The 87,524-nt window shown below is 69.4% G+C and carries 83 protein-coding genes and 9 pseudogenes (1 of these 92 cut by a window edge); 42 read left to right on the top strand and 50 right to left on the bottom strand.

What is annotated here, in order from left to right:
* Positions 1-88 precede the first annotated feature (88 nt).
* Positions 89-685, bottom strand: a complete 597-nt coding sequence (locus ACZ69M_RS12965) for an SMI1/KNR4 family protein (protein ID WP_470049320.1) — start codon at positions 683-685, stop codon at positions 89-91.
* Positions 686-1,079: 394 nt separating this feature from the next.
* On the opposite strand from ACZ69M_RS12965, the gene ACZ69M_RS12960 reads away from it, so the two are divergent.
* From ACZ69M_RS12960 to ACZ69M_RS12935, 6 genes are all read left to right on the top strand, one after another.
* A complete protein-coding gene (locus ACZ69M_RS12960; RefSeq protein ID WP_470049318.1) occupies positions 1,080-1,370 on the top strand; it encodes a hypothetical protein in 291 nt (96 codons plus the stop codon).
* A 533-nt stretch (positions 1,371-1,903) separates the two neighbouring features.
* The gene (locus ACZ69M_RS12955) at positions 1,904-2,425 is read left to right on the top strand and encodes an SMI1/KNR4 family protein (RefSeq protein WP_470049316.1); all 522 of its coding nucleotides are present in this window, start codon (positions 1,904-1,906) and stop codon (positions 2,423-2,425) included.
* 622 nt (positions 2,426-3,047) lie between these two features.
* Positions 3,048-3,440, top strand: coding sequence for a hypothetical protein (locus ACZ69M_RS12950; RefSeq protein WP_470049314.1), 393 nt, complete (start codon positions 3,048-3,050; stop codon positions 3,438-3,440).
* Positions 3,437-5,140, top strand: coding sequence for a caspase family protein (locus ACZ69M_RS12945; protein WP_470049312.1), 1,704 nt, complete (start codon positions 3,437-3,439; stop codon positions 5,138-5,140). The genes ACZ69M_RS12950 and ACZ69M_RS12945 overlap by 4 nt, the downstream gene beginning before the upstream one ends.
* A gap of 449 nt (positions 5,141-5,589) precedes the next feature.
* Positions 5,590-6,561, top strand: coding sequence for a DUF6424 family protein (locus ACZ69M_RS12940; RefSeq protein WP_470049310.1), 972 nt, complete (start codon positions 5,590-5,592; stop codon positions 6,559-6,561).
* Between the two features lie 8 nt (positions 6,562-6,569).
* Positions 6,570-6,743, top strand: coding sequence for a phospholipase effector Tle1 domain-containing protein (locus ACZ69M_RS12935; protein ID WP_470049308.1), 174 nt, complete (start codon positions 6,570-6,572; stop codon positions 6,741-6,743).
* A gap of 368 nt (positions 6,744-7,111) precedes the next feature.
* Here ACZ69M_RS12935 and ACZ69M_RS12930 read toward each other — a convergent pair whose 3' ends face one another.
* Both ACZ69M_RS12930 and ACZ69M_RS12925 read right to left on the bottom strand, forming a co-directional pair.
* The gene (locus tag ACZ69M_RS12930; protein ID WP_470049306.1) at positions 7,112-8,683 is read right to left on the bottom strand and encodes a S53 family peptidase; all 1,572 of its coding nucleotides are present in this window, start codon (positions 8,681-8,683) and stop codon (positions 7,112-7,114) included.
* Between the two features lie 347 nt (positions 8,684-9,030).
* Positions 9,031-9,942 carry an AraC family transcriptional regulator gene (locus tag ACZ69M_RS12925; RefSeq protein ID WP_470049304.1) on the bottom strand — a complete coding sequence of 304 codons (912 nt, stop codon included), beginning with the start codon at positions 9,940-9,942 and terminating at the stop codon, positions 9,031-9,033.
* A gap of 142 nt (positions 9,943-10,084) precedes the next feature.
* Here ACZ69M_RS12925 and ACZ69M_RS12920 point away from each other — a divergent pair, with 142 nt between their 5' ends.
* A complete protein-coding gene (locus ACZ69M_RS12920; RefSeq protein ID WP_470049302.1) occupies positions 10,085-10,495 on the top strand; it encodes an organic hydroperoxide resistance protein in 411 nt (136 codons plus the stop codon).
* 217 nt (positions 10,496-10,712) lie between these two features.
* Here the strand turns inward: ACZ69M_RS12920 and ACZ69M_RS12915 are convergent, their stop codons facing one another.
* Together ACZ69M_RS12915 and ACZ69M_RS12910 are read right to left on the bottom strand one after the other, a co-directional pair.
* On the bottom strand, positions 10,713-11,363 hold the full coding sequence (locus ACZ69M_RS12915; protein ID WP_470049300.1) for an SMI1/KNR4 family protein: 651 nt from the start codon (positions 11,361-11,363) through the stop codon (positions 10,713-10,715).
* Positions 11,364-11,536: 173 nt separating this feature from the next.
* Positions 11,537-12,076, bottom strand: a pseudogene (locus tag ACZ69M_RS12910) (transposase); the annotation flags it as partial.
* Between the two features lie 670 nt (positions 12,077-12,746).
* On the opposite strand from ACZ69M_RS12910, the gene ACZ69M_RS12905 reads away from it, so the two are divergent.
* Positions 12,747-13,019 carry a hypothetical protein gene (locus ACZ69M_RS12905; protein ID WP_054229568.1) on the top strand — a complete coding sequence of 91 codons (273 nt, stop codon included), beginning with the start codon at positions 12,747-12,749 and terminating at the stop codon, positions 13,017-13,019.
* A 571-nt stretch (positions 13,020-13,590) separates the two neighbouring features.
* On the opposite strand, the gene ACZ69M_RS12900 is transcribed toward ACZ69M_RS12905, so the two are convergent.
* From ACZ69M_RS12900 to ACZ69M_RS12885, 4 genes and pseudogenes are all read right to left on the bottom strand, one after another.
* Positions 13,591-13,833: a hypothetical protein gene (locus ACZ69M_RS12900; protein WP_470049298.1), complete on the bottom strand. Its 243-nt coding sequence runs from the start codon at positions 13,831-13,833 to the stop codon at positions 13,591-13,593.
* Between the two features lie 388 nt (positions 13,834-14,221).
* Positions 14,222-16,129, bottom strand: a complete 1,908-nt coding sequence (locus ACZ69M_RS12895) for a hypothetical protein (RefSeq protein ID WP_470049296.1) — start codon at positions 16,127-16,129, stop codon at positions 14,222-14,224.
* 91 nt (positions 16,130-16,220) lie between these two features.
* A complete protein-coding gene (locus ACZ69M_RS12890) occupies positions 16,221-16,658 on the bottom strand; it encodes a cytidine/deoxycytidylate deaminase family protein (protein ID WP_470049294.1) in 438 nt (145 codons plus the stop codon).
* Positions 16,659-16,679: 21 nt separating this feature from the next.
* Positions 16,680-16,888, bottom strand: a pseudogene (locus ACZ69M_RS12885) (hypothetical protein); the annotation flags it as partial.
* Positions 16,889-17,194: 306 nt separating this feature from the next.
* Here ACZ69M_RS12885 and ACZ69M_RS12880 point away from each other — a divergent pair.
* The 4 genes from ACZ69M_RS12880 (at position 17,195) to ACZ69M_RS12865 (ending at position 19,333) form a co-directional block, all read left to right on the top strand.
* Positions 17,195-17,383 carry a hypothetical protein gene (locus ACZ69M_RS12880; RefSeq protein WP_470049292.1) on the top strand — a complete coding sequence of 63 codons (189 nt, stop codon included), beginning with the start codon at positions 17,195-17,197 and terminating at the stop codon, positions 17,381-17,383.
* A 326-nt stretch (positions 17,384-17,709) separates the two neighbouring features.
* Positions 17,710-18,375, top strand: a complete 666-nt coding sequence (gene nthB / locus ACZ69M_RS12875; protein WP_470049290.1) for a nitrile hydratase subunit beta — start codon at positions 17,710-17,712, stop codon at positions 18,373-18,375.
* A complete protein-coding gene (gene nthA, locus ACZ69M_RS12870; RefSeq protein ID WP_470049288.1) occupies positions 18,372-18,971 on the top strand; it encodes a nitrile hydratase subunit alpha in 600 nt (199 codons plus the stop codon). The genes nthB and nthA overlap by 4 nt, the downstream gene beginning before the upstream one ends.
* Positions 18,968-19,333, top strand: coding sequence for a nitrile hydratase accessory protein (locus ACZ69M_RS12865; RefSeq protein WP_470049286.1), 366 nt, complete (start codon positions 18,968-18,970; stop codon positions 19,331-19,333). The genes nthA and ACZ69M_RS12865 overlap by 4 nt, the downstream gene beginning before the upstream one ends.
* Positions 19,334-19,384: 51 nt before the next feature.
* Here the strand turns inward: ACZ69M_RS12865 and ACZ69M_RS12860 are convergent, their stop codons facing one another.
* On the bottom strand, positions 19,385-20,239 hold the full coding sequence (locus tag ACZ69M_RS12860; protein ID WP_470049284.1) for a DUF4097 family beta strand repeat-containing protein: 855 nt from the start codon (positions 20,237-20,239) through the stop codon (positions 19,385-19,387).
* A gap of 96 nt (positions 20,240-20,335) precedes the next feature.
* Here ACZ69M_RS12860 and ACZ69M_RS12855 point away from each other — a divergent pair, with 96 nt between their 5' ends.
* Both ACZ69M_RS12855 and ACZ69M_RS12850 read left to right on the top strand, forming a co-directional pair.
* Positions 20,336-20,485 (top strand): hypothetical protein, encoded by a 150-nt coding sequence (locus ACZ69M_RS12855; RefSeq protein ID WP_470049282.1) that lies wholly within the window; start codon positions 20,336-20,338, stop codon positions 20,483-20,485.
* Positions 20,482-20,754 (top strand): hypothetical protein, encoded by a 273-nt coding sequence (locus ACZ69M_RS12850; RefSeq protein WP_470049280.1) that lies wholly within the window; start codon positions 20,482-20,484, stop codon positions 20,752-20,754. Before ACZ69M_RS12855 ends, ACZ69M_RS12850 begins: the two co-directional genes overlap by 4 nt.
* A gap of 211 nt (positions 20,755-20,965) precedes the next feature.
* Here ACZ69M_RS12850 and ACZ69M_RS12845 read toward each other — a convergent pair whose 3' ends face one another.
* Positions 20,966-21,343, bottom strand: a complete 378-nt coding sequence (locus ACZ69M_RS12845; RefSeq protein ID WP_470049278.1) for a MerR family transcriptional regulator — start codon at positions 21,341-21,343, stop codon at positions 20,966-20,968.
* Between the two features lie 116 nt (positions 21,344-21,459).
* Between ACZ69M_RS12845 and ACZ69M_RS12840 the strand changes: the two genes are divergently transcribed.
* Positions 21,460-22,533 carry an alkene reductase gene (locus ACZ69M_RS12840; RefSeq protein ID WP_470049276.1) on the top strand — a complete coding sequence of 358 codons (1,074 nt, stop codon included), beginning with the start codon at positions 21,460-21,462 and terminating at the stop codon, positions 22,531-22,533.
* A gap of 273 nt (positions 22,534-22,806) precedes the next feature.
* Here the strand turns inward: ACZ69M_RS12840 and ACZ69M_RS12835 are convergent.
* Positions 22,807-23,000 (bottom strand): annotated as a pseudogene (locus ACZ69M_RS12835) (IS5/IS1182 family transposase); the annotation flags it as partial.
* 2 nt (positions 23,001-23,002) lie between these two features.
* Positions 23,003-23,341, bottom strand: a pseudogene (locus tag ACZ69M_RS12830) (carboxymuconolactone decarboxylase family protein); the annotation flags it as partial.
* A 68-nt stretch (positions 23,342-23,409) separates the two neighbouring features.
* On the opposite strand from ACZ69M_RS12830, the gene ACZ69M_RS12825 reads away from it, so the two are divergent.
* Positions 23,410-23,760 carry a winged helix-turn-helix transcriptional regulator gene (locus ACZ69M_RS12825; protein ID WP_470049275.1) on the top strand — a complete coding sequence of 117 codons (351 nt, stop codon included), beginning with the start codon at positions 23,410-23,412 and terminating at the stop codon, positions 23,758-23,760.
* A gap of 405 nt (positions 23,761-24,165) precedes the next feature.
* Here ACZ69M_RS12825 and ACZ69M_RS12820 read toward each other — a convergent pair whose 3' ends face one another.
* Entirely contained in the window at positions 24,166-25,395 is a 1,230-nt protein-coding gene (locus ACZ69M_RS12820; RefSeq protein WP_470049273.1) for an FAD-dependent oxidoreductase, read from the bottom strand.
* Positions 25,396-26,291: 896 nt separating this feature from the next.
* On the opposite strand from ACZ69M_RS12820, the gene ACZ69M_RS12815 reads away from it, so the two are divergent.
* Positions 26,292-26,765, top strand: coding sequence for a hypothetical protein (locus tag ACZ69M_RS12815; RefSeq protein WP_470049271.1), 474 nt, complete (start codon positions 26,292-26,294; stop codon positions 26,763-26,765).
* Between the two features lie 646 nt (positions 26,766-27,411).
* Here ACZ69M_RS12815 and ACZ69M_RS12810 read toward each other — a convergent pair.
* Positions 27,412-28,230 (bottom strand): dienelactone hydrolase family protein, encoded by an 819-nt coding sequence (locus ACZ69M_RS12810; protein ID WP_470049269.1) that lies wholly within the window; start codon positions 28,228-28,230, stop codon positions 27,412-27,414.
* A 90-nt stretch (positions 28,231-28,320) separates the two neighbouring features.
* Between ACZ69M_RS12810 and ACZ69M_RS12805 the strand changes: the two genes are divergently transcribed.
* From ACZ69M_RS12805 to ACZ69M_RS12795, 3 genes and pseudogenes are all read left to right on the top strand, one after another.
* The gene (locus ACZ69M_RS12805) at positions 28,321-29,292 is read left to right on the top strand and encodes a GlxA family transcriptional regulator (protein WP_470049267.1); all 972 of its coding nucleotides are present in this window, start codon (positions 28,321-28,323) and stop codon (positions 29,290-29,292) included.
* A 359-nt stretch (positions 29,293-29,651) separates the two neighbouring features.
* Positions 29,652-30,474: pseudogene (locus tag ACZ69M_RS12800) on the top strand (IS5 family transposase).
* Between the two features lie 234 nt (positions 30,475-30,708).
* The gene (locus ACZ69M_RS12795) at positions 30,709-31,554 is read left to right on the top strand and encodes an LLM class flavin-dependent oxidoreductase (RefSeq protein ID WP_470049265.1); all 846 of its coding nucleotides are present in this window, start codon (positions 30,709-30,711) and stop codon (positions 31,552-31,554) included.
* 24 nt (positions 31,555-31,578) lie between these two features.
* On the opposite strand, the pseudogene ACZ69M_RS12790 reads toward ACZ69M_RS12795, so the two are convergent.
* Positions 31,579-32,611 (bottom strand): annotated as a pseudogene (locus ACZ69M_RS12790) (winged helix-turn-helix domain-containing protein); the annotation flags it as partial.
* Positions 32,612-33,661: 1,050 nt separating this feature from the next.
* Between ACZ69M_RS12790 and ACZ69M_RS12785 the strand changes: the two are divergent.
* Positions 33,662-33,916, top strand: coding sequence for a hypothetical protein (locus ACZ69M_RS12785; protein ID WP_470049263.1), 255 nt, complete (start codon positions 33,662-33,664; stop codon positions 33,914-33,916).
* Here ACZ69M_RS12785 and ACZ69M_RS12780 read toward each other — a convergent pair.
* A complete protein-coding gene (locus ACZ69M_RS12780; protein ID WP_470049261.1) occupies positions 33,859-34,356 on the bottom strand; it encodes a DUF6083 domain-containing protein in 498 nt (165 codons plus the stop codon). The two genes, ACZ69M_RS12785 and ACZ69M_RS12780, sit on opposite strands and share 58 nt — an antisense overlap.
* A 428-nt stretch (positions 34,357-34,784) precedes the next feature.
* Here ACZ69M_RS12780 and ACZ69M_RS12775 point away from each other — a divergent pair, with 428 nt between their 5' ends.
* Positions 34,785-36,236: an amidase gene (locus ACZ69M_RS12775; RefSeq protein WP_470049366.1), complete on the top strand. Its 1,452-nt coding sequence runs from the start codon at positions 34,785-34,787 to the stop codon at positions 36,234-36,236.
* 235 nt (positions 36,237-36,471) lie between these two features.
* Here ACZ69M_RS12775 and ACZ69M_RS12770 read toward each other — a convergent pair whose 3' ends face one another.
* Positions 36,472-37,137, bottom strand: coding sequence for a helix-turn-helix transcriptional regulator (locus ACZ69M_RS12770; RefSeq protein WP_470049259.1), 666 nt, complete (start codon positions 37,135-37,137; stop codon positions 36,472-36,474).
* Between the two features lie 72 nt (positions 37,138-37,209).
* Here ACZ69M_RS12770 and ACZ69M_RS12765 point away from each other — a divergent pair, with 72 nt between their 5' ends.
* The 3 genes from ACZ69M_RS12765 to ACZ69M_RS12755 all read left to right on the top strand — a co-directional run bounded on the left by ACZ69M_RS12765 (position 37,210) and on the right by ACZ69M_RS12755 (position 39,483).
* Entirely contained in the window at positions 37,210-38,058 is an 849-nt protein-coding gene (locus ACZ69M_RS12765) for an aldo/keto reductase (protein ID WP_470049258.1), read from the top strand.
* Between the two features lie 262 nt (positions 38,059-38,320).
* Positions 38,321-38,947 carry an NAD(P)-dependent oxidoreductase gene (locus tag ACZ69M_RS12760; protein WP_470049257.1) on the top strand — a complete coding sequence of 209 codons (627 nt, stop codon included), beginning with the start codon at positions 38,321-38,323 and terminating at the stop codon, positions 38,945-38,947.
* Between the two features lie 164 nt (positions 38,948-39,111).
* Positions 39,112-39,483, top strand: coding sequence for a BP74-related protein (locus ACZ69M_RS12755; RefSeq protein WP_470049365.1), 372 nt, complete (start codon positions 39,112-39,114; stop codon positions 39,481-39,483).
* A gap of 105 nt (positions 39,484-39,588) precedes the next feature.
* Here ACZ69M_RS12755 and ACZ69M_RS12750 read toward each other — a convergent pair whose 3' ends face one another.
* Complete coding sequence (locus tag ACZ69M_RS12750) at positions 39,589-40,014, bottom strand: hypothetical protein (protein ID WP_470049367.1); 426 nt, start codon at positions 40,012-40,014, stop codon at positions 39,589-39,591.
* Here ACZ69M_RS12750 and ACZ69M_RS12745 point away from each other — a divergent pair.
* Positions 39,917-40,474, top strand: a complete 558-nt coding sequence (locus tag ACZ69M_RS12745) for a polysaccharide deacetylase family protein (RefSeq protein ID WP_470049363.1) — start codon at positions 39,917-39,919, stop codon at positions 40,472-40,474. The genes ACZ69M_RS12750 and ACZ69M_RS12745 overlap by 98 nt on opposite strands.
* A gap of 143 nt (positions 40,475-40,617) precedes the next feature.
* Here the strand turns inward: ACZ69M_RS12745 and ACZ69M_RS12740 are convergent, their stop codons facing one another.
* Positions 40,618-41,658, bottom strand: a complete 1,041-nt coding sequence (locus ACZ69M_RS12740; protein ID WP_470049255.1) for an epoxide hydrolase family protein — start codon at positions 41,656-41,658, stop codon at positions 40,618-40,620.
* Positions 41,659-41,695: 37 nt separating this feature from the next.
* Here ACZ69M_RS12740 and ACZ69M_RS12735 point away from each other — a divergent pair, with 37 nt between their 5' ends.
* Positions 41,696-42,256, top strand: coding sequence for a TetR/AcrR family transcriptional regulator (locus tag ACZ69M_RS12735; protein WP_470049253.1), 561 nt, complete (start codon positions 41,696-41,698; stop codon positions 42,254-42,256).
* Positions 42,257-42,289: 33 nt separating this feature from the next.
* Here ACZ69M_RS12735 and ACZ69M_RS12730 read toward each other — a convergent pair whose 3' ends face one another.
* The gene (locus ACZ69M_RS12730) at positions 42,290-42,742 is read right to left on the bottom strand and encodes a transposase (RefSeq protein WP_470049252.1); all 453 of its coding nucleotides are present in this window, start codon (positions 42,740-42,742) and stop codon (positions 42,290-42,292) included.
* A 31-nt stretch (positions 42,743-42,773) separates the two neighbouring features.
* A complete protein-coding gene (locus ACZ69M_RS12725; RefSeq protein WP_470049250.1) occupies positions 42,774-43,016 on the bottom strand; it encodes a hypothetical protein in 243 nt (80 codons plus the stop codon).
* A 250-nt stretch (positions 43,017-43,266) separates the two neighbouring features.
* Here ACZ69M_RS12725 and ACZ69M_RS12720 point away from each other — a divergent pair, with 250 nt between their 5' ends.
* Positions 43,267-43,665, top strand: coding sequence for a hypothetical protein (locus ACZ69M_RS12720; RefSeq protein WP_470049248.1), 399 nt, complete (start codon positions 43,267-43,269; stop codon positions 43,663-43,665).
* A 150-nt stretch (positions 43,666-43,815) separates the two neighbouring features.
* Here the strand turns inward: ACZ69M_RS12720 and ACZ69M_RS12715 are convergent, their stop codons facing one another.
* Positions 43,816-44,475, bottom strand: a complete 660-nt coding sequence (locus ACZ69M_RS12715; protein WP_470049246.1) for a TMEM175 family protein — start codon at positions 44,473-44,475, stop codon at positions 43,816-43,818.
* Complete coding sequence (locus tag ACZ69M_RS12710) at positions 44,472-45,053, bottom strand: DUF3159 domain-containing protein (protein WP_470049244.1); 582 nt, start codon at positions 45,051-45,053, stop codon at positions 44,472-44,474. The genes ACZ69M_RS12715 and ACZ69M_RS12710 overlap by 4 nt, the downstream gene beginning before the upstream one ends.
* A gap of 81 nt (positions 45,054-45,134) precedes the next feature.
* On the opposite strand from ACZ69M_RS12710, the gene ACZ69M_RS12705 reads away from it, so the two are divergent.
* The 3 genes and pseudogenes from ACZ69M_RS12705 to ACZ69M_RS12695 all read left to right on the top strand — a co-directional run.
* On the top strand, positions 45,135-45,662 hold the full coding sequence (locus ACZ69M_RS12705) for a PadR family transcriptional regulator (RefSeq protein WP_470049242.1): 528 nt from the start codon (positions 45,135-45,137) through the stop codon (positions 45,660-45,662).
* 467 nt (positions 45,663-46,129) lie between these two features.
* Positions 46,130-47,035, top strand: a complete 906-nt coding sequence (locus tag ACZ69M_RS12700; protein WP_470049240.1) for an HAD family hydrolase — start codon at positions 46,130-46,132, stop codon at positions 47,033-47,035.
* Positions 47,036-47,116: 81 nt separating this feature from the next.
* A pseudogene (locus ACZ69M_RS12695) lies at positions 47,117-47,227 on the top strand (transposase); the annotation flags it as partial.
* A 114-nt stretch (positions 47,228-47,341) separates the two neighbouring features.
* On the opposite strand, the gene ACZ69M_RS12690 reads toward ACZ69M_RS12695, so the two are convergent.
* The 4 genes from ACZ69M_RS12690 to ACZ69M_RS12675 form a co-directional block, all read right to left on the bottom strand.
* Positions 47,342-48,547: a cytochrome P450 gene (locus ACZ69M_RS12690; protein WP_470049238.1), complete on the bottom strand. Its 1,206-nt coding sequence runs from the start codon at positions 48,545-48,547 to the stop codon at positions 47,342-47,344.
* Between the two features lie 238 nt (positions 48,548-48,785).
* On the bottom strand, positions 48,786-49,355 hold the full coding sequence (locus ACZ69M_RS12685) for an FAD-dependent oxidoreductase (RefSeq protein ID WP_470049236.1): 570 nt from the start codon (positions 49,353-49,355) through the stop codon (positions 48,786-48,788).
* 419 nt (positions 49,356-49,774) lie between these two features.
* Positions 49,775-51,868 carry a SpoIIE family protein phosphatase gene (locus tag ACZ69M_RS12680; protein ID WP_470049234.1) on the bottom strand — a complete coding sequence of 698 codons (2,094 nt, stop codon included), beginning with the start codon at positions 51,866-51,868 and terminating at the stop codon, positions 49,775-49,777.
* 1,179 nt (positions 51,869-53,047) lie between these two features.
* Entirely contained in the window at positions 53,048-55,738 is a 2,691-nt protein-coding gene (locus ACZ69M_RS12675; protein WP_470049232.1) for a SpoIIE family protein phosphatase, read from the bottom strand.
* Positions 55,739-56,178: 440 nt separating this feature from the next.
* Here ACZ69M_RS12675 and ACZ69M_RS12670 point away from each other — a divergent pair.
* The 3 genes and pseudogenes from ACZ69M_RS12670 to ACZ69M_RS12660 all read left to right on the top strand — a co-directional run.
* Positions 56,179-56,620, top strand: a pseudogene (locus ACZ69M_RS12670) (alpha-N-acetylglucosaminidase TIM-barrel domain-containing protein); the annotation flags it as partial.
* Between the two features lie 29 nt (positions 56,621-56,649).
* On the top strand, positions 56,650-57,165 hold the full coding sequence (locus tag ACZ69M_RS12665; protein WP_470049230.1) for a hypothetical protein: 516 nt from the start codon (positions 56,650-56,652) through the stop codon (positions 57,163-57,165).
* Positions 57,166-57,443: 278 nt separating this feature from the next.
* The gene (locus ACZ69M_RS12660) at positions 57,444-57,797 is read left to right on the top strand and encodes a VOC family protein (protein ID WP_351438239.1); all 354 of its coding nucleotides are present in this window, start codon (positions 57,444-57,446) and stop codon (positions 57,795-57,797) included.
* A 170-nt stretch (positions 57,798-57,967) separates the two neighbouring features.
* Here the strand turns inward: ACZ69M_RS12660 and ACZ69M_RS12655 are convergent, their stop codons facing one another.
* Positions 57,968-58,681 carry a carboxymuconolactone decarboxylase family protein gene (locus ACZ69M_RS12655; protein WP_470049228.1) on the bottom strand — a complete coding sequence of 238 codons (714 nt, stop codon included), beginning with the start codon at positions 58,679-58,681 and terminating at the stop codon, positions 57,968-57,970.
* A 75-nt stretch (positions 58,682-58,756) separates the two neighbouring features.
* On the opposite strand from ACZ69M_RS12655, the gene ACZ69M_RS12650 reads away from it, so the two are divergent.
* Positions 58,757-59,395 carry a TetR/AcrR family transcriptional regulator gene (locus tag ACZ69M_RS12650; protein ID WP_470049226.1) on the top strand — a complete coding sequence of 213 codons (639 nt, stop codon included), beginning with the start codon at positions 58,757-58,759 and terminating at the stop codon, positions 59,393-59,395.
* Positions 59,396-59,427: 32 nt separating this feature from the next.
* On the opposite strand, the gene ACZ69M_RS12645 is transcribed toward ACZ69M_RS12650, so the two are convergent.
* The 3 genes from ACZ69M_RS12645 to ACZ69M_RS12635 form a co-directional block, all read right to left on the bottom strand.
* Complete coding sequence (locus ACZ69M_RS12645; protein ID WP_060900065.1) at positions 59,428-59,787, bottom strand: ArsR/SmtB family transcription factor; 360 nt, start codon at positions 59,785-59,787, stop codon at positions 59,428-59,430.
* Positions 59,788-59,987: 200 nt separating this feature from the next.
* Positions 59,988-60,362, bottom strand: coding sequence for a roadblock/LC7 domain-containing protein (locus ACZ69M_RS12640; RefSeq protein ID WP_470049224.1), 375 nt, complete (start codon positions 60,360-60,362; stop codon positions 59,988-59,990).
* A gap of 158 nt (positions 60,363-60,520) precedes the next feature.
* Positions 60,521-61,093 carry a rhodanese-like domain-containing protein gene (locus ACZ69M_RS12635; RefSeq protein WP_470049222.1) on the bottom strand — a complete coding sequence of 191 codons (573 nt, stop codon included), beginning with the start codon at positions 61,091-61,093 and terminating at the stop codon, positions 60,521-60,523.
* 73 nt (positions 61,094-61,166) lie between these two features.
* Here ACZ69M_RS12635 and ACZ69M_RS12630 point away from each other — a divergent pair, with 73 nt between their 5' ends.
* Entirely contained in the window at positions 61,167-61,448 is a 282-nt protein-coding gene (locus tag ACZ69M_RS12630; RefSeq protein ID WP_470049220.1) for a metal-sensitive transcriptional regulator, read from the top strand.
* A gap of 30 nt (positions 61,449-61,478) precedes the next feature.
* Here the strand turns inward: ACZ69M_RS12630 and ACZ69M_RS12625 are convergent, their stop codons facing one another.
* From ACZ69M_RS12625 to ACZ69M_RS12610, 4 genes are all read right to left on the bottom strand, one after another.
* A complete protein-coding gene (locus tag ACZ69M_RS12625) occupies positions 61,479-62,231 on the bottom strand; it encodes a sulfite exporter TauE/SafE family protein (RefSeq protein WP_470049218.1) in 753 nt (250 codons plus the stop codon).
* On the bottom strand, positions 62,228-62,587 hold the full coding sequence (locus ACZ69M_RS12620) for a rhodanese-like domain-containing protein (RefSeq protein ID WP_470049216.1): 360 nt from the start codon (positions 62,585-62,587) through the stop codon (positions 62,228-62,230). Before ACZ69M_RS12620 ends, ACZ69M_RS12625 begins: the two co-directional genes overlap by 4 nt.
* 271 nt (positions 62,588-62,858) lie before the next feature.
* The gene (locus ACZ69M_RS12615) at positions 62,859-64,232 is read right to left on the bottom strand and encodes an MBL fold metallo-hydrolase (protein WP_470049214.1); all 1,374 of its coding nucleotides are present in this window, start codon (positions 64,230-64,232) and stop codon (positions 62,859-62,861) included.
* Between the two features lie 164 nt (positions 64,233-64,396).
* On the bottom strand, positions 64,397-65,626 hold the full coding sequence (locus ACZ69M_RS12610) for an NAD(P)/FAD-dependent oxidoreductase (protein ID WP_470049212.1): 1,230 nt from the start codon (positions 65,624-65,626) through the stop codon (positions 64,397-64,399).
* Positions 65,627-65,746: 120 nt separating this feature from the next.
* Between ACZ69M_RS12610 and ACZ69M_RS12605 the strand changes: the two genes are divergently transcribed.
* Complete coding sequence (locus ACZ69M_RS12605) at positions 65,747-66,037, top strand: hypothetical protein (RefSeq protein ID WP_470049210.1); 291 nt, start codon at positions 65,747-65,749, stop codon at positions 66,035-66,037.
* A gap of 9 nt (positions 66,038-66,046) precedes the next feature.
* On the opposite strand, the gene ACZ69M_RS12600 is transcribed toward ACZ69M_RS12605, so the two are convergent.
* Complete coding sequence (locus ACZ69M_RS12600) at positions 66,047-67,072, bottom strand: alcohol dehydrogenase (RefSeq protein ID WP_470049209.1); 1,026 nt, start codon at positions 67,070-67,072, stop codon at positions 66,047-66,049.
* A gap of 438 nt (positions 67,073-67,510) precedes the next feature.
* On the bottom strand, positions 67,511-69,010 hold the full coding sequence (locus ACZ69M_RS12595) for a serine hydrolase domain-containing protein (protein WP_470049207.1): 1,500 nt from the start codon (positions 69,008-69,010) through the stop codon (positions 67,511-67,513).
* Between the two features lie 205 nt (positions 69,011-69,215).
* Here ACZ69M_RS12595 and ACZ69M_RS12590 point away from each other — a divergent pair, with 205 nt between their 5' ends.
* The 3 genes from ACZ69M_RS12590 to ACZ69M_RS12580 all read left to right on the top strand — a co-directional run bounded on the left by ACZ69M_RS12590 (position 69,216) and on the right by ACZ69M_RS12580 (position 75,647).
* On the top strand, positions 69,216-72,491 hold the full coding sequence (locus tag ACZ69M_RS12590) for a family 78 glycoside hydrolase catalytic domain (protein ID WP_470049205.1): 3,276 nt from the start codon (positions 69,216-69,218) through the stop codon (positions 72,489-72,491).
* Positions 72,492-72,612: 121 nt separating this feature from the next.
* Positions 72,613-73,848, top strand: coding sequence for a 4-hydroxybenzoate 3-monooxygenase (locus ACZ69M_RS12585; protein ID WP_470049203.1), 1,236 nt, complete (start codon positions 72,613-72,615; stop codon positions 73,846-73,848).
* 164 nt (positions 73,849-74,012) lie between these two features.
* Positions 74,013-75,647, top strand: coding sequence for a serine/threonine protein kinase (locus ACZ69M_RS12580; protein ID WP_470049201.1), 1,635 nt, complete (start codon positions 74,013-74,015; stop codon positions 75,645-75,647).
* On the opposite strand, the pseudogene ACZ69M_RS12575 reads toward ACZ69M_RS12580, so the two are convergent.
* A pseudogene (locus ACZ69M_RS12575) lies at positions 75,639-76,532 on the bottom strand (amidohydrolase family protein); the annotation flags it as partial. The gene ACZ69M_RS12580 and the pseudogene ACZ69M_RS12575 overlap by 9 nt on opposite strands.
* A 251-nt stretch (positions 76,533-76,783) precedes the next feature.
* Here ACZ69M_RS12575 and ACZ69M_RS12570 point away from each other — a divergent pair.
* Both ACZ69M_RS12570 and ACZ69M_RS12565 read left to right on the top strand, forming a co-directional pair.
* Positions 76,784-77,587, top strand: coding sequence for an SDR family NAD(P)-dependent oxidoreductase (locus ACZ69M_RS12570; protein WP_470049199.1), 804 nt, complete (start codon positions 76,784-76,786; stop codon positions 77,585-77,587).
* Between the two features lie 23 nt (positions 77,588-77,610).
* Entirely contained in the window at positions 77,611-78,360 is a 750-nt protein-coding gene (locus ACZ69M_RS12565) for an SDR family NAD(P)-dependent oxidoreductase (RefSeq protein WP_470049197.1), read from the top strand.
* Between the two features lie 11 nt (positions 78,361-78,371).
* Here the strand turns inward: ACZ69M_RS12565 and ACZ69M_RS12560 are convergent, their stop codons facing one another.
* The 11 genes from ACZ69M_RS12560 to ACZ69M_RS12510 form a co-directional block, all read right to left on the bottom strand.
* A complete protein-coding gene (locus ACZ69M_RS12560) occupies positions 78,372-79,427 on the bottom strand; it encodes an MBL fold metallo-hydrolase (RefSeq protein WP_470049195.1) in 1,056 nt (351 codons plus the stop codon).
* Positions 79,424-81,076 carry a class I adenylate-forming enzyme family protein gene (locus tag ACZ69M_RS12555; RefSeq protein WP_470049193.1) on the bottom strand — a complete coding sequence of 551 codons (1,653 nt, stop codon included), beginning with the start codon at positions 81,074-81,076 and terminating at the stop codon, positions 79,424-79,426. Before ACZ69M_RS12555 ends, ACZ69M_RS12560 begins: the two co-directional genes overlap by 4 nt.
* 93 nt (positions 81,077-81,169) lie before the next feature.
* Complete coding sequence (locus ACZ69M_RS12550; RefSeq protein ID WP_470049191.1) at positions 81,170-81,490, bottom strand: EthD family reductase; 321 nt, start codon at positions 81,488-81,490, stop codon at positions 81,170-81,172.
* A 10-nt stretch (positions 81,491-81,500) separates the two neighbouring features.
* Positions 81,501-81,875: a hypothetical protein gene (locus tag ACZ69M_RS12545; protein ID WP_470049189.1), complete on the bottom strand. Its 375-nt coding sequence runs from the start codon at positions 81,873-81,875 to the stop codon at positions 81,501-81,503.
* Positions 81,872-82,222: a nuclear transport factor 2 family protein gene (locus tag ACZ69M_RS12540; RefSeq protein ID WP_355309208.1), complete on the bottom strand. Its 351-nt coding sequence runs from the start codon at positions 82,220-82,222 to the stop codon at positions 81,872-81,874. Before ACZ69M_RS12540 ends, ACZ69M_RS12545 begins: the two co-directional genes overlap by 4 nt.
* Before the next feature lie 111 nt (positions 82,223-82,333).
* Positions 82,334-82,960 carry a TetR/AcrR family transcriptional regulator gene (locus ACZ69M_RS12535; RefSeq protein ID WP_403698747.1) on the bottom strand — a complete coding sequence of 209 codons (627 nt, stop codon included), beginning with the start codon at positions 82,958-82,960 and terminating at the stop codon, positions 82,334-82,336.
* A gap of 82 nt (positions 82,961-83,042) precedes the next feature.
* A complete protein-coding gene (locus ACZ69M_RS12530; protein ID WP_470049187.1) occupies positions 83,043-83,864 on the bottom strand; it encodes an enoyl-CoA hydratase-related protein in 822 nt (273 codons plus the stop codon).
* The gene (locus tag ACZ69M_RS12525) at positions 83,861-84,640 is read right to left on the bottom strand and encodes an SDR family NAD(P)-dependent oxidoreductase (RefSeq protein WP_470049185.1); all 780 of its coding nucleotides are present in this window, start codon (positions 84,638-84,640) and stop codon (positions 83,861-83,863) included. Before ACZ69M_RS12525 ends, ACZ69M_RS12530 begins: the two co-directional genes overlap by 4 nt.
* Positions 84,637-85,413, bottom strand: coding sequence for an SDR family oxidoreductase (locus tag ACZ69M_RS12520; protein WP_470049183.1), 777 nt, complete (start codon positions 85,411-85,413; stop codon positions 84,637-84,639). The genes ACZ69M_RS12525 and ACZ69M_RS12520 overlap by 4 nt, the downstream gene beginning before the upstream one ends.
* The gene (locus ACZ69M_RS12515; protein WP_470049181.1) at positions 85,410-86,624 is read right to left on the bottom strand and encodes an acyl-CoA dehydrogenase family protein; all 1,215 of its coding nucleotides are present in this window, start codon (positions 86,622-86,624) and stop codon (positions 85,410-85,412) included. The genes ACZ69M_RS12520 and ACZ69M_RS12515 overlap by 4 nt, the downstream gene beginning before the upstream one ends.
* Positions 86,625-86,636: 12 nt before the next feature.
* Positions 86,637-87,524, bottom strand: partial view of a phosphotransferase family protein gene (locus ACZ69M_RS12510; protein WP_470049179.1) — the 3' portion only. It continues 81 nt past the right edge of the window; only the last 888 of its 969 coding nucleotides appear in the window; the start codon falls outside the window, past its right edge; it ends in the stop codon at positions 86,637-86,639.

The raw sequence follows: 87,524 nt of genomic DNA, 5'->3' as shown, positions 1-87,524 counted from the left end.
CGGCAAGACCGCCCCTGACGCACCATCAGCCAACTACACTCCGGACAACATCTCTGACCAGGCCAGATAGCGAACCGCTGCTGGAGTACTAGAACGGCTCGAAGCTCGGCGGAACGGGGCCGATCTCTCCGGCGGCGACCAGTTCCTCCAGGTCCTCAGGCTCCAGAAACTCCAGGGCTTGCGGTTCGATGCCGTGGTACCGGTCCACGTCGAGCAGCCGCCGCACGAACGCGAGGGCGAAACGCGAGAACGGGCCGTCGAAGGTCTCGCAGCCCTCTTCATGGACCATCGTGACGATCTTCCACTGGTCCGGGTCAGGGTCGCAGGGCAGGAAGAAGTGCTCGTCACCGCTGTAGTCGTATCCCCAGGAGATCAGCCCACCGGGTTCGGGGTGGAAGGGGTACGGGACATGCTCGGAGTCGCCGCGGCTCAAGACCCTCTTTCGACGCTCAGCGAACCCCTGGTGCGTCTTGCGCATGCGCTCCAGCAACGGGCTTGATCCACGCGGATGGAAGACAACGAGCTCGCCGGAGATGACCCCGCTGCCGTAGGCATTGAGGAACGTCTTGAAGTCGCTGGGCAAAGCAGAACCTATGTGTTGCTCGATGTCGTTCCAGTCGTCCGGGTTCGCTTGCCGGTGGGCGGGCTCGCCCAGCAGGGCCTGCAACTCATCCAACGAGGACATGCACTGCTCCAAGGCCGGTCAACGGGGATCTGCGCCGCCAACTTAGTCGCGCCGAGCCGGTGGGTCGAGTGCCTCCTGCGCCTGATTCCTGCAGGACAGTCACGGACATCACCAGAGTGCCGCCCGTGTAATCAGCTGTTGCGCGAGTGCACTGGTCGTCGCCTTGCCGCGCCGTGGGTGCCGTTGAGGCCTACGATCACGAGGTCGGCTTCCCGGACCTGGAACTGGTCCCGCACGCCATGCGGAGTCTGAACTCCCTCTCGACCCCCTCGGGCATCGAGACGAAGACCATGCCCAAGCGGATGAGCGCACACGTCAACGAGCCGGGAGACGTGCAGAAGTTCGTGGGCCCCGTCTCCTCCACACCGACTGGAAGCCCGACAAGGTACTCATCGTGGATGGCCGACCCCGGCTCGTCGACTGGGCATGGGCCTCCCGCGGCGCCGCCTGGATCGACATCGCTCTGTGGGTGATCTGGCTGATCGCCTCCGGCCACAACGCTGAGGACGCCGAGGAACTGGCCCAGCACCACCCCGCCCGGCAAGCCGCACCCGAGCCATCCACCGACGCCTTCACGCACGCTCAACTACGGCTCTGGGACTCGATCGCCCGGGCCGATGACCCCGACGAGTGGACGTACGTGGTGCTCGCTGCCGCCACGGCGTGGGCCACCCACCGGCAGTGATGTCTCGCGGGCGCGCATCGGAGGAGCGCGCCCGCTTCCCCCCGGCTGGTCTCCCCCGCCAAGCCGGGCCTTGTTCTACCCACGCCACACCGACGCCCATCCGGTGCCATCAGACCTTCTGCCGGGTCAGGACGTCGGGACAACGCCTGAGACTCTCGAACAGTGCTGCGTCCTCTGCCGGTCGATGGCGAGCCGGTACCTCGTCGTGTCCGTAGTCTGTCCGCGATCCAGTCGGTGACGTATGTGCAGCGATAGGCCTCGTACGAAGGCAGCCGGGCGGCTGGGGCCTGGGCGGACTCCGAGCGCCTGGCAATGGGGAGTACTGGTCGTGCGGCGCGGTCAACAACAGCACCCCTGACGACTGACTGCGTGTGTACGCAACGTCGGCACCGACATGCCGCCGCTGCCCCTTCCCGTCACCGTTACGGCGGGGATGGCCATGTATGGAGCCCCGGGGGGTCGAAGCGACTTTCTCCTGTACTACGGTCAACTCCAAGACAGGCACCCGCTCGACGCGCCAGAAGGACCCAGTGGTGGCAACGCTTCCAGAGATCACAGCCTTGTTGGGCGAACCCCGGTTCAACTGGTCGGATCCGGCTCCATGGATCGAACTGGAGCAAGAACTCGGTATCGAATTTCCGGCAGACTTCCGTGAAATCGTGGACGCCTACGGTTCGATCGAGATCAACAGGCAGTTGTACCTGAAGCACCCCGCCGGCCATCTCCTGCACAGTCTGGGAAAAGACATCAGAGGGGATCTCGAGCTCTGGCGCGAGGAGGACATGGCGGAGTTCCTGCCGAGTCCGGTGGGGGCGAACCCCGGGGAACTGATACCGGTGGCGTCGGCCACGACGGGCGAGGCGGTTTTCCTTCGCATTCCCGACACACCTTCGTCGTCCTGGCGCGTCGTGGTCCAGGAGTTCGACAGCCCGGCCTGGACTCTCTACGAGATGACGTTCAGCGAGTGGTTGCTGGCTTATCTCAAGGGCAGGGACGTGACGTTGTGTTCTCGCAACTTCGCGCTTGACGGCCCGGTTTACGAATTCCTGCCCTGAAAATGAACGCGGTGGTATGCCCCACTGGATGTTGCCCTTGTCGGCTGACGTGACAGCCCCGTGTGCATGTTCCTGCCCGAACTCGCCTGTCTGTGCGGTGGTGGCGTCGGGGGCGTTCAGTGCCGGCCGGCGGCCCGTGGCCGGGCCAGACGTGGACGGGTGCGGGCACCCGGGTGAAGACCCCGTTGAGGCGGCCACTGGTACCAGGACCGGCGACACCTCATGTGCCGACAGGCCGGGCGCGACGGTGAGTTGCTGGTCGAACTCGAACTGCCACACGAACTTGAACTGCCGCACGAAATAGGCGGCCGCGTCGTCGTAGGTGAGGGTGCCACGCAGCGGAAGCCGAGATCCCGCAGCGCACCCCTGGAGCTGGTCGGCGAGGGTGAGGTCGTCTCCGCGGCCCACGGCCTGGAGCAGCATGGCGCACACGGTCGCTTCGGCGGCGAGGCCGGCCGGACTGCCCAGGCCCGGAAAGGCGGTGCGGCCCCTGGCCCCGGATCGGGATCCACATCGACTGATTTGCCACCTCGCAACCGGGAGCGGAGACTGGAAACGCCGACGTGGAGCCGCCCACGGTCCGCTCCGCGCCGCCCCTGACATGACGGAAGGGGCTGATCCGGTGGGGAACCAATTGCTGATCCTCCTTTCCGAGGAGGGAGCGGAAGCCGAACGCGTGGCGGAGTTGACCGCCTACCTTCGCGAGGAGTTGCTCGATCTCGACGTGGACGACGTCTCAACCGTCCCCGGCGACGAGGTTCCTTCCGGAGCACGAGCCGTGGACGTCACTCAGATCGGCTCCTTGCTGGTGGCCCTGGGCGGTTCGGCCACCGCTCTGGACCAGGTGGCGACCGTGATCCGGTCCTGGCTGGGCCGGTGCCAGGACACACGCCCGTCGTTGCGCCTGACGCTGGACGACGACACATTGGAGATCTCGGAGGCGACGGACGAACAGGTCACCGAGGCCTTCGACATCTTCGTGCGGAAGCATTCCACGGCGGGAGCCCAGCCATGACGTACTCTCGGCATGCGCTGATCATCGCCAACGACCGCTACGACGAGCAGGGGCTCAAGAAGCTGCGGGCACCGGCGCAGGACGCCGCCTCCCTCGCCGAGGTCCTGCACGATCCGCAGATCGGCGACTTCGACGTCGAGGTCCTGCGGAACGAACCGGCACACGTCATGCGCAGACGCATCCAGGGCTTCTTCAGCGATCGCCGACGCGACGACACCTTGCTGATGCACTTCTCCTGCCACGGGCTCAAGAGCGAGTCCGGCGAGCTGTACTTCGCCGCCAGCGACACCGACCCCCGACTGCTGGACGCCACGGGGGTCCCCGCCCAGTTCGTGCGCGGATGCATGTCCCGCACGCGGGCCGGCAGCACCGTCGTGTTCCTCGACTGTTGCTACGGCGGCGCCTTCTCCAAGGGATCGTCCTCCGTGCGCGCCTCCGGAGACGTGAACGTCCTCGAATCCTTCAATACCGAAAAACCGCCTGGCGGGCGGGGCTGGGCCGTCATCACGGCGTCCAACTCCATGGAATACGCCTTCGAGGGCCCCGACCTCGCCGAGAACTCCGACCCCCGGCCGTCGCTGTTCACCCATGCGGTGGTGCAGGGGCTGGAGACCGGCGAGGCCGATCTCGACTCGGACGGCGAGGTCTCCCTCGATGACCTGTACGACTACGTCTTCGACCAGGTACGGAAGCAGAACCCGAACCAGACGCCGAGCAAGACCGTGGAGATGCAGGGGGACCTGCATCTGGCGCACAGCAAGCGTCGCCGCATCAAGATCGTTCCAGTTGAGCTCCCGCCCTCCGTGAAGACCGCCATCAGCAGCAGGAACACCTTTGCCCGGCTGGGTGCCGTTGCCGAGCTGCGCTCGCGGCTGAGGAACGAGTCCCTCCCCATCGCCGAAGGGGCACGCCAGGCTCTGGAGGAGGTCGCGCGCAACGACGTCCGGCAGATCGCCGACGAGGCGTGCAGCGCCTTGCGCGAGGTCCGCCTCCAGCCCTCTCCGGCCTGCCTGGACTTCGGTCTGGTACCCCAAGGCTCGACACCGCAGCGCAAGTCCGTGATCCTGACCGGCCCACCCCTGGCTCGCTGTTGCGTGGCCCGGCCCACGCACGGCTGGCTGCGGGTCGAGGAATCGGTGAAGGGTCTGGACGTCATCCTGGACCCGTCCGCCAAGGGGCATCTAAGCGGAGACATCGTACTGAAGGGGGTCACTTCAGATGCCATGATCCGCGTGGAGGCAGTGGTGCGGCCGGATGACGAGGAGACGCTCCCCAAGCCCCCTCCGCCTCGTCCCCTGCCACCTCCTCCCCCACACATGTCCCTCCTCTCCCCCGCCCTCGCAACCGCCGCACTGGTCGTCGCCGTCGCCTCGGTCATTACGCTCATCAGGGCCGCCGTGCTGGCCGAGGAAGCCGGTCAGAAACGGCAAGCCGAAGGACCGGGAGGCAAGCTCCAGGCCCAGGTCGAGGCCGTCGGTATGCTCTCGCCGCTCACCATCTGCCTGGTCTCCGCGGTGGCGGCACTCACCCTCAGTACGTTCGCCCGGCACGACCTGCAAGCGCGAGGCGCCCGTTACACGGCCCGGTCGATCGGCGCCACCAACGCCCTGACCTCGACGACGAAGGTCCTGGCCATCCCGGCCCTGATCCTGGCCGCGCTCATCGGCATTGCCTACCTCGTGGCGAAAGGGCTGTGGTGACGTACTTCAGCAGTCTCAACAGCCGCCGGTCCGCCAGCCGCTTCCCTCCCGTGCCAGGGTTGAGAAACGGGGCACGCTGACCACATCTCCGTCCGGCGCTTCGCCGGCCGTACGACGAGCACCGGCGTCGTACGCGTTCTGCACCAACGTACGCGTGAACGAGATGCCGCAGGCCAAGAGGACCACCTCCTCCGTCGCAGCTCGCCGTAACCCGGGGCTGCGCCACTCCCATCGTCTGCCCTCCCGGTCCGGCCTGACCACCGCAGTCGTCAGAGACCGCCGGGGAGATGGCCGCGGCACGCCAAGTGGCGGACGCATGGCGTAACTTCCGCAGACGCAAGAGCCGTCCGTCGGCTGGCCTGCCCCCAGCTCCGGGCGCACGATGGAGACACAGGCACTGGCGTCGCGGGTCCGGCGCGAGTCCGCGTCACGGCGCGAGGAGGCCGACCATGACGCACACCGCTTCCCCTTCGGCAACCAAGTCCCGTACGGCAACGGGCACGAAGTCCCGGACGTCCGCCGCAGCCAAGCCCAGAACCCCGGCGGCGCTCACACCCGGCGGCACGGAGTCGGAGAACCACCCCTGGAAAATACAACTGGTCGACCACCCCCCGCGTTATGAGTCGACGTACTTCCAGGCCGCGAAGAAGGCGGCGCACAAGATCCTCGCCGAAATGAACGACGACAATGACCTTCCCTACGGGCCCCGGCCTCCCGGCGCTGAGCACTGGGAGATGCACCACGGCGGCAGTCTGTGGGTCAAGGGGGCCAGCGGCTGGCGGATGTACCGCGCGCGGGTGGGCATCGAGTGGAGCATGCAGTTCTGCTCCGACCCGGCGAAGGTGGACCGGCTGCGGCGGGAGGCCGCCGAGCTCATCGACGCCTTCCCGGACACCCTGCCCGCCCTTGGGAAACTGGGTTACAAAGGCGCCGAGGAACTGCTGCGTACGCCGATCACAGACGCCGACGGCGTCGAGCGGTGGACCGACTCGCTGTTCAACGCATGCGTGCCGATGAGCCACGGCAACCACCAGGGCATCCTGCCCAAAGTGCCCGGTGAACACCACTACCCGTGGCCCGTCAAGGGCGCTGACTTCGTCCGGTACGACGACTTCCAGCTGTGGGTGAACCTGCCCGACGGCACCCACGGCGCCGTGGCCCCGGTGGACCGACGCGGATCGGGCGACGGACACGTACGCCTGGTGCACGCACCCGAGGGGACCGCGGCGGGCGACACCCTCGCCAAGGCCCAGAACCTCGGGAAGATGGCGGTCTTCCCGGCTAACAGCACCGTCGCCCTACAGGCGTTCAGGCAACAGATCGAGCCCGGGCGGCGTACCGCAACCGGCCCCCTGGTCACCGCCACGACGCCGCGGCGGGACGGAGCGACCCGGCAGACCACCGCCAGGCGCACCGGCTAACGGCGGGCATGGCGCGCCGGATCATCATCTGCCTCGACGGAACGAGCAACCAGGTCGGCGCCCGCCACCCGACCAACGTGGTCAGGCCGTTCGAGACGCTGGAATCGGACGCCCCCGACCGGCAGCTCCTCTACTGCGACCCTCGTGTGGACACCATGTCGGCGGCGTTCGGTTGGCCTTAAGCCCAGTGCCGAAGAAGCCGAAGATGTACACCCGGTCTCAGGCCGGTCTCACTCCGCGCCCTCATCGGGATGCTGAACAAACCCAGCCTCATGCGCCCCGGCCGAACAACTGAACCTGAAACCCCGTCAACCCGCCCTGACCCGCCGATCAGCTCCTCCCGAACGACGGGAGAACCTCTCCCCGGGTCCCCGAGGACGAGCAGACAGCGGGTGGGAATGCGCCGACGAAATCCGTGTTCCATCTCCGTTGCCAGGAACCTGGCCGAGAGCCGGCCCGGGGGCCTCTTGGATCAAGCACACCCCCGCGCAGCAAACCGAAGGCCCGCCCGGCACCTCTCGGGCACCCGGCGGGCCCGGCTCCGGGAACCTCAGCCAGTGACCGCCTCCCGCAGAGAGGCGAGTAGTTCCGTACCGTCGGGGACACCCAGACCCGTACAGGCATCCCACCCTGGGCCAGCACGGAATTCACCGTTCGTGCCCACAGTGATGTCACGGAATCCGCGTGCGGTGTGTCCTGGCGTGGCGTTGGCGTACAGCAGGGGCTGAAGCATGCCGAGTGGCCGGCCAAGCGCCTCGACCAGACGGCAGGTCAGGGCCGCCCACAGGGGGGCGACGGCGCTGGTACCGCCGATGACCAGACGGTGGCCGTCCACCAGCACTTCGTAGCCGGTGGCCGGATCGGCGACGCCTGATACATCCGGTACACCGCGGCCCGGAGCACCTCCGTTGTGCGGGACACCGGCAGTGGTCTGCCAGGCAGGAAGGGGGAATGCCTCGCTGACCCCGCCGCCGGTGGCGCCGCCTCCGTCGCCGCCCCACACCCTTTCGCTGCGCACGGCCCCGGTGTCGGGGTCGGCATCCAGGCGGGTGCCTCCGCAGGCCAGCGCATGCGGGCTGGACGCCGGGAAGTCGGTGTGCGGCAGGCCGTCGCCCACCTTGTCCCCGCTGCCGTCGTCACCGGCCGCGACGCACACCGTCACACCGAGCACCGCGGCATCAGCGAGCGCCTCGTCGAACACGGCGCGGGCCTGGTCGGTCCAGAAGATCTCCGGCGCGCCCCAGCTGATGCTCAGCGCGGCCGGTGTCGGGGTGGCGTGGACAGCGGCGCTCACCGCGTCGACAAAGCCCTGGTCGTCGTTGTGCGCGAAGTACACCTGCTGGTGGGCGCCCGGTGCCGTCGCGCCCGCGACCTGAATGTCCAGCAGGACCTCCCCGTCGGCGCCGTCGGGGTCGGCGCCCGGCACATTGCGGCCAGTTCCGACGTTCACCATGGTCACCCGAGGGGTCGGCATGCCGAGGGACGTGAAGTACGTCTCCAGTTCGGCCGGGTCGGCGCCACCGCCCAGTTCGATGATCGCCAGCGTCTGGCCGCTGCCGTCGGTGCCGGGAGGGAACCGATACACCTTGGCAAGCTGATTCGGTTTGTAGGAGGTCTGGCGGCCCCTGGCCCGTGCGCGCCGCAGATGGGGACGGGCCTGCGGCCGGTTGTCCAATCCGAGCACCGCCACGACCACGCCGGCCAGCTCGTCGGGCACATGCAGCGGGCCCTCACGATGGCGGTGCTCGATGGGCGCACCACCGGTCGGGTCCGGGCTGGACACCTCGGACAACCGGGTCCCGAACGCCGCGGCCATCGCGTCCGCAGTGCCGGTCACCTTGAGACGCCGGGATGCCAGGTCGGCATCGGTCACGCGAAGGCCGTGGCCGCCCAGCACATCGCGCACCAGGTCGGCGTCGGCCGGTTTGGCGCCGTACTTCTGTGCAAGCTCGGCTTGCGAGATCGTTTCGGTCCCCACGATCAGCTCGCGCGGAACCTCCGCTCGGCGGCGCAGCACGACCGTGGCCTCGATGGGCGTCGAGCCGTCGACGGGACCTATGTGGCGTGTCTTGGGCGCGGCCGAGCGTTCGCTGCCAGGAATAGCGACAAATCGTTCACTCATGGCACAGAGTATCGATCTAATTACCTTGAGTCCGCACTTCGAACGACGTCACCTCCAGCCCCGTACCCGCACTCGGCAGCGACCGGCGGGGTGCCGGCCACCGCAGAGAACGACCCGCCACGTTCTGCGTGGGCATGACAGTCCGGAAGAGGGGCCCTGCCGGACTACCGCAAGGCCGGCCTGATCCGCGAGGCGACCTCCACCGTCCTTGCAGGTCGGCGTCACCCATGCGACATCAGTTCTGCTTCAAATTTACGGCATGTAACTGATCCAATACTCCTTGCGTTCAGGGCAGATCAGGATGGCGCCCAACAGGAGGCCGTCGTCGTCACGGTGTGCTGACCGGACTACCTCCGCGACTGCTGGCGGTACCGACCGGGGGCCAAGCCATATTCTCGTTTGAACGCTTTGGAGAAGGCGAATTCTGAGGTGTATCCCGTGCGCTGCGCGACGGTCTGTACCGGCTTGTCGCTGTCGCGCAGCAGTCGCGCCGCCAGGGTCATCCGCCACCAGGTCAGGTAGCCCAGCGGCGGTTTGCCAACCAGCGAGGTGAACCGGCGGGAGAAGGCCGCGCGCGACAGTCCGGCTTTCGCGCCCAGCGCTTCGACCGTCCACTGCCCGGCGGGTTCCTGGTGGATATGGTGCAGCGCTGCGGTGATCGCCGGATCGCGCAGCGTTGCGGCCCACCCGGTGGCCGGGCCGTCGTCGGTTTGCTCGTCGAGCCAGGCCCGCAGGATGTACAGCAGCATGATGTCCAGCAGGGCCGACACGACCGCTTCGGTTCCGTGGTGGGGGTTGGCGATCTCGTCGCCGAGCAGGTTGACGGCAGCATGTAGCGGCGTGCGGTGGCCGAGACGTGCCGGAAGGTGGATGACCTCGGGCAGTTCCTCGAACAGTGGATGTGGCCGGGCCTGGTCGAGCGTGTATGCGCCGCACAGCAGGACCGTCGTGGCTCCGGCGTCGTCGGCGCTCGGCGCTATCTCCCGCAGGGAGGCCGAGGGTGCGCCCGTCAGGGACGTCGACGGGCTGTCGGTCAGAGCGTGCCCGCAGCCGTGCGGAAGGCACACCACATCGCCCACGCTCAGGGCGATCGCGGCGCCCGCTGGCGGGATCAGCCAGCATGTCCCTTCCAGCACTACATGGAAGCCGGCCCCGGAGAACGGCTCGGCCCGCACTCCCCACGGAGCGTGCTTGCGGATTTCACTGGAATGCGGGCGTCCCGTACGCATGACGCCGATCGCATCGCTGAGCACGTCCATCGCCAGATCGTATCGCGAGGCCGCCACACACAAGACGATCAGATATGAAACGGAGACGGTGAGCCATGGGGAGCGGCTCCTGACCTCCATACGCTGAGTGCGCCAAACAGATTGACCGAGCGGTCTACCAGAAGGGCAGGACATGAGCCTGTACACCACCGCCGCGACCGCGACCGGCCGCGACGGCCGCGCCTTCAGTTCGGACGGCAAGTTGGACGTCGAGCTGGCCCTCCAGAAGGAGTTGGGCGGCACCGGCGACGGCACCAACCCCGAGCAGCTCTTCGCGGCGGGCTATGCGGCCTGCTTCGCCACCTCCATGCAACTGGTGGCGCAGAACAAGAAGATCGATGTCTCGGGCATGTCGGTCACCGCCGAAATCGGCCTCGTCCCCAACGGGCAGGGCGGCTTCCAGCTCGAAGTCAGCCTGCGTACGAAGCTACCGGACACCCTCCCCCGGGAGGTCGGTCGCGAGCTCATCGAGGCCACCCACCAGGTTTGCCCGTACTCCAACGCCACGCGCGGCAACATCCCGGTCGAGCTGCTCGCCGAGTAACCGCCGTCCGCTGAACGCCATCTGGACCGCAACCGCAAGAGTCCGCGATCCAGGTGGCGTCGTCTTACCCGGTTGCCCCACGGCACAGGGCAACGCCTGTTGGTCTTGAGACCAGCTCATTTCGCACCGAGACCCCTGTGCACGTGTGGGCGTACCTGACTGTGCGTGTGCCTGTACGCCGACAACGAACATGCCCATGCTGATGGCGGGCGTGACTTCAGCCGGCCCAGGGGCCCGGGAGCTGTTCACGGATGGTCTCAAGATCGGAAATTGTGCGCCCGCGCGCGTGGATCCAGGACCGGTCCTGAAGGCCATCCCGGCGAACCAACCGGCCGGGAGCCGCATACCAGCGCACTGGTGAGTCATCCTCGCTCGCCCACATCGGATGGTCGGGCAGGCCGACCCGGGCATACCGGGCGTGAAGATCCGGCATCAGCACGTTGGGCAGCTCGCAGGCGTCATAGAGGTTGTCTGCGGCGAAGAGCGACTCGCTCAGCACCAACTCGACCCACGCCAGGGACATCCGATCGAGAAAGGCAATCCAGCCCTGATGTGATTCCACCACCACCGGCGGATCGTCCTGCTCGATCTGGCTCAGCGGGATTCCCCAGAAGGCGCAGTCCTGGTTCTCGCGACGGAAGACCAGGACGCCGCCCAAGGCGTCATCGACATAAAGGCCAGATGACCTGACCAGAGGGTCCTGCTGCCGGGTCAAATCGTCACGGCGACCGAAGAGCGCATACCCCTCACTCAAAGAAGCCGGCAGCTCGAAGCCCAGATCAGCCTCCACTGCCGCCAACTCATCAGCGGTGCAGCCATCCTCCGGCTCCACCGGACGGCCCATCCACGCATCGGCGAACCAGCTCACGAACTCCCAGGCATGGGAGCGAGTACGCACTCCGCCTCGCAGAGCCACCGCGACATCAGGACCGTCCAGCACGCCGAGGACGCTACCGCCTCCTCAACCGTGCGGCGAGCCACAAGAGGCCCAGCCTCCCCAAAGCCAACGACTCAACTTGACCCACCAACGACATGAGATGTCTTGCCGGTTAACCCGCCCCGGGACCTGACGAGGAGGGCTTCCTCGAAACGGAGCTTGCGCCGTCGCCCGATACTTCGCCGCTCATCGCGCTCCGGGTCGTTACCGCTGTCCTGCCCGTTCTGCTCCTGCGGGCCGCCCTCTTTTGCCGGGCCTCCTCCTGCTGGGCGGCGGCTTCCGCCACGGCGTCCGTGACCTCGTTGCCGATGCGCATCCCCGCGGCGTCGTGGTGGGCGCGGGCAGTGGTGGAGTCCACGCTCACCAGGGACAAGTCCGTATTCCCTGATGAGCGTTCTTGGCGATCACGCCTTCCAGCAGCGCAGTGAAGACGCCTGCATCCCTCCAGACCCGGAAGCGGCCATAGGCCGTCGCCAGGGACCGAACTCGCAGGGCATCTCCCGCCACTGAGCGGCGGACCGGAACCACCACATCACCCCTTCGAACTGCTCCCGCAGCCGCTCGGGATACGGTCCGAACCCGCCGATCGGCAGGTAGGGCTCGATGAACTTCCACTGCTCGTCGGAGAGTCGGCTGCGCGTCACGTCCGACGTTCTACCGGGTTCCGCCCCGTGCGGGGACGCAACCCGAAGGTTGATCACAACCACATACAGGCCCTGGGCCTACCTGTCCGCATCAGTCGCGGGCTGATGCGGCACTCGGCCGGGCACCGTCGCAGCAGACAGGAGGGCGACACCGCATCGTCAACTCAGCTCCGCGTTGCCGGTCCGGGCCCGAAACCAGTCGGTGGCTCCTCAGCGGACATGGAGACCCGGAAGGGTTCGAAGTCGATCCCCATGCCGTCGTCGTTGCCGAGCGCAAGCGCCAACGCCGCGGCGGGTGCCGGAGGGAGCTGACGATCGTCAGTCGGGATCACGCGGACAGACTGACGACCGCCGAAGTCACCATCCCGCTGCCGCCTGGTTCAAGGCACCCTGGCTGTGCTTCCCAGCCCAGCTCGGAGCTGCGCTCCTGACTTTGGCGCACCTAAGGTGACGAGCAAGGTCTCTTGCCCTATGCTGCGGCTTGCACATCCGGGGGGCGGCTGGCCGTCATGATGACTGGCACCGTGCCAAGTGCACATCACCCAAACCATCTCAGCTCATGCTGCAGCATGCCGTCAGGCGTCCCCGCCTGTGCGCGACTGCTGCACGCAAGGGTCCGGATCTGCGCGTTTCCCCGAATTCCCACGGTCATCGGAAGGCAGAGAACGTCATGGCAGAACGGCAGTACCTCGGTCAGGGCACCAACACATCCTGGGAGAAGTTCTGGTACGTCCTGGGTTGCATCTACTTCGGTGCCGCCTACTTCCAGAAGGTCCCGGTGAAGAAGGCGCTGAGCGAGTACGGGCTGGTCGAGATGACCGGGGCCGAGAAGTTCTGGTACGTCGTCCAGTGCATATTCTTCGGCGCCGGCTACTTCGCGAAGGTCACCATCAAGAAGGCGCTGTCCGAGGTGCAGAACGCCGGCGGAGTCCCCACAGTCTGACGACGCCAGGGTGCCGCACGGGCATACGGGCCGCGGGCCTGGATCGCGAGGAGCGGTCCGGGCCCGCGGCCCGTCGTCCGTGACGTGCACGTCATCCGCGTCCCGCACAACGCCTGCCGGTCCAACACCCGTGGCCGACCCGCGACCAGCACCGTCGCGTCGTAGCGGACCGCGAGTTTCGCGTATCTCGTGGCCCCGGCCCGGTGGCGCTTGAGCGGGTTAATGCCACAATCCACAGCGTGGTGCTCCTTGTGGGCGACCTTCTCCGGGATCGTGCATCCGATCTCGCGTCTGCGCAGGTAGGTCCGGTTCCCGCGGGAGCCGTACGCCTTGTTCCGCGCGGACCCCGTCCGGCTCGGTCCGTGGCCGGCCCGGGCCCATGTGGGGCACCCGGATGGCCTCCAGCACGGGCAGACGGGCAGGAACGCGGGCTGTCGTGCCGCTGTCCGGCAGTGATCACAGGTCCGCCACCTCACGCCGTCGATCAACTGCCCACGCGTCCACGTCGGTGGCCGGCCCGGCTTCTTGCCATGCGGCAGCAACGGCTTCAGCTCGGCCAACTGACCGTACTTCAGATCACCACACCCCACGACCAGCGGGGATCCACGACCTTGATCCACCTGCACAACACGCCCTGGTTGGCCACTATGCATCGTGGTTGGCCAGCTGAGCGTTCGGCTTCCGGCAATCCCTTTCGTGCGTTGACAAAAAGCGTGAACGTCCGTGTCTGCTCTCCCGTCCCGATCGAGCCGATGCCGAGAAGTTCGTCTTCTGCGGCTTTGAAGATGCCGACCGTCTCAGCGAGGCCTGACATCGAAGGCGCCTCCGGAGAGCAGAGCCTCTCGTGCGGGGCCACATGCCGGCGTCTGCTCGGTGAGCATCGCGCAGAGATCATCGCGTGTCATGCGCCAACCCTCAGGGGCTTCGCTCAACTGGTCGATCAAAAGGCTCCCGACCACGGCACTGACACTTCGCACGACAGCTGGCGCCTGCGCGCACGAAGGCCTGGACCGGCCGTGCGGTTCACGGGGAGCAGACGCTGCGCGTACAGGACTTGGGCTCGCCCTTTCACCGTTTCGCGGCCGGGTGGGGGCCGGCGAAGACTCCCGACCGGACTTCCCTCACACCTACACCCCCGTCCACACTCCACTCGACGGCGAGCCCCCCATCGGTCGCGTCAACGGCGCTGCGGGTCACTGCACCTAGCCGATGCGGGCCACTGCCGTCCGGACGATCCGGCACAGTTCCTCGTCCACGAGGATGCTTCCGCCGTAACGGCGGGGCGAGGCTGTCACCGCGTGCAGGGTGGGGAGAGCTGCGGCCGCAGGGGCGCCGATCGAGCCAAGTACCCGCACTGTCCGCAGGACCGGGCCGGGTGCGCGGTAGGCGGCCAGTGGTGCCAGTTCCGGCAGCAGGGCCGCCACGGCGGGGGCCGGGTCACCGGTGATCCGCCACCAGGCCTCAGCCGCCCCGATCCGGCTCCACTCCCCGGGGCCGTCGAGCAGCGGGCGGACGGCGTTGGCGTGGGACGTGGCGAGGGGGCCCAGGTCGGCCAGGTAGCGCAGGACGGGACGACCGAGCCCTGCCCGTACGGCCGCGCCGGACACCCGCAGAGCCAGTTCCGGGTCACCGGTGCTCCGCCAGTGGGCCCAGGCCGCGGTCTGCTCGCCGTGCCATCGGTTCGGCGGGCGACCGGAGTCGGAGGCGAAGCGCCGCGGCCGTGCTTCGCCCGTGGCGAGGCGGGCGAGCAGACCGGCCGCCGCCGCGGCGGCCGGGCCGATCTGGCCCAGCGCCTCGGCGGCAGGGCGAGCGGACGGCGTGTCCAGCAGGGCCGCCAGTTCGCGCACGGCCGGGGCGGCGGCCGGACCCCACTGGGCGAGGACGTGCAGTACCTCGGGGACGCCGACGGCCTCGGGGCCCCGGGCGAGCCGCGCGCGGAAGGCCGGGAGCAGCTCCGTCGCCCAACGCCCCGGAAGCCGGTCGACGTTCAGCTGGTAGTTCCCGAGTCGCTCCCGGTACAGGAACGGCGCCCGGTCGTCCTCCATGGCGATCAGCGCCGTCACTGCGGTGTCGTTGTGCTGCGTCTGGGCGCCGACTCCAGAGCGCTCGACGAAGCGGAAGACCCGGTCCGCGTATGGGGCCATGGCCAGACCGCCCCGGGCGAGGACTTCCAGGGCGGCGGAGGCCACGCGCGTCTCGTCCTCCAGGCCCATGGCCACCGTCTCCCACAGGTCCGGCGCCGGACTCCGCCAGTGGCCAAGCCGGACGCCCGCCGCCAGCAGAGCCTTCGCCCGCAGGTCCGCGCCATGGTGGCCGGCCAGTCCATGCACCAGGGCCGCCGCCTCTTGCGGGTACGGGGCCATCAAGTCCGCGAACTGGGCCACCGAGACGTGGCGGACAGGTTTCCACGGTGCGTCCGCCGACGGGTCCTCTCCGGCCACGGACACCGTCGAGGCCACGGTGCGGCCGGTCCCCTTCACCGCTGCGGGGACGCCCGCCGTCAGCACCGCCTTCGCAGCCGCCAGCCGGACGTGGGCATTCCTGTGGTGCAGCCACGGCCGTAGCCACGCCGCGACCTCCGCCGGATCCCAGGTGCCGGTTCCGGATCCCGCATACCTTCCCACCGCGAGCAGTTCGGAGACGAGGGCCGTCGGGTCGCTTTCCACGGCGGCCTGGCGCATCAGGGCGTCGAGGGATGCAGGGTCGTCGTCCGGGAGCTCGCGCAGGACCCAGGCCGCGCGGGTCCGTACCGCAGCCGCCCGGTCGGCCACGAACGGCACCACGTGGTGCCCACTGGACGCGAACACCGTGTAGGACATGAAGTGCACGCCGACGGGACGCCGACAGGTCCAGGCGCGCCGGGCCAGGAGTTCGAGCACCTCGCAGCGCAGCCGGCGGTCGAATTCCGGGAGCAGGGCGAACAGGCGGGCCGCCACGTGGGCGAAGACCGGGTCAACGGTGCTCCAGCCCAACCTCTTTTCCAGCCGCCGCCATGCGCCGCGGCGCCGCCCGGGGATCGCCAGGCCGCGCAACAGGCCAGGTATCTCCTCCCGCCCGGTCGGGACGCCTTCGAGTACGTGCCAGGGCACGCCGACCTCTCGTTCGTCCATGGCCGCGATCTTAAGGGTGTCAGCCAGCCGGGCCCGGGTCCGGGTCTGGTGCCGCATCAGGCAACGCTGGCCCTGTTGCTGCCTCGCGGTGTCAGCTCGTGCTGAGTGGCGGGGTTTGCTCTGCGTCGAGTTGGTGGTCGGCCCAGACGTAGCTTTCGGGGAGCAGGTCGGTGATGGAGACGGTTCGGAGATGGTCGCCTGCGCCGACGATGACCTTCAGGGCTGGGAAGTAGTCGAGAAGGACTTGGCGGCACCGGCCGCATGGGGGTACGACCCCCCGGTCGCGGTCGCCCACGGCGACGATCGTGTCCAGCTCGTAGGCACCCTGGGCAGCCGCCGTGCCGATGAGGACCAACTCGGCGCACGGGCCTCCGGTGAAGTGGTAGGCGTTTACCGCGGTGATGATCCGGCCGTCCCGGGCGCGGGCCGCGGCCGCCATGGTGTGGTTGTCGCCCTGGCAACGAGTGCGCGCGACATGGGCCGCGGCCTCGATGAGTTCGTGGTCGACGGGGTGGGGATGTGTGGTCATCTTCTCTGCCTTCATGCGGTGTCAGGCGACGTTGGCGCGAGTGACGATGGTGCGCAAGCGAATATCGGTGGTGTGCTTGATCCGCCAGCTGATGTAGGGGCGCATCATGCTGCTCTGGGACTGTGGGTGGGGTGGTCGGTGCCGTCGATGGTGAAGTAACGCAGGGCAGTGCATTGGGCCTTGATGCGGTCGAGCCAGGAGGAGTTGGTCGGGGTGCGGGCGATCTCGACGGGAAGCCGCCCGTCAAGTTCGGACGGATCGCCAAGGAAGCGCGAGCACGGACCGATCAGGAAGGCCGCGCCGCATAACCAACGTCTCTACGCAGTCAGCGGGCTGACATCCTGCGTCGCAACGGTGTGATGTACCCCGTGCGCCCTCGGCGATGTGATGACCGTGGAGGCAGAAGCCCGGGTTAAAGCTGCAGGAGAAAGAGGTACAGCCCCCGCCGGCCTCCCTCCGCAAGGTCGTGTGTGGGTCCCCAAGCGCACCAGTAGAGTGCCGATTCGGCTCGTGCGAGGGCCGCAATGCCACATGTCGTGGTGTTCCAGATTCGCAGCGTTCCGGTGCAGCTGTCGCCGTACTTGCTGCCGCCGGTGGTGGCGAGCCAGGTGCCGTCCGGGCCGATCGCCAGCGCCTCTGCCTTCCCCCGCCTGGAGATCTTCAGCGCCAAGTTCGGCACGTCCGACAACCCCGGCCAGGACATCATCGGCCACCGTGGGGCCTGATCTTCGACTTCCACAAGATGGCCCTGGTCTCCGCCGACGTGAACAAGCACTACGAGGAGCCCACTCTCAAGCAGTGCAACGCCCCCACCACCGTATGGATCATCGAACCGTCAGACCTTGCCATCCCTCAATTAGGAGCATGTGCCCTCAATTGCCCACGGCGCCGTGCCGACAGCTGCATCCCGTACATCCTGGCGCCGGCAAGAGCCCGGCACATCTCCCATCACCGATGGATTCGGACGGTCTACGCCGCGACGCCCGGGACGCCGGTCGAATAGGATTCGAGTAGATATGTCTGTTACTGCAGATATTTAAGAGGTTATGCCATGGATGGTATTGCCGATATGGGAGGAACCCCAGGATGGGGCTCCATGTATCCGCCGAGACAGGATGAACCTGTTTTCAAGGAGCCCTGGGAGGGTCGGGCTTTCGCGCTCGCAATCCTCTCGAACCGGGTATCAGGGGGAAACCTGGACTCCTTCCGACACGCGCTGGAGCGCCTGGACCGAGCGCACTACATCGACGACGGCTACTACGGGCGCTGGCTCAACGCCGGAGAGCTGAGGCTCATCGACAGTGCCATCCTGGCACCGGGCGCGATCGACGCCCGCGCGCGCAACCTCCGCGGCGAGCACGTGGAGGAACCCCCGATCCCGGAACCGGCCAAACCCGACTACGCACCCACCGCCGAGGGCAGCCTGCGCTCCATCGACGCCGCACCCGTGTTCGCCGTCGGCGAGCGCGTACGTGCCAAGAACATGTCGCCCGCCGGGCACACCAGGCTGCCGCACTATGTGCGAGGGCATGTTGGCGTTGTTGACATCATTCAGCCCGCCGGCGTGCTGCCGGACACCAACGCGCACTTCCTGGGCGAGAACCCGCAGTACGTCTACTCGGTGCGGTTCGAATCACGTGACCTGTGGGGCGCCGACGCCGAACCCTTCGAGCTCACCATCGAGCTGTTCGAGAGCTACCTGGAGACCACCTCATGACCACCACCGGCGAATCGGCCGAGCATCTTTCCGTGGCTCTGCGTACCGAGGCGCTCGAGCGATTGCTCACCGAGCGGGGCCTGATCGACCCGAAGATGATGAACGGGCTCATCGCCACCTATGAGACCAACGTGGGTCCGCTCAACGGCGCGAAGGTCGTCGCCAGGGCCTGGACGGACCCCGATTACCGTCGCCGGCTGCTTGAGGACGGCACGGCCGCCATCAAGGAGCTGGGCTTCGGAGGGTTCCAGGGCGAGCACATCGTCGTGGTGGAGAACACCGCGACCACTCACAACGTGGTGGTCTGCACGCTGTGCTCGTGCTACCCCTGGCCGGTGCTCGGCCTGCCGCCGAGCTGGTACAAGGATCCCGCCTACCGCGCGCGGGTGGTGAAGGAACCGCGTGCGGTGCTGTCCGAGATGGGACTCGAGCTGGCCGACGATGTACAGGTCACCGTCCGCGACTCCACCAGCGAGGTGCGCTGGCTGGTGCTGCCCGAACGTCCCGCCGGCACCGAGCACCTGTCCGAGGAGGAACTCGTGCCGCTGGTGACCCGGGACGCGATGGTCGGCGTAGCCAAGGTGGAAGCATCATGACCATGCCGCTGGACATCGAGGGCCCCGCCGCACCGCCTCGCTCCAACGGCGAGCTCGTCTTCGCCGAGCCATGGGAGAGCCGCGCTTTCGGTATGGCCGTCAGCCTCTACCAGGCAGGTACGTTCACCTGGCCGGAATTCCAGGGCGCACTGATCGCCCGGATCAAAGCCTGGGAGAACACGGCGGCGCAGCACGAGCCCTACAACTACTACCGGCTGTGGCTGGATGCTCTGGAGGACGTGCTCACCGGCCTGTGCGCCGTGTCCACGGACGAGGTCACCGCACGCGCCCAAGCCCTTGCGCAACGCCCCCCGGGCCACGACCACCGTGACCACGACGACCACCACGACCACCCGCACTGACCCCAACGCTCGCCCGGTACTCTCCGCTGCCGCCTTGTCGGCGCCCCCTAGCTAGGATGCCGACTTCACGGTCAAGTCACCGCTCGTTGTCGACAGATCCAGGCGGTACGTGCCTGACGGGTCGTTCTTGAACGCCACCTTCTTGTCACCGTGGGAGTCATTCGCTGAGATCCGGTACTTGGCAGGCGGTGCGGTGACCGTGAGGTTGCCGCTCGTCGTGCGAGCCTTTATGTCCTGCGGGGTGGCCGTCTGGATCGTCACCTCGCCGTTCGATGTCTGCGTGTCGATGCCGCCGCCCTTGACGTCCTGGACGTCGACGTCACCGTTGGACGTGCGTAGCTTCACAGGGCCCGTGGCGTCGGTGACCGCGATCTCACCGTTGCTTGTGCGCACATCGACGGCGCCAACATCGGTCAGTGTGAGGCCACCGTTGGACGTGCCTCCCGCTATCGGAAGACCGGCAGGCACTTTGACGATGTAGTCGACGCCGCAGTTCTTGCCGCAGCCGGACAGCACCAAGACGCCGTCCCTGACGCGGAAGGAGGTGCCACTCGGCTTGTCACCGCGGTAGTTGACCTTGCGGTGCACGGAGGTCGTGGAAGCGTCGGCCGAAGCGTCTACCTTCACATCTCCGTTCCCGCTGTCGAGACGGATTGAGGTGATTCTCTGGGGCACCTTGGCGTCGTCCTCGAAGGTCTTCTGGCTGAGGGACGAGCACGAGGACAGCCCGCTGACTGTGAGAGCAGCCAGAGCCGCCGCTGTAAGAGTGCGCGCCTGTGGACGTCGCATGAAAGTCCCCCCGTGTAAAGCGAGTTGAATCGGTAAATCAGTCACCGCAATCCTACGCAGCCGCTTTCCAGCCGCCACTGGGGAAACCCTCAATGCCAGGACCGGGCCGTCCTTCACGGCCGCCGTGGAGGGATACTCCCGGGCCTCCAGGAGAAGAGACTGCTGCGATCGACTACGCGAACTCGCCCGGAGACGCACAGCACGATCCGCTGCATGTTGGAGTCCGAACTGCGGGAACGGATCACCACGCGGCGCGCGGAACTGGACGAACTCGAAGAGGAGCTGGCCAAGCAACTGGCGGAGCGGAGGTACGGGCAGAGCGGGACGAGCTCGCCGTCGCCGAACGGGTCTTTGAACGGATGAGCGAGCAGCTCACCGACGAACGCGCCTCGGCCGCGCCGACGCCCGGGCAGGTGGACGGACGAGCGGTGATGCTGATCCCGCGCCGTACGCCAGGCGTGAAGGAGACCATCTCCCGGCCGGGACACCATCCTCCTCCTGGGCGACCCGCAACGGATTTCGGGCCGAGGGCGGCCGCCGCCAAGGAGGACCCAGCGCAGCAAGTACTGGCACATCTGAACAGTGATGATCTTCGCGATATCCATCATGAAGACCACGCCACACGGTCCTGACCTGGTCAAACAAGCCGAGCGGTGTGCCCTCCCGCAAGGCGGGAGCAACAGACCAGCTTTCTCGCCGCGTGCCCATCAGACGGAAAGCGGCCCCGGCCGTCGCGCGAGTGTCATGGCTCTCCGGAGACTCAACCCCAGACGGTCCCGGCAACCTCCGGGGCTGAGTGCTTCCCGGAGGAGGCCAGTGCCGACCTACGAGCCACTCCCCCCGTCAGCCGACCGCAGCCTTCTCCAGCTGTTCCCGGTGCGCACGGGCCGTGGCCATCAGCCCGTCGAGCGTGTCCCTGGTTCGCACGAGGTCGGCGATGTGCGTGGAGAGCCGCTCGCGTTCCAGTGCCATCCGCTCTAGCGCAGCGTCGGAGTTTTCCTCGCTGGGTGCGTCGACGCAGGGCAGTAGCTCGGCGATGGTGCGGCTGGACAGGCCGGCGGCGTACAACCGCTGGATGAACGCGACCCGTTCGACCTCGCCGTCCGTGTAGTGCCGCTGCCCGCTCGGGCTGCGGGTACTGGTGAGCAGCCCCTGCTCCTCGTAGTAGCGCACGGACCGGACGCTGACTCCGGCGCGTGACGCGAGCTCCCCGATCCTCACAAAGCCTCCTGGCTGAGTTCTGCGTCACAGACCCTTGCCTCTGACGTCAGTGTGAGGTTTTAGCGTAGCCGCCATGCCCGAGGTGCGGGCACGGCGGAACACGAAGGAGTCCTGACATGACGACCCTCTTCACCAGCTATCGGCTCGGCGGCCTCACGCTGCCCAACCGGATGGTCATGGCCCCGATGACCCGGGTCCGGGCCGCGGCCGGTGGCCTGGCCACGTCGTCGATGGCGACCTACTACGCCCAGCGGGCCACAGCTGGGCTGATTGTGAGCGAGGGGGTGCAGCCGAGCGCGATCGGGCAGTCCAACCCGGGTACACCGGGACTGCACACCGACGAGCAGGTCGAGGCTTGGCGCCCCGTGACCGCCGCCGTCCACGCCAATGGCGGCCGGATCTTCGCCCAGCTCATGCACGGCGGCCGGGTCTCACATTCCGACACCATCGGCCTGCAGCCGGTCGGGCCCTCGGCCGTCCCCGCCGTCGGCGACGTGTTCACGCCCACCGGACCCCAGCCCGCTCCGACGCCGCGCGCTCTGGACACCGCCGAAGTGCCCGAGCACGCGCGGTCGTACGCCGAAGCCGCGCGCCGCGCCGTCGACGCGGGCTTCGACGGCGTGGAACTCCACGGCGCCAACGGCTACTTGATCTCGCAGTTCCTCTCGTCCAACGCCAACCTGCGCACGGACCGCTACGGGGGCCCGATCGTCAACCGGATCAGGTTCGCTGTCGAGGCCGTCGCCGCTACCGTCGAGGCCGTCGGCGGGGACAGGACCGGCGTCCGTTTCTCACCGGGCGGGACTTTCTGGGGAGTTCAGGAGACCGACGTCCGCGAGCTCTACACCGCGCTGCTGGCCGAACTGGCCCCCCTCGGGCTGGCATATGTGCACCTCGAGGCCACCGCCGACGAAGAGGTGCTCGTCGACCTGCGACGAGCGTGGCCGGGCACCCTCGTCATGAACCCCGTCCTTCCGATGGGACCGAAGCAGACCAGCCGGGACGACGCCGATCACTGGCTCGGTCTGGGCGCCGATCTCATCAGCTTCGGCCGCGCCTTCCTCGCCAACCCCGACCTGGTCGAGCGGCTGCGGGGCGGACTTCCGATCGCCCCCGTCGACGAGGCCACGTATTACCAGGGCGGTGACGCGGGCTACCTGACCTACTCGGCCCACCAGTACGCGGGTTGATTCCGAGCTGCGGCGAACGAGCGAAACCAGCGCGGGCGGTGGTGCTCAGCCTCACTCACGAGCACTCCCGCCGGCCGCCGGTGCAGTCCTCGTCGATTTGGGGCCACGGGGGCATCAACCCCGGTGAGACCGCCATCCGCAACGGCGCCCTGCACCACCGGCTCCCCGCCGCTTTCCCCTTGTCGGCCACGACCTGGTCGGGCCGGCGGCGTGGTCGGCCCGGTCCGGTCCGGGGAACTCAGATGCGCTCCAGGAGCGGGATGCGCAGAAGCTGTCGTGGCGTCGTCCTGGCGTCACCAGGATCGCGAGCGGTCGGCCTTTGCCGTCACAGGCGGGGTGGACTTTGGTGGTCAGTCCGCCGCGGGATCGGCCGAGGGCGTGATCGTCCGGTTCGTCCTGATGGCACAGCCCCCTTTTCGCCCCGTGGAGGCCGCGTGCTGGTGAGCGCGGACTATGGTGGAGTCGATCTGGACCATCCAGTCGATTCGGTGTCGGCCGTCGCCTGAAGCTGTTCGGGGCCGAGCCCGGTCTGCCGGGCGAGGGTCGCGGCGTGTACGCCCCACTCGCAGGAACAGCCGGTGCGCGCGGTGACGCGGGCGATGTCGTGCTCTCGGTCGATGGCGGGGAGGCTGCCGTGCCCCAGGAGCCCGGCGCCCAGGGCGAACATGCGTGAGGCCAGTTCCGGGTTGCGGTGCAGGACGCGGAACAGCGTGAGCGGCTCGTGCGGCACGTCGGGGGGCATCCACCGGCGCAGTGCCTGGTCGACTTGGGTCGCGTACGGCGAGATGAGCGGTTCGATGCGCGGCATACGACACCCATTGCTTCGATTTTCGAATCAGTAGCATGCTTCGAGAAGCGAAGCGCAAGGAGTGGGTCATGGGAGCCAGAGCGCCACGGCCGGGTGTGCCGGTGCGGGGGTCCGAGTCGGGCCGTCCCGTCATGGCCGCACTCGATCTGCTCGGGCGGCGTTGGACGATGCGCATCCTGTGGGAACTGAGTCAGGCACCGGCGGGCTTCCGCGAACTGCAGCGCCGATGCGAGCGCATGTCCTCCAGCGTGCTCAGCACCCGCCTCGACGAGTTGACCGGCGCCCGCCTGCTCACCCTGCACGGCGACGGCTACCACCTCACGCCACTCGGTCAGGACCTTGTCGAGGCGCTGAGTCCGTTGGACGCCTGGAGCCGACGATGGGCGAGGGAGACGGACGCCGCCACGGGCGAGGGGTGAAATGGTCGCGGCACGGCTGGCGCGACCGCGGCGTCGAAGCCGTGAGCAGCTTTCTCAGGAGGGCAGCTTGATGAGCGCGCCGAGGGCGCAGAGGACGACGGTCACCAGAACAACGGTCACCAGAACAGGCGTGTCGCGCCGGCGGTTGGGGTCTGCGGCTTCGCGACCCGGCATGACACGACCGCCGCATCCTGTGAAGCAGCGGTCTCCCTGGCCTCGTGCCTGCTTTGGGCAGGATCCGTTTGAAGACGGACCGTAGTTCGTCTGCCGCGTTCCCCATGTGCCGTATGCGACGCGCCCAACACTGCTGGCGATGAACGGCGTTTCCGATTCAGCCCCGACGAGTGTGAGAGCACTGCCGCCTGCCCCCACTTCCTCCACCGGGGGTCGGAAGTGCGCCGCAGCTCACCGTACCGACTCGGCGGGCGGACGTTCGCGCATCGCGCCGTAGCCGATGAAGTACGCCGGCACGCGCTTGAGCCACGGTGCGGTGGTGAGCAGTTCACTCATCCGCTCCGCCCACCTGGCTTTCCCTGGCGGGCGTCCCGTGAGCACGGGCGTGATGACCCGCGCATGGGCGAACCGCTGCAGTGCCTGCGTCGCCGCTGTGGTCAGCCACCGGCGCCGCTGGACGCCGCGTACGTCCCGCAGGCCGACCGCGCCCCTGCGCAGCGGTTCGACGAGGTACCGCGCGGCGGCAACTGCGTCTTCGACGGCGAGGTTGATACCGATGCCGAAGACCGGTGACATAGCGTGGGCCGCGTCGCCGATGCACAGCAGCCCAGGGCTGTACCAGCGACGGAGGCGGTCGAGCCGTACATCGAGCATTTTCACCTCCTCCCACGACCGCAGCGCATGCGCCCGGTCCCCGAGCCAGGGCACGGCGGCCGAGAATTCGGCCATGAATTTCTCGAGACCGGCGGCGCGGCGCTCGGCGCTGGTCCCCTTGGGGATCAGCCCGGCACACTGCCAGTACTCCCCGCGGTCGATCATCGCGGTGAGGAACCGGTCGCCGACACCTCCCACAAGCCCGTGCGGGTCGCCTTCCCGTCGTGGCAGCCTGAACCACCAGGCGTCCATGGGGCAGGTGAACTGCCGCAGCCGCAGTTCGGGCCGCGACCGGGCCAGCGAGCCCCGGCCGTCGCAGGCCACCGTGAGGGTGGCCCGCAGTTCGCCGGTACGGCCGTCGGAGGTGCGATAACGCACCCCGGCGACCCGTCCGTGTTCCACCAGGAAGGACGTCGCCTCGGTGCTCATCCGCAGCGAGAAGGACGGCTCTTTTCGGGCCTCGTCGGCAAGGAGGTCGAGCAGGTCCCATTGGGGCACCATCGCCACGTAGTTGTACGGGCCCGGTAGCGCGCTGATGTCCGAGACGGTGATCAGCGAACCATCCGCACCGAGCGGCAACTGGAGCGTGGTCACCCGACGTTGCGGCAGACGGGCGAAGCGCTCGGCCAGACCGAGGTCATCCAGCAGCGCCAGAGTCGACGGATGCACCGTGTCGCCGCGGAAGTCGCGCAGAAAGTCGCCGTGCTTCTCCAGGACCGTGACGGCCACGCCGGCCCTGGCCAGCAACAGGCCGAGAACCATTCCGGCGGGGCCACCGCCCACCACGCAACACATGGTCCGCTCCATCGCAGCCCCACCCTTCGACGACATCGACTACCCGCACTAATGGGACATATACCATTAAAGCCAAGAAACTCCTCGCACAAATTCGTGACGGCCCGAAGGCCCGATGAGCCAGCAGCCGACCCTTCCGCCCTACCGCCGATCCGACCTTCACGGCGGATCCCCTCCCGCTCCACCGGCAGTTGCGCGAGGACCGCCCGTCGCGGCGCGAGTTCAAGCAATGATTGGCCACCCGCTACACAGACGGTTCAGGTTGACCGTGATGACACCTCCGGCCGCCACTCGCTGACCGGTACACGGCCCGCTCCGCCCAGCCGACCCGGGACGTCCCGTGAACGGCGAGGCGGGGTCGCAGGAGACCGGCGGAGCGGTCGGCGTCCCGCGCGTGGTGCCCATCGATCAGTGGGAGCCGGCCGCGTAGATGGCCTACCGGGGCTTCCAACAGCGGCGCCGCATCGACGGACTACGCCTGGACGATCCTCAAACGCCGCGTCACCGACATGCACCGCAAACGCCGGCGCCGGCCCGAGCTGATGGAAGTCGCCGCGTTCGAGGCCGCGCTCGCCGACCCTGCCGACGGCCTCTCAGGGTTTCGACGCCGTAGTCACCGCATGACATCGGGAAGCTGAACTGGTTGGCGTCGACGCCCTCGATGAGGTCGCCCGTCAGATGGAGCCGCCACCGCTTCACTCCGTGGTCGCACCATGCCGAGGGCTTGACTGTCTGCATGTTCGAGCTGGACACCGCGACCACGAGCGGGGTGCCCTGAGCCTCGGACAGGCGCTCAGTCGGTGAGATCACCGGTTTCGGACGGTCCATCTGGCGCGCCGTGGTCAACGAGGCGCAGACGCAGGCGCTTTGGGCCGGCATGTCGGAAGCGGCCAGTAGCCTCAGGCGCCATGGGCATTCAGATCGATGTAGTGGTGGGTTACCCGATCAACGATGAGATGGAGAGAGTGCTCGGGTTGGCCGAGGCGGTCGGCGAGCCCATTGCTGTTACGTTCATGTGGGAGGGGCGTGAAGAGGCGGAACGCGCGGTGCTGGTGCCCGCGGCCACGCTGGCGCTCTGGGAGCATTGGGCCCCCGCCGCCTACCCGACGAGTGGCGCTGGGGATGAGAACCAGGCTGTGGTGGAGGAGCCGGAACTGGCCCACCCAGCGGAATTCGGCGCGTTCACGCTTTTTCGTCGTCGCGTAGGAGGGCGTACGGCGGTCGCTCGCGAAGGCGTGGTGGTCGCCGAGCTCCTGGCCCCCGACGAGGCGCACTGGCTCCAGGAGAAGGCCCGCAATGTCCGCCAGGGCTTCATGGATCCGAAGCAGAAGGCGGCATTCGGGGAGTTCCTTGACCGGCTGGCATCCCCCGGGGATGAGTGACTCGCCGACTTATGCTGCGTGGCAAGTCGGGCAACGACATGCTCGTGCTCCATGTGCCGTCCCAACAGCAGAGCCTCGATCAGCGCTCTGGTCCCGGCCGCCTCGCCGTGGGCGGCTCGAGCCGCGGTCCACCACGCGTCATGAACCGGCGTGAACTTCCTTGCGGCTTTGGCCTGTTCGAGGGCGTCGCGCCGGGAAAGGCACCCGGCTTGCGCATAAGGGCTTCCAGACAGCGGTCCAGAACCAGCGGGGACTCGCCTCTGCCACTGAGACGTTCGTGGTGGGCGACCACCATACGGCCGTCATAGACGACCAAGTCGTTGGCGTGCGGCAGCGGCCCGCAGCCGGCGTCCGATGAAGCGGACAGGAACGGAGCGGGAAGCAACCGTGAGTGAACCGCATAGGGCCGGTCACCGTCCGCTGCAGTCACTGCTGAGGCCGCTGCCGAAGGAGGCGTTCGAGACCGGACGGTGGTAGCTCGGTCTGATGCACACAGTGACAAGCATCGCTAGTGACCACTGGGTAACTTCCTCCGCGCCGGCCGCACCACCCGCTTCCGGCTCGTGCGCGGACGTCCCGGTCGCCATCGCCCGGGGCACCGAGGACCGCCTGCTCCAGACCGCCGCCTGATCAAGCGTGCGGCGAGCTAGGGGTGCAGGCGGGCGGCCAGGTGGGCGAGGATCTCATCCCTTGCCTTCAGCGTGGGGTGGCCGTCCTTGTCGACCAGGTGGGCGGTGGTGACGCTGTGGGGGGTTCCGACGACGTCACGGAAGAACGGGGGCGGGTCGGTGTTGGCGGCGGCGCCCGGTAGGACGCGGCCGTCGAAGGCGTCGCCGAGCAGCGCCCGGTAGGCGGCGAAGCGCCGGCCGGTGCACCAGCGGTCGTTGTCGAACCGGTAGGCAAGGACCGTGAGCCCGTCGCGCTCGACGCGATGCTGGACGGCACGCGCGTCCTCGTCGCTGAGCTCAAGCCCCGCGGGGTCGTCCAGGGGCAGCGACGGGTGGTTGACCACCGGCGCGATGACGGACGGCTCAAGCGTCATGGTCAGGGCGAAGTTGCCGGTGAAGCACAGACCGATCGCGCCGACTCCCGGACCGCCGCACTCGCCGTGCGCCTGCCGCGCGAGGCCGCGCAGCCACGCGGTGACGGGGCTGGTGCCGCCCCCGGCGAACGCACGGAACTCGGCGCTGACGCACGCGCGGCGGACGACCTTCTCCCCGTCCTCGGCCCTGGGGTAGGCCCCGTCGAGGCCGAACAGCGAGGGAACGTACACGGTGAACCCCGCGTCCCGCACCCACCGCGCCAGCCGGAGGACGTCCGGGCTGATGCCAGGCATCTCCGGCATCAGTACGACACCAGGTCCGCCCCCCGAGACGTACACCGTCTTCACCTCCCCGTCAACGTCCACCCGCCTGCGGGAGAAGTCCGTGATCGCGTCGTCAAGACGCCCGTTGGCTGCGTTCATGGGGACAAGCCTGGACCGCCGCTCCCTTGCACCGGGACAGGCCGGATCGCCATTTATAAAGGTAATCTCGCCACGGACGAGGAGGCGGATATGAGCGCGTTGCGGGTCGGGGTGCTGGCCTATCCGGGTTGCTTCGCGTCCGAGGTGTTCGGCGTCCCCGATCTCCTGACGATGGCCGCGCACATCGCCGGCCCGGACCGCGACGGCTACGAGGTGGTAGTCGTCTCGCCCCGCCGTCGCGTCGCCGCATCTGGTGGCGCTGTGCTGGCCGTTTCTCCGCTGCGCGACGTCGATGTCCTGGTCGTGCCCGGCTTCGAACTCGCGCCCGGCCTTGATGTGGACGTGAAACTGACGTCGTTGGCCCCCGAGATCGCGGCGATCCGCTCCCACGCCGCCGCGGGCGACGCCGTGGTCGCGATCTGCGTCGGGGCGTTCCTGCTCGCCGAGGCGGGCCTGCTCGAGCGGCGACGGGCGACGACGGCATGGCTCTTCGCGGACGAACTGGCACGGCGCTGCCCGGACGCCGACGTCCAGCCCGAACAGATGGTCGTCACCGACACGGGAGTGACGACGACCGCCGCCTTCAGCGCCATGTACGACTTCGCGCTGGAGCTGATCCGCCGCCACAGCGGCGCCGACGTGGCGCGGAGGACCGCGCGGGTGGCGCTCGTCGACGACGCACGATCGTCCCAGGCCCCCTACGTCGACGCCGAGCTGCTCCCGCAGCCGGGGAACGAGTTCTCCCGCAGGGTCATGCGGTCGCTCGACCAGAACCTCGCCGCCCGATACGACCTCACCGCACTGTCGGAGACCTTCAGCGTCAGCACCCGGACGCTGCTGCGCCGCTTCGCGCAGGAGACCGGACAGAGCCCGCTGGAGTACCTGCAGACCTCCCGCGTCCGCCGCGCCCGCCACCTCCTGGAGACCACGGACGGCACCGTCGCCGCCATCGCCGCCACGGTCGGCTACCGGGACTCCGGCACCTTCGCAGCCCTCTTCACCCGGCACACCGGACGACGCCCGCGCGACTACCGCACCGCCTTCCGGCGCCGGACGGGCTGACAGGCGAAGGGCCCGCGCGGCGGGGTGCGCGCGGGCCGACCGTCAAATCAGCCAGTGACCGTCAGGTCAGCCGGTGACCGGGAGGTCGCCGGTGACCGGGGCCGGGGCGGGGCCTCACCGGGCGGGGTGGCCGGCGAGGACGGGGTGCCCGGGGTGGACGGCCCTTGGTGTAGACGCGGATCAGCACGTTGCGGCCAGGGCGGGGAAGCTGATCGTCTGAGAGCGAGCGCAGATAGACGCGATGCTGGTACCCCGGCAGCGAGACAGGCACAGGTCCTGGGAATCATGGAGTTGCGACGCTCTGTGATCACCGGAGAGACCTGTGCCTGTGCTGCCGTCATGGCTGACCGAACCCCGTCATGGTGACCGAACCGCTCTGGAGCCAATTCGCGACCCTGCTGTCCGAGCGGCCGGAGTACCACCCGGACCATCCGCTGGGCTGCCGCCGCCCACGGGTCAGCGACCGGATCGTCTTCGACAGGATGCTGCAGTTCCTGCGCTTCGGCTGCTCCTACCAGGCGATCGCCGACACGACCTGCTCGGCCACCACGATCCGCAACCGCCGCAACGAGTGGATCCGGCTCGGCGTCTTCGCCCGGCTCAAGCAGATCGCGCTCGGCTCCTACGACCGGATCGTCGGCCTCGTCCTCGATCAGATCGCCGTCGACGGCTCGATCACCAAGCCCCCGGCGGCGGCGAGGTGGCCGGCCGTTCCCCGGTCGACCGCGGCAAACAGGGCCTGAAACGCGCGGGCATGACAGACGGTTACGACATCCTTCTGGGCCGCGCCCTGGCCGGGGCCAACCGCCACGACTCCCCGCTGCTCGCTCCCTCCTCGACCGCCTGGACGACCTCGGGCCGTTACCCGACGACATCACCGTCCACCTGGACGCCGGCTACGACTCCGACAAGACCCGCACCCTGCTCGACGAACGCGGCCTGCACGGACGCATCGCACACAAAGGCGAGAAGGCACCCATCCAGGCAAGCCGGCGATGGCACGTGGAGCGCAGCCATGCCTGGCAGAACGCCTTCCACCGGCTCGCCCGCTGCTACGAGCACCGGGCCACCGTCATCGACGCATTCTTCGACCTCGCCGACACGATCATCATCGTACGCAGCCTGATCCGGCAGGCATGGACGACCCACCGCCGGCACGAACGCCCGCACCGCCGTCCATGAGTACACGCCTATCCGCGCGGCCCCTTAAGCGATTCCAGACGTCCTGCCTGTAACTGCCGGGGGCACGGGCTCGCCAAATTGGCTTGTCCCACGAACACGGCTCGCCCTAAGGTCAGATCACTTCGACGTCACGCTCCCCAGAAACACGCCGCAGAGCGGGAGCGTCCCACCTTGCTGAGGTGCCGGAGGGGCGGCAGCAGTCTTTGTCGACCCTTCCTTTCGGAGGTCTCCTTCATGAACGTCGGTATCGGCCTACCCATCGGCGACCCGACCACCCTGCTCACCTGGGCCCAGCGCGCCGACGCCGGGCCCTTCAGCACACTCGGCCTGCTCGACCGGCTCGTCTACGACAACCCCGAACCCCTGGTCGCGCTCGCCATCCTCGCGGGCGCCACCTCCCGCATCCGCGTCCAGACCGAGGTGCTGCTCGCCCCGCTGCGCGATACCACCCTCCTCGCCAAGCAGGCTGCCACCTTGGACCGGATGACCGGTGGCCGTCTGGTCCTCGGCCTGGGCATCGGCGGCCGGGACGACGACCACCAGGTCACGGGGATCGACAAGCGCACCCGAGGCCGACGCCTCGACGAGCAGATGGCGGTGATGCGCCGCCTCTGGTCCGGCGAGCCCTACAGCGACGGCGTCGGCCCGATCGGCCCCGCGCCCGCCCGGCCCGGCGGCCCCGAGGTGCTCTTCGGTGGCTTCAAGCCCGTCGCGCTCGAACGCGTTGCTCGCTGGGGGGACGGCTTCCTCGCCGCCGCGGCGCCCTCGTGGGCGGGCGGCCTGTTCGACACGGTCCGCAGCTTCTGGAAAGAGTACGGCCGCGACGGCGAACCGCGCATCGTCGCGCAGGTCAACGTCGCCCTCGGCCCTCAAGACGTGATCGACGACGCCCAGGCCAACATGCACGCGTACTACACCTTCACCGGCATGGCCGACCGGATGGTCGACGGATTGCTCACCACGCCCACCGAGATCCGCGATGCGATAGCCCGCTTCGCCGACCTCGGCGCCGACGAGGTCATGCTCTACTGCTACGGCCTCGACCCGAACCAGGTAGACCGCCTCGCCGACGTCCTTTGACGGCTTACTGACTTCGGCGTTCCAGGGCCGGTTCGGTCTGTCGAGGGCAAGGCCGATCCCGGCGAGGAATCCGCTGAGGATGCTGTGCCGGTACTGCAGCGCCTTGAGTCGCCTGCGGAGGAGGCTCTCCCATTCGCCGAGGGAACGGGCTGCCAGGTTGGCCATGCTCCGCTTGACAGGCGCCCACATGCACTCGACCGGGTTGAGTTCCGGCGCATGCCGGGCAGCTGGACCACCGTAGGCATTCCCGCTCGGCCACGAGCACCTGCATCGCCTTGGAGGTGTGGGTGCTCAGCCTGGCCACACCACGAGCTGCGGGGCTTTGAGCAATTGGTGAGCGCCGTCAAGCAGGTTGATGTCATCCGCTCTCGCCGAGCGAGCGGCGTTCGCCCTTGCGGCCGGTATGCCGGCGCATCCGGTAGCACAGGCGGGCGGGCCGGGCCGGTAGCACAGCAGCCCGGCCACCGACAGGCGGCCACGGCTACGGCCGGACAGCCGCACCGTTGGGGGGGCCGCCGCGTCGGCCCCAGGTGCGGCTCTTGGGCGGCCGGTCACGCCCGCTTCATCCTCGAAGCAGAGGAACGCGCCGGTCGCCGCCCGGAGAGTATTACCTCCTGCCAGGTCGCCTCCTGTCAGGTCGCCTCCCACCATGCGGCGATCGCGTCTTCGTCACGCTCGGCGGCGGGTCTGTCCGGCATCTGCACGCAGTAGCCCATGCGGTGCAGCAGCTGGGTGACGCCGGAGACGCTGTAGGAGAGGTGGAACTTCCGCCCGATCAGCGTGCGCACCCTTGCGACGCTCCACACCTGGTCGTCCGTCCAGCCGTGCGCGGCCTGCCCTTCGTCCAGCCATGCGGCGAGCTTGGCCTGCAGGTCGGGGCGGAGTCGGCAGTCGTAACCCGTGGGCCCCTTCGAGCACAGCGCTTCCGGCCCACCCAACTCCCGGGCGACGCAAGGTACTTTGGCGTCCCACTTCAAAGGCCTGCGGCCCGTATGCATACCTCTTCGCGGCGTTTGCGCTGCTCGGCGGTCAGCCCGCCCCCGTCTGGATACCGGATGCCTCCGGGCTGACGCCGCAGGCAGTACAGCTCTGTTCGGGGTAGGCAGGACACTGCCGTGCCGCTGATCACCGGTGGATGCGTCCGTTGAAGCACGGCCGCATCAACCGCAACCGTCGCAGATCGCGGATCCACGTTCGCACTGGTGCAGCACGAGCCACGGCCGCGGAGGTTGCCGACGTCGTCAGCAATGGAATGATCGAGACGTTCCTGTCCGGCCGCTCGGTGCCGGCCGTCCCGGTCACCATACGGAAGGTCAGCGATGACTACCTTGCGGTCACCACCATCGCTCTGGACGACCGGCCACTGGCAAACCGAGACCGGCCCGTACGGAGATGCGACAGGCGTACGAAAACTACCCCGGCGGGGATGGATCCCGGCCAGGTCTGCGACGTGTGTGTGGTCATGAAGGGCTGTCGCCAACGCGGCGAAAGACTCCATGAGCCTTCAACCGAACGATCGTCGAGCTACTGGTGTCCGTCGTCAACGACTCTCAGCAGTATCGACGTTCGGCCCGAGCGAACCCGTCACTGAAACCATCGGCGTAGCCGCGGGAGTAGTCACCCATCTTGTGCCCGTGGTCTCCACGAAGTCTGTTGTTCCTGTGGCAGTCGTCCCTGGCGTCCGAGTACCCGTCCCGGAAGCCGTCCCTGTATCCCTGCCGGTAGTCACTCTGATGGGAAACGTTCGTGGTCACACTGACGGGAGCGGCACTTGGTGTGGCCGCTGAAGCCTGCTGAAAACCAACAGGGGCGAGGGCGATAGTGGCAGCGAAGAGGGCGGCGCTCAGGACGGCCGCCCGCTTGCCATTGCTAGCACGCATGACTGTGTCCCCTTCCGGGATCTATGTCATATGTGGTCACTTTCCACTCTAATCGCCCTTCTGGGTGACGCAACTCGCCGGCACCTCACGACGACACGGCGCCCTACAAGGCGTGAACGACCCTCCCACCGCCCGGAGTTCGGGCTCATGTCCGGTTCGCGACCTTGCCCGTCATGCCCCACCCCCACCCGCACCGTGATCAGGTCGACCGACGACAAGGGGGGCTTGTGGCGATCTTCGGCAAGGGGAACGGCGACGGCGACGTGCTGCACCAGATCCTGAGCGAACTCGCCTCTCTACGGCAGCAGATGGCAGGCCAGCAGCACACCATCTACCCAGCACGCCAGGACACCAACGCGGCAATCACGACCGTGTTCACCGAAATCCGGGCCGCAGTCCGCGACGGTCTCGAGCGGAGCCGGCCCTACGCGCTCGCCGCCGGCTCGCCCGCATCCGGCCGACCGAACCGCGGCGGATTGTAGAGACGCTGCGCCTGCCTCTCGTTCTCCCCGCGCATGACCGTCAACCACATCCACGGATTCACCTCCGGCAGCCCCGGGCACACCAGACGGTGCGGAATCCGGCACACCGAGCCCGGCGTCGGCTCCGCCAGCCACGGATTCCACGCCACCCCATCCGCATTGATCAGCCAACGGAACCGCGGCGGCACCATGTGCGCGGGCACCACATTCACCGGATCCAACCGCTCCAGCAGCACCCACGCCTTCGACAGCGTCGGGAACCGGTCCGCCTCCAACCCGCACTCCCGGCACACCGGCGGCAGCGGAGGAGCAGGCGCGATCGCCCCCTCCTCCCGAGCCTCAATCCGATCCGTCACCTGCTCGACCCGGCCCCAGTAGTCGTCATCCGACTCGTCCGGCCGCCGCTCAGGCAGCACAATCCCGTCCTCGAAAACCCCCATACGGTCAGAGTCCGCAACCAAGCGGCATATGCGTAGAGCGCGAATCGGACGGGGCAGCCGGGACTGAACAGACCCCCAGCGGCACGCGGGGCACGCCACGCCGCTCGCAGGGCCACACGGCGCGCACGTGACGGCCGGACAGGCGCGCTGGACAGAGCGACGCCCACCGGCGGGGTTCACAGAGAGGCCCTCCGGTCCGGCCATGACTCAACCCGGCCGCACAATGGTGGCTGTCATCCAAGAGGTTGAGCAGGCTGAACACTGAGTCTGGACAGCGTTTCACAGGCGAAGCCGCCGCGCGTCGCCTTGGCCGGCGGTCGGGCGAATCGTCTGTCGCCGAAGAGAGACATCATGAGTATGGGGACACCCATCCCATTGTGCGAAGCGGCATTTCATGGCCTCTTCCACTGGCCGATACGGTCGGATTCATGGAGTGGAAATTTTCGACTGCCGAAGAACTCGCGGCTGCCTTGCGTGCCGGTGAAGTGACCTCGACGGAACTGACCGACGAGGCGATCACCCGTATCGAGCGGGACGACAAGGCGATCAACGCGATCTGTGTGCCGGACTTCGAACGTGCACGGGCCGCCGCGCGCGATGCCGACCAGGCGCGCGCCCGCGGTGAGGACCGGCCGCTGCTCGGCATTCCGGTGACGGTCAAAGAGTCCTACAACATCGCCGGGCTGCCCACGACCTGGGGCATGCCGCAACACCGGGGCTATGTGCCGGCCGAGGACGCGGTACAGGTGTCGAGGCTCAAGGCCGCCGGCGCGGTGGTGCTCGGCAAGACCAATGTGCCCTTGGGGCTGCAAGATATCCAGAGCTTCAACGAAATCTACGGCACCACCAACAACCCGTGGAACCACGGCCGCACGCCGGGCGGATCCTCCGGCGGATCAGCGGCGGCCCTGGCGTGCGGATTCGGCGCGCTGTCCATCGGCTCCGACATCGCCGGTTCGTTGCGCACCCCCGCGCATTTCTGCGGTGTCTACGCACACAAGCCGACACTCGGGCTGGCGGCGAACCGCGGTATGGTCCCGCCGTCCGCACCGGCCTTGCCGGTCGACGCCGACCTCGCCGTCGTCGGTCCGATGGCGCGCACTGCCCGTGACCTCACGCTCCTGCTCGATGTCATGACCGGACCGGATCCGTTGACGCTCGGCGTGGCGCACCATTTGAGGTTGCCGCCCGCGCGCCACGAACGGCTCCGCGACTTCCGGGTCTTGATCCTCGACGAGCATCCGCTCATTCCGACCGGGTCGGCGGTGCGGGCGGGCGTGAACCGAGTCGCCGACGCGCTTGCCGACGGCGGTGCCCGCGTCGAGCGGCACAGTCCTCTGCTGCCCGATCTGACCGAGGCCGGGACGCTCTACAGCCAGTTGCTGGTTTCGGGCTCCGTCGCACGTTTTCCCGTCGAACCGTACGATCGGCTGCGGACCCGCGCCGGCGGACTGAGCGCGGACGACAAGAGTCTCGACGCGGCACGGCTGCGCGCCATGGTGTTCAGCCACCGCGACTGGCTCCAGGCGAACAACCGCCGCGAACTGCACCGTCACGGCTGGCGGCAACTGTTCGCCGAGTTCGATGCCGTGGTGTGCCCGATCACACCCACTCCCGCGTTCCCGCACGATCACAACCCCAATCCGCTGGAACGCCGGGTCGACATCGACGGCGTCGAGTACCCGTACTTCGACCAGCTCGTCTGGGCGGGTCTGGCCACCATGCCCGGACTCCCCGCCACCGCCATACCAGCGGGCCGGTCCCCCGAGGGTCTGCCGGTGGGAGTGCAGCTCATCGGTCCGATGTTCGAGGACCGCACCCCGTTGCGGCTGGCCGAGCTGCTCGAGCAGAAGATCGGCGGCTTCCAGGCGCCGAAGTAGGGCGCACTGCCTGGGTGTCCGTCGAGGACGAGGTGCGGATCACGGATCACGGATGACGACGAGATCCTCCGAATGCGCGCAGTCGCTGCCCGGCACGCGCATGTCACCCGCTTCCAGCAACACGACAGGAGGCCGTCGCCTCAGGTGAGGCAGACCTTCGATGGAGAGTGTCTTGGCGGTGCGGCGACCGGACGCACATCCTGGACAGCGCCGCGACTTCATTGACGGAGGTTGATCACCCGCGGGTCAGGCCCAGCTCGCCCGCGCGGATCCCGGCCTGGAATCGCGAATCCGCGTCCAGAGCGACGAGGAGTTCGGCGACCCGGCGGCGGTAGGTACGCAGCGACATGCCGAGTTCTCGTGCGGCTGCCTCGTCGGTGGCACCAGAGCCGAGTGCCCGCAGGACCGTGCGTGCCCGAGCATCCAGCTGGGGGCGATCGGGGCTGAGAAGGACCTCGAGGTCAGCGGCGGTCTCCCAGGCGGCTTCGAACAGCGCATAGGCCCCGCTGACCAGCGCGGGCGCGACACTCATGGCGTACTGGCGGTGCCCGCGGACGGCCGGGCCGGCGGTCACAGGCTCGGTGAGGATCATGGTCCTCCGGTCGATGAACACCATTCCCTGCGGCAACGGGGCGGCGGCGATGCGAACCTGGAATCCCTGGGCGGCCATCTCACGCAAGGTCCACCGGTCGTGCTGGTCGGTGAGCACGGCAGGACTGAAAAGCTTGCGGACCAGATTCGCTCCGCCGTGCCGTGCCCGCAGGTGGGCACTCTCACGAGCGCCGGGCCAGGTGTCGAGGTCGCAGGAAACGTTGACGAACTCCATTTCACCTGCGGTGACGACAGGTGCCAGCCGGGCTTGGAGTTCAAGATCGCCGCGGAGCGTCATGATCTCTGCCATAGGTCCAGTATGCCGTTGGCAGCAAACTGCCAATGGCTGGCCTGTACGAAACGGGCCGCGCACGCTGGCTCCATGAGCGACTCCTTCCGCTTCGGCGGCGACCTGCCCGTCAACCGCCTCGGCTTCGGCGCCATGCGCCTCCCGTCCCAGCAGGGCATGAACGGACCCGCCCGCGACCCCGAGACCGGGCGTGCCGTACTGCGCCGCGCTCTCGAACTCGGCGTCAACCACATCGACACCGCCGACTTCTACTTCAGCGACGACGGTAAGGTCCGCGCCAACACCCTGATCCGCGAGGCCCTCCACCCGTACCCGTCCGACCTCGTCATCGCCACCAAGGTGGGCCCCCACGTCAGCCTTGACGGCATCTCCGCGGCCCCTGCGGCCGACATGCGTGGCCTGGTCGAGGCCAACCTCGAAAGCCTGGCCGTCAGCCGCCTCGACCTGGTCTACCTGCGCATCGGCCTCATGGAACCCCCGCACGGCGAGTCGCTCGCCGCACGCTTCGAGGCGCTCGCCGCACTGCGCGAGGAGGGCCTGATCCGCCACCTCGGCCTCAGCAACGTCGACGCCGACCACCTCGCGGAGGCCCGCACCATCGCACCCGTCGTGGCCGTGCAGAACCAGTACCACGCCGACCGGCGCGACGACGCGGACCTCCTGGCCGCCTGCGAGGAGCTGGGCATCGCCTTCGTGCCCTTCTTCCCGGTCGGTGGCGGTCGGGACCTCAGCGACGAGCGGCTGGCCAAGGTCGCAGCCCGGCACGGCGCCACCGTTCCCCAGATCGGCCTGGCCTGGTTGCTCGCCTCCTCCCCGGTCACCTTGGCCATCCCCGGCACGGGGTCCCTCGCGCACCTGGAGGACAACGTCGCCGCCGGATCGATCACCCTCACAGAGGAAGACCTCGCGGACCTCGCCTGAACGCCAGCCGTGGTGCACGGGTACGGAGGAGTCGGTGATCGACTACTTGATGATCGCCTCGCCGCCGACGGGCGACGGAATACGTTCCCGACGACGACCCGGTGGTCATCATCGGCTGCAAGACCACCCGGAACCATCAGCTCATCGCAGCCGAGAAAGAAATCAACCGCCGGGCCGGGCGCGAACGAACACGGCTCCGCGAACCTCAAGACCCGGCAGATCCGGGCTTCCCCCTCGCCTCAACCCGGAAGATTCCCCTGACATGAAGCTGCTCATCCTGGGCGCCACCGGTCCCACCGGACGCCATCTCGTCGACCTGGCCCTGCGATCCGGTGACTCGGTCACGGCCTTCGTGCGCAACCCGGGGGCTATGGGCGACCTTGCCGCGCGAGTCACGCCGGTCATCGGGGACGCCACTTCGCAGCGTGATGTCTCCGCCGCCGCAGTCGGGCACGACGCGATCGTCTCCGCCCTTGGCAGAGGCAACTCCGTGCGCGCCGACGGCCTCTTCACGCGCTCCTCGGCGGCCGTGATCGGCGCGGCCGAGGAAGCGGGCGTCTCCCGGCTGGTGTGGCTGTCGTCGTTCGGCGTCGGCAGCACCTACGACTGGGCGAGCGGACCGCAGAAGATGATCTACCGCACGATTACGCGAGCGATCTACGCAGACAAGGAGATCGCGGACGAGCGCATCCGCAACAGCGGTCTGGATTGGACCATCGTCTACCCCACCCGGCTGACCCACGGCCCGGCCAAGGGGACCTACAACGCGAGGGACCGGTTGCCGATGGAGGGCAACCCGACGATCAGCCGCGCAGACGTGGCCGACTTCATGCACCAGTCGGTCCACAGCGACGAGTGGATCCACCGCAGCCCCGTGATCACCGACTGACACTCGCCGCCGGAAGACTTCCCTGACTCCATCCCCGGCCGATCGGCGGCGACCTCACCCCGCTTCGCCACGAAGGCTTCACCGGCAGCTCACGCCGCAACTGGCCGGCCGCGAGAGGAGATGGCCAGGCACCTGAGACGGAATCGCGGCTGTCGCTGTGAGACATCCCGAACAACAGCAGGCCACGACATGATCACCTTAAGAGATATTCAGCCACTCTCCGTGACGGAACGGGCGCCGCGTACTTCAACCTGCGGGACGTCGAGGGGTCGGACTTCCCGCTCATGCTCAACAACGCCGCGAAGATCAAGGAAGCCCGCGAGATCGTCGCTACCGAGCAGCACAAGAGCGTCATCGGGCGGATCGTAAAGAGGTCCACGAGCTACGGCACTCAGTGGGACCTTCACTACACACCCCCGGCACGGTCTCCTTCGCCGACCTCACCATCGAGGTCTGCGACCGGCGGCCCGTGCCTGCCCGGTCTGTACTGGTGCCCCTGGACCGGTCGCCTGACGGCCGAAGTCCCCACACCGTAACCCCGCCGCACAGCTCCGCCACGGAGGGGATCCTTGAGGGTCACAGCGGCAGCCGCGTGGTGGAGGGCGTGTCAGCCGGTTGCAGGGAAGCAGCCTGAAATAGGGTCAGGTGGGGCAGGTACGGGAGACCGGCGCAGTGAAGCGACACAACAGGCGGAGCAGGTTCGACACGTCGCTGACGGGCGCGGTTGCGGTGGCCCTGACAGCCGGCAGCTGCGGCGTGGGCGGTGGCGGCGGAATCGGTCCGACCGCCACCGGCGACGGTCCCAGCACGGCGCGGAGCGTCGCCGCCGACGCTGCCGCCTGGCAGAAGTGGGGGCTGACTCCGCTGCCGACGCCCCCGGAAGCCCCAGCCGACAAGCCCGTCAGACTTTCCGCCACCGGATCAGTCCCGGTCTTCGCAAGCATGCCAACGACGCGCAAGGTCGTCTTCATCACCATCGATGACGGGACGGAGAAGGATCCCAAGTTCATCGAGATGATGCGGGACTTGAAGATTCCCATCACGATGTTCCTGATGAACGACGCCATCAAGTCGGACTACGGGTACTTCAAACCGCTGCAGGCGATGGGCAACCACATCCAGAACCACACCCTGCACCACCCCGCGATGAACACCATCCCGCTGACCCGGCAGAGGGAAGAAGTGTGCGGCGACCAGAACGTCCTCGCCAAGCAATACGGCACCGCGCCGCTGCTGTTCCGCCCGCCCTACGGCAAGTACGACAAGAACACCGAGGTCGCAGTGGGTGAGTGTGGGCCCCGGGCGATCATCTGCTGGCGGGAGTCCATGCAGATCACCGACATGCGGTACCAGGGGGCCGACAAGAAGCTGCACCCCGGCGACATCATCCTCGCTCACTTCCGCGGGCCCAAAGAACTCAACGGCACCACGATGACGAAGATGTTCGGCAATCTGCTCCAGCGCATCCACGAGCAGGGGTTCGCAGTGGCGCGCCTGGAGGACTACATTCAACGACCGGCAGGATGAGTCCGTGGGGAGAAGCTCTCGGCACACCACCAGTACGGACAGGACTCACCACCGGAGCCGCAGCTAGGCTCTTCGCACGCGCCACGGCATGGGCCGTGCCGGGTGTACGGCGTTGCAGCGGTGGAGCATCCGCGAGCTGCGTCTCAGCCGCCCAGTGTGACCGCACGGTGCACGTCGCCGGCGTAAGCCTCGGGCTGTTCCCAGGCTGCGAAGTGGCCGCCGGCTGGGTGTTCCACATAATCGCAAACGTTGAGGAACGCCTCGGCGTAGCTTCGCGGCTCCGGTTTGATGTCGCGCGGGAACACGGAGAGCACGGTCGGCGTGTCGATCCGGTCAGGGAGGGTGACCGGTTCGACATAGGTGGTGAATGAGGTGCCGATCGTGCCGGTGACCCAGTAGGCGGTGACCCAGGTGAGAAGCTCGTCCGGAGTGAAGGCCGACTCGTCGGACCAGGACTCCAGCTTCTCGACGATCCACGCCGCGAGACCGGCGGGTGAGTCGCCGAGGGCGACGGCGAGCGTGTTCGGCCGCGTCGACTGCTCCGCGATGTACCCTCCCTCGGTCCGGAACCACTGCGCCGCCCGGCCGAGGTAGGCCGCCGCGTCGGGCGCGAGCTTCGCGGGGTCCGCCGTGAGCGCATGCTGCGGGGCAATGTTCGTGAGGTGCAGGGCGGCCACCCTGTCCGGGTGTTCGGCCGCGAGGAGTTCCGCGACGGTGCCACCCACGTCCCCGCCGGACACCGTGTACCGCGCGTAGCCGAGCTCATCGAGAGCGTCCGCGATGATCCCGGCGATCCGGTTGACCGACATACCGGGAACGGTGAGCGGGGCCGCGAACGGGAAGCCCGGCAGCGCGGGCACCACCACGTGCAGGTCCGCGAGCAAGGGCAGGACCCGCTCGAACCGCAACACCGAGTCCGGCCAGCCATGCAGCAGCACGACAACCGGGGCGCCAGGATCCGCGGACCGCTGGTGGATCACACGCAGGTCGGTGTCGCCTGCCCGCACCGTCACCCAGGGGAACTCGCCGATACGGCGCTCGTGCACGCCCCAGTCGTACCCGTTGGCCCAGCGTTCGAGCAGTTCGTCGAGGTGGGTGCCGCTGATGCCGCGCGTCCTGTCGTCACTCCACGGGGTCGTGACACGCCGCGTCCGCTGGAGTCGTTCCCGCATCTCGTCGCTCATGTGTATCAGCGTACACATGATGTGTATGCTCGTACACATGACCTTGCGCGATGCAGCCGCCACCAGGCAGCGGATCCTGGAACACGCCCAACGCCAGTTCGCCCAGCACGGGTACGCGGCGGTCACGGTCAAAGGCGTGGCCGACACGGCCGGCGTGTCACCCAACCTCATCACGCGCTATTTCGGCGGCAAGGACGGCCTGTTCCTGGCGGCGACCCGGGTGGAGATCCCGGTCTCGAACTCCTTCGACGGTGACCGCTCCGCGCTGGGTTCGCGCCTCGCGGCGAGCATCGTCCGGCGCTGGTTCGGTGCACCCGGGGAGGATCCGCTGCTCGTGCTGCAACGCGCGTCCGGCGAACGTCCGGAGGCGGCGGAGGCGCTGGCCGCCTTCCTCGACATGAACTCGTTGGAGCCGCTGCACCGCTACCTGCGCGACACCGGCCTGGACGACGCGGACGCCCGCAGCCGAGCCGCAGCGATCGACGCCTTCGTGCTCGGCGTCTCGACCCGCCGCCGGATCCTGCGTTCCGAACTCGGCGACCCCGCCGACCTCCAGGCCTGGCTGAGCGCCACCATCCAACGCCTCGCCGACGGGTGATGCACGACAGCAAGAAGTACTGAAGCTCCGCGATCACGGCACCGGCGCCGTGACCCAGCATGTTTGAGGTGAGGGGGTCAGGCTGCTCGGGTGGCGGGCGTTGGCGTCGCGCCGACGCAGGTAGGGGTGCAGTTTTCGGGCCAGGACGGTGTGGTTCGGGTGGTTCGAGCCGGCGATCACGAACGTGCGTAACGGCCTGAACCGGGCCTCGATCGGGTTGACCCAGAACGCGTGGGTCGGGGTGAAGCGCAGTTCGGCCTTGTGCCGCGCCACCCATGTTCGGATCTTGGCGCCCTTGTGGGCGGACAGGTTGTCCAGGATGACGTGGATCGGTGCTCCGTCCGGCCGCGCTCGGCGGATGGATTTGAGTGCGGCAAGAGTGTTCGCGGCGCTTTTGCGCCGGTGGACGACACCCCAAAGCTGGGCGTCGCCCACGCGGTAGCAGCCATGGAGCTGCCGGACGCCGTGCAGCTTGTGATAGTTCACCGGCGGCCGGTCGGGATGCCCCGCGGGCGCCCTATCCGGCGCCCGCCCACGGGCGGATCGCGAGGGGTCCGAAGTCGTCGAACGCGAACACGCACTGCGGGAAGCGCCCGGTTACGTACTCAATGCGGGCAAGTTTGGCATCCTGGTCGGGGTCGGTGGACTCCTTCCACGACTTGGTCCGCTGGAAGGTGATGCCGTGCCGGTGCAGGATCTGCCGCAGCCCCGGCCTGAACGCCACGACGCCGCTCAGCCGACAGGCCGGACGGCGTGTCATCCAACTGACAACGAAGTGAGTCGGTGGCAGCCCTCTGACCGGGACGACTGGGTTGACTGTCAAACAGCCATCTCGGTATGTGCGCGGTGAGGCAGCGCGGTGGTCATCCGACACCAGTTACGAGGTAGTGACAATCGGGGGCCAACTGCTTGGCGCACCGAATGCTCTTCTTCGGTGAAAGCGCGCCAATTATGCAGCTATGAAACTTAGTTGGTGCAAAGGGAACGAAGAGATCCAAGGAGAGCTGAGCATGAAGCTTGGTATGAAGCGGCTCGCGGTAGTCGGCGCGCTGGGTGTGGCCTCAGCAGCACTGGCGGTATCCCCGGCGTTCGCGAAGAGCGACATCTCGATTCAGGCCACCCCCCACACCGCGCATGCCGGCCACGTGGTGAAGGTACACGGCCAGGGTGACGACGACGCTGAGCAGTACACCGTGCTCGTCATACAGGAGCGGTCCGGCAAACCCGGTCACTGGAGCCGCTGGCACGCCGTCACGCGGAGCTTCAACGGCGATGCGCGCGCGAACGTCAAGGCCACGCACGCGGGCGAGCTGCAGTTCCGTTCAGTGCTGTACTCGACCGACAGGCACCACCAGCACGCGAAGACGGATCGCATCTCCACGCCAGTTACCGTCCACGTCGTCCGCTAGCCAACGCAAGAGCACCGCACGCTGATCGACCGCCTTCCCCGGAACGAGAGGGTCGTTCCGGGGAAGGCGGCACCGCTCCCCGCAAGACGAAACGGCTGGGTTCGGCGATGGTGCCCGTTCCAGTGCCAGGTGCCGCCGGCCGTCCCCTGATCACTTGGGTTGCTGCGCGGCCCCTCCTCGTCCTTTGACGAGACGCAGAGCCATCCGCGTCACCGGCAGCAGCGCCCAGCACAGCGATGCCCAGTGCGTGGCCAGCGCGACAGGGATCGAGACCACGAAGGTCACGATCATCGCGTCCACCCACGCCAGGGTGTCCCCGACAACCCCGTGCGGGTCGTCGGGGCGCAGCATCCCGGACCTGCGCAGGTCCGCGAAGGCCAGTCTGAAGAACAGGCCGGTCAACGCCTGATTGGCCGCGTACATGATGAACTGGACCTGGAAGGCGTCGGCCTCACTGGTCAGCAGTTTCGTCGTGAACGGCGTGATGACGATCATCAGCAGCCACAACAGGTTCCAGCGGATGGCGCCGCCCGACAGTCTGGTCGCGTACCGGAAGAGGCGCTGATGGAGCATCCACTGCATGGCGATGGCCGTGAAGCTGACGAGGAACGCGAAGTACTCCGTCAGGTGCTCGCGCATGAAGTGCAGCACGCCCGTGTTGCCGTGGACGTCCGCACCCGGGACCGGCAGCTCCAGGGCCAGCAGCGTGATGGCGATGGCCACCACCGCGTCCGAGAAGTAGATCAGCCGTTCCGGACTCGCCGGCTCGGTCTGGTCGGCCTGCTCGTGCGTCTCGGTGTGAGTGGTCATGCCATGGCCCGTCCGGCAGCGGCCTTGGCTCGGTCGGCGTAGCGGCCGGAAAGGACGAACGGGACGACGAACGCCAGGATTTGGACCGTGACCAGCGGCACGGTCGCGGCGTGCTCGTACTGGATCACGAAGGCACAGGCGAGTGCGCCGAGGGTGAACGCGGCTGCCCAGATGGTCGTCAGGACCATGTTGACCCTGATGAACCGGGGCGCGTTCCAGAACTCCCGGGGCACCTCGGCGCGGGCGAAGGTCAGGGTGAACGGGCGGCGTACGGCGATGGAGGCCAGGGCCGTGGCCGCCAGGGTGCCGTTCGCCAGCGCGCAGATCCAGTGCCGCAGCCCCGAGGCCGGGTCCGCCAGCGCGACAGCAGCCATGGCCACGAAGAAGGCGCAGGTGGCAGCGCCCAGGAGGTCGACACTGCGAGCGCGGAGCTGCCCGGCGAGCAGACACAGCGCGGCCAGTGCGGCGGCGCCCGTACCCAGTCGCCAGTCGACCGGGCTCAGGGCCGCATAACACAGCCAGGGCGCGAAACCGCGGACGTAGTTCACCGGTGTCTCCTCCGTGAGTCGAGAGTCCACTATTGGACGGTCGAAGTATGACCGGTCAATCTTGAACCGTCCAGCCATGACGGGTGAATTCCGGAACGGTAGGGTGAGGCCATGAGCCTGCCCCACGCCCTCCTCGGACTCCTCTCCGAACAGCCCGCCAGCGGATACGACCTGCTCAAGCGGTTCGAATCGGGACTGTCGATCGTGTGGCCCGCCCAGAAGAGCCAGGTCTACGGCGAGCTGGCCAAGCTCAACGAGAACGGTCTGATCGAGATCACCGGCACCGGCGCCCGCCAACGCCGCGAGTACGGCATCACCGACGCCGGACGCGCGGAACTGCGACGCTGGCTCACCGAGCCCGACCTCGACCTCGCCTTCCGCAGCGCCGCACTGCTCCGCGTCTTCTTCCTGTGGACCCTCACCCGCAACGAAGGCACCGCGTACCTGGAGAAGTTCGCCGACCACAACCGCCAGAGGCTCGCGGCGCTGGAGGCCATCCGCGACAACGCGGAGTGGGTGGGGGACCCCGTTCAAATCTGTGGCTGGCTCATGCTCGAATACGGCCTGCGGGGTTCCGAGACCGCCGAGCAGTGGGCTCACTGGGCCGCCGAGCAGCTCACCGAGCACCTGAAAGCCTGACACGCACCGCCGGAGTGGCTCCACACCGAAGCGGGCTGTGGACACGATGCCGACGCGGCCGAGGTCACTGGCTGCCGCGTCGAGACCGGCGAACAGGGCCTTGTCGGCCTGGGCATCGCCAGAACGTTCGTCGCCGAACACGCCGAAGTGAACATCAGAGGCCGCCGCGCAGGGGAACTCGACCATGTCAGGCCGAGATTGGCCTGGGCGTCACGGCCGTGCAGAGCGCCCCCGCCCAGAGGACCTCGACTGCCTCCGGCGGCAGGTCAAGGACGAGTGGGATCCGTCGACGTCATCGTCACCATGGGCCCGCTGGGCCTGCCGAGGAGATCGCCGCGGTTGTGCTGTTCCCGGCCGCTGACACCAACCGGTTCACCGCGGGAGCCGACCTCGCCGTCGACGGCGGCCGCAGCAGGTCCTGGACGAGGTACCCGTCACCCGCCGCGTGACGACGTGGCGGAGACATCTTGGCCTTGCCGCTGGCTCACGATACTGGCAGGCCAGACGGAAGGCGGCCCGATGAGGCGCTAGTGCTGCATCAGACAACGTTCGCTCTTTTGCGACTGGACAACCATCCGGAAAGGAACGTCGCGGCACCTGCCTTCTGGCGGCAGGGGCAGGCACCACGAGATGATCACCCTGTGACGGATGTGATTTTCTTCGATCTGGACGGCACCCTGGTCGATCATCGAAGTGCGGTCTTGGAAACGATCGGCCAGATCGTCCAGGCCGCGCCGAACGCGACGGCTCCGCCGGAAGAGCTGGTGACGTTGTGGTGGACGCTGGAGGCGCGCCACATGCGGGAATACCTGGCCGGCCAGTGCTCCTTCGCCGAGCACCACCGACGCAGGCTCCGTTCCTTCCTGCCGATGCTCGGCGAGCCGGTTCCGACAAGTCCCGGCCTTCTGGACGCCTGGATCGCCGAGCGCTACCTCACCGTGTTCGAGGAGTCCTGGCGGTGCTATCCCGATGTCCAGCCATGTCTGGAGACCCTGAAACGGCTTCCCCGAGGGCCCCGTCTGGCTGTTCTCACCAACGGCGACCCCGAGCAGCAGCGCGCCAAGCTCGCCCGCTTCGGCCTCCTCGAATACTTCGAAGCCGTCCTGACCCCTACCGAGCTCGGTGCGGCCAAGCCCGCCGCCTACGCCGCCGCCTGCCGGCGGATGCGGACGGACCCCGCACAGGCGGTCAACGTGGGCGACATGCTGGAAAGCGACGTAAACGCAGCCACCCTCGCCGGGCTCACCGGCATCTGGCTGGACCGCGGCATCGACTTCGTCACCGGTGGACCGTCGCCGACGGCAGACGATCCGGTGCTCCGCATCGAACAGCTCACCGACCTCCCTGACCACCTGTCACACACGAACACCTGACCGGCTCTCACGGTCGCCGTAAGTGAGCGACCCGGGTCAACGCTCGCCAGTTGATGTGGCGGCGGATCATGCTGCCCTGTCGCCCGCACCGGCATCGTCAACGCCATTGGCGCCAGCCTGCCCGGCGCCACCTGGCAACGCGGCCGCACCCACTACGCCCGCAACCTGCTCAGCCAGGTCCCCAAGGCCGTAACCCACTTGGACACCGCCCAGCACGAACTACTGGCCTTCACGAGGACCAGCGCTGAATTCGAACGCGTTGGTCAGGCTGCGCGTCGGTAGCCAAGCCGGGACATGAGGCTACGGTCAGGCCTTGAGTCCATCGATCGCCACGGGAAGGTGGCGGGGGCCACGCAGTACCGCGTTGGCACGGTACGGCGGTGGGTCCTCGGTCAGGCTGAAGCCCTTGACCCGGCGGAACAGTTCGGGCACGGCCGCATGGAGTTCCATACGGGCGAGGGGGGCGCCGAAGCAGTAGTGGATGCCGGTGTAGAAGCCCAGGTGCTCGTTGTCCTTGCGGTCGATATCGAACCGGTCGGGGTCCTTGAAGCGTTTGGGGTCGCGGTTGGCCGCGGCCACCATGAGCCAGACCGGCGAGCCCTTGGGGATCGTGGTGCCGGCGACGTCGATGTCGGCCAGGGCGGTGGTCCACGGGACGAACTGGACCGGGGGCTCGTACCGCAGCACTTCCTCGATGAGCGGGACGGCCAGATCCGGATCCTTCTGGAACCGCTCAAGGACATCGGGGTGACGCAGCAGGGTGAGGGTCGTATTGGTGATCGCGTTGACGGTGGTCTCGTGGCCGGCGACCAAGAGCAGCACCGCGGTGGCCTCCAGGTCTGCCGGTGTCATGTCGGGAGCGAGCGCGCTGAGCATCCCGGGGCCGGGGTGGCGGCGGTACGTCTCGATCAGTTCGGCCAAGTAGGCGCCCAACTCCTGGCGTGCCCGCTGTGCCTTTTCCCGGCCGTCGTCGCCGGAGTGGGGATCGAGTGACGACGCCAGGGCATCGGCCCAGCCGTGGAAGCGCGGTTCGTCCTCGCGCGGCACGCCCAGGACCCTGCAGATGGCGGTGACGGGAAGGGGGTAGGCGAAGTCCTCGACGATGTCGACCTGGTCCTTGCCTTCGAAGGCGTCGAGCAGTTCGGTGACGAGCCCGGCCAGGTCTCCGCGCAGGCCGTCGAGGAATCTGGGGCTGTGCGGGGGACCGAACGGCCGGTTGATGGTGTCGCGCAGCCGGTCGTGCAGGGGCGGGTCGGTGAAGATGAAACTGGGCGGCAGGCCGGACTCCTCCGCCGGTTGCCCGACGCGGGCGTAGCCGGGTAGACGGTTGCGTGTGTCATTGCTCAGCCGCGGGTCGTTGGCCAGGCTCCGCACGGCGTAGTAGGTGCTGACCAGGTAGGTGCCGTCGTCCTCCCGCCTGACCGGTGTCTTGCGCAGCTCCGCGTAGAGCGGGTACGGATCGGCTCGATTGGCGTAGTCGGTGATCTGTGCGGAGATGGGGCCGGGCGTCATGGCGTCTCCTCGGGGGCCGGGCGGCACAGGGCCGGTGATCAGGCGTGCGACGGGACGAACTCGACACGCCCCTCGCTCGGTGAGTGACCCGTCAGCGTGACGGTGGGCCCGTGGGTGGGTAGGTGGGGGTCGGGGAAGGCCGGGTCGACCGGCTGCAGCGTTTCGGTGCGGCGGTCGCCCGTGCGGTACTCAGCGGAAACGGCGCGCCGACGGCTGTCCGCCGCTCGTAGAACCCCAGCTACTTGGCACCGTCGAAGGACGCCGTGGCGATGACACAGCCGCGATATCGCTTCGACGAGACACAGCGTGACCGTCGACACCGAACGGGGAGGACCAGAGCATCGGCAACCCAGCCGCGGACGGCGATCGGGACTTGCGCAGAGCATGGTGTGGGCGGCGATCGCGGCCTGTTTCGGCCGCATTGCTCCAGTGCTCCAGCGACAGGCCGCGCTCCGGTCCCGGTGGTGATCAGCAGGCGGGCGTAGGGGACGGTGTCGCCCTTCGCCAGGCGTATCTGCTTGGCGTCCAGGTCCAGGCCCTCGGCGGCGACGCCCAGACGCCATTCGGCGTCGATGTCGTGCCGCCACGGCAGCGCGGTGTCCTCGGGCCGTGCCCGCCCGAGGAGTGCCTGCTTGGACAGCGGTGGCCGGTCGTAGGGCTCGTACGGCTCGTCGCCGATCATGGTCAGCAGTCCGGTGAAGGCCCGGTCGCGCGATGTCTCCGCCGTGCGCAGACCGGCCGGCGGGGCACTGGCGACGACAATGCGGCCCTGGCGCCGCAGGACCTCGACGTCCATGTCAGCCGGCATGGGGCTCTGCCCCCTTCGTCGGTTCATCGGAGTAGTCGACGAGGATGGTCGCCCAGCGAGGGAACACCCGTACACCGCGACGAGCCAGGCCTCATCCGGAACCCGCTCCCTGCGCGGGCGGCGGTCCCTGTGGGCTCCGCAGCCATCTGCGCTCGGTCCATACGGTGCTCGGCATGCCTCCCTCTCAGGATGGGCCTCTGCGCAGGGCGCTCGCAAGGCGAAGGCTGCCGGGAGCGGGAGGGACGGTGATGCGCCCCGCCGCCAGGTCGTGTGCGGCCGACGCGGTGCGAGTCCGGACCCGCGTCGTCGTGCGGGCCCGCGACCACGGTCACCGTGGCGGCTCCGGACAGGTCAGCCTCTGAATGGGGCGGTCGGCGGGAACTCGGGCCAGGCGCGGAGTGGTGCCGGTCGTGACACGCCTATGGCTGCTGCTGGGGGCGGGCTGTGGCCGGGGGTGGCGGGAGAGTCTGCTCGGCCCACACGGTCTTGCCGTCGAGCGTGTAGCGGACGCCCCAGCTCTGTGCGAGTTGGGCGACGATGAACAAGCCGCGCCCGCCTTCGTCGATGGTCTTCGCGTGCCGCAGCCGCGGCGCGAGGGAATTGCCGTCGTGGACTTCGCAGGTGAGTGTGCGGTCCTTCATGAGCTGCAACTGGACAGGCGGGGTGCCGTAGCTGACGGCGTTGGTGACCAGTTCACTGACGATCATTTCGGTGGTGTAGGCGGTTTCCTCATCGACTCTCCAAAGGCCGAGCTGGCGGCTGGTGTGGGTGCGCGCCGTGGCGACAGCTTTGGGATGGGAGTCGAGATGCCACGTGGCGACCTGGTCGGCGGGGAATGGGTGGGTGCGGGCGAGGAGGAGGACGACGTCGCTGTGGCGGGTGCCGTTCCGCAGCCGGTACAGCATGTCATCGCACAGATCCTGCAGTGGCCGCTCAGGGTGGGCCAGCACCCGTTGAAGGGCGTCCGGGGACGGTGAGGTGTGCAGCAGGGACGCGGTGTAGAAGGCGAGGACGCTGCCGTCGGCGACAGAGACGGTGGTAGCGGCGAAGGCGGGTCCCTCGGCAGTGCCCAGCGGAGGTCCGGCCGGCAGGTCGGGGATCTCGGTGGTCCCGTCGGGATGGGCGATGACGGGTGGGGGATGGCCGGCCAGGGCGATGGTGCAGGTCTCGGCGAGCGGGTCGTAGACCGCGTACACGCAGCTTCCTGTGAGTGGCATGGGATCGCCGGGCGGCAGAGCCGCGCGTTCCTCGGCGAGGCTTATGGCGGTGTCGTTGAGGCGGGCGAGGAGCTCGTCGGGCTCCAGGTCAAGAGCGGCCAGGGAGTGGGAGGCGGTCCGGATCTGTCCCATCGTGGTGGCCGCGTGGATGCCTTGGCCGGCGGCTTCGCCGACCACCAGTGCGGTGCGGGCGCCGGACAGGGCGAAGGTGTCGAACCCGCCGCCGCCTCCCACCTCGGAGGGCACGAGCATGTGCGCGGTTTCAACGGTGGTCCGCGTCGCGGGGTGGGGCAGCAGGAGGTGACGCTGGACTGTCAGGGCGATGGTGTGCTCGCGGGTGTAGCGGCGGGCGTTGTCGATGCACAGCGCCGCGTGCGACGCCACTGCGAGGGCGAGGGCGACATCGTCCTTGTCGTAGACGTCGACCTGGTCGGTACGGTAGAGGCTCAGCAGTCCCAGCACGGTTCCACGCAGTGTCAAAGGTGCCGTGATGAGAAATCGGGCACCGGAAGCGCGGATCGCCTCGGCGCGTGGCGGGTCGGCTGCCAACCAGGGCGTTTCATGTCCCAGGGCAACGAGGCGGGGCTTGAGGTCGGCCAGCGTCTGGGCGTACGGCGTGGGGAACGGCAGAGCGCGCACGTCACCCACCGGATGTGCCTGGATCTGCTCCTCGCCGCCGCTGTGGCCGAAGGCGGCACGGCGCAGCGGAACCTGCGGTCCCAGAGGGCTCAGGGGAGGTTCCTCGCCACGTACCACGGCGTCCACCACTTCCACCACGGCGATGCCGGCGAGATCCGGCACCACTGCCTGCACCAGTTCCTCGCAGGTGGCCACCACGTCGAGGGTCTGTCCCACATGCTCGCGCACGGCGCCGAGGACTCGCATGCGGGCGCCCACCTTTTCGCATTCGGTGACGTCGAGCATCTCCGTCAGCACCCCCCAGACCCTCCCCTGCGAGTCCTCCAGACGAGATACCGAGACGGAGAACAGGTACTCCGGCCCAGGTGAGCCCTTCGGACGCACCCCCAGGAGTCGCCCCCGTACGGGCGCGCCGCTCTCCAGCACGCCGTGCAGCAGGGCCTCCACGTCATCGGGTGCGGAAAGGTCATAGACCTCGGTGATGTGTCGGCCCACGAGCTGTTGAACGGGCGCTTCGTGCAGAACCGGCCTGGTGAGGTTGATCCGTAGGATGCGCAGCTCCGTGTCCAAGATCAGCAGGCCTGTAGTCGACTGGTGGAACAGAACCTCCAGTACTGCAGCGCCCTCGCCCGGCGAGACGGCTTCGTTTTGGACCACGGCAACCCACCTCCACCATCCAGCCTGCACCTGGGCCCGATACGCCGCTCCCTCGTCTCCCGAGACGTCTCGGACGTGCCGCCGTCGTTGCGGGCCCAGCCCGCGGTTGTCGAACGCTTGTCGGCGCACGGCCACACAGGCGCACATCATCGTCCGGACCGAGGCGGACCGCGTCGGCCGGTTCTTGGTCTGGCAGCCCCGGCTGCGAGGCTGTCCTCACGTCCGACGATCAGCTCCAACTCCACAACGGCCTCGTCAACGAACTCGTTCGTTCGCAGAGGGCGGCGCACCATAGTGCGGCCCCGCCTGCGACGACAGCTGCGGCCCAGGCATCGTCTTGGCCTCTACTGAGCCCCGGCCGGCGGTATCACGCTGCCAGCGGAGGATCTGTGCGACGCGGGTTGAGCATCTCGGCACCTCACTTCGGACCTGAGGACGACGCGCGGCGCGTCATTTCGAGGCCGTGGCCGGCCTGACCGGGCCCGCCGGCCGGGACATGTGCAGTCGGCCGTGGAGGGGGCCCGCGGTGCCTCCCGCTCGGCCGATCCGATCCGCTCGTTGCCGTTGGCCGCGAATGCCGCGACGCCGACCAGAGACAGAGCCACCATGTCCATGAAGGACATGCGTGTCCTTCCGTCCGCGCCCGGCCGTCGCGCAGCGCCAAGTCCCCTACGGCCGGGCGTACCTGTGTCGCCGGCCGAAGACTGCCACCGGCAACTACGCATCGGGCGTGCACCGTTGGCAATGGAGTGGACTTGAGGAGCTATCAGGTAGCACGAGCAGTCCGCCCAGGAGACATAGAGCAGTCTTCCCGGACGCTTCAGGAACTCGACGACTACGGCGAACGCGCCGAAAACAGCCCCAGGCCACATGCGCTCGGCCTCCAGCCGAGCCACGGCTGCCTGCGAGCGCCGCGCAAGGCCGGGAATCTGCTGCGCTCGTTGCCACCGCCTCAGCGATGGCAACCAGCAATGTGTGGGGCCCCGGTGTCGCAGGCTGAGGAAATGCGGCCGCTGCTGTGAACCGGTCGCCCGGATCGCAGGTGAAGCGGCGAGACAGCCCAGGTCAAAGCCTCTGCATGTGCATTGAGCCGCTAGCACCTACGGCGTTGCACTCGCGGGCCCGGTGGCACGGTCGGGGCCCGGAGGAGGTCGCGGGCAGCCGCGAGGCGGGGCCGGATCAGGCGGGCGGCGGGCAGTTTGGCTGGTCGATATCGGAGAGCTGCTGTTCCGTCCAGATGACCTTTCCGCCGGATGTGTAGCGAGTGCCCCAGCGGTCGGCGAACTGGGCCACGAGGAAGAGGCCCCTGCCGCCCTCGTCCATGGTGGTGGCTCGGCGCAGATGCGGAGAGACGCTGCTGCCGTCGGAGACCTCGCAGATGAGGCTGCGGTCGCGGATCAAGCGCACACCGATGGGGCCGGCCGCGTGCCGGATGGCATTGGTGACCAGCTCACTGAGGATCAACTCCAGGGTGAACGCCTCCTCTTCCATATCCCAGTCACTCAGGAGCCGTGCGGCGGCAGCGCGCACGCCGGCAACGGCCGAGGGGTCGGACGGTACGTCCCAGGACGCGGTGCGATTGCCGTCGAGCAGCCGAGTGCTGGCGACCAGCAGGGCTACGTCGTCGCGCGGCGCTACGCGGACCATGGCATCCATCGCTGCCTGGCACACCTGGTCCGACGTTTGCCCGGCGTGTGCGACAGCACGACGCAGGCGCTCGATGCCTTGATCGATATCGTGCTGCCGGTCTTCGACCAGGCCGTCGGTGTACAGGACGATGGCGCTGCCCTCGGGCAGAAGTATCTCTGTCTTTTCGTACGGCAGTCCTCCCAGCCCCAACGGCGGGCAGGCCGGTACGCCGGGCAGGTCCGCATGCCCGTCCGGGCGCACGATGATGGGTTCCAGGTGGCCGGCCCTGGCCATGGTGCAGTGACGGGAGATCGGGTCGTAGATCACGTACAGGCAGGTGGCGCCGGTGAGTGTCGGTGCTTCACCGTCACCGTCCCGGTCCTGGTCGATGCGGGTGACAAGTTCGTCCAGGTGACAGAGCAGTTCGTCAGGTGGCAGGTCGAGCATGGAGAAGTTGTAGACGGCGGTGCGCAGTTGTCCCATGGTGGCGGCGGCATGCAATCCGTGCCCCACGACGTCGCCCACCACGATGGCGACGCGGGCTCCGGGGAGGGGTATGACGTCGAACCAGTCACCGCCGACACCACCGAGTCCTGCCCCTGCCGGAAGATAGCGGTGAGCCACGTGGACCGCGCTCTGCTCGGGGAGCGCGTGCGGCAGAAGGCTGCGTTGCAACGTGATCGCCATAGCGTGCTCGCGGGTGAAGCGACGGGCGTTCTCGACACTCACCGCGGCGCGGGCGACCAGTTCCTCTGCGAGCGAGAGGTCTTCCTCGGTAAACGGCGTCGGCTCCTTCGAACGCCAGAACGTCGCCATGCCGAGAATCACTCCGCGGGCCCGCAGCGGAGCAGCGATCATGGAGTGGATCCCGTATGCCACCAGTCTGCGAGCTCGGTCGGGGTCCTGCGCCTGCCAGCCGGAGAAGGCTGCCAGGTCTGCCTCCAGCACGATCTGCCCGGAACCGAAGCCGGATGCCTGTGGTGATGACGGGTCGAAATGGATGACCTCACCCAGAGGATAGAGCGGCGCATCCTTGCGTATGCCGTCCACTGCCACACGACGTAGTTCGGTTGCACGCAATGGGTTCGGTTCGTCGCCGCGCAGTACGGCATCGACCATGTCGACAGTGACGTAGTCGGCGAACCTGGGCACGGCGAACGCCGCCAGTTCCTGAGCCGTGCGAGTCACGTCGAGGGTGGTGCCGATGCGTATACCGGCGTCGTACAGCAGTTTGAGCCGTTCCTGGACTACTTCCACCCGGCCCACCAGTGCGCTGAGTTCGGTTGTGTCGCGCAGCGTGGCGACCCAGCCTCCCGGCCCGGGCTGCTGCGCCATGGGGCGTTGGCTGACGGCCAGGAGCCGGTCGCCCACCTCGATGACCTCGTCCGTGGTCGCCCTGCCCGACAGGAGAAGCTGCTCGGCGTTCGGTTCGAGTCCCAGATCCGTGACGGGCCGGCCGTCCCCGTCGGCCCTCAGCCCGAGCAGGCGCCGCGCTTCGTCATTGGCCAGCAACAGACGACCCTGGGAATCGACGATCAGAACACCTTCCCGTACCGAGTGCAGAACAGCATCGTGGTGCTCGTACATGCGGGTCATCTGCGTCGGGCCGAGGCCGTGTGTCTGACGGCGCAGGCGCCTGCTGATCAGTGCTGTTCCCCCGGTGGCCGCCGAGAGCACCACTCCGGTCGCCGCCAGGACGAGTGGCACCTGCCGCCCGGCTGCCAGGCTCACCTGCTTGATCGTGATGCCCGCGGCGACGAGACCGATGACCCTCCCGCCACCTGTGGTGACGGGAACGACGGTGCGGACCGAGGGGCCCAGCGTCCCGGCAGTCGTCTCGGTGACGATCCCGCCGTGCTGCGCTGCCGCGATGCTGCCGATGTAGTGCTGGCCGATCTGCGCGGGGTTCGGATGGGTGTAGCGGATGCCGGTGGGACTCATCACTACGACGAAGTCCACGGCGGTGCGGCGGCGGGTTTCTTCGGCCTGCGGCTGAAGCACAGCGGTCGGATTCGCGCTGGTCAACGCCTGTCGCACAGTGGGGGAGGCGGCGACTGCCGAGGCAACGGCCAGTGACCGGGTGCGGGCCTCGCGCTCGGCATCGGCCCGGTACTGGAACATCAGGGTGGCGACCGCCGCTGCCGCAAGGGCCAGGATCAAAATGGCCTGCAGGAGGAAGACCTGGCCTGCGACGGTGGGCAGCCCACGCCAGGACCGCATACGCCCGATCAGTTGGTGCATATGCCCATATAACATCGCGGATATATCAATATCACCCCCCAGGTGACACGCGACCTCACCGGCGGTTCGAAACGTACCCGGATGTGTACGCAGGGTGAGTGTGAGTCATGGCCGATGTCGCCCTCGGCCCAGCGTGAGCACCCGGATCTCTCTTCGCCGCTCATCCAGTACCTCTGCACGGCGAGAACCGTATGAAGCGCGTCGTGCACGGCGTCCTGCCGCGCACGCCACACGACTCACCCCGCCGCCTCGGACGCGGTCTTGATCTCTATTGCCGGATCTGGCGAACTAACGGTCATCACGGGCGACACGCAGCGCGTGCGTGACCGCGCCGCCATCGCGTGCGAGCTGCCGAACGGCCGCCGTCGGCGCGTCCGCGCTCGGGGCGGCCACGAGCTCGCGGGCCCGATCGGGATCCGTGTGGGCGCCCGGCGCACGCCGGCGACGTGCCGGTCGGCGAGGCCGCCAAGGCCGTCGAAACCGCACTGCGCCGGGCCCACCCGAAAGCCGTCTGGGCGATCCTGGGCTGGCAGCACAACCCGTCCACCGAACTACTGAAGGCGGTCGACCGCAGCGGCATGCTCATCGTCGACGGCCTGTCGGACCGCTACCCCACCGTCACCGACCGGGAGAGCGACTGGGACGGTACCCCCTGCGCCTTCGGCAGCATCTGGAACTTCGGCGGACACCCCGATCGGCGCCAACGCCCCGGACTGGGTGGACCTCTACCCGAAGTGGCGCGACAAGGAGGGCAGCAAGCTCGCCGGGATCGCGGCGATGCCCGAAGGCGCCGACAACAACGCGGCGGCGCCGGCCCTCCTCACCGACCTGGCGTGGACACCCGGCAGCGTCGACCTGGACGAGTGGTTCACCGCGTACGCCGTGTATTCGCCGACGGGTCGGTCGCGACGGTGACGGTCGCCTCCCAGGAGGCCGGCGGCGGCTGGGCGCGCGCCGGGATCAACGTCCGCAACGACCTGTCGGCGAACGGCTCCGCCGGGTACGTGAACCTGGCGGTGACGCCGTCCAATGGATGTGCGCTGTCCTGGGACTCCGACGGCAACGGCACGTTCGACTCGATCGCGCTGTCCGGGTCGTTCACCGCGCCGGAGCGGCTGCGGCTGACGCGGTCGGGCGGCTCGTACACCGGTGAGTGCGGCGCGGACGGCGTGACCCTGGACGACCGTCGGCACCGCCGTCCGGGGCGGGCCGACGGCCGGCCAGGACGTGGGCGTCTTCATGACGGCGGCCAACGGGTGGACCGGCGCCAGGGGCCTCGCCTCGTTCGACGGGTTCACGGTCGGCCGACGGTGCCGGTGTCCCCGTGCCAGGACGTGCGTTGCACTCTGCTGGGCTGCGCACAAGCTCGCTTTCAGGGCAGAGCGCCGATGCTGTCGGCACCCGCTCCGAGCCACGCGCGAACCTGAGTACGGGGCCGGCCAGAGGTGCGGCGGGGTCCCGGTCCCCGAGGTAGTCCCGGGCCGTGGAGCGCACGCCCCTGGCACGGCCCGACGACTCACGGACGCCCGCCACACGCGCATCTTCGCCGTACAGCGCCCGTGCGGCGAGACCTGCCTGAAAGCCCTCAGCTCCGGGCAGGCCGTCGGCCGGACCTGTCTGATCCACGTGACCGGCGAAAAGTGCGTGGGCACGGGCGATGGTGTGGTGTCGGCCCGCCTGATTGCCGTCCTGGCAAGATAGCGGTATGGAACATGTGCTTGGAATCGGTGGGTACTTCATGCGGGCCGCCGACCCGGCGGCCCTGAACGCGTGGTACCGCGACTGCCTGGGCCTGGACGCCGAGGAGAACGGACTGTGGCGTCAGGAGACCGGGCCGACGGTGTTCGCGACGTTCGAGTCCGAGACCGACTACTTCGGGTCCCGTGCCCAGCAGGCCATGCTCAACTTCCGGGTCCGCGACCTGGATGCGATGCTCGCGCAACTGCGCGCCAAGGGAGCGGACGTGGCCGAAGAGACGCAGGACATGGAAGGTGTCGGTCGATTCGGCTGGGTCACCGATCCCGAGGGCAATCGGGTCGAGCTGTGGCAGCCCGCCTGACCGCGTGTTCACGCAGGCGCGGGAGGCGGGACGGCACAGTCGGTGATGCTGTCGGCCTCAGCGGGCGAGAACTCCGTCCCGGCGGCTGCGAGGCTCGTGCGGGCCGATGAGAACACCGTCCAGACCCGGGAGTTGCGCCGTTGCGACGGCCTTGGCGCGGGCGAGGAAGGTCAGGCGGCGCCGGTCGTCCCCTTCCCCTCCTGTTCCTCCCGCTCGGCGAGCAGCGCGTCGAGGACGCTCAAGGCGCGCCAGGTCCGTGTCATTCCGAATGGCGCGGTGACGCGGACGGCGGCGCGGACCTCATCCGGTGTCGCCCCCGCGCCCAGTGCGCGGCCGACGTGGGCGCGGAAGCTTTCCTGGAGGGTCTGGTAGAGGACGTCCACCGTCATGGTGGCGAACGCCCGTTCGCGGACGCTGATGCGGGACATGCCGGCCCGCATGCGCGACTGCAGGTCCATGTAGTCGGCCAGGCCCGGGTCGAGGGCTTGGACCTGGGCGCGCATCGCCGCGGGAAGCGGGCTGCCCGTGCCGTCCGCGTTCACCTCGTGGCCCTTGCCGGTCGGTCCGGGCAGACCGTGCTCGCGCTCGATCTCGGCCAGCCGCACCAGTGCGGCCAGCGCCGCCGGGTATCCGCTGTCGTAGGAGATGAAGCGGAGCAGTTCGCGCAGGTCGTCGGCGTCGATGCCCTGGTCAAGGGCGGCTCGCACATGCAGTTCGTACGGCATTCCGAGTACCTGTTCGCACACGTCGGCGACGAGGCTGAGCAGGGTGCGCTCACGTGGCGTCAGCTCCGCGCCCTCGCCCGCCAGTTGAAAGCTCGCGGCAGCCATCGCGGCGAACGCCGGGTCCAGCTCGACGATCGTGTTCTGGGTCGGCAGTGTCATGGCGACTCCCCCATAGGTGAACACCTGTAGTGCTACGACTGTAGCCCTACAGGGCGCCCCCTACAATGCCGAACCATGGACGCGACCACCCCGGCCCGGAAGGCCGCCCGGACCACCTCACGCGGCCGCAACCCGCGCGGCCAGGGCGAGCGGCTGCGCGCCGAGATCGTCGACGCGACGCTGCGGCTGCTGGACGAGCTCGCCGACGACGAGGCCCTGTCGCTGCGCGCCGTCGCTCGCGAGGTGGGCATCGCCGCGACGTCCGTCTACATCCACTTCGCCGACCGCGACGCGCTGGTGCTGGCCGCGCTGGAGCGCTGCCACACGGACCTGTTGCGCGCGGTGGACGAGGCGGAATCGGGCGCCACCGACCCGGTGGCCGCGTTGCGCGCCCGCACCGCGCTGCTCGGGGCGTGGTCCCGCGAGCACCCGGGGCTGTACAAGGTGCTGCACGAGAGCACGCTCAACCGGCGCACGGACATGTCCTTCAAGGAGGAGATGGCCGGGCGCACGACAGCGGCGATCCGTCGCTGCATGGACGCCGGGCTGGCGCCGCGGGGCGACGCCGAGACCGTATCCCTGGATCTGCGGACGGCCGTCCATGGCGCGGTGTCACTGCGCGTCAACCAACCCGAGCTGCCCTGGCCCCCGTTGGAGGAGCAGGTCGACCGGTTCCTGACGAAACTGGTCGGTGTGCCGCCCGCGAAAGGGTGACGGAGCGGCGCGGCCCATGCCCCCGCACAGGCTCAGCCGCCGGAGGACACCGGCGGCAGGGACGTGTCGTTCTGTCGTAGTTCGACCAACAGTTCGTTCTGCCCGGCCAGTAACTCCGTGAGGATGCGGCGGGCCGCGCGCAGGAGCTCCGCGACGTCACCGCCGGCCAGTGCGTAGCTGACGGTGGAGCCCTCACGGATGGACACCACGATGCCGGAACGACGCAGGACGGCCAGCTGCTGCGACAGGCTGGACGGCTCGATGTCGAGGTCGGCGAGCAGGTCCCGCACCGGGACGGGACCGTGTTGCAGCAGCTCGAGGACCCTGATGCGCACGGGGTGTCCCAGCATGCGGAAGAACTCTGCCTTGGCCTGGTAGAGGGGGACCCGCATCGGTGCTCGCTCCCTGCCGCGTGGGGATGGTCGTCACGTGGTGCGGTGACGCCCGGAGGGCGCCGCCGCACCACGTGCCCGTCGCTGCCGATCCTTCTCGCTCACGGCCGCACGCATCCACCTGTTGGGATGATGCTGATGTGGTGACTTGAAGAAGTCTTCACATCGTGGGCGCACGTCAGTCCGAGGATCCGGTCGTCCTAGACTTCCAACTGCTCCTCGACGCGCTTGAGTTGATGGCGGGCCATCGCCAGGTTCGAACGCGCCTTGTCGAGCACGAGGTAGAGGAACAGACCGTTGCCGTTGCGTCCGGCGACCGGTCGGATGAGGTGGTACTGCGATTCGAGAGTGATCAGAATGTCTTCGATCCGGCTCTTGAGCCCCAGTTGCTCCATGGTCCGCACCTTCGCGCGGACGACATCCGTGTTTCCGGCGGCAGCGACCGTGAGGTCGAGGTCCTTGCCCCCGCCCAGCGTGCCCAGCGCCATGCCGCTGGTGTAGTCGACGACGGCCGCCCCTAACGCCCCCTCGGCCGCGGTCATCATTTCCTTCAGCGACACATCCACACTCGCCATAGCGCCTCCCCTTGGTTTTCGGCTGTACGGCGGGATCGGTGGTGCCCGTCCCGCCGCGTGACCGCACCGTATGCGGACGACCGAGGCGCCGAAGGGAGTATCTCCGAGGCTGACATCCGCCGATCGGAGATGAGCGCAGTGGCATCGTTTCTCGACTACTACTGCCCCATTGTGGCCAGTGCGGCGAGGGTGGCGTCGAGGTCGGTGGCACGGGGCTGATTGAGCGGGAGCTTGGCCAGAACACGGGCCATGGCACAGCTGCCACTGACGGCCGAGTAGACCAGACCTCCGGCGACGCCGGCGGACAACCAGCGGGCGACCGAACGGCGTTGTCCGACCGCGAGGCCGACGAGGACCAGGGACCCGGCGACGAAGCGGACCTGACGGTCCATGGGCCAGACGCCGCGGGCGTCGGCGGGACGGTGCAGTTCGTGTCCGTGCCGGCTCCAGGCGGTGGTGCCCCCGGCGAGGGTGGCGGCCGAGAGGCCATGTGCGGTGAGGGTGGCGCAGGCCTGCGCGGAGCGGGCGCCGGAGGCGCACACCATGACGAGGTCACCGCGCTCGGCGGCGGGCTTCAGGACGGACACGGCCGCGTCGAGATGGTCCAGGGGGATGTTGTGGGCGCCCGCTATGTGGCCCGAGGCGTACTCGCCGGGGGTGCGCACATCGATCACGGTCAGCTCGTGGAGCCGGACGTGGGCCTGGTCGGGGTCGAGGGAAGTGGTGGTCACGGGAATTTCCTTCTCTTTCTGGTGCTTCACCCCACGGACAGGATACCCGCGGGGGTATGTCGAGGGAGGGCTTGTGGAACTGGCGATGGCAGCCGAGGAACTGAAGACGGTGATCAACCGGCTGCGCCGGGCGCAGGGGCAGATCGCCGGAGTGATCAAGATGATCGAGGAGGGGCGGGACTGCGAGGACGTGGTCACCCAGCTCGCCGCGGCCTCCCGGGCGCTGGACAAGGCCGGGTTCGCGATCATCGCGACCGGTCTCCAGCACTGTCTGACCGGTGCCGACCTGGCCGCCGACGGTGACCGTGAGCGGATGCGGGCCCGTTTGGAGAAGCTGTTCCTGTCTCTGGCATGAATCCGCCGAGGCAGGTCAGATCAGGTCAGGTCAGGTCAGGGCGTCTACGAGCATGAACGCGGCGACCGCCAGCAGGACCACGGCGAAGGTGCGCTGAAGGAGGGGGCCCGAGATCTTGCCGGCCAGGCGTTTGCCGTCCCAGGCGCCCAGGATCGCGGTCCCTGTGAAGGGCGCGATCAACGTCCAGTCCAGGCCCGACGTCGTGGCACCGCGGGTGAGCAGCGAGGCGAGCGAGTTGACCGAGATGATCAGCAGGCTGGTGCCGATGGCGGCCTGCATCTCGAAGGCCAGGACGGTGACCAGGGCCGGCACCGCGAGGAACCCGCCGCCCACCCCCAGCAATCCGGTCAGTGCGCCCAGCCCCGCTCCGGTGCCGAGGGCCCTGGCCGGCCGAACAGCGCCGGGCTCCGTTGCGGACGTCGCCCGCGAGGGGCGCAGCATGCGCGTGGCCGCCAGGGCGGCCACGGTGGCGAACGCGGCGATCAGCAGCGGCTGTGGCAGCCGGGCCGACGCCGCTCCGGCCGCCACGGCCGGGAGGATGCCGGCGGCCGCGAACAGGGTGCCGGCCCGCCACCGCACATGGCCGCTGCGGGCGTGGCCGAAAAGGGCCGTGAGCGAGGTCGCGGTGACGATCAGGAGGCTTGCGGTGGTGGCCGCGGCCGGGGTGAAACCGAGCAGGTAGATCAGGGCGGGCACGGCGAGAACGCTGCCTCCCCCGCCCAGCGCGCCCAGCGCGAGACCGACCAGGGCCCCCGCGACCAGCGCAAGAACGAACGCGCTCACGCTATGGCACCGTCGTCCCCGTCCGGGCCGGCCACCGGCAGACCGGCCCGCGCCCAGGCGAGCATGCCGCCGGTGACATCGGTGGCCTTCGTCCCACGGCCGGTCAGGATCCCGACGGCCTGCCGGGAACGCCGGCCGGAGCTGCAGATCGCCACGACGGGCCTGCCCTGGGCGGCTGGTGGCAGTGCTTCCCCCGCCATCAGCCGGGACAGGGGCAGGTGCAGCGCATCCGGTGCGTGTCCCGCCTCCCACTCGGCGGTTTCACGGACGTCGAGCAGGACGGCCTGGCCGTGGGCGGCCCGCTGGTGGGCTTGGACAGGGTCGAGCCGACGGGAGGCGCGGCTGCGGAAGAACACGGGTTCATCACTCCGAAGGGGTGTTTGCGACGGGGGGGGCCGGGGGGTCCGTGCGGGACTGACCGAGGTGCGGTGGTCCCTACGGGCCCGGGTGCGGTCGGGACCGCTGCGGGTCGGTCCGCGCAAGACCGGCCGAGGGTCGGTCCGTGCCGGACCAGGTGCGGGTCGATCCACGCCGGACCAGGTGGAAGTCAGCCCGTGCTGGACTGGTGAGGGTCATCAGCCCGTGCCGGACCTGGTGAGAGTCGGTCCGTGCTGGACCCGGTGAGAGTCAGCCCGTGCTGGACCCGGTGAGAGTCAGTCCGGCCTCGACGGCGGCGTCGAAGCTGTCGTCCACGGCGACCACGCCGCGTCCCGTGGCGTCCAGGAAGGAGGCGGCGATCGCCGCGCGCATCCCGCCCGCGCAGTGCACCCACACCTCCCCCGCGGGCACCTCCCCGAGACGACCGGGCAGCTCATGGAGGGGGATGTGCACCGAGCCCGCCACGGAGCCGCCCGCGCGCTCGGAGTCGCGCCGTACGTCCAGCACCACCGCGTCCTCGCCGCGACCGCGGCGGGCGGCGAGGTCGGCGAAGGTCGCGCGCGGGAAGGACCGCGGCTCCACTCCCCCGGGCACCCAGTCCCACGGGCCGCCGGTGGCGGCGGCGACCGGCCGGTCGATGCCGACCCGGGCCAGCTCCCGCTGTGCCGCGGCGATCCGCTCCGGTGTGTCGGCGAGCAGCGTGACGGGCTTGCCCCACGGGATCAGCCAGGCCAGGTAGGTGGCCAGCTTGCCGTCGCCCTCGAAGTTGAAGGAGCCGGCGACGTGGCCCTGGGCGAACGCGACACGGTTGCGCAGGTCGACCACCCATTCACCGGCCGCCAGCCGCTGGGCGATCTGTGCGGCGTCGGCCGGACGTGGCGGGGTGAGGTCGACGGGCGCGGGGCCCGCGGCGTTGGCCGGACCCATGTGCGCGTAGTACGCCGGGACGTCGTCCAGACCGGCGAGCAGGTCGGCGACGAAGGTGTCCACGTCGCGGGTGAGGGCTTCGTTGGTCTTGCGTTCCCGCCCGATCGTGGAGGTGTCGCCCTCGGCCTGGGATCCGGAGCAGAAACTGCCGAACCCGTGCGTGGGCAGCACCGGCACCTCGTCGTCCAGCTCCTCGGCAAGGCGGTGGGCGGAGGCGTGCTGGGCGCGGGCCAGCTGCTCGGTCAGCCGCGGTTCGACCAGGTCCGGCCGGCCCACCGTACCGATCAGCAGTGATCCGCCGGTGAAGGCGGCCACGCCGCGCCCGTCCTCTTCCAGGAGGTAGGACGTGTGGTGCGGGGTGTGGCCCGGGGTGGCCAGTGCCCTCAGGGTCAGGCCCCGGTCCACCGTGACGGTGTCGCCGTCGGCGACCGGGGTGCGGGCGAAGGACACCGAGGCCCCGGCCGGGACCAGATAGCGGGCACCGGTGACCCGGGCCAGTTCGAGCCCGCCGCTCACGTAGTCGTTGTGCAGGTGCGTCTCGGCCACGTACGCGATCCGCACGCCTCGCCGGGCGGCCGCAGCGATCACCTGATCGATGTCCCGCGGGGGATCGACCACGACCGCCTCGCCTGGGCCGCCGGCCAGATAGCTGCGGTTGCCCAGGCCCTCGAACTCCAGGGTGTCGACGAAGAACACGGGTTCGGCTCCTTCCGGATGAAAGTACCCCGGGGGGTATCTGACATCCACCGTAACAGAAATACCCCTGGGGGTATCCCGTGGGGCGTGCGCGGAGGTGTTTCAGCGACGGCCACCGGCCGACGACCGTGAGCTACAACGAGGACGAGGGCGACGAGGGCGCCCTAGACGAGGCCCTTGAGCATGCCGCGCCAGTACAGGGCAGGCAGGCCGTACCGCTTGAGCAGCCACATGTCGCGGCGCTCCTTGGTGGTGTCCAGGAGGGGGATGCTGGGGGCGGGGCGCTGGTCGTAGTCGAACTCGGCGAGCAGGACCTTGCCGCGGGCCGTGACCAACGGGCAGGACGTGTAACCGTCGTAGCGGCGCTGTTCACGGTGCTCGCCGTTGATCTCTGCCAGCAGGTTGGCCACCAGGACAGGGGCCTGCTTGCGGACGGCGGCGCCGGTCTTGGAGGTGGGCAGGTTGGCGACGTCGCCGAGGGCGAAGACATTGCGGTGCCGTGGGTGCTGCAGGGTGTGCTTGTCCACTTCGACATAGCCGTAGGGGCTCGCGGGATCGGCCAGCGGGCCGCGCTCGACCCAGCCCTGGGCGCGCTGCGGCGGTACGGCATGGAGCAGGTCGAACGCGAGGCCGTCCTCGGCGCCGGTGGAGTGGTCGGCCACGGTCAGCCGACGGGCCGCGCCGTCGACGGCGGTCATCTCGGAGTTCAGCCGGACCTCGACGCCGTAACGCTCGGCGACGCGTTCAAGGGCCCTGCGCCAGACCGGTACGCCGAACATGGAGTCGGCGGGCAGCACAAGGACCACCCGGATACGGTCCAGGACCCCCTGCCTGCGCCAGTGGTCGGCGGCCAGATAGGCGATCTTCTGCGGGGCGCCACCGCATTTCACCGGGCCGCTCGGCTGGGTGAAGACCGCGGTGCCCGAGCGCAGGCCACGGATGAGTTCCCAGGTGTAGGGGGCGTACTCGAAGGCGTAGTTGCTGGATACGGCACCGTGCCCGACGGCGGCGCCGAGGCCGGGGATGGCGTCCCAGTCCAGTTGCAGTCCAGGGGCCATCACGAGGTGGTCGTAGCCGATGGTGCGGTGCGCGGAGGTGGTGACGGTCCGCGCCTCGGGGTCGACGGCGGTGGCGGCATCGCGGATCCAGTGCACCCGCCTGGGCATGACGGAGGCTTCGGGGCGGTGGGTGACACCGAGTGGGGCCCGGCCGCCGCCGACCAGGGTCCACAGCGGCTGATACCAGTGGACGTCGGCCGGTTCGAGTACCGCGATGTCGCGGACGCCGGCGCGCCGCAGCCGGGCCGCGACGGTGATGCCCGCGGTTCCACCTCCGACGATCAACACCTGGAAGTGGTCGCGGGCGACGCCGGAGGCGGAGTGGGTGGAGGGCATGGAGGGCTCCTCGCAATCCTCGGGTTATACCCCCAGGGGTATTGAGTGAGCCCGATGCTAGGCCACGCCGGACGCCGGGGCCAATGTCCGGTCGATTAATTGCCAGCCAGGCAAGGGCAGTTGACGTACATACGACCGTCCACTAGGCCCGAGGACGCCGACGCGCCGACGCATCGGCCCGATCCGCTACGGCTGCGGCCGCCGTGGCAGGTGGAGCGCGACGGGTACCGCGGGCACCCCGCCGCCCGGCCGCCGTCGCACGGGACGCGGTCCTGGCGCGAGCGCCTGCTCGGCGGGACGGGCACCGCCTCCCTCGCCGACGGAGACGGTGCCCGCGCCCGCCGGGACGGTCTGCCGCGGCCGTCCCCGGAGGTCCTGGAGCGATTCGCCGGACGCCACTCGGGCCGCTGAGCCGCCGTGTCAGCTCATGGTGAGCACCATCCGGAAGCGGGCGGCACCGGAGAGCATCTTCTGGTACGCCTGGTCGGTCTCGCCCAGCGTCACGACCTCGGTCATCGGACGGATGCCGTGCAGGGCGCTGAACTCCATGGTGTCCTGGATGTCCTGCGACGTGCCGCTCGGGTGGCCGGTCACGACCTTGCCCGCCATCAGCAGCTGGGCCGGGCTGATGCCGAGCGGCTCCGCGTCCACGCCGATGACCACCAGCTCACCACGGGGACGCAGACCGTCCACGGTCGCGGTGATGGCGGCGGAGTTCGAGGCGGTGGCCAGGACGACCTGTGCACCCCCGAGGGACTGAAGCGCCTCGGCGACCGGAGTGCCGGCCGTGCTGTCGATGTAGTGGTGCGCGCCGAGCTGCTTGGCGAAGTCGGCCTTGTCGGCACCGCGGGCGATGGCCACGGTCTCGAAACCCATCGCGGCCCCGTACTTCACCGCCAGGTGTCCGAGGCCGCCGATGCCGAGAACGGCGACCAGGTCACCCGGCCGCGCCGAGCTGCGCCGCAGGCCGTTGTACACGGTCACGCCCGCGCAGGCCAGGGGCCCCGCGTCGGTGGCCGCCAGCGCGTCGGGGATCCGGGCCAGCGCGTCCACGGGCACGACGGCCGTCTCCGCGTATCCGCCGTCGTACGCCCATCCGGGGACCTGCAGGTTCTCGCACACGATGAAGTCGCCCTGCCGACAGGGCTTGCAGTGGCCGCATGCGCCGCCGAACCAGCCGACCGCCACCCGGTCGCCCACCTGCCAGCCCCAGTCCCCCGTCCCCTCGCCGAGTTCCGCGATCCGCCCGGCGATCTCGTGCCCGGGGACCACCGGGAACGTCACACCGGGAACGCCGGCGTTCACGAAAAAAGTGTCACTGTGGCACACCCCGCAGGCGTCGACGGTGACCCGTACGTGTCGGGGGCCCGGCTGCGGTACCTCACGCTCGACGACCTCGAACGAACCGCCGGGGGCGGTCACCTGCGCGACGCGATAGCTAGTCATCCGGATCCCTGCCTTGGAGAGTCGGTCTGATCTCGATGCGCTCCGCCCGCAGGTGGTCAGGGAGGCTGGTGACAGGCCCGCGGGCGGCACCCGGACCACACGCGAGACCGACCGGCACGCGAGACCGACCGGCTTGACTCACACCGGTGGTGGTGTGGTCGGTCGGTGGCCGGGCGGGATCCGTCTGCCGGGCCTCGGCAGGCCACGGACGGACGGGCGCGGGTAGCCTCACGCTACTTCAGGTCACAGCGGGACGCTCGGCGAGTTCGCCGTGCACCGCGCGCCCTGGGCACGTGCGGGCCGCCACTCGCGAACGGCGCGAGCCGCGCGGTCACGGCACACCACGGCCACGGTGTCCCGTCACACCCGTCGGCGAAACGCCCTCCTCGGCGTCGAGGAGAGCGGCACACCGTTCCCCAAGCCCACCCGTCCGGACTGTCACCCGGCGGGTGCCCGGAGCGAGCCCAGTCGACCGCCATGGATCGGTGTCGTGTGCCAGCGCACGGTGAAGGTGCCGTCCGGCAGCGAACACGTCAGGGTCAGCCGGTGCGGGGTCTCCAGGAACAGCACGTCGAGGCGCAGGGTGTCCTGGTCCGTCCAGCCGCCGTTGACCGCCGTGGGCGGGCCGTCCGCATCGACGGTCCAACCGGTCGCGCCGAGCCGCAACTCGATGAGCTCGTCGTCCTCCGCGAGCGTCACGCCCCAGCCCTTCCCGTCCACGTCGGCGGTGACCGTGACACCCGTCAAGGTCCGCTGCTGCGGGCACTCACCGTCCTCCGGTGCGAACACGGCGCTCTTCCAGTCGTCGCCCCGCGCGGGAGGCTCGGGGCTCGCCTCGACGGGTGGCAGGGCCAGCTCCGCGAGGCGGCGGCGCAGGCCCTCGTCCGCCGCGCCCGGGAGCGGTTCGCCCGAAAGCGGTCCGGCGGGAAGCGGTTCGGCCCGGAGCGGTCCGGCCGAAAGCGGTCCGGCGTCGAACGCCGGGAGGAGGTGGCGCCACACCAGGTTCAGCAGACCCTGCATCTCCTCGGTCGCCGCGGTCGTCGCGATCACCGCGTCGTGCTCGGGCAGGACGAGACAGAACTGCCCGAACGCGCCGTCGCCGCGGTACCCGTGTCTGCTCCTCCAGAACTGGTACCCGTACCCCTGCTGCCAGTCCGACTGCGCGCCCTCCTGCGTGCCGTCCGCGGTGGAGATGTGCGCGCGGGTCGCTTCCGCGATCCACGAGGACGGAAGCAGCCGCCGCCCCTCCCAGACACCGTCCCGCAAATAGAACTGGCCGAGCCGGGCGATCGCGTCCGTCGTGGCGTGCAGACCGCTGAAGCCGAGGTCACGCCCGGGCGGCCGTTGAAGCCAGGCCGTCTCGCCGATGCCCAGCGGGTCGAACAGCCGGGGCCGCAGATACTCCGTCAACGACTGGCCGCTCACGCGCTGGATGATCGCGGCGAGCGTGTATGTGCAGGGCTGGTTGTACGCGAAGACGGTCCCGGGATCCCGGTCCGGCGGGAAGAGCAGGAACCCCCGTACGATCTCGTCGCGGTCGCGTCGGATCGAGGTCGCGTAGGTCTCTTCGAGGTGACCGCTGGCCATGGCGGCCACATGGCGCACGAGCATGGCGCGGCTGCGCGGGTCGGTGATGTCGGCCTCGAACTCGGGGAAGTACGAGACCACGGGGTCGTCCAGGCGCAACAGCCCCTCGGCGACGGCGAATCCGGCGGCCGTGGAAGTGAAGCTCTTGCTGAGCGAGTAGAGCAGGTGGCGGCGGTCGGGTGTGTAGGGCGCCCACCAGCCGGAGGCCACTAGGTGCCCGTGGCGCAGGATCATCAGGCTGTGCGGCTCGATGTCCGGCGCCGCCTCGACGGCGTCGAGGAAGGCCTGGATGCCCGCGGCGTCCACCCCCTGGGCGGCGGGGGTGCTGGCGGGCAGGGGACGGGCGCTCATGACGGCTGCCTCCGGGCGGCTCTGGCGGTGACGGGAGCGGGGCACTGTGTGCATTTCGCATCTTTCCGTCGCCGGACACCGTCTGTCCACGAGGTGCGTGCAGGACTCTTGAGGCTGAAGAGACGTGATGCGTAGGATCGTTGCCAACGGAATGAAACGTTTCAATTCACGCTCCATCATCCACTTCACCATCGAGGGGCGACACATGACCAAGGATTGGAACCGCCGCGTCTTCCTGCGCAGCTCCGTCGTCGGAGCGGGCGCCACCGTCGCACTCGGCTCCGGGGGTGCCCACACCGCCTCCGCGACTCCCGGATCGAGCGCCGACGCCCCGCGGGAGGGCGGTCTGCGCATCGACCGCACCACCGTGGAGTACGCCGAGACGCTGCTCGGCACCGAGGTCGAACACCCCCGACTCACCTGGGAGTTGACCGCCCCGGGCCGGGGAGCGCGGCAGTCCGCGTACCAGGTGCGGGTGGCACTCACCGAGAAGGACCTGCGCGAGGGGCGGCGCCCGGTCTGGGACTCGGGGCGGGTCGAGTCGGACCGCAGCGTCGGCATCGCCTACGCGGGGCCCGCGCTGCGGCCCCGTACCCGTTACCACTGGCAGGTCAGGGTCTGGGACGGCGACGGCCGCCCGTCGGCGTGGAGCGCCCCGCGCTGGTGGGAGACAACGTTGCCGAAGGACGGCTGGCAGGGATTCTGGATCGGGGCGGCGGCCCTGCCCGAACCGCCCGGCTTCGACGGGGCGTCCTGGATCTGGTCGCCCGGCTCGACCACCGGTTCCGCCCCCGTCGGGCCCCGTTGGTTCCGTACCGCGACCACCCTCCCCGCCGGCAGTGAGGTGCGCGGGGCGAGACTGGTGGCCACGGCCGACGACGACTTCACGCTCTACGTCGACGGACAGCAGGTCCTGTATCAGCCCCAGCAGACGGACGCCTGGCGCACCGGGCATCTCGCCGACGTCACCGCGCAGGTGCGCGGGGCGAGCGGCGGGCGGATCGTGGTCGCCGCCGTCGCGACCAACCGCGACAACGGGTCCGCCAATCCGGGCGGGCTCCTGCTCCGCCTGATCGTGGAGACCACGTCCGGCGACACGGTCGAACTCGTCACCGGCGACGGCTGGCGCTGCGCCGAGAGCGAGCAACAGGGCTGGCAGCGGCCCGACTTCGACGACACGGGCTGGTCCGTGGCCGCCGTGCTCGCACCCTGGGGACAGGGCCCCTGGGGCACCGGCGTGTCCGTCAGCGTCCCCGAACAGCCCGCTCCCCTGCTTCGCCGGACGTTCAGCGTCCCGAAGGACGTCGTGCGCGCCCGCCTGCACATCAGCGGACTCGCCTACTACGAGGCCGAGATCAACGGAGTCCGCGTCGGCCGTCAGGTCCTCGACCCCGGCTTCACGGACTACGAGGAGACGGTGCTCTACGCGGTGCACGACGTCACGGACCGCGTCCGGCGCGGTGCCAACGCGATCGGGGTGACACTCGGGCGCGGCTTCTTCGGTCTGACCAGCGCCACCGCGTGGAACTGGAACCGGGCGCCCTGGCACGGTGAACCCCGGCTGCTGGCGCAACTGGAGATCGATCATCCGGACGGCTCGCGCACCACCGTCGCCACGGACGGCACCTGGCGGATCACCGACGGACCGACCCTCTCCAACTCCCTCTACGCGGGCGAGACCTACGACGCCCGCAAGGCGCCCCGGGACTGGACGCGCCCCGGCTTCGACGACCACTCCTGGCAGGAGGCCCAGCGGCAGACCGCGCCCAAGGGGACCCTGCGCGCTCAGGGGCACGACCCCATCGAGGTGGCGGAGACCGTACGCCCGGTGGACATCCGTGAGCTGAGCCAAGGTGTCTACGTCGTCGACATGGGGCGGACGCTCGCGGGCTGGACCCGGCTGACCGTGCGCGCCGAGGCCGGGACGACCGTCCGGCTGGTCCACGGGGAGCGGCTGAACTCCGACGGAAGTGTGCTCGCCCGCAACGACCTGGTGCCGGGCCGCTGCCAGACGGACGAGTACGTGTGTGCGGGCGGCGGCGCGGACGAGGTGTGGGAGCCCAGGTTCTCGTACAAGGGCTTCCGCTATGTCCAGGTCAGCGGGCTGCCCGCGAAGCCGCGGCCCGAGCAGGTGCTCGGGCGGGTCGTGCACACGCGAGTGGCGTCGACAAGCACGTTCTCCTGCTCCGAACCGTTCTACGAGCAGTTGGACCGGGCGATGCGCCGCACCGTGCTCAACAACCTCCACGGCATTCCGACGGACACTCCCGTGTACGAGAAGAACGGCTGGACCGGCGACGCGCAGCTGGGGGCGCCCGTGATGGCGTACGCCTTCGGTGTGCACCGCTTCCTGACGAAGTGGCTCGGCGACCTGAGAGACAGTCAGAACGCTGAAGGACAGCTGCCTGTGATCGTGCCGAGCGGCGGCTGGGGCTACCACGATCTGGCCCCCGCTCCCGAGTGGACGACGGTGTACCCCTTCCTGCTGCGGGAGATGTACCGCGTGTACGGGGACGAGCGGCTCGCCCGTGACCACTGGGCGCCGCTCGTCCGCTACCTGGACTGGGAGATCGGGCGTCTCCAGGACGGCCTTGCGGTGACCGCCCTCGGCGACTGGCTGCCGCCGGGCTACGGCGGGAACCCGCCCGAGGACACCAGGCTGACCGCCACGGCCTATCTGCACCGAGCGCTCACCGGGACCGCCGAACTGGGCGACCTGCTGGGCGACACCGAGGTGGCGGCCCGCTATCGCAAGACGGCCGACGCGTTGAAGGAGGCGTTCAACGCGGCGTTCCTCGGCGCGGACGGCCACTACCGCACGGCGAAGGACCCCGACTACCGCCAGACCAGCAACTGCCTCCCGCTGTCCTTCGGGCTCGTGCCGCCCGGCGCCCGGGCGAGCGTGGTCGACTCGCTCCTGGCCGACATCGCACGGCGTGGCAACCACCTCAACACGGGGGCGCTGGGCACCAGCGTGCTGCTGCGCGAGCTCTCGGCCCAGGGGCATCCCGAGGTGGCCCACGCCCTCGCCACCCAGCGCACCTACCCCGGTTGGGGGTACTGGTTCGACAACGGCGCCGACACCATGTGGGAGATGTGGCCGCTCGACTCCCGCTCCCGGGACCACTACTTCCTGGGCACCGTGGTGCAGTGGCTCTACGAGAACGTGGCGGGCCTGCGCCCCGGCGACGCGGGCTACCGCACCTTCACGGTCCGCCCGGACGGCCGTACGGGCGTGGACTGGGCCCGTACCTCGGTGCGGACCGTGCGCGGCCTGGCGGCGGCCGCTTGGTCCGTCGTGGACGGGACGATCCGGCTGTCGGCGGGAGTGCCGGTCGGGGCGACGGCGGAGGTGCATGTGCCGGCGGCCGACCGCTCGGCCGTCGCGTCGCCTGCCGGTGCGAAGTGGGTGCGCTCGGAGCCGGGGTTCGTCGTGTACGCGGTACCGCACGGGAGTTGGGAGTTCGTGGCGCGCGTCTGAGCCACGGGCGAGGACGCCGCGGCAGGTCGGCGCGGGCAGGTGCGGGAGGGGTTGTGCGAGCCGTGTCAGAGGGTTGCGCAGGCACTGTGAGGGCTTGTCGGATCGCCGCCATAATGCCGGGATGATCAACCCCTCCCCCACATCCGCGCCGGCGCCGCGCGTCCCCGTCGTCATCATCGGTGCGGGACCGGCCGGGCTCACCGTCGCCAACATCCTGCGGGCCGCGTCCGTCGACTGCGTGGTCCTCGAGACCGAGAGCCGGGAGTTCGTCGAACAGCGGCCCCGCGCCGGGTTCATCGAGGAGTGGGCGGTGCGGGCGCTGCGTCGACGGGGGCTGGCCGACCGGCTGGTGGAGCGGGCGCAGGCGCACAGCGAGTGCGAGTTCCGGATCGACGGCGAGCAGCACCGCTTCCGGTACGCCGCGCTGACCGGGGACCGGCACTTCGTCTATCCGCAGCCGCTGCTGGTGACGGACCTGGTGCGCGAGTACGCCGACGTGAAGGGCGGCGAGATCCTTTTCGGTGTGCGGGACGTCGCCCTCCATGGCATCGACGGCGACCGCCCGACAGTGCTCTACACCGATCCGCAGACGGGTGAGCGCCGACGGATCGACTGCGACATCGTCGCCGGCTGCGACGGCGCGCGCGGAGTGACCCGCGCCCATGTGACCCCGGACCGAGGCACGGTGGCCCGGTACGACTACGGGGTCAGCTGGCTGGCGCTGCTCGCCGAGGCACCGCCGTCCAGCGACTGCGTCGTCTTCGGTGTCCACCCGCGCGGATTCGGCGCTCATATGGCCCGCAGCCCCGAAGTCACCCGCTACTACCTGGAGGTGGCGCCCGGTGAGGACCCGGAGAACTGGTCGCACGACCGCGTGTGGTCGGAGCTGCACGCCCGGCTGTCGGCCTCCGGAGCCCCGGCGCTCACCGAGGGATCGCTGATCGAGAAGCGCGTCCTCGACATGCACAGCCACGTCGTGGAGCCGATGACGTACGGGCGGCTGTTCCTGGCCGGAGACTCCGCGCACCTCGTCGCACCGATCGCCGCGAAGGGCATGAACCTCGCGCTGCACGACGCCCTGCTGCTGGCCGACGCGCTCGTCGCCTACTACCTCAGGGGGGACGCCGACGGGCTGCGCGGCTACTCGGCGGCCTGTCTGCGGCGGGTGTGGGAGTACCAGGAATTCTCCCGGTGGCTGGCGGAGTTGCTGCACGGACCGTCCTCGGGCGATCCCTTCCGTGCGGGTTCCGCGCGAGCCCGTCTCCGACGGCTCCTCGGCTCGCCCGCGGCGGCGGCCACCTTCGCCGAGTCGTACATCGGCAAGGACGCCGGTCCGATGTCCACGACGACACCGTGAGATGAACCGCAGTGGCGATGCGGCCTGAATTCTTCGCACGGGTGCGCTACGCGCAAAGAATTCCAGAAAAGGGGGCCCCGGAATCGCCCGCCTTTGAACACACAACGTCACACCCGCCGTACAACCGGGAAAGGTGAGAGTCCGGTGCGCAGCGAGGGATGACCATGGTCAAGGTGCAAGTCTCCACGGATGAGTTGGTCGCCGGAAGATACCGACTGCTGGAGGGCGTCCACCACGAGGAGGGGCGTGAGGGCTGGCACGGTCAGGACGTCGAGTCCGAGCGGCCGGTCACCCTGACGCGCTCCCGGCTCCCGGCCCATCTCCGTGAGGAGGCGGAGCTGCGCACCGCCGTCCGGATCACCCGGGAGTCCGAGGCCCTGGGGCTGGTCTGCCCCGGGCGGGTGTCCGTCGTCGTCGACGTCGTCGAGGACAAGGATTTCCTGTGGACGGTCACCGCACGGCCGGAGGGTGTTCCGCTCAGCGCGCTCCTCGGGCACGGCCCGGTGGACTACGTCCGCGCGGCCCGGATCGGGCTCGGCGTCCTCGATGTCCTGGGCGCGGCCCATCGGGAAGGGATCACACACGGCGATCTCAGCCCCGGCCAGGTGTGGGTGGAGGAGCGGGGCGGGGTCACGGTGGCCGGCTTCGGGCTGATGGGGGCCAGCGCGTCCCCGCGCGTCACGGCACCGTCGTACGCCTCTCCCGAGCAGGCCCGTGGTGAGGGCGGCGGACCGGCCACGGACCTGTGGTCGCTGGGCGCGATCATGTACGAGATGGTCGAGGGCCGGCCGGCCATCCGGGACCGGGGAGGGCTCGAAGCGACGTTTCGCGCCGTGGAACGGCTGCCCATCCGGGCGCCGTTGAGCGCCGGGCCGCTCAGTCCGGCCATTCAGGGGCTCCTGCGCAGGGATCCGGTGGAGCGGGTGCCCGAGTCGGTCGTGCGGGAGGCGCTCACGCGCATTCTCAAGGCGGAGCCCGACGAGGACTCGATGCCCACCGAGACCCTGCCGATCTTCCGGGACCTCGACGCTCCGTCGGCGAGGCGGGTGTGGGGCAAGGTGCCCCTCAGCCGCCCGGTGCTGCTGGGCGGGGCGCTGGCCGTGACGGTCATCTGCTTCGCCGGGCTCACCGCGGCGGGCGGCCTGTCCGAGCGCGGCGCCTCCGCGTCCGGTTCCGCGCCGTCCCCCAGCGTTTCCGCCGCACCGTCCCCCGCGCCGAGCGCCTCGCCCAGCAGCACCGTTCCCCAGCAGGCCCCGTCGACGTCCCCCTCCCCCTCTTCTTCCTCGTCCGCTTCCGCCTCCCCTTCTCCGTCCCACACCGTCACCCAGGATCCGCCGACCGGTTTCTTCCGCTACACCGCGGCCCAGGGCTTCTCCGTCGAGCTGCCCAAGGGCTGGCAGCCGGTGCGGACCGAGAATTCCGCCGACGGCTCCTATCGGGTCACGCTCGGCGCGAGCGGGGACCCGCGCACGCTGGTCGTCACCTACAGCACCCAGCTCACCTCGGACCCCGTCGCGGTCTGGCGCGAGGTGGACGCCTCGCTGCGCGGCGACTCCATCGCCTATGAACGGCTGGGTGACATCCGCGCCGTCACCTACCAGGGCTACAAGGGTGCGGACATGGAGTGGCTTTCGACGAACGACGGCGTCCGTGAGCGCACGTTCGGGCGCGGTTACCTCATCGGTGACCACGAGGGCTTCTCGCTCAGGTGGACGACCCCGGCCGCCGACTGGGGCACCGCCGCCGACCAAGCCGCCCTGACCACCTTCCTACGGACCTTCAAGGGCGGATCACAGTGAACCCGCATGGCAACAGCCGTCCCTGCGCATCAGCCGCCCCACTTCGAGCAAGTCGTCCTCGGCCGCGGCGCGCCACCGCTCCGATGCCGACGCCGAGACCTTCGACGGCGGCTCGAAGTCCTCGAAGGGATCGCCGTCCACCACCGTGAGATCGGCGAGTTTCCCCGGCTGTACGGTGCCGAGGTCGCCGTCGAGGCCGAAGAGGCGGGCCGGCAGGACGGTCGCGGTGCGCAGCGCCCCGGCCGGGGACAGCCCGCCGCGGTGCAGGGCGCGCAGGCCCAGGTGCAGGGAGAGCCCGACCGGTACGAGCGGCTGGTCCGTGCCGAGCGCGACGAGACCGCCCGCGGCCAGTATCCGCCGGTAGACGTCCGTCTCAGTGCGCAGGGTGGCCAGTTGGGCCGCGGTGGGCGGCACACCCGTGGACCGCCGTACGGCGGCGGAGTCCCACAGGGGCATGACGAGGGTGACGCGGGGGTCGTCTGCGAGCCCCGGATCGGAGCCGAGCAGCGGCGCGGAGGTGAACGGCGTCGCGGTAGGCGCGAAGTTGACGCCCTTCCCGGTGTAGATCCTCACGACGTCCTCGTACGCCCGCCCGGTCGCGGTCAGGGCGTGTCCGAACTCCCCGCGCCGAGTGGCCAGCGGATGGGTCGTCAGGTCCTGTCCGCTCTGCACGCCGGGTGACAGGAGGTGGCTCCCCGAGCGCACCCCGAGCCGTTCGTGCGCGAATCGCGCCGCTTCCTCCATCACCCAACTCGGGGCTCGCACATAGGTCTTGACGAAGTCCCAGTCGAGAGCGGCACCCCGCTCCAGCGACCTGAGCAGCCCGTCCCTCGTGCGGTGGGCGCGCCCCATGCTGTAGGCGACCCGCGAGCCGTCGAGCAGTTCAGCGGGGAGGGACGGGAGGTGGGAGAGCTTCGGGGCTCCGGTCACGTTCCATGACAGAGAACGCTTACTCATCTCAAAGCCCGGGAGCAATACCGCCCTTCACGCCAAACGGGTACCTCCCGTACGCGAGGCGTTCCTCCCGACGCACCTCTTGTCGCACCTCTTGTCGCCGCCTCACCGCCGACCTAGACTCCTCTCTGAACTGAAGTTGGTTCAGTAAGTGTCTCGTGCCACGGACGGGAGCAGACCGCATGCTGGATTCACTCGGTGGCAAGGCCGCCCTCGTCACCGGCGCGGGCCAGGGCATCGGGCGGGCCATCGCCGTGGAGATGGCCCGCCAGGGGGCGTCGGCGGTGGCCGTAGCCGACCGGAACGCGCAGACCGCCGCTCTTACGGCCGAGTTGGTACGCGCGGCCGGGGCGAAGTCCGAGGTGATCGTCTGCGATCTGCGGGTCCGCGACGACATCGAGATGATGGTGACGCGCGCGGCGGAGCGGTTCGACGGACTGGACGTGCTGGTCAACAACGCCGGTGTGATCGAGAGCACGGTCACGACGGACCACGACCGCGCCGTCGACTCACTCTCCGAGGAGGTCTGGGACGCGGTCTATGAGGTCAACCTCAAGGCCGTGTGGCTGACGACCAAGTTCGCGGCGCCGTATCTGCGCCGCTCACGGCGCGGCCCCGCCATCGTCAACGCCGCGTCCGTCTCGGGCCTCACCGGCTTCCCCAACGCCCCCGCCTACGGAGTTACCAAGGCCGGGGTCATCCACCTCACCAAGGTCACCGTCGTCGATCTCGCCCCGGTGCGCTGCAACTGCTTCTGCCCCGGCGTCATCGACACGCCCCTGGCCCAGGACTTCTTCGCAGCGGCCGAGGACCGGGATGCGATGGAACGGGAGCTCACCGCCCCGCAGCTGGTGGACCGGCTGGGGCGCCCGGAGGAGGTCGCGCGGCTGGCCTGCTTCCTGGCGTCCGACAGCGCGGCGTTCATCACGGGTGGCGCGTATGTGATCGACGGCGGCGCGCTCGCCTGGCGCGGCGTCAGGAGCTGACGACAAAAGCGGGAGTGGTCGCGATGGAAGCGAGACTGGCAGGGAGGACGGCGCTGGTGACGGGCGCCACCGGAGGCATCGGCGAGGCGGTCGTCCGGCGGCTCGCGGCCGAGGGTGCCGCGGTCGTGGTGACCGATCTGGACGCCGACCGCTGCGAGAAGCTCGCCGAGGAGGTCGGGGGCGGCGCCCTGGGCCTGGCTCTGGACGTCTCGGACGAGTCGGCCTGGCAGGAGGTCGTCGCCAGGGCGACGGCCGCGCTCGGCGGTCTGGCCGTACTGGTCAACAACGCGGGGATCGCCGCGATGGGCACCGTGGAGACGGAGACCAAGGAGACCTGGGACCAGGTGCTCGCGGTCACCCAGACCGGCGTCTGGCTCGGCATGAAGCACGGCGGCGCGGCCATCGAGCGCTCCGGGGGCGGGTCCGTCGTCAACGTCGCGTCGATCTTCGGCACGGTGGGCGGGTTCGGCGCCCAGTTCTCGTACCACGCGGCCAAGGGCGCGGTCCGTCTGATGACCAAGAACGCCGCGCTGCACTGGGCGCGGCGGGGCGTACGTGTCAACTCGCTGCACCCCGGCTTCATCGAGACGCCCCGCTCCCGTGAACTGTGGCGCGGTACGCCCCGGTTGGCCGCGATGCTCGACGGCACCCCGCTCGGCCGGCTCGGCACACCCGACGAGGTGGCGGCCGCGGTCGCGTTCCTCGCCTCCGACGACGCGAGCTTCATGACGGGTTCGGAGCTGTACGTCGACGGAGGCTGGACGGCGCGCTGAGCGGGCCACGGCTACGACATCACGGCGGCGGTGTAGCGCAGGACGCCCTCGGTCTCCGTGCGCGCGACCCGGCCGCGGGCCACCAGCACGTCCAGGTGGGCGGCCGTCTCGTTCACGGCGAGCATCTGGTTGAAGGCCCCGAGGTCCGCGAAGGGCAGCTGCCGCCGGGTCCACCCCAGCTCCTGGGCCACCGCGTAGGCCGTGAGCGTACGGTCGCCGAGGACCGCCAGGGCCTGCGCGAGTCGGTCGTCGTGGTGGTCGAGCAGCTCGCCGACGCGCGTGTGGACGCTGGGGCCGACCGGGCCGTGGGCGGGCAGGAGCCGGGCGTCTGCGAGGGTGGTCAGGAGGCGCAGCGAGTCGAGGTAGTCGCCCAACGGCAGTGCGGTGGAGCCGAGTTCGAAGCCGATGGACGGGGTGATGTGCGGCAGCACGTGGTCCCCGGAGAAGAGCAGCCCGCGCGCCTCGTCGAGGTAGACGACATGTCCCCGGGTGTGTCCCGGCGTCGGGACGACCCGCAACCGCGTGTCGGTGAAGCGGAGTTCCTCGTCCTTAAGCCAGCGGTCCGGGGCCTCCCACACGCTCGGGTCGAAGCCTCCGTGGTCCATCGCGGCGACCCGTTCGGCGAGTTCGTGGGCCCCGGCCCGGCGCAGCGTGTGCAGCGAGCCGGACGGCCGGTCCGTGCCCGTCTCTCCGAGCAGTTCCAGGCTGCGTCGCTCGCCCGAGCCGAGGTAGACGCGGGAGCCGAGCAGCCTGCGCAGTTCGACGGCCTGGGTGTAGTGGTCCCGGTGGATGTGGGTGACCAGGACATGGCTGATCTCCCCGAGGTCGTGGCCGATGGTGGCCAGCGCGTCCTCCAGCGCCTTGCGGGACTCGGGGATCGACCAACCCCCGTCGATCAGGACCAGGCCCTCCGTCAGCCCTTCCAGCGCGTACACGTTGACGGCCCGCAGCCCGTCGTCCGGCAGTGGAAGCGGGATGCGGTGAACGCCGGCTCGTACGGTCTCGGCGCCGGCGTCCGCCCAGCGGCCTCGGTCGAAGCGGGCGGTGTGAGCCGTGGGGGTGGTCATGCATCTCCTTGCCGGTGCTGTTCGTGATCCGGTTGCGCGTGCCGGTCGTGATCCGATTGCCGATGTGGATCGCGATCCGTGAGCCGGTGTGGTTCCTGATGCGCGGCGAGCCGCGCGTGCAGTTCGTGGGCGAGTCTGCGGGCTGCGGACCGGTCGAGCTTCCCGACGGTGGTCTGCGGCAACTCGCTGACGGAGAAGGCGAATTCGGGCCACTTGGCCTTGGACAGGCCGGTTCGGGCGAGGTGTTCGGTGATCTCGTCCAGTCCGATGCCGGTGCCGCCTCCGGCCCCGGCCCCGGCTTCCTCTCCGTGGGCCCCCGCCTCCGCCACGACGAGAACGGCGGCGCGTTCGCCGAGCAGCGGGTCCGGTACGGGTGCCACGCAGACCCGGGCGACTCCCGGATGGCTGGCGACGGCACGCTCGATCTCCGTGACGTCGAGATTGCGGCCGCCGCGGATGATGACGTCCTTCTCCCGGCCCATCACGGTGACCGTGCCGTCGTCGCCGGTCATGAGCAGATCCCCGGTGGGGAAGAAGCCGTCCGGGGTCAGGGCCGGCGACTCGACCTTGCCGTCGTGGGCGTAACCGAGGAAGAGCGAGGGCCCGCGGACCTGGGCGCGACCGGCCCGGCCCGGCCCCAGGGCGGTGCCGTCGGTGTCCACGGCGCGCAGTTCGGTGCCGGGGAACGGGCGGCCGTCGCGGCCCAGCCGGATCTCCTCTGGGTCGTCGGGCCGCGGCGAGGTGTGCCCGAGGCACTCGGACATGCCGAAGACCCGCAGGATCCGGGTGCCGAGGGAGCGTTCGGCCCGGGCGAGAGCCCCGCGGTCCATGGGTCCGCCGCCGACCGTGATCGAACGGACCCCGTCGAGGACGCGTGATCCGGCCGCCGAGGAGCCCATCTGGAGGGCCATCGTCGGGACGCACATGGTCCACCGGACGTCGTGGGCGGCCATCCGCGCGAGCGCCTGTTCCCGGTCCCAGCGGCCGCTCAGGACGAGTGGTCCGCCGAGCATGAGGGCGAGGCAGACCCCGAAACAGTAGGCGGCGGTCGAGGAGAGCGGGACGACTGCGGCCACCGCATCCCCGTCGCGCAGTCCGTTGACATCGATGGTGCACGCGCACGCGTACCGCAGCGCGCTCTCGGACTGGACGACCCCCTTGGGGCGCCCGGTGGAGCCGGAGGTGAGGCCGATGAGGGTGCCGCCCGACCAGCGGGAGGCGTCTCGCGGGCCGCGGCCCGCGAGGACCGTCCAGCCGTCCAGCGCCTCGGCGGGCCGTGCGCCGGGCAGGGGCGGGGTGCCGCTGCCCGGCGGGTGCCACTCGTCGAAGGCGGACGGCTCGGCGATCACCGCGTCCGGACGGATGTCCTCCAGGGCGGCGGCGAACTCCGCCCGGGTCGTGTGCCGGTTGACGAGGGCCAGGACCCCGCCGCTCATCCCGACGGCGAGGGTCGCCGCGACGGTGCGCCATGAGTTGTCGGCCTGCAGCAGCACCGTCCCGCCCGGCGTGCCGTCCGGTGTCATCGCCTCGGCCAGCTCGGCCGCGCGGTCCAGGAGGCCGCGCGCGGAGTACCGGCCATGGTCGTCGACGACGGCCGTGAAGTCGGCGCGTTCGGCCCGCTCGTAGAACTCCCGTACTGTCTGTCGCATCCGCTTCCCCGCCTTTTCGCGAAGGGTGGTGGAGCCCCGGTGTTCGGGCGTGTCAGGCCCGTGTGCGGCCCGCGGACGGCGGGCCGGGCGTGCTCAGCCCGCGTACATCTCCTGCTCGCCGCCCATGACGGCGATACGGCGTCCCCGCATGTCGCCGACCTGGGCGACGGCGGCCGCCCACTCGGGGCTGTCGAGAGCCTTGCGCAGGTCCTCGGGGGTGTCGAAACCGAGGACGGAGAGGCCGTCCCAGCCCTCCGAACGCGGTTCGAGCGCCGCGTCGAGGTCGGTGTGCCGCCAGGACCTCAGTCCGGGCAGTCGGCGGGTGAGTTCGGCGTGCTCGCCGCGCCACCAGTCGATGAACCGCTCATGGGTCCACTCGGGCGGCCGGGCGGCCAGCAGGACGAGGTTGTACATCGCGCCCTCCTCAGGTGAACAACACTGCGGGCGAACGCCCGATGAGCAGCCGCCGCACCCGGCCCGAGCCGTCGAGCCGTGCCGAGGCCACGAAGCTCGCCTCCGGCTCGCCGAGGCGCCGTACCTCGCCGAGGAACAGCTCGTCCCCGCCGACGGTGCTCGCGGCCAGCAGATGGTGGGTGCGGACGCCCACCTCGCGCTGGTCGAGGTAACCCTCCAGCTCGGGCCGGCCGCCGTGGAAGTCGGTGGCGCCGTCGCCGCCGGTGGAGAAGAGGATGGAGAACGAGAAGTCCTCGCTGATCATGTCGAGGATCCGGTCGGCGTCGGGGCTGTCCAGGGTCGCGAACCAGGTGGTCAGGAAAGAGGCGGTGGACTGTGTGGTCATGGCCGGTCCACGAGGTCGAAGTCGGTGGTGAAGAAGGACTGGTAACGCGCCATCAGCCCGTCGGGCGACAACCGCACGGCGGAGAGGAACGCGCCGGTGGTGACGCCCTTCTCGACCACGAAGCCGTACGCCGTCTCGACATCGCCGTCGGCCGCGTACCGCCTGATCTCATGCGTACGGTCCACCGCCTCACGTCCGGCGATGTACGCGGCGAAGTCCTCGCGGGACTCCCCCGTGCGCTGCCCGCCGGGCAGGGCGATGAGGAATCGGAAGCCGGGTTCCAGGAGTTCCAGGACCTTGTCCGGTTCCTGGCTGTCCATTCTGGCCATGTAGTCGCGAAGCACCATTGCTGATCGCTCTCCCTCAGCGCCGAGAAACAACCTGAGTTCAGTTCAGTTTGACTGTAATCCGGATGCCCCGACCCCGACAAGGGGCGGGACGCACCCGGAGTTGCGGAACTATCCGGCGACCATGCGCACCACGCACCCCTCGATCATCTCGCTGATCTCGGTGAGCGGGATCGCTCCGGTCGGGCGGTACCAGCGCCAGACACTGACGATCATGCCGAGCACGGCGAGGCCGAGGGTGTGTGCGTCCCGGACCGGGAAGGCACCCTTCGCCATGCCGCGCATCAGCAGGTTCGTCCAGTCCCGCTCGACCATCTGCACCAGCTGACGGGCCGCGACGCGCTCGGTCTCCTCGCGCTTGGACTTGCGCTGATTGGCCAGCAGGGACATGTTGGCCTGGAGGATGCGCATCTGGCGAATCTCCTGCTCACTGACCGCGAAGGCCGAGCGAACCGCCGCGCGCAGCTCCTCGACGGGATCCACCGCGTCGGCCGTCGCCTCCGCGAACATGTCGTGGGAGCGCTGAAGTTCCAGGCGCATGATGGTGAGCAGGCAGTGGGCCTTGGACTCGAAGTAGTGGTACAGGGCGGTCTGCCCGATCCCGACCCGGTCGGCGACCTCGGACCACTTCGTGCTCTCGTAGCCGTCCTCCCCGAACCGCTCCACGGCGGCCACGAGAATGGCCGCGCGCTTGGACCTGGGCCCCTCCTGCGGATCCACGATCCGTGCCCTCGCCATCGTCTCTCCCTCTGCTCCACGACCGCTGTCGATCGCCGCCCGGTGTCGATCACCGCTCGGTCGTCCGAGAGTAGACCCTAGTTCAGCTCGGGTCACCGTGGCCGCCGTGGTCACCGGGCGGCGGTGGCGGGTGGACGAAGTCCGGTCGGCGCCTGGCGACGAAGGCGCTGACACCTTCGCGGCCCTCCGCCGAGACAGCGGCGGCGGTCAGCCCGCGGGCCTCGGCGTCCAGATGCTCGTCGAAGGACGCCGACAGAGCCTCGGAGACCAGTCGCCGTGTCACGCCGTACGCCCCCGTCGCCCCGCGTGCCAGCGCCTTCGCGGCCGCCGCGGCCTCCGCCGCAAGGCACTCCGGTGCGACGATCCTGCCGACCAGTCCCATCGCGAGCGCCTCGGCGGCCGTGATCCGGCGGTTGGTCAGCAACAGGTCCCGTGCCCGCCCGGGGCCCACGAGCCGGGGCAACGACCAGGTGACCCCGGCGTCGGGCGAGTACCCGATCCCGGTGTAGGCCGCCGTGAAACCGGCATCGGACGCGGCGAAGGCGAGGTCGGCGGCGGCCGTCAGCCCCAGTCCGGCCCCGGCGACGGCGCCCTGCACGGCCACCACCAGCGGCGCGTCGAGGCCGGCGAGGATCCGCAGCGCTCCGTGCAGAGCGTCGGTGACGTCCGTGAGGTGCCCGGCCAGCCGGTCCCCGGGCACCGCCGCGAACTCCCTCAGGTCGCCGCCGACGCAGAAGGACCGGCCCCGCCCGGTGAGCAGCACCGCCCGGACTCGCGAGCTCTCGCACTGCCGGGCGGCGTCCAGCAGCCCCCGGGCCATCGCGAGGTCGATGGCGTTGCCGTCCCCGCGGCACATCACCACGTGAGCCACCGCGTCGCCGTCGACCTCCGTCGTGACCCTCATCGTGCCGTCCACCCGCCGTCCACGGTCAGCACCTGTCCGGTGCAGTACGCGGAGGCGTCCGAGGCCAGGTAGAGCAGTGCCCCGTCCAGTTCCCCCGCTTCGCCGCCGCGGCCGAGCATCGTGCCGCGCTGGACCCAGCGCCGGGACCGCTCGTCGGCGAACAGCCCTTCGGTCATCTCGGAGCGGAACCATCCCGGGGCGAGCGCGTTGACCCGTATCCCCGATCCGCCCCACTGCCCGGCCAGTTCACGGGTGAGTCCGACGAGCCCGGCCTTGGAGGCGGCGTAGGCCGCACCTCCCAGTGGGGCGCCGGAGACGAGCCCGAGGACGGACGACACGTTCACGACCGATTTCGTCCGGGCGGACGGTGCCTGGGCCAGCAGTCGGGCCAGGTGGAACGGAGCGACGAGGTTGACGTCGAGGACGTGGGCGAAGTCCTCCGGGCTCTCGTCCTCGGCGCGTACGAATCCGGGTGTGCCCGCGTTGTTGACCAGCACGTCGAAGCCTCCGCCGTGCTCCAGGACGGTCTCGACCAGCCGCACCCGGTCCGCGTCCCGGGAGACGTCACAGACGACCGGGCGGATCCGGGGATCGCCGCCGGCCAGTTCCTTGAGCCGGTCCGGGCGGCGCGCCGCGGCGAACACGGTGGCACCGGCAGCGGCCAGCACGGCGGCGAACCGGGCGCCCAGACCCGAGGAGGCTCCGGTCACCACGGCGGTCCTGCCGTGCAGCGAGAACAGGTCCGTGGCCGGGTCCGGGGCGGCCGTGGTGATCACGCCTCCACTCCGATCGGCAGCGCGGTCGCCCCGCCGTCCAGGACCAGCGTCTGTCCGGTCATCCACGCCGACGCCTCCGAGGCGAGGAACACCGCCGCGCCTGCCACGTCCTCCACCGTGCCGAGCCTGCGCAGCGGCAGCCGTGCGGTGAGGATCGGTTCTCTCGGCTCCCAGACGGCTCTGGCCAGCTCGGTCTTGATCAGCCCGGGCGCGATCGCGTTGACCCGGACGCGCGGCCCGAGTTCGTACGCGAGCTGCCGGGTCATGTGCAGCATCGCCGCCTTGGTGGCGTTGTACCAGCCGATGTGCGGGTCGACGACCAGTCCGCCGACGGACGCGATGTTGACCACCGTTCCACCGTGCTCGCTCATCCACGCCCGCCAGGCGCAGCGGGTCCAGGCGATCATGCCGTACTGGTTGACCCGGACGGTCTTCTCCGCGCGCGCCAGGTCGAGATCGAGCAGGTCGCCCATGTACGGGTTGGTGGCCGCGTTGTTGACCATGACGTCGAGCCGTCCGAGGCGGGCCATGGTCTCGGCGACGCACCGCTCGGCCTGCTCGGACTCCCCCGCGTTCGCGACCAGCTCGTGGACCTCGCCGTCGCCCTTGACGCGCAGCAGCTCCGCGCGGGCCGCGGCGAGTCCGTCCGCCTTTCGCGCGGCGATCACCACATGGGCGCCCGCCTCACGACAGGCCTTGGCGATGCCCAGACCGATTCCTCGCGAACCCCCGGTGATCACGACGGCCCTGCCGTCCAGTACGCGTGCGCTCATGCCGACTCCTCGGGATATTTGGCCAGTTCACGGCGCGCGACGGTACGTAGATGCACTTCGTCGGGCCCGTCCGCGATCCGCAGCGCCCGGGTGATGGCGTACAGCCGGGCGAGTACGGTGTCGTCGCTGACGCCGGCCGCGCCGTGGGCCTGGACCGCGCGGTCGACCACCCGGTGGGCGACCTCCAGGGCGGCCACCTTGATGGCGGCGACCTCGGTACGGGCGGCGGAGTTGCCCGAGGTGTCCATCAGCCAGGCCGACTTGAGGACGAGCAGCCGCAGTTGCTCGATCTCGATGCGGCTGCGGGCGATCCACTCGCGTACGACGCCCTGTTCGGCGAGCGTGCCGCCGAAGGCGGTACGCGTCAGGGTCCGGCGGCACATCAGCTCCAGCGCCCGTTCGGCGAACCCGACCGCGCGCATGGCGTAGTGCATGCGCCCGGGCCCCAGCCGCCCCTGAGCCAGGGCGAATCCCTCCCCTTCGCCGCCGAGGAGTGACGACACCGGCACCCGTACGTCCTCGAAGAGCACGTCGCCGTGGCCGCAGCGGTCGGTGTAGCCGAACATCGGCAGATCGCGCAGGACGGTGATGCCCGGGGTGTCGCGTGGAATGAGCAGCATGCTCTGCTGCCGGTAGGAGGGGGCGTCGGGGTCGGTGACGCCCATCAGAATGATCAGCCGGCAGTCCGGGTCGAGGATTCCGGAGGTGTACCACTTGTGGCCGTTGACGACATAGGCGTCACCCTCGCGGGTGATGCGGGTGCGGATGTTGCGCGCGTCGGAGCTGGCGACCTCCGGCTCGGTCATGGCGAAGCACGACCGGATCTCGGCCGCAAGGAGGGGGCGCAGCCAGCGGTCCTGCTGCTCGGGCGTGCCGAACAGGGCGAGCAGTTCAATGTTGCCGGTGTCGGGGGCGGAGCAGTTGAAGACCTCGGGGCCGATGACCGAGCGTCCGGCCAATTCGGCGAGCGGTGCGTACTCCAGGTTGGTGAGCCCCGCGCCCCATGCGCCGTGGGCGAGGAAGAGGTTCCACAGGCCTTCCGCCCGCGCCTTCTCCTTCAACTCGCGCATGACCGGTGGTAGTTCGTGCGGGTTGTCGGCCTCGGCGAGCTGCCGCTCGTAGACGGCCTCGGCGGGCATGACGTACTCCTTCATGAACGCGGCCATGCGCGTGCGGAGTTCGTCGGTCCGCGGGGAGAGTCCGAAATCCATGGTGGCGCTCCTTCAGGACCGTGGGGCGAGGATGTCGTGTGCCGTGCGGATCATCGCCGCGATGGTCGGCGGCAGCCGCTCCTGGTCGGGGTCGTGGTGCTTGCCCTCACGGTGTCTGCGCAGGTTGTGGCCCATGATCGCGGCCATTTTGGTGCGGGCCAGGGCGCGGAACCAGTCGAAGGCGGGGGGTATGGGGCGGCCGTCGAGATAGCGGGCCAGCAGTTCGTCCTCGGTGGGCAGGCCCGGTACGGGACGGCCGAGCCGGGGGAAGTTCCGGTGGTCGGCGAAGAGCAGGAACCAGCCGAGATCGACGCGCGGATCGCCGAGGCCCCAGATCTCCCAGTCGACGACCGCGGACGGACGCTCGCCCCGGCAGAGCACGTTGCCGAGCCTGAAGTCGCCGTGGATCAGCACGGGCGGCAGACTCTCGGGGATGCCGGCGGACAGCAGGCCCAGTACCTCCTCGGCACCCGGCCGCAGTGGGGCCGGTACGGCACGCATGGTCCGCGCCCAACGTTCCAGCTCGGCCACCGGGTCCAGAGGTTCGGCGCCGTCGAGGTGCGTGCGGTGCAGATCGCGCAGGACACCGGCCAGCGCCAGCATCCGCGTGCGGCACAGCTCCGGGTCCAGGCGGTGGTCGTCGAGGACGGGCTCGATCGCCTCTCCGGTCACGAACTCCATGGCGAACCAGGCCGGTTCGCGTTCGTCGACGGCGTAGACCTCCGGTACGGGCACCGGTGATCCGGCGAGGGCGCGCAGGATCCGGGCCTGGCGCAGTACGTCGTTGCGCCCGACGGGCCGCTGCCCCTCAGGCACGGCTTTGACGACGTACGCCCCGGTGCCCGCGGTGATCGAGTAGGTGAGTCCCGAGTGGCCGCCGGGCAGGGTGCGCAGATCGCC

The sequence above is a fragment of the Streptomyces sp. NPDC107454 genome (assembly GCF_055582885.1).
Note: the sequence above shows the minus strand (reverse complement) of the source record. Positions and strands in the feature narration are given on the sequence as shown.

Bases quoted from the DNA above. Each gene is read 5' to 3' on its own strand.
- ACZ69M_RS12965 (WP_470049320.1), bottom strand. From the start codon at position 685: ATGTCCTCGTTGGATGAGTTGCAGGCCCTGCTGGGCGAGCCCGCCCAC.
- ACZ69M_RS12945 (WP_470049312.1), top strand. From the start codon at position 3,437: ATGACGTACTCTCGGCATGCGCTGATCATCGCCAACGACCGCTACGAC.
- ACZ69M_RS12940 (WP_470049310.1), top strand. From the start codon at position 5,590: ATGACGCACACCGCTTCCCCTTCGGCAACCAAGTCCCGTACGGCAACG.
- ACZ69M_RS12935 (WP_470049308.1), top strand. From the start codon at position 6,570: ATGGCGCGCCGGATCATCATCTGCCTCGACGGAACGAGCAACCAGGTC.
- ACZ69M_RS12930 (WP_470049306.1), bottom strand. From the start codon at position 8,683: ATGAGTGAACGATTTGTCGCTATTCCTGGCAGCGAACGCTCGGCCGCG.
- ACZ69M_RS12925 (WP_470049304.1), bottom strand. From the start codon at position 9,942: ATGGACGTGCTCAGCGATGCGATCGGCGTCATGCGTACGGGACGCCCG.
- ACZ69M_RS12920 (WP_470049302.1), top strand. From the start codon at position 10,085: ATGAGCCTGTACACCACCGCCGCGACCGCGACCGGCCGCGACGGCCGC.
- ACZ69M_RS12905 (WP_054229568.1), top strand. From the start codon at position 12,747: ATGGCAGAACGGCAGTACCTCGGTCAGGGCACCAACACATCCTGGGAG.
- ACZ69M_RS12900 (WP_470049298.1), bottom strand. From the start codon at position 13,833: ATGTCAGGCCTCGCTGAGACGGTCGGCATCTTCAAAGCCGCAGAAGAC.
- ACZ69M_RS12895 (WP_470049296.1), bottom strand. From the start codon at position 16,129: ATGGACGAACGAGAGGTCGGCGTGCCCTGGCACGTACTCGAAGGCGTC.
- ACZ69M_RS12890 (WP_470049294.1), bottom strand. From the start codon at position 16,658: ATGACCACACATCCCCACCCCGTCGACCACGAACTCATCGAGGCCGCG.
- nthB (WP_470049290.1), top strand. From the start codon at position 17,710: ATGGATGGTATTGCCGATATGGGAGGAACCCCAGGATGGGGCTCCATG.
- nthA (WP_470049288.1), top strand. From the start codon at position 18,372: ATGACCACCACCGGCGAATCGGCCGAGCATCTTTCCGTGGCTCTGCGT.
- ACZ69M_RS12865 (WP_470049286.1), top strand. From the start codon at position 18,968: ATGACCATGCCGCTGGACATCGAGGGCCCCGCCGCACCGCCTCGCTCC.
- ACZ69M_RS12855 (WP_470049282.1), top strand. From the start codon at position 20,336: ATGTTGGAGTCCGAACTGCGGGAACGGATCACCACGCGGCGCGCGGAA.
- ACZ69M_RS12850 (WP_470049280.1), top strand. From the start codon at position 20,482: ATGAGCGAGCAGCTCACCGACGAACGCGCCTCGGCCGCGCCGACGCCC.
- ACZ69M_RS12840 (WP_470049276.1), top strand. From the start codon at position 21,460: ATGACGACCCTCTTCACCAGCTATCGGCTCGGCGGCCTCACGCTGCCC.
- ACZ69M_RS12825 (WP_470049275.1), top strand. From the start codon at position 23,410: ATGGGAGCCAGAGCGCCACGGCCGGGTGTGCCGGTGCGGGGGTCCGAG.
- ACZ69M_RS12820 (WP_470049273.1), bottom strand. From the start codon at position 25,395: ATGGAGCGGACCATGTGTTGCGTGGTGGGCGGTGGCCCCGCCGGAATG.
- ACZ69M_RS12815 (WP_470049271.1), top strand. From the start codon at position 26,292: ATGGGCATTCAGATCGATGTAGTGGTGGGTTACCCGATCAACGATGAG.
- ACZ69M_RS12810 (WP_470049269.1), bottom strand. From the start codon at position 28,230: ATGAACGCAGCCAACGGGCGTCTTGACGACGCGATCACGGACTTCTCC.
- ACZ69M_RS12805 (WP_470049267.1), top strand. From the start codon at position 28,321: ATGAGCGCGTTGCGGGTCGGGGTGCTGGCCTATCCGGGTTGCTTCGCG.
- ACZ69M_RS12795 (WP_470049265.1), top strand. From the start codon at position 30,709: ATGAACGTCGGTATCGGCCTACCCATCGGCGACCCGACCACCCTGCTC.
- ACZ69M_RS12780 (WP_470049261.1), bottom strand. From the start codon at position 34,356: ATGGGGGTTTTCGAGGACGGGATTGTGCTGCCTGAGCGGCGGCCGGAC.
- ACZ69M_RS12775 (WP_470049366.1), top strand. From the start codon at position 34,785: ATGGAGTGGAAATTTTCGACTGCCGAAGAACTCGCGGCTGCCTTGCGT.
- ACZ69M_RS12770 (WP_470049259.1), bottom strand. From the start codon at position 37,137: ATGGCAGAGATCATGACGCTCCGCGGCGATCTTGAACTCCAAGCCCGG.
- ACZ69M_RS12765 (WP_470049258.1), top strand. From the start codon at position 37,210: ATGAGCGACTCCTTCCGCTTCGGCGGCGACCTGCCCGTCAACCGCCTC.
- ACZ69M_RS12760 (WP_470049257.1), top strand. From the start codon at position 38,321: ATGAAGCTGCTCATCCTGGGCGCCACCGGTCCCACCGGACGCCATCTC.
- ACZ69M_RS12750 (WP_470049367.1), bottom strand. From the start codon at position 40,014: ATGGCGTCGTTCATCAGGAACATCGTGATGGGAATCTTCAAGTCCCGC.
- ACZ69M_RS12740 (WP_470049255.1), bottom strand. From the start codon at position 41,658: ATGAGCGACGAGATGCGGGAACGACTCCAGCGGACGCGGCGTGTCACG.
- ACZ69M_RS12735 (WP_470049253.1), top strand. From the start codon at position 41,696: ATGACCTTGCGCGATGCAGCCGCCACCAGGCAGCGGATCCTGGAACAC.
- ACZ69M_RS12725 (WP_470049250.1), bottom strand. From the start codon at position 43,016: ATGACACGCCGTCCGGCCTGTCGGCTGAGCGGCGTCGTGGCGTTCAGG.
- ACZ69M_RS12720 (WP_470049248.1), top strand. From the start codon at position 43,267: ATGAAGCTTGGTATGAAGCGGCTCGCGGTAGTCGGCGCGCTGGGTGTG.
- ACZ69M_RS12715 (WP_470049246.1), bottom strand. From the start codon at position 44,475: ATGACCACTCACACCGAGACGCACGAGCAGGCCGACCAGACCGAGCCG.
- ACZ69M_RS12705 (WP_470049242.1), top strand. From the start codon at position 45,135: ATGAGCCTGCCCCACGCCCTCCTCGGACTCCTCTCCGAACAGCCCGCC.
- ACZ69M_RS12690 (WP_470049238.1), bottom strand. From the start codon at position 48,547: ATGACGCCCGGCCCCATCTCCGCACAGATCACCGACTACGCCAATCGA.
- ACZ69M_RS12685 (WP_470049236.1), bottom strand. From the start codon at position 49,355: ATGCCGGCTGACATGGACGTCGAGGTCCTGCGGCGCCAGGGCCGCATT.
- ACZ69M_RS12675 (WP_470049232.1), bottom strand. From the start codon at position 55,738: ATGCACCAACTGATCGGGCGTATGCGGTCCTGGCGTGGGCTGCCCACC.
- ACZ69M_RS12660 (WP_351438239.1), top strand. From the start codon at position 57,444: ATGGAACATGTGCTTGGAATCGGTGGGTACTTCATGCGGGCCGCCGAC.
- ACZ69M_RS12655 (WP_470049228.1), bottom strand. From the start codon at position 58,681: ATGACACTGCCGACCCAGAACACGATCGTCGAGCTGGACCCGGCGTTC.
- ACZ69M_RS12650 (WP_470049226.1), top strand. From the start codon at position 58,757: ATGGACGCGACCACCCCGGCCCGGAAGGCCGCCCGGACCACCTCACGC.
- ACZ69M_RS12645 (WP_060900065.1), bottom strand. From the start codon at position 59,787: ATGCGGGTCCCCCTCTACCAGGCCAAGGCAGAGTTCTTCCGCATGCTG.
- ACZ69M_RS12640 (WP_470049224.1), bottom strand. From the start codon at position 60,362: ATGGCGAGTGTGGATGTGTCGCTGAAGGAAATGATGACCGCGGCCGAG.
- ACZ69M_RS12610 (WP_470049212.1), bottom strand. From the start codon at position 65,626: ATGCCCTCCACCCACTCCGCCTCCGGCGTCGCCCGCGACCACTTCCAG.
- ACZ69M_RS12600 (WP_470049209.1), bottom strand. From the start codon at position 67,072: ATGACTAGCTATCGCGTCGCGCAGGTGACCGCCCCCGGCGGTTCGTTC.
- ACZ69M_RS12595 (WP_470049207.1), bottom strand. From the start codon at position 69,010: ATGAGCGCCCGTCCCCTGCCCGCCAGCACCCCCGCCGCCCAGGGGGTG.
- ACZ69M_RS12590 (WP_470049205.1), top strand. From the start codon at position 69,216: ATGACCAAGGATTGGAACCGCCGCGTCTTCCTGCGCAGCTCCGTCGTC.
- ACZ69M_RS12585 (WP_470049203.1), top strand. From the start codon at position 72,613: ATGATCAACCCCTCCCCCACATCCGCGCCGGCGCCGCGCGTCCCCGTC.
- ACZ69M_RS12580 (WP_470049201.1), top strand. From the start codon at position 74,013: ATGGTCAAGGTGCAAGTCTCCACGGATGAGTTGGTCGCCGGAAGATAC.
- ACZ69M_RS12570 (WP_470049199.1), top strand. From the start codon at position 76,784: ATGCTGGATTCACTCGGTGGCAAGGCCGCCCTCGTCACCGGCGCGGGC.
- ACZ69M_RS12565 (WP_470049197.1), top strand. From the start codon at position 77,611: ATGGAAGCGAGACTGGCAGGGAGGACGGCGCTGGTGACGGGCGCCACC.
- ACZ69M_RS12560 (WP_470049195.1), bottom strand. From the start codon at position 79,427: ATGACCACCCCCACGGCTCACACCGCCCGCTTCGACCGAGGCCGCTGG.
- ACZ69M_RS12555 (WP_470049193.1), bottom strand. From the start codon at position 81,076: ATGCGACAGACAGTACGGGAGTTCTACGAGCGGGCCGAACGCGCCGAC.
- ACZ69M_RS12550 (WP_470049191.1), bottom strand. From the start codon at position 81,490: ATGTACAACCTCGTCCTGCTGGCCGCCCGGCCGCCCGAGTGGACCCAT.
- ACZ69M_RS12545 (WP_470049189.1), bottom strand. From the start codon at position 81,875: ATGACCACACAGTCCACCGCCTCTTTCCTGACCACCTGGTTCGCGACC.
- ACZ69M_RS12540 (WP_355309208.1), bottom strand. From the start codon at position 82,222: ATGGTGCTTCGCGACTACATGGCCAGAATGGACAGCCAGGAACCGGAC.
- ACZ69M_RS12535 (WP_403698747.1), bottom strand. From the start codon at position 82,960: ATGGCGAGGGCACGGATCGTGGATCCGCAGGAGGGGCCCAGGTCCAAG.
- ACZ69M_RS12530 (WP_470049187.1), bottom strand. From the start codon at position 83,864: ATGAGGGTCACGACGGAGGTCGACGGCGACGCGGTGGCTCACGTGGTG.
- ACZ69M_RS12520 (WP_470049183.1), bottom strand. From the start codon at position 85,413: ATGAGCGCACGCGTACTGGACGGCAGGGCCGTCGTGATCACCGGGGGT.
- ACZ69M_RS12515 (WP_470049181.1), bottom strand. From the start codon at position 86,624: ATGGATTTCGGACTCTCCCCGCGGACCGACGAACTCCGCACGCGCATG.